Origin of the sequence: Staphylococcus sp. NAM3COL9 (assembly GCF_001431205.1) — a bacterium.
In the GTDB taxonomy this organism is placed as follows: domain Bacteria; phylum Bacillota; class Bacilli; order Staphylococcales; family Staphylococcaceae; genus Staphylococcus.
Genome location: NZ_LGPC01000016.1, coordinates 315,484 through 430,826, shown reverse-complemented (window position 1 = coordinate 430,826; position 115,343 = coordinate 315,484). Strand labels below are relative to the sequence as shown.

At 33.0% G+C, this 115,343-nt stretch carries 105 protein-coding genes, 1 pseudogene and 1 riboswitch (2 of these 107 only partly in view); of the genes and pseudogenes, 73 read left to right on the top strand and 33 right to left on the bottom strand.

The window, feature by feature from the left end:
- Positions 1 to 617, top strand: the 3' portion of a protein-coding gene (locus ACA31_RS11695) for a PLP-dependent cysteine synthase family protein (protein WP_057513494.1). Its footprint begins 283 nt before the window's first position; the window shows 617 of its 900 coding nt (coding positions 284–900); its start codon lies beyond the left edge, outside the window; it ends in the stop codon at positions 615 to 617.
- On the top strand, positions 617 to 1,762 hold the full coding sequence (locus ACA31_RS11690; protein ID WP_057513493.1) for a bifunctional cystathionine gamma-lyase/homocysteine desulfhydrase: 1,146 nt from the start codon (positions 617 to 619) through the stop codon (positions 1,760 to 1,762). The genes ACA31_RS11695 and ACA31_RS11690 overlap by 1 nt, the downstream gene beginning before the upstream one ends.
- Positions 1,763 to 1,916: 154 nt before the next feature.
- Here the strand turns inward: ACA31_RS11690 and ACA31_RS11685 are convergent, their stop codons facing one another.
- On the bottom strand, positions 1,917 to 2,387 hold the full coding sequence (locus ACA31_RS11685; protein WP_057513492.1) for a thioesterase family protein: 471 nt from the start codon (positions 2,385 to 2,387) through the stop codon (positions 1,917 to 1,919).
- Between the two features lie 337 nt (positions 2,388 to 2,724).
- Between ACA31_RS11685 and ACA31_RS11680 the strand changes: the two genes are divergently transcribed.
- Together ACA31_RS11680 and ACA31_RS11675 are read left to right on the top strand one after the other, a co-directional pair.
- Complete coding sequence (locus tag ACA31_RS11680) at positions 2,725 to 3,807, top strand: YkvI family membrane protein (RefSeq protein WP_057513491.1); 1,083 nt, start codon at positions 2,725 to 2,727, stop codon at positions 3,805 to 3,807.
- 124 nt (positions 3,808 to 3,931) lie between these two features.
- A complete protein-coding gene (locus ACA31_RS11675; RefSeq protein ID WP_002511563.1) occupies positions 3,932 to 4,138 on the top strand; it encodes a hypothetical protein in 207 nt (68 codons plus the stop codon).
- A gap of 263 nt (positions 4,139 to 4,401) precedes the next feature.
- Here the strand turns inward: ACA31_RS11675 and ACA31_RS11670 are convergent, their stop codons facing one another.
- The 7 genes from ACA31_RS11670 to ACA31_RS11640 are packed head-to-tail and all read right to left on the bottom strand — an operon-like array spanning position 4,402 to position 9,445.
- A complete protein-coding gene (locus tag ACA31_RS11670; protein WP_057513490.1) occupies positions 4,402 to 5,244 on the bottom strand; it encodes an urease accessory protein UreD in 843 nt (280 codons plus the stop codon).
- Positions 5,244 to 5,858 (bottom strand): urease accessory protein UreG, encoded by a 615-nt coding sequence (gene ureG / locus ACA31_RS11665; protein WP_057513489.1) that lies wholly within the window; start codon positions 5,856 to 5,858, stop codon positions 5,244 to 5,246. Before ureG ends, ACA31_RS11670 begins: the two co-directional genes overlap by 1 nt.
- A gap of 13 nt (positions 5,859 to 5,871) precedes the next feature.
- Positions 5,872 to 6,561, bottom strand: coding sequence for an urease accessory protein UreF (locus ACA31_RS11660; protein ID WP_057513488.1), 690 nt, complete (start codon positions 6,559 to 6,561; stop codon positions 5,872 to 5,874).
- Positions 6,554 to 7,006, bottom strand: a complete 453-nt coding sequence (gene ureE, locus ACA31_RS11655) for an urease accessory protein UreE (protein WP_057513487.1) — start codon at positions 7,004 to 7,006, stop codon at positions 6,554 to 6,556. The genes ACA31_RS11660 and ureE overlap by 8 nt, the downstream gene beginning before the upstream one ends.
- 10 nt (positions 7,007 to 7,016) lie before the next feature.
- A complete protein-coding gene (ureC, locus tag ACA31_RS11650; RefSeq protein ID WP_057513486.1) occupies positions 7,017 to 8,732 on the bottom strand; it encodes an urease subunit alpha in 1,716 nt (571 codons plus the stop codon).
- A complete protein-coding gene (locus tag ACA31_RS11645; protein WP_057513485.1) occupies positions 8,729 to 9,127 on the bottom strand; it encodes an urease subunit beta in 399 nt (132 codons plus the stop codon). The genes ureC and ACA31_RS11645 overlap by 4 nt, the downstream gene beginning before the upstream one ends.
- A 15-nt stretch (positions 9,128 to 9,142) precedes the next feature.
- Positions 9,143 to 9,445, bottom strand: a complete 303-nt coding sequence (locus tag ACA31_RS11640; protein WP_057513484.1) for an urease subunit gamma — start codon at positions 9,443 to 9,445, stop codon at positions 9,143 to 9,145.
- A 212-nt stretch (positions 9,446 to 9,657) separates the two neighbouring features.
- Between ACA31_RS11640 and yut the strand changes: the two genes are divergently transcribed.
- From yut to ACA31_RS11590, 10 genes are all read left to right on the top strand, one after another.
- Positions 9,658 to 10,563, top strand: coding sequence for an urea transporter (gene yut, locus ACA31_RS11635; protein ID WP_057513483.1), 906 nt, complete (start codon positions 9,658 to 9,660; stop codon positions 10,561 to 10,563).
- A gap of 119 nt (positions 10,564 to 10,682) precedes the next feature.
- Positions 10,683 to 12,161: a nickel ABC transporter substrate-binding protein gene (gene nikA / locus ACA31_RS11630; RefSeq protein ID WP_057513482.1), complete on the top strand. Its 1,479-nt coding sequence runs from the start codon at positions 10,683 to 10,685 to the stop codon at positions 12,159 to 12,161.
- A complete protein-coding gene (gene nikB, locus ACA31_RS11625; protein ID WP_057513481.1) occupies positions 12,158 to 13,135 on the top strand; it encodes a nickel ABC transporter permease in 978 nt (325 codons plus the stop codon). Before nikA ends, nikB begins: the two co-directional genes overlap by 4 nt.
- Positions 13,135 to 13,956 carry a nickel transporter permease gene (nikC, locus tag ACA31_RS11620; RefSeq protein WP_057513480.1) on the top strand — a complete coding sequence of 274 codons (822 nt, stop codon included), beginning with the start codon at positions 13,135 to 13,137 and terminating at the stop codon, positions 13,954 to 13,956. Before nikB ends, nikC begins: the two co-directional genes overlap by 1 nt.
- On the top strand, positions 13,949 to 14,728 hold the full coding sequence (locus tag ACA31_RS11615; RefSeq protein ID WP_057513479.1) for an ATP-binding cassette domain-containing protein: 780 nt from the start codon (positions 13,949 to 13,951) through the stop codon (positions 14,726 to 14,728). Before nikC ends, ACA31_RS11615 begins: the two co-directional genes overlap by 8 nt.
- Positions 14,721 to 15,410 (top strand): ABC transporter ATP-binding protein, encoded by a 690-nt coding sequence (locus tag ACA31_RS11610; RefSeq protein ID WP_057513478.1) that lies wholly within the window; start codon positions 14,721 to 14,723, stop codon positions 15,408 to 15,410. Before ACA31_RS11615 ends, ACA31_RS11610 begins: the two co-directional genes overlap by 8 nt.
- A 130-nt stretch (positions 15,411 to 15,540) precedes the next feature.
- Complete coding sequence (locus ACA31_RS11605; protein ID WP_057513477.1) at positions 15,541 to 16,458, top strand: ABC transporter substrate-binding protein; 918 nt, start codon at positions 15,541 to 15,543, stop codon at positions 16,456 to 16,458.
- Between the two features lie 247 nt (positions 16,459 to 16,705).
- Positions 16,706 to 17,116, top strand: coding sequence for a MarR family winged helix-turn-helix transcriptional regulator (locus ACA31_RS11600; protein WP_057513476.1), 411 nt, complete (start codon positions 16,706 to 16,708; stop codon positions 17,114 to 17,116).
- 159 nt (positions 17,117 to 17,275) lie between these two features.
- Positions 17,276 to 17,656, top strand: coding sequence for a VOC family protein (locus tag ACA31_RS11595; protein ID WP_057513475.1), 381 nt, complete (start codon positions 17,276 to 17,278; stop codon positions 17,654 to 17,656).
- Positions 17,657 to 17,714: 58 nt separating this feature from the next.
- Entirely contained in the window at positions 17,715 to 18,524 is an 810-nt protein-coding gene (locus ACA31_RS11590; RefSeq protein ID WP_057513474.1) for a Cof-type HAD-IIB family hydrolase, read from the top strand.
- Between the two features lie 97 nt (positions 18,525 to 18,621).
- On the opposite strand, the gene ACA31_RS11585 is transcribed toward ACA31_RS11590, so the two are convergent.
- Both ACA31_RS11585 and ACA31_RS11580 read right to left on the bottom strand, forming a co-directional pair.
- Entirely contained in the window at positions 18,622 to 19,044 is a 423-nt protein-coding gene (locus tag ACA31_RS11585; protein ID WP_057513473.1) for a universal stress protein, read from the bottom strand.
- A gap of 77 nt (positions 19,045 to 19,121) precedes the next feature.
- Complete coding sequence (locus tag ACA31_RS11580) at positions 19,122 to 20,186, bottom strand: quinone-dependent dihydroorotate dehydrogenase (RefSeq protein WP_057513472.1); 1,065 nt, start codon at positions 20,184 to 20,186, stop codon at positions 19,122 to 19,124.
- Between the two features lie 265 nt (positions 20,187 to 20,451).
- Between ACA31_RS11580 and ACA31_RS11575 the strand changes: the two genes are divergently transcribed.
- Positions 20,452 to 21,309, top strand: a complete 858-nt coding sequence (locus tag ACA31_RS11575; RefSeq protein WP_057513471.1) for a fructosamine kinase family protein — start codon at positions 20,452 to 20,454, stop codon at positions 21,307 to 21,309.
- A 108-nt stretch (positions 21,310 to 21,417) separates the two neighbouring features.
- Here the strand turns inward: ACA31_RS11575 and ACA31_RS11570 are convergent, their stop codons facing one another.
- Both ACA31_RS11570 and ACA31_RS11565 read right to left on the bottom strand, forming a co-directional pair.
- Positions 21,418 to 21,651 carry a DUF896 domain-containing protein gene (locus ACA31_RS11570; protein WP_057513470.1) on the bottom strand — a complete coding sequence of 78 codons (234 nt, stop codon included), beginning with the start codon at positions 21,649 to 21,651 and terminating at the stop codon, positions 21,418 to 21,420.
- Positions 21,635 to 22,606 carry an LLM class oxidoreductase gene (locus ACA31_RS11565; RefSeq protein ID WP_057513469.1) on the bottom strand — a complete coding sequence of 324 codons (972 nt, stop codon included), beginning with the start codon at positions 22,604 to 22,606 and terminating at the stop codon, positions 21,635 to 21,637. Before ACA31_RS11565 ends, ACA31_RS11570 begins: the two co-directional genes overlap by 17 nt.
- A 312-nt stretch (positions 22,607 to 22,918) precedes the next feature.
- Here ACA31_RS11565 and ACA31_RS11560 point away from each other — a divergent pair, with 312 nt between their 5' ends.
- Positions 22,919 to 23,713, top strand: a complete 795-nt coding sequence (locus ACA31_RS11560) for a trypsin-like serine peptidase (protein WP_057513468.1) — start codon at positions 22,919 to 22,921, stop codon at positions 23,711 to 23,713.
- A gap of 64 nt (positions 23,714 to 23,777) precedes the next feature.
- On the opposite strand, the gene ACA31_RS11555 is transcribed toward ACA31_RS11560, so the two are convergent.
- Both ACA31_RS11555 and ACA31_RS11550 read right to left on the bottom strand, forming a co-directional pair.
- Complete coding sequence (locus ACA31_RS11555) at positions 23,778 to 24,341, bottom strand: TetR/AcrR family transcriptional regulator (protein ID WP_057513467.1); 564 nt, start codon at positions 24,339 to 24,341, stop codon at positions 23,778 to 23,780.
- 205 nt (positions 24,342 to 24,546) lie between these two features.
- A complete protein-coding gene (locus tag ACA31_RS11550) occupies positions 24,547 to 25,506 on the bottom strand; it encodes a DMT family transporter (protein ID WP_057513466.1) in 960 nt (319 codons plus the stop codon).
- A gap of 313 nt (positions 25,507 to 25,819) precedes the next feature.
- On the opposite strand from ACA31_RS11550, the gene ACA31_RS11545 reads away from it, so the two are divergent.
- The 3 genes from ACA31_RS11545 (at position 25,820) to ACA31_RS11535 (ending at position 28,957) form a co-directional block, all read left to right on the top strand.
- Entirely contained in the window at positions 25,820 to 27,175 is a 1,356-nt protein-coding gene (locus ACA31_RS11545; RefSeq protein ID WP_057513465.1) for an amino acid permease, read from the top strand.
- A 60-nt stretch (positions 27,176 to 27,235) separates the two neighbouring features.
- Positions 27,236 to 28,174 carry a nucleoside hydrolase gene (locus tag ACA31_RS11540; RefSeq protein WP_057513464.1) on the top strand — a complete coding sequence of 313 codons (939 nt, stop codon included), beginning with the start codon at positions 27,236 to 27,238 and terminating at the stop codon, positions 28,172 to 28,174.
- Positions 28,175 to 28,375: 201 nt separating this feature from the next.
- Entirely contained in the window at positions 28,376 to 28,957 is a 582-nt protein-coding gene (locus ACA31_RS11535; RefSeq protein ID WP_057513463.1) for a M23 family metallopeptidase, read from the top strand.
- Between the two features lie 238 nt (positions 28,958 to 29,195).
- Here ACA31_RS11535 and ACA31_RS11530 read toward each other — a convergent pair whose 3' ends face one another.
- Positions 29,196 to 29,849 (bottom strand): DNA-3-methyladenine glycosylase family protein, encoded by a 654-nt coding sequence (locus tag ACA31_RS11530; RefSeq protein WP_057513462.1) that lies wholly within the window; start codon positions 29,847 to 29,849, stop codon positions 29,196 to 29,198.
- Positions 29,850 to 29,862: 13 nt separating this feature from the next.
- Complete coding sequence (locus tag ACA31_RS11525; RefSeq protein WP_057513461.1) at positions 29,863 to 30,216, bottom strand: DUF488 domain-containing protein; 354 nt, start codon at positions 30,214 to 30,216, stop codon at positions 29,863 to 29,865.
- Between the two features lie 140 nt (positions 30,217 to 30,356).
- On the opposite strand from ACA31_RS11525, the gene ACA31_RS11520 reads away from it, so the two are divergent.
- The 5 genes from ACA31_RS11520 (at position 30,357) to ACA31_RS11500 (ending at position 35,782) form a co-directional block, all read left to right on the top strand.
- The gene (locus tag ACA31_RS11520; protein WP_057513460.1) at positions 30,357 to 30,797 is read left to right on the top strand and encodes a 6-pyruvoyl trahydropterin synthase family protein; all 441 of its coding nucleotides are present in this window, start codon (positions 30,357 to 30,359) and stop codon (positions 30,795 to 30,797) included.
- A 160-nt stretch (positions 30,798 to 30,957) separates the two neighbouring features.
- Positions 30,958 to 32,001 carry a PTS transporter subunit IIC gene (locus tag ACA31_RS11515; protein WP_057513459.1) on the top strand — a complete coding sequence of 348 codons (1,044 nt, stop codon included), beginning with the start codon at positions 30,958 to 30,960 and terminating at the stop codon, positions 31,999 to 32,001.
- A gap of 527 nt (positions 32,002 to 32,528) precedes the next feature.
- The gene (locus tag ACA31_RS11510) at positions 32,529 to 33,290 is read left to right on the top strand and encodes a hypothetical protein (RefSeq protein WP_057513458.1); all 762 of its coding nucleotides are present in this window, start codon (positions 32,529 to 32,531) and stop codon (positions 33,288 to 33,290) included.
- A gap of 140 nt (positions 33,291 to 33,430) precedes the next feature.
- A riboswitch (SAM riboswitch) is annotated at positions 33,431 to 33,539 on the top strand.
- Between the two features lie 61 nt (positions 33,540 to 33,600).
- Positions 33,601 to 34,758 carry an aminotransferase class I/II-fold pyridoxal phosphate-dependent enzyme gene (locus ACA31_RS11505; RefSeq protein WP_057513457.1) on the top strand — a complete coding sequence of 386 codons (1,158 nt, stop codon included), beginning with the start codon at positions 33,601 to 33,603 and terminating at the stop codon, positions 34,756 to 34,758.
- A 19-nt stretch (positions 34,759 to 34,777) separates the two neighbouring features.
- Positions 34,778 to 35,782, top strand: coding sequence for a D-lactate dehydrogenase (locus ACA31_RS11500; protein ID WP_057513456.1), 1,005 nt, complete (start codon positions 34,778 to 34,780; stop codon positions 35,780 to 35,782).
- Positions 35,783 to 35,873: 91 nt separating this feature from the next.
- Here ACA31_RS11500 and copZ read toward each other — a convergent pair whose 3' ends face one another.
- From copZ to ACA31_RS11485, 3 genes are all read right to left on the bottom strand, one after another.
- Positions 35,874 to 36,080, bottom strand: coding sequence for a copper chaperone CopZ (gene copZ, locus ACA31_RS11495; protein ID WP_057513455.1), 207 nt, complete (start codon positions 36,078 to 36,080; stop codon positions 35,874 to 35,876).
- A 56-nt stretch (positions 36,081 to 36,136) separates the two neighbouring features.
- Positions 36,137 to 38,521 (bottom strand): heavy metal translocating P-type ATPase, encoded by a 2,385-nt coding sequence (locus tag ACA31_RS11490; protein WP_057513454.1) that lies wholly within the window; start codon positions 38,519 to 38,521, stop codon positions 36,137 to 36,139.
- Positions 38,522 to 38,687: 166 nt separating this feature from the next.
- Entirely contained in the window at positions 38,688 to 40,139 is a 1,452-nt protein-coding gene (locus ACA31_RS11485) for a SulP family inorganic anion transporter (protein WP_057513453.1), read from the bottom strand.
- Positions 40,140 to 40,347: 208 nt separating this feature from the next.
- On the opposite strand from ACA31_RS11485, the gene ACA31_RS11480 reads away from it, so the two are divergent.
- The 3 genes from ACA31_RS11480 to ACA31_RS11470 all read left to right on the top strand — a co-directional run bounded on the left by ACA31_RS11480 (position 40,348) and on the right by ACA31_RS11470 (position 44,037).
- Positions 40,348 to 41,109 carry an ABC transporter ATP-binding protein gene (locus ACA31_RS11480; protein ID WP_057513452.1) on the top strand — a complete coding sequence of 254 codons (762 nt, stop codon included), beginning with the start codon at positions 40,348 to 40,350 and terminating at the stop codon, positions 41,107 to 41,109.
- On the top strand, positions 41,099 to 42,988 hold the full coding sequence (locus tag ACA31_RS11475; RefSeq protein WP_057513451.1) for an FtsX-like permease family protein: 1,890 nt from the start codon (positions 41,099 to 41,101) through the stop codon (positions 42,986 to 42,988). Before ACA31_RS11480 ends, ACA31_RS11475 begins: the two co-directional genes overlap by 11 nt.
- A 179-nt stretch (positions 42,989 to 43,167) precedes the next feature.
- Entirely contained in the window at positions 43,168 to 44,037 is an 870-nt protein-coding gene (locus tag ACA31_RS11470) for an SDR family oxidoreductase (RefSeq protein ID WP_057513450.1), read from the top strand.
- Between the two features lie 217 nt (positions 44,038 to 44,254).
- Here the strand turns inward: ACA31_RS11470 and ACA31_RS11465 are convergent, their stop codons facing one another.
- Both ACA31_RS11465 and ACA31_RS11460 read right to left on the bottom strand, forming a co-directional pair.
- Positions 44,255 to 44,461, bottom strand: a complete 207-nt coding sequence (locus ACA31_RS11465) for a hypothetical protein (protein WP_057513449.1) — start codon at positions 44,459 to 44,461, stop codon at positions 44,255 to 44,257.
- Positions 44,462 to 44,595: 134 nt separating this feature from the next.
- Complete coding sequence (locus ACA31_RS11460) at positions 44,596 to 46,017, bottom strand: SLC13 family permease (RefSeq protein WP_057513448.1); 1,422 nt, start codon at positions 46,015 to 46,017, stop codon at positions 44,596 to 44,598.
- Positions 46,018 to 46,178: 161 nt separating this feature from the next.
- On the opposite strand from ACA31_RS11460, the gene ACA31_RS11455 reads away from it, so the two are divergent.
- The 3 genes from ACA31_RS11455 (at position 46,179) to ACA31_RS11445 (ending at position 49,414) form a co-directional block, all read left to right on the top strand.
- Positions 46,179 to 47,375, top strand: coding sequence for a DUF819 family protein (locus ACA31_RS11455; protein WP_057513447.1), 1,197 nt, complete (start codon positions 46,179 to 46,181; stop codon positions 47,373 to 47,375).
- 64 nt (positions 47,376 to 47,439) lie between these two features.
- Positions 47,440 to 48,000, top strand: coding sequence for a sugar O-acetyltransferase (locus tag ACA31_RS11450; RefSeq protein ID WP_057513446.1), 561 nt, complete (start codon positions 47,440 to 47,442; stop codon positions 47,998 to 48,000).
- A gap of 397 nt (positions 48,001 to 48,397) precedes the next feature.
- On the top strand, positions 48,398 to 49,414 hold the full coding sequence (locus tag ACA31_RS11445; protein WP_057513445.1) for a PTS sugar transporter subunit IIC: 1,017 nt from the start codon (positions 48,398 to 48,400) through the stop codon (positions 49,412 to 49,414).
- Between the two features lie 123 nt (positions 49,415 to 49,537).
- On the opposite strand, the gene ACA31_RS11440 is transcribed toward ACA31_RS11445, so the two are convergent.
- On the bottom strand, positions 49,538 to 50,323 hold the full coding sequence (locus ACA31_RS11440) for a putative hydro-lyase (protein ID WP_057513444.1): 786 nt from the start codon (positions 50,321 to 50,323) through the stop codon (positions 49,538 to 49,540).
- 220 nt (positions 50,324 to 50,543) lie between these two features.
- Between ACA31_RS11440 and ACA31_RS11435 the strand changes: the two genes are divergently transcribed.
- Positions 50,544 to 51,164: a DUF4064 domain-containing protein gene (locus ACA31_RS11435; RefSeq protein WP_057513443.1), complete on the top strand. Its 621-nt coding sequence runs from the start codon at positions 50,544 to 50,546 to the stop codon at positions 51,162 to 51,164.
- Positions 51,165 to 51,332: 168 nt separating this feature from the next.
- Here the strand turns inward: ACA31_RS11435 and ACA31_RS11430 are convergent, their stop codons facing one another.
- Positions 51,333 to 52,403 carry an acyltransferase family protein gene (locus ACA31_RS11430; protein WP_057513442.1) on the bottom strand — a complete coding sequence of 357 codons (1,071 nt, stop codon included), beginning with the start codon at positions 52,401 to 52,403 and terminating at the stop codon, positions 51,333 to 51,335.
- A gap of 337 nt (positions 52,404 to 52,740) precedes the next feature.
- On the opposite strand from ACA31_RS11430, the gene pruA reads away from it, so the two are divergent.
- A complete protein-coding gene (gene pruA, locus ACA31_RS11425) occupies positions 52,741 to 54,285 on the top strand; it encodes an L-glutamate gamma-semialdehyde dehydrogenase (RefSeq protein ID WP_057513441.1) in 1,545 nt (514 codons plus the stop codon).
- Positions 54,286 to 54,359: 74 nt separating this feature from the next.
- On the opposite strand, the gene ACA31_RS11420 is transcribed toward pruA, so the two are convergent.
- Positions 54,360 to 54,914 (bottom strand): TetR/AcrR family transcriptional regulator, encoded by a 555-nt coding sequence (locus ACA31_RS11420; RefSeq protein WP_057513440.1) that lies wholly within the window; start codon positions 54,912 to 54,914, stop codon positions 54,360 to 54,362.
- Between the two features lie 162 nt (positions 54,915 to 55,076).
- On the opposite strand from ACA31_RS11420, the gene ACA31_RS11415 reads away from it, so the two are divergent.
- The 7 genes from ACA31_RS11415 to ACA31_RS11385 all read left to right on the top strand — a co-directional run bounded on the left by ACA31_RS11415 (position 55,077) and on the right by ACA31_RS11385 (position 65,676).
- On the top strand, positions 55,077 to 57,263 hold the full coding sequence (locus ACA31_RS11415; RefSeq protein WP_057513439.1) for an MMPL family transporter: 2,187 nt from the start codon (positions 55,077 to 55,079) through the stop codon (positions 57,261 to 57,263).
- A 137-nt stretch (positions 57,264 to 57,400) separates the two neighbouring features.
- Positions 57,401 to 59,692 (top strand): transcriptional regulator AryK, encoded by a 2,292-nt coding sequence (aryK, locus tag ACA31_RS11410; protein ID WP_057513438.1) that lies wholly within the window; start codon positions 57,401 to 57,403, stop codon positions 59,690 to 59,692.
- A gap of 346 nt (positions 59,693 to 60,038) precedes the next feature.
- Complete coding sequence (locus ACA31_RS11405) at positions 60,039 to 61,427, top strand: MFS transporter (RefSeq protein ID WP_057513437.1); 1,389 nt, start codon at positions 60,039 to 60,041, stop codon at positions 61,425 to 61,427.
- 97 nt (positions 61,428 to 61,524) lie between these two features.
- A complete protein-coding gene (locus ACA31_RS11400; RefSeq protein WP_057513436.1) occupies positions 61,525 to 62,700 on the top strand; it encodes a M20 family metallopeptidase in 1,176 nt (391 codons plus the stop codon).
- Between the two features lie 153 nt (positions 62,701 to 62,853).
- On the top strand, positions 62,854 to 63,318 hold the full coding sequence (locus ACA31_RS11395; RefSeq protein WP_057513435.1) for a hypothetical protein: 465 nt from the start codon (positions 62,854 to 62,856) through the stop codon (positions 63,316 to 63,318).
- A 45-nt stretch (positions 63,319 to 63,363) separates the two neighbouring features.
- Positions 63,364 to 64,056 carry an alpha/beta hydrolase gene (locus tag ACA31_RS11390; RefSeq protein WP_057513434.1) on the top strand — a complete coding sequence of 231 codons (693 nt, stop codon included), beginning with the start codon at positions 63,364 to 63,366 and terminating at the stop codon, positions 64,054 to 64,056.
- A 234-nt stretch (positions 64,057 to 64,290) separates the two neighbouring features.
- Positions 64,291 to 65,676, top strand: a complete 1,386-nt coding sequence (locus tag ACA31_RS11385; RefSeq protein WP_057513433.1) for an MFS transporter — start codon at positions 64,291 to 64,293, stop codon at positions 65,674 to 65,676.
- A gap of 70 nt (positions 65,677 to 65,746) precedes the next feature.
- Here ACA31_RS11385 and ACA31_RS11380 read toward each other — a convergent pair whose 3' ends face one another.
- Positions 65,747 to 66,046 (bottom strand): YrhK family protein, encoded by a 300-nt coding sequence (locus ACA31_RS11380; protein ID WP_057513432.1) that lies wholly within the window; start codon positions 66,044 to 66,046, stop codon positions 65,747 to 65,749.
- A gap of 117 nt (positions 66,047 to 66,163) precedes the next feature.
- Here ACA31_RS11380 and ACA31_RS11375 point away from each other — a divergent pair, with 117 nt between their 5' ends.
- Positions 66,164 to 66,697, top strand: coding sequence for a methylated-DNA--[protein]-cysteine S-methyltransferase (locus ACA31_RS11375; RefSeq protein ID WP_057513431.1), 534 nt, complete (start codon positions 66,164 to 66,166; stop codon positions 66,695 to 66,697).
- Between the two features lie 147 nt (positions 66,698 to 66,844).
- Positions 66,845 to 68,422 (top strand): annotated as a pseudogene (locus ACA31_RS11370) (BCCT family transporter).
- Between the two features lie 436 nt (positions 68,423 to 68,858).
- Here ACA31_RS11370 and ACA31_RS11365 read toward each other — a convergent pair.
- Positions 68,859 to 70,028, bottom strand: a complete 1,170-nt coding sequence (locus ACA31_RS11365; protein ID WP_057513430.1) for a hydroxymethylglutaryl-CoA synthase — start codon at positions 70,026 to 70,028, stop codon at positions 68,859 to 68,861.
- 107 nt (positions 70,029 to 70,135) lie between these two features.
- Between ACA31_RS11365 and ACA31_RS11360 the strand changes: the two genes are divergently transcribed.
- The 15 genes from ACA31_RS11360 to ACA31_RS11290 all read left to right on the top strand — a co-directional run bounded on the left by ACA31_RS11360 (position 70,136) and on the right by ACA31_RS11290 (position 87,990).
- Positions 70,136 to 71,290, top strand: coding sequence for a thiolase family protein (locus ACA31_RS11360; RefSeq protein ID WP_057513429.1), 1,155 nt, complete (start codon positions 70,136 to 70,138; stop codon positions 71,288 to 71,290).
- Entirely contained in the window at positions 71,290 to 72,570 is a 1,281-nt protein-coding gene (locus ACA31_RS11355; protein ID WP_057513428.1) for a hydroxymethylglutaryl-CoA reductase, degradative, read from the top strand. Before ACA31_RS11360 ends, ACA31_RS11355 begins: the two co-directional genes overlap by 1 nt.
- A 365-nt stretch (positions 72,571 to 72,935) precedes the next feature.
- Positions 72,936 to 73,910: an SMP-30/gluconolactonase/LRE family protein gene (locus tag ACA31_RS11350; RefSeq protein ID WP_057513427.1), complete on the top strand. Its 975-nt coding sequence runs from the start codon at positions 72,936 to 72,938 to the stop codon at positions 73,908 to 73,910.
- 272 nt (positions 73,911 to 74,182) lie between these two features.
- Positions 74,183 to 75,649 carry a Na+/H+ antiporter NhaC gene (nhaC, locus tag ACA31_RS11345; protein WP_057513426.1) on the top strand — a complete coding sequence of 489 codons (1,467 nt, stop codon included), beginning with the start codon at positions 74,183 to 74,185 and terminating at the stop codon, positions 75,647 to 75,649.
- Between the two features lie 335 nt (positions 75,650 to 75,984).
- Positions 75,985 to 76,860: a cidABC operon transcriptional activator CidR gene (gene cidR, locus ACA31_RS11340; protein WP_057513425.1), complete on the top strand. Its 876-nt coding sequence runs from the start codon at positions 75,985 to 75,987 to the stop codon at positions 76,858 to 76,860.
- A gap of 460 nt (positions 76,861 to 77,320) precedes the next feature.
- Positions 77,321 to 77,707: a CidA/LrgA family protein gene (locus ACA31_RS11335; protein ID WP_057513735.1), complete on the top strand. Its 387-nt coding sequence runs from the start codon at positions 77,321 to 77,323 to the stop codon at positions 77,705 to 77,707.
- Positions 77,708 to 78,394, top strand: a complete 687-nt coding sequence (locus ACA31_RS11330; protein WP_057513424.1) for an LrgB family protein — start codon at positions 77,708 to 77,710, stop codon at positions 78,392 to 78,394.
- A gap of 92 nt (positions 78,395 to 78,486) precedes the next feature.
- Entirely contained in the window at positions 78,487 to 80,229 is a 1,743-nt protein-coding gene (locus tag ACA31_RS11325; RefSeq protein WP_057513423.1) for a pyruvate oxidase, read from the top strand.
- Between the two features lie 260 nt (positions 80,230 to 80,489).
- Positions 80,490 to 81,884, top strand: coding sequence for a YfcC family protein (locus ACA31_RS11320; protein WP_057513422.1), 1,395 nt, complete (start codon positions 80,490 to 80,492; stop codon positions 81,882 to 81,884).
- Positions 81,885 to 82,111: 227 nt separating this feature from the next.
- Complete coding sequence (gene ptsG / locus ACA31_RS11315; RefSeq protein ID WP_057513421.1) at positions 82,112 to 84,139, top strand: glucose-specific PTS transporter subunit IIBC; 2,028 nt, start codon at positions 82,112 to 82,114, stop codon at positions 84,137 to 84,139.
- Positions 84,140 to 84,324: 185 nt separating this feature from the next.
- Complete coding sequence (locus ACA31_RS11310) at positions 84,325 to 84,873, top strand: GNAT family N-acetyltransferase (protein ID WP_057513420.1); 549 nt, start codon at positions 84,325 to 84,327, stop codon at positions 84,871 to 84,873.
- A 58-nt stretch (positions 84,874 to 84,931) separates the two neighbouring features.
- The gene (locus ACA31_RS11305; protein ID WP_057513419.1) at positions 84,932 to 85,453 is read left to right on the top strand and encodes a VOC family protein; all 522 of its coding nucleotides are present in this window, start codon (positions 84,932 to 84,934) and stop codon (positions 85,451 to 85,453) included.
- 31 nt (positions 85,454 to 85,484) lie between these two features.
- A complete protein-coding gene (locus ACA31_RS11300; protein ID WP_057513418.1) occupies positions 85,485 to 86,459 on the top strand; it encodes a D-cysteine desulfhydrase family protein in 975 nt (324 codons plus the stop codon).
- 173 nt (positions 86,460 to 86,632) lie between these two features.
- Positions 86,633 to 86,959: a thioredoxin family protein gene (locus ACA31_RS11295; RefSeq protein WP_057513417.1), complete on the top strand. Its 327-nt coding sequence runs from the start codon at positions 86,633 to 86,635 to the stop codon at positions 86,957 to 86,959.
- Between the two features lie 512 nt (positions 86,960 to 87,471).
- Positions 87,472 to 87,990 carry a GNAT family N-acetyltransferase gene (locus tag ACA31_RS11290; protein ID WP_057513416.1) on the top strand — a complete coding sequence of 173 codons (519 nt, stop codon included), beginning with the start codon at positions 87,472 to 87,474 and terminating at the stop codon, positions 87,988 to 87,990.
- Between the two features lie 306 nt (positions 87,991 to 88,296).
- On the opposite strand, the gene ACA31_RS11285 is transcribed toward ACA31_RS11290, so the two are convergent.
- Positions 88,297 to 89,454, bottom strand: coding sequence for an ArgE/DapE family deacylase (locus ACA31_RS11285; protein ID WP_057513415.1), 1,158 nt, complete (start codon positions 89,452 to 89,454; stop codon positions 88,297 to 88,299).
- A gap of 164 nt (positions 89,455 to 89,618) precedes the next feature.
- Complete coding sequence (locus tag ACA31_RS11280) at positions 89,619 to 89,942, bottom strand: hypothetical protein (protein ID WP_057513414.1); 324 nt, start codon at positions 89,940 to 89,942, stop codon at positions 89,619 to 89,621.
- A gap of 440 nt (positions 89,943 to 90,382) precedes the next feature.
- Between ACA31_RS11280 and pgsB the strand changes: the two genes are divergently transcribed.
- The 9 genes from pgsB to ACA31_RS11240 all read left to right on the top strand — a co-directional run bounded on the left by pgsB (position 90,383) and on the right by ACA31_RS11240 (position 100,708).
- Positions 90,383 to 91,540, top strand: coding sequence for a poly-gamma-glutamate synthase PgsB (gene pgsB, locus ACA31_RS11275; protein WP_057513413.1), 1,158 nt, complete (start codon positions 90,383 to 90,385; stop codon positions 91,538 to 91,540).
- Between the two features lies 1 nt (position 91,541).
- Positions 91,542 to 91,994: a poly-gamma-glutamate biosynthesis protein PgsC gene (gene pgsC, locus ACA31_RS11270; RefSeq protein WP_057513412.1), complete on the top strand. Its 453-nt coding sequence runs from the start codon at positions 91,542 to 91,544 to the stop codon at positions 91,992 to 91,994.
- A 14-nt stretch (positions 91,995 to 92,008) separates the two neighbouring features.
- A complete protein-coding gene (locus ACA31_RS11265; protein WP_057513411.1) occupies positions 92,009 to 93,079 on the top strand; it encodes a CapA family protein in 1,071 nt (356 codons plus the stop codon).
- Positions 93,069 to 93,227 (top strand): hypothetical protein, encoded by a 159-nt coding sequence (locus tag ACA31_RS13385; protein ID WP_172793174.1) that lies wholly within the window; start codon positions 93,069 to 93,071, stop codon positions 93,225 to 93,227. Before ACA31_RS11265 ends, ACA31_RS13385 begins: the two co-directional genes overlap by 11 nt.
- 2 nt (positions 93,228 to 93,229) lie before the next feature.
- On the top strand, positions 93,230 to 94,879 hold the full coding sequence (locus ACA31_RS11260; protein ID WP_057513410.1) for a gamma-glutamyltransferase: 1,650 nt from the start codon (positions 93,230 to 93,232) through the stop codon (positions 94,877 to 94,879).
- Between the two features lie 393 nt (positions 94,880 to 95,272).
- Positions 95,273 to 95,989: a D-ribitol-5-phosphate cytidylyltransferase gene (locus ACA31_RS11255; RefSeq protein ID WP_057513409.1), complete on the top strand. Its 717-nt coding sequence runs from the start codon at positions 95,273 to 95,275 to the stop codon at positions 95,987 to 95,989.
- Entirely contained in the window at positions 95,982 to 97,010 is a 1,029-nt protein-coding gene (locus ACA31_RS11250; protein WP_057513408.1) for an alcohol dehydrogenase catalytic domain-containing protein, read from the top strand. The genes ACA31_RS11255 and ACA31_RS11250 overlap by 8 nt, the downstream gene beginning before the upstream one ends.
- A gap of 135 nt (positions 97,011 to 97,145) precedes the next feature.
- Positions 97,146 to 98,834, top strand: coding sequence for a teichoic acid ribitol-phosphate polymerase TarL (tarL, locus tag ACA31_RS11245; RefSeq protein WP_057513407.1), 1,689 nt, complete (start codon positions 97,146 to 97,148; stop codon positions 98,832 to 98,834).
- A 149-nt stretch (positions 98,835 to 98,983) separates the two neighbouring features.
- Positions 98,984 to 100,708 (top strand): glycosyltransferase family 2 protein, encoded by a 1,725-nt coding sequence (locus ACA31_RS11240; RefSeq protein ID WP_057513406.1) that lies wholly within the window; start codon positions 98,984 to 98,986, stop codon positions 100,706 to 100,708.
- Between the two features lie 109 nt (positions 100,709 to 100,817).
- Here ACA31_RS11240 and ACA31_RS11235 read toward each other — a convergent pair whose 3' ends face one another.
- Entirely contained in the window at positions 100,818 to 102,788 is a 1,971-nt protein-coding gene (locus ACA31_RS11235) for a helix-turn-helix domain-containing protein (protein ID WP_253721394.1), read from the bottom strand.
- Between the two features lie 1,441 nt (positions 102,789 to 104,229).
- On the opposite strand from ACA31_RS11235, the gene ACA31_RS11230 reads away from it, so the two are divergent.
- Positions 104,230 to 104,904, top strand: coding sequence for a haloacid dehalogenase type II (locus ACA31_RS11230; protein ID WP_057513404.1), 675 nt, complete (start codon positions 104,230 to 104,232; stop codon positions 104,902 to 104,904).
- 306 nt (positions 104,905 to 105,210) lie between these two features.
- On the opposite strand, the gene ACA31_RS11225 is transcribed toward ACA31_RS11230, so the two are convergent.
- A complete protein-coding gene (locus ACA31_RS11225; protein ID WP_057513403.1) occupies positions 105,211 to 105,714 on the bottom strand; it encodes a GNAT family N-acetyltransferase in 504 nt (167 codons plus the stop codon).
- Positions 105,715 to 105,977: 263 nt separating this feature from the next.
- On the opposite strand from ACA31_RS11225, the gene ACA31_RS11220 reads away from it, so the two are divergent.
- Entirely contained in the window at positions 105,978 to 106,526 is a 549-nt protein-coding gene (locus ACA31_RS11220) for a sortase (RefSeq protein WP_301335885.1), read from the top strand.
- 124 nt (positions 106,527 to 106,650) lie between these two features.
- On the opposite strand, the gene ACA31_RS11215 is transcribed toward ACA31_RS11220, so the two are convergent.
- The gene (locus ACA31_RS11215) at positions 106,651 to 107,319 is read right to left on the bottom strand and encodes an N-acetylmannosamine-6-phosphate 2-epimerase (protein WP_057513401.1); all 669 of its coding nucleotides are present in this window, start codon (positions 107,317 to 107,319) and stop codon (positions 106,651 to 106,653) included.
- A gap of 165 nt (positions 107,320 to 107,484) precedes the next feature.
- Here ACA31_RS11215 and ACA31_RS11210 point away from each other — a divergent pair, with 165 nt between their 5' ends.
- Complete coding sequence (locus tag ACA31_RS11210; protein WP_057513400.1) at positions 107,485 to 108,282, top strand: MurR/RpiR family transcriptional regulator; 798 nt, start codon at positions 107,485 to 107,487, stop codon at positions 108,280 to 108,282.
- 99 nt (positions 108,283 to 108,381) lie between these two features.
- On the opposite strand, the gene ACA31_RS11205 is transcribed toward ACA31_RS11210, so the two are convergent.
- Positions 108,382 to 109,254, bottom strand: coding sequence for an ROK family protein (locus tag ACA31_RS11205; RefSeq protein WP_057513399.1), 873 nt, complete (start codon positions 109,252 to 109,254; stop codon positions 108,382 to 108,384).
- A gap of 264 nt (positions 109,255 to 109,518) precedes the next feature.
- On the opposite strand from ACA31_RS11205, the gene ACA31_RS11200 reads away from it, so the two are divergent.
- The 4 genes from ACA31_RS11200 to ACA31_RS11185 all read left to right on the top strand — a co-directional run bounded on the left by ACA31_RS11200 (position 109,519) and on the right by ACA31_RS11185 (position 113,860).
- Positions 109,519 to 110,400 (top strand): N-acetylneuraminate lyase, encoded by an 882-nt coding sequence (locus tag ACA31_RS11200; RefSeq protein ID WP_057513398.1) that lies wholly within the window; start codon positions 109,519 to 109,521, stop codon positions 110,398 to 110,400.
- A gap of 25 nt (positions 110,401 to 110,425) precedes the next feature.
- Entirely contained in the window at positions 110,426 to 111,964 is a 1,539-nt protein-coding gene (locus ACA31_RS11195; RefSeq protein WP_057513397.1) for a sodium:solute symporter, read from the top strand.
- A 323-nt stretch (positions 111,965 to 112,287) separates the two neighbouring features.
- Positions 112,288 to 113,094, top strand: coding sequence for a Cof-type HAD-IIB family hydrolase (locus ACA31_RS11190; protein ID WP_057513396.1), 807 nt, complete (start codon positions 112,288 to 112,290; stop codon positions 113,092 to 113,094).
- 109 nt (positions 113,095 to 113,203) lie between these two features.
- Positions 113,204 to 113,860, top strand: coding sequence for an NAD(P)H-dependent oxidoreductase (locus tag ACA31_RS11185; protein WP_057513395.1), 657 nt, complete (start codon positions 113,204 to 113,206; stop codon positions 113,858 to 113,860).
- Between the two features lie 287 nt (positions 113,861 to 114,147).
- Here the strand turns inward: ACA31_RS11185 and ACA31_RS11180 are convergent, their stop codons facing one another.
- Complete coding sequence (locus ACA31_RS11180; protein WP_057513394.1) at positions 114,148 to 114,960, bottom strand: VOC family protein; 813 nt, start codon at positions 114,958 to 114,960, stop codon at positions 114,148 to 114,150.
- 244 nt (positions 114,961 to 115,204) lie between these two features.
- Between ACA31_RS11180 and ACA31_RS11175 the strand changes: the two genes are divergently transcribed.
- Positions 115,205 to 115,343 carry the 5' portion of a hypothetical protein gene (locus ACA31_RS11175; protein ID WP_367576198.1) on the top strand. It continues 350 nt past the right edge of the window, so the window shows 139 of its 489 coding nt (coding positions 1–139); it begins with the start codon at positions 115,205 to 115,207; the stop codon falls past the right edge of the window.

Below are 115,343 nucleotides of genomic sequence, written 5' to 3'. Positions count from 1 at the left end.
AAGAAAAAATATCCATTATTAAAGCCTTAGGTGCTGAGGTTAGAAGAACTGAGAAAGCACTAGGCATGCAAGGTGCTCAAGAAGCAGCAAAGCAATTTGAATTGCAAACGGGTGCACATTATTTAAATCAATTTGAATCTGCTAACAACCCCAAAGCATATTTAGAAACATTGGGTAAAGAAATTACAGAAGTATTGCCAGAAATAGATTATTTTGTAGCAGGTATAGGTTCGGGAGGCACATTTACAGGTGTTGCAGAGCACTTAACTTCCTTTAATGTAGAGAATGTCATTGTTGAACCAGAAGGTTCTATATTAAGTGGAGGAGCTCAACATGCTCATGATATTGAAGGTATCGGTTCTGAAAAGTGGCCTCAGTTTTTACCTGAATCCTTAGTTTCTGATATTGTTAAAGTATCTGATAAAGAAGCTTTTGAAAATGTAGCATTATTGGCAAAACGAGAAGGCTTACTTGTAGGGAGTTCCTCTGGCGCAGTCTTACAAGGTGCATTAGAAGTGAAAAAACATATCAATAGTGGCGTTATTGTAACGATTTTTCCTGATGGTAGTGATCGATACATGTCACAACAAATCTTTAATTATAAGGAGAATCATTAATGAATAAAAAAACACAATTAATTCACGGCGGATCTACTACAGATCCATATACAGGTGCTGTAACTACACCTATTTATCAAACAAGTACATTTATGCAAGATGACATCGGTGATATGAGACAAGGATATGAATATTCTCGTTCAGCTAATCCAACACGTAGTTCATTAGAAGGCTTAATTGCTGATTTAGAACATGGTCAATATGGTTATGCATTTGGTTCTGGTATGGCAGCAATATCTGCAGTGATTATGTTATTAGATGAAGGAGATCATTTATTAATCAATTCCGACGTTTATGGTGGCACATATAGAGCACTAACAAAAGTATTTTCACGTTTTGGAATAAAAGCAGATTTCATCGATACAACACATATAGATGAAGTGGAACAATATATTAAACCAGAAACAAAGATGTTATATATTGAAACACCTTCAAATCCATTGTTAAGAGTGACAGATATTAAAAAATCATCAGAAATTGCACAGAAACATAATTTGATATCAGTTGTTGATAATACGTTTATGACACCATATTTCCAAAATCCATTAACATTGGGTATTGATATCGTATTGCATTCAGCCACAAAATACATTGGCGGTCATAGTGATGTCGTTTCAGGTCTAGTTGCTACAAACGATGAGAACCTAGGTGAGCGTATTGGATTCATTCAAAATTCAACAGGCGGCGTGTTGGGACCACAAGATAGTTATTTATTAATTCGTGGCATTAAAACATTAGGGCTAAGAATGGAACAAGTACAGCGTAATGCACTTTCAATTATTGAAATGTTGCAACAACACCCAAATGTTAAACAAGTATTCCATCCAAGCATTGCTGAACATTTAAACCATGATATCCACGAAGCACAATCAGAAGGGCATACTGGCGTTGTTGCTTTTGAAGTTGAGGATATAGAAAGTGCCAAAGCAGTTATCCGTGAATCACAATATTTCACATTAGCTGAAAGTTTAGGCGCAGTAGAAAGTTTGATTTCTGTACCAGCATTAATGACACATGCATCGATTCCTAAAGACATCCGTGCCAAAGAAGGGATTGCAGATGGACTAATTCGTCTTTCTGTTGGAATTGAAGATACTGAAGATTTAGTAGCAGATTTAAAACAAGCCTTAAATCACTTAAACTAATTAATAAGAGAGCCTCCAATCATTTGGAGACTCTCTTTGTTATATAAGATAATAGTCTATGTGGTATTGTTTGGAGCCTTTGCCTGTTATATTGGATAGATGGTTTATTGAACTTAAGTTTAAGTACAATATAAACCTCCTATGTATCGCATAGTTATTTTTTAGGAATACCAATCACATGACCGAGTTGTTTAGGTGCTTCGAAGGATTGTTGACGATCAAAATAAGCTTTAATTTTATCATAAACAGGTTGAGGAAACTGCATGCTGCGACGTGTTTGATTACTTACACCCATCATGATTACTTCATATGTAGCATTACGTTCGTCTTGTTGATTATATATTGTTAAGAAGAGGTGAACTCTTTTGGCATCATAATCATAAATGTGAATTTTAATATAAAAGGAATCATCTAGTAATAATTCCTTTAAAAATGAAATATGCGCTTCCATACTAAATATCGTTACTTCTTGACTAGGACGATATGAAATTGATAAATCTACAGATTCAAAAAAACCAACAACTGCATCACTGAAAATCGAATAATATTGTGCATCGTGCATATGATTATTACGATCAATCCATGATGGTTGGACGGTATTTCTATATATGTATTCTTCTGCCATGAGATCACTCCTATAATTTTTTTAATCTTGGACTATATAATTGTATCAGTTTTATAGTGGAAAGTTTAAATATTTGTTTTCTCTATAATGATATTATTATTAGTTAAAAATAGAGTGTTATATAGTGTAAAACTGTCAATGATAAGGATTTTTAGTGGTTTGAAAAGTAAAGCCAAGTGAGTTAATATGAATATGTAAACGTTTTCATTATTGCGGAAGACTATATGGATTTTCATTTTATAGATATGTACAAAGGGGTTATAGAATGTAATGCGTTCTATTTCACAATGATGATTTTACAATTTTTTTAATATTACTATTAACAAAGGGGATTACTATGAAGAAGGTATTTTTAATAGGTAGTGCCTTAATTGGTATAATTGTAGGTGCTGGATTTGCTTCAGGACAAGAAATACTACAATATTTTACTAGTTTCGGTAAGATGGGTATATTTGCAGCAATTGTTTCAACCATGTTATTTTCATATATTGGTATGGTACTTGTATGGCTAGGTAGTAAGTTTAAAGCACAGAGTCATAATGATGTAATACATAAATTAACAGGTGGTAAATTGTTTGGTAAAGTGCTTGCATGGGTGATAGATATTGTACTCATCATCGCTTTGTTTGGATTTGGTGTCGTAATGCTTGCAGGTGGCGGCTCGAATTTTGAACAACAGTTTGGTATACCGGCAGTAATTGGAACACTATTAATGGTTCTTTTAGTATTTTTATGCGGTATGTTACGTGTAGATAATGTTGTTAAAGTTATAGGTAATATTACACCGTTATTGATTATAGCTATTCTCGTTGTTGCGGTTTATTGCTTGTTTACAATGTCAGGTACATATAATGAACTTACTGACATAGCTAAAGGACACACATCAGCTGTGCCGAATTGGTTTATTTCAGGTGTTAACTACGTTTCGCTAAACATCAGTTTAGGAGCAACTATGGCAATCGTTATGGGAGGTAGTGAGAAAAATCCTAAGATAGCTGCATGGGGTGGCTTCGTCGGAGGATTCGTTTTAGGTATAATGATTATGATAAGTCATTTTGCGATACTTTCTAAAATTGAAACGGTAGGAGATTTACCAATGCCGATGTTAGGTCTCGTAAATGACATATCACCAATTTTAGGTATATTTATGTCTATTATTATTTATTTAATGATATTTAATACATGTTTAGGTATGTTCTATTCACTTGCTACTCGTTTTACTACTCCTGAAACAATACAGTTTAAAATATTTTATTTAGTATCTATTTTAATTGGATTTGCAGTAAGCTTTGCAGGATTTACAGACTTAATGTCATTCTTTTATCCATTCATTGGTTATTTAGGATTAGTATTAATTGTGGTGTTAATTTACGCACCATTTAAAGTTAAACGATTAGAGAAAAAAGGGGAATTACCATAACATAATAGAATTAAAATCATGATGACTATTTATATGGGCTTTATTTTACAAATTTGAATATTAAGATAGAATGAAAAGTCACAGAACTAAGAAAAACAGATTGTATTGTGAGAGTAGTACTATTATGGTATTTGTTGCATTAATATTATTTATTTTATCTTTAGTCTTACTTATTTATTCTATCGCATTATTAATGGGCAAGGATGGTTCGTTATTTAGTTTGTTTACGGACGGAGAAAAAACTTTAACTAAAGGGCAAAAGTTATTGATTTATATCGTTACGATTGTTTTATTAGTGATAAGTTTAGTTTGGTTACTTAATTTAATTTAAACCTGTGTTCTGTAGTTCAAAAAAATTATATATATTAAAAAAGCCTCTAAGTACATTTTGAGTACTTAGAGGCTTTTTTAATATCGATAGCACATACGATGAATTCGCACACTTTCCGTAGTTGCAATCTCAGACTGTAATTCTTTAGATTGTGCTAAGTAAATATAATTGGTGTATCTGTCCCATATGAAATCAAATTTAAAATGTTGATTTAATTTAAAAATCCCCCTAAGTACATAAAATGTAATTAGGGGGATTAAAGACTAATATTTTCTTAAAAAGTCAACGTCACGATCGAAGATTTCTTTAACAACATAAGTTTGTAATGTTGTTAAAATCTTTTCGATTACTTGCGTTTTGTTAGATAAAATACGAATGCTAAAACCATGTGTTGGTAAGTGTGTAATACCAAAGCGACAATCATATTCTTGTTGCAAGTGTTTAATTTGATCGTATACGTTATCTATGAATTTTTGGTTAACATCTGGGTGGATAAAATAACAAGAACCCAAGTGGCTATAATGCTCCATATAACCAATATCATCAACTTTATTTTTAGTTGGATCAAGTAACATATTATCAAATACAACGAGATTATCGTCTACATAAATTTCATTTAATAAATGCATATAAGTGTAGCTAAAGGCTTTGCCTTCTTTAGAATACCCTGGTGTTAAAATATCTGTATAAAATAAAGATGCTGTTGAACTCAAGTTAAACGTGTTATGTTGGTAGAATTTGGCATTTTCAAAAGCGATAATTGGATCGCCTACATATTCTGCATAAGCGTTATCTTTAATATTGAAATTTTGATATTGTTCCACATGATCATTTAACGTTTTATAAATCTTCGTTGCACCTTGCGAAGTTAATATCACTTTCGCATTAGTGTCTATATTAAAGTTCATGTTATAGCGGTCACCATCTAAATAACCGCCACCTACGTTTACAATATAAAATGTGGGGATATCAGAGCCGTTTAAGTAGACTGGACGCATTACTTTTAACGCTCTTTCAAAAAAGATGTCACGCGCAACAGATTTTTTCCCATTATTAAAAACAGTTAAATCTAATTGGCCAGTCCATTTTGGATTTGACGCAGACATTAAGCTAATCCTTTAAGAAATACATCTTGTTCAATCCACTCAAGTACATCGTCTAAGCCATCATCAGTTTTAAGATTTGTAAAAGTGAATGGGCGGTTACCACGGAATGCTTTTGTATCTTCTGCCATGCGTTCTAATGATGCATCAACATAAGGCGCTAAGTCAGTCTTATTGATTACAAAGTAGTCAGATTTAATCATACCTTGTCCACCTTTGCGTGGAATTTTTTCGCCTTGCGCCACATCAATAATATAAATTGAAAAGTCAACGAGTTCTGGACTGAAAGTTGCAGCTAAGTTATCGCCACCAGACTCAATGAAAATAAGTTCTATATCTTCATTGCGTTCTTTTAATTCATCAATTGCTGCAAAGTTCATTGACGCATCTTCACGAATTGCTGTGTGTGGGCATCCACCCGTTTCAACACCGATAATTCTATCTTCAGGTAATACACCTGAGTTAACTAATATTTTTTCATCTTCTTTTGTATATATGTCATTAGTGATAACACCAATGCTCAAGTCTTTTGCTAAACGTTTAACAATTTTCTCGATAAGTTGGGTTTTACCTGCACCGACAGGGCCCCCGATACCTATTTTAACTGTCTCTGTCATAAAAATTGTCCTCCTAAGATATAAAAATTCTTACATTGACGTTCTCGTGTTCCATCTGATTGATTTCTAATCCTGGCGCAGTAATACCTAATTGGGATTCATCCAATGTCAAGATACTGTTTCTTGTCTCTTTCATAAGTGGAATCATATGATGGACAATGCGTTGACCAGCAGTTTGCCCTAAAGGAATTGCACGTACAGCATTTTGAGTTAAACTAGACACGTTTTGATATAAATAATAATCAATAATTGTCTCGATATCGACACCTAAATGATGACCAAGCATTGTAAAACAAATAGCAGGATGCAAATTAGCTTTTTTCTCTTTTAGTTGCGCATTGTACCAGTCAATCCAGTCACTATCATAAAGCTCGGAAGCGAGTTTGACCATGCGATTACCCATTTGTTTTGAACCTTGTCGTGTTTCTTTTGGTAAATTTTGTACGAAAAGAATTTTATCTAATCGCAATATAGCTTCTGAATCATTTTGATCAAGCGCATCATAGACTAGGCGCATTGCTAAGCCATCTGCGTATGTCAATTGTTCGTTTAAGAATAACGCGAGCCATTTTTGAAAGCTTTCTTCGTCATGGACTGTGTCACGTTGAATATAAGTTTCGAGACCAAAAGAATGACTAAATGCACCAGTCGGGAATTGAGAATCACAAAATTGAAACAGACGTAGGTGTGCATGATCAGTCATGTGAATGACCTATATGTCTAAATGCTTTATTTACTTTACGATCTTCATGCTCGTATGGAATCCCTAAATCTTTTAATAATGATTCGACCAAGTAGTCGTATTGTACAAGCATTTCAGTTTCTGTAAATTGTGCTGGCAAATGTCTGTTTCCAAGTTGATGCGCGATATCTCCCATTTCTTGAAGCGAACGTGGTTTAATAACGAGTAAATCTTCAGAATTTACATCTACGATAATCATATTGGTATCGTCTTTATATAAAATATCGCCATATTGTAAATCAATAGGTTGTTTTAAACGTATCCCAATTTCATTACCATGGTCTGTCGTTACACGTTGAATACGTTTAACTAAATCAGAGTTTTCCAAGTATACTTTTTCTGTATGTTTACCTTTTTCACTATCAGCAATGTTAGCGATATTTCCTACAATTTCTTCGATGATCATTTTTTACCTCCTAGAATAAGAAATAGCGTTGAGTTAACGGTAGTTCTGTAGCTGGTTCACTTGTGATTTTTTCACCGTCTACGAATACTTCATATGTTTGTGGATCAACATCTATTTTTGGTGTTGCATTGTTGTTTTTCATATCTGCTTTACTTAACTTACGGATATTGCGAACAGGTCTCACTTTACGTTTTAAGCCGAGAACTTTATCAATATCATTTTCATATGCTGTTGAAGATACGAAAGTCATTGAAGTACTTTGCATATTGCCGCCTAATTGTCCGTACATTTTACGGTACTTCAATGGTTCGGAAGTTGGGATAGAACCATTAGCATCACCATTAATGGCTGTACTAATGAGTCCGCCTTTAAGGATGACGTCTGGTTTTACGCCAAAGAAAGCAGGTTCCCACATGATAATATCGGCGAGTTTGCCTTCTTCAATAGAGCCAACATAATCTGAAATACCATGTGTAATTGCAGGGTTAATCGTATATTTAGCGATATAACGTTTGATACGATTATTGTCATTATGTTTACTGTCTCCCTCTAATGCACCACGTTGTTCTTTCATACGGTGCGCAACTTGCCAAGTACGTGTGATCACTTCACCGACACGACCCATAGCCTGAGAATCAGAACTTACCATACTAAATACGCCAATATCATGTAACACATCTTCTGCTGCAATCGTTTCTTTACGAATACGTGAATCAGCAAATGCGATGTCTTCAGGGATTGCAGCGTTTAAGTGATGGGTAATCATAACCATATCTAAATGTTCATCTACAGTATTTACTGTGTATGGGAGCGTAGGGTTTGTAGAAGAAGGTAAGATGTTTGGATAGGCAGCAGATTTAATTAAATCTGGCGCGTGGCCACCACCAGCACCTTCTGTATGATACATGTGTAATACGCGGTTTTTAACTGCGGCCATCGTTTCTTCCATAAAGCCAGCTTCATTTAATGTATCGGCGTGTAGTGCGATTTGAACATCATAGTCATCTGCGACTTGCAAAGCATGGTCTAATGCTGAAGGCGTTGCTCCCCAGTCTTCATGTACTTTTAAGCCAATCGCACCAGCATGTACTTGCTCTACTAAAGCGGTGTGATTTACTGCTTGCCCTTTACCAGTGAAACCAATATTTAATGGCAATGATTCCGCCGCTTCTAACATGCGGTGTAGATGCCATGGTCCTGGTGTAACTGTAGTTGCTTTAGACCCTTCAGATGCACCAGTACCGCCACCAATATGCGTAGTTATACCACTTTCAAGCGCAACTTGTGACTGTTCAGGGTTAATAAAGTGAACGTGTGTATCGATACCACCTGCAGTAATGATTTTACCTTCTGCAGAAATGACATCAGTCGTAGCACCAATAATAATATCTACATTATCCATAATGTCAGGGTTACCTGATTTACCGATTTTCAAGATGTAACCATTTTTGACACCAATATCAGCTTTAACAATTTTGTCATAATCAATTATCAAGGCGTTTGTAATGACTAAATCTGGAACTTGTTTATCATCACGCGTTACGTTAGGGTTTTGAGCCATCCCATCTCTGATGGATTTACCGCCACCAAATGCAGCTTCATCACCATACGTTGCGTAATCTTTTTCTACTCTTGCGAATAAATTTGTATCTCCAAGTCTTACAGAGTCACCAACAGTTGGACCATAAAGACTTGTATATTGTGATTGCGTCATTTTAAAACTCATGCTTTATACCCACTTTCTTTATTAGCATTTTCGTCATCTTCATTTACTTCATCTGTTGATAAATCTTCATCTCTATAGACACGAGATTCATCAATTGGCCCATTCACAGCACCGTGAAAACCATAAATTTTTCGTTTGCCAGAATATTCAACGAGTTGAATTTCTTTCTCATCACCCGGTTCAAAACGAACGGCTGCACCTGCCGGAATATCCAATCGTTTACCATAGGCTTTTTCATGGTCAAAGTCTAGCGCTGGATTCGCTTCGAAAAAGTGATAATGTGAGCCGACTTGTATTGGTCGATCTCCAGTATTTTTTACATTAAGTATTGTGGATTCATGACCTTTGTTTACTTCTATTTCTGTACGTTTAACTATAATTTCACCAGGTTTCATAATATAAATCCTCCTTTATACAATTGGGTGATGGACGGTAATTAATTTAGTTCCGTCAGGGAAGGTCGCTTCAATTTCCATTTCTGTTAGCATGTCGGCAACGCCTTCCATCACATCATCTTCACTTAATATTTGTTTCCCATAACTCATAAGTTCTGCTACAGTTTTCCCATCTCTAGCACCTTCAAGTAGTTCGAAACTAATTATGGCTACTGCTTCTGGATAATTTAACTTTAACCCTCGTTGTTGGCGTCTGCGTGCTAAATCTGCAGCTACGACTAACATCAACTTATCTTGTTCACGTTGAGTAAAATGCACGAGCTTCACTACCTTTCAATTATTAATATGTGTACGTTATTTATCTCCACATTTTCAATAATAGGCTGATTATAATTTAACTACAAGAATAACCCCTTGCAAGCGTGAAAAATAAAAAAGACTTTTATAATGAATGATATGTATCTCTTTAAATTTCGTAGATATTAATATATTATTATTTAAGTCAAAGTATATAGAAATCAGGTGACGATGTGGACGCAATTCGGATAATATTGAAGAATATTGCGCAGGTATTATTACTGAACAATTCGTGGACAGGGTTGTTTATTTTAGCAGGTATTTTTGTAGGCAATTGGAAAGTAGGACTAATGGCTTTAATTGCAAGTGTCATTTCGTTATTGCTCGCAAAACGCACGAATTATTCACAGGAAGAAATCAATACGGGATTGGCCGGGTTCAATCCCGTATTGACTGCGATTGCATTAACATTATTTTTGGTGCCAGAATGGTATAGTGTGGTTATTGTATTACTCGCAGTTATTATAACGATGCCCATTGGTTCGGCATTCAGAGAGTTTTTCAAACCATTTGGTGTGCCAATGTTAACAATGCCATATGTATTTGTAAGTTGGATTGTATTACTCATGTCATTCCAATTTAAATTTGTGAACGCAGATGTTAATATATTGCCGAATGTTGTTCAGGAAATTAAGTTTTCTGGTCATAGTATCGATTTTATAAGTGCATTTTTAACGGGTTTCAGTGAAATCTTTTTACTCAAAAATATGATCGCAGGTATATTAATTCTTGTTGGTATTTTTATTGCCTCTAGAAAAGCAGGTATATTTGCAATAATTGCAAATATTATAGGTTTTGCAGCAGTCACGGTTCTTGGTGGTAATCACGACCAAATTAATGATGGTCTATTTGGTTATAATGTCATACTTACAGTGTTAGCTTTAGGTGTAGCATTTAGTACTAGGATTCCGCGTTATATAAGTATTGTGTTAGGCATTCTGCTAACTGTCGTATTACATGCAGGCATGACTACGTTATTAACGCCATTTGGCTTGCCGGTATTTACATTGCCATTTATTATTGCTACGTGGATTATGTTATTTGCGGGTAATCAAATGAAAGAACAAGAAATAGAGTGATATAACATTAAAAATTAAAACAATATGATTAAAAGTGTAGTTAACCATATTGTTTTGAGTTTTTTAATATAAATTTCTAATTGATTTTAAGAGTAATTTTTTAGAAAGAAGGAATGTAAATGAAAAGAATAGTTGTATTGTTTGCAACCGCAGCAATTACTTTAGCAGGTTGCAGTGGATCTGGAAATCAATCTAAAGCAAACACATTAGACATTGAGTTACCTCTAAAAACAACTTCAATTGCCCCTTATGAAACAGATGTGCCAGTGAAAATTGGTGCAGCAGAATCTTTGTTTAAAGCCTCCGCCGAAGGAAAAGTTCAAAAATTATTAGTTGAATCGTATAATCAAAAGTCACCAACTCAACTAGATTTGAAAATAAAAGATGATATTAAATTTCAAAATGGTAAAAAAGTGACTGGTAAAGCAGTGAAGTCTAGTTTGGAAGAAAGTATTGAGAAAAGTGACTTGGTAAAAGGTTCACTTCCTATCAAGGACATTAAAGTAGACAGACAAAATGTTACGATTACGACAAAAGAAGCATATCCTGAATTAGTTTCAGAGCTTGCTAGTCCATTTTCAGCGATTTATGATACGGAAGCAGCGGGCGATGTTAATACAACCCCTGTTGGTACTGGGCCATATCAAATTAAAGACTATAAGCAATCTCAAAAAATTAAGTTAGATCAGAATAAGGATTATTGGCAAGGTAAACCGAAACTAGAGCATATCAATGTTACATATCAAGAGGATGGTAACGCACGTACAAGTGATTTAGAATCAGGTAAAGCAGATGTCATGACAGATGTACCTGTTGAAAAAGTGAAAACGCTAAAAGAGAATGATAAAACAAATGTATCAAGTGTCTCAGGATTTAGAACAGGCTTACTCTTATATAACCATACAAGTGATAAGATGACTCAACCTGTACGCGAAGCACTCGATAAAGTAATAGATCGTGAAAGTATTGCTAAAAATGTGTCTAAAGGTCATGCTGAACCAGCGACTGGACCTTTCAATACAAAATTAGATTTCATAGAGGATCAACAAATACAGAAACAAGATATAGATAAAGCTAAGAAAATAATGGAAAAAGAAGGCTATACAAAAGAACATCCATTACAATTAACAGTCTCAACATATAATGGGCGTCCAGAGCTTCCGAAAATTGCACAAGTCATCCAATCAGATGCTAAAAAAGCAAATATTGATATTAAATTACGTAATGTGGATGACATCCAAGGTTACCTGAAAGATAAAAGTCAGTGGGACGCATCACTTTATAGCTTTGGTACGATTCCAAGAGGAGACACAGGTTATTTCTTCAACCAAGCGTATAAACCACAAGGTGCGATTAACGCAGGTGATTATGATAATGAAAAAGTGACTGGGCTAATAAATCAATTTAATAAAACAGTAGATACAAATGAACGTAATCGTTTAACAAATGAAATTATTGATATAACTAGCAATGACTTAGCAAATAGCTATATTTCATATAATGATAATATTGTCGGTATGAGTAAAAATGTAGAAAACTTAAAAGCAACACCTGAAGGCGTCTACCTTATCGATTATAAAGTGGATAAAAAACAATGATATTAAAAAATATATTTTATAGAATTGGACAAATGATCATTGTATTGTTTGTCCTTTCTACTATCACTTTTATATTAATGAAGCTTACGCCAGGAGACCCAGTCGACAAAATTTTACATTTAGATGTAGCTAACGTTTCAAGTGAACAAATTGAAGCCACCAAACAAAAATTAGGTTTAGATCAACCCGTAGTCATCCAATACATTCAATGGTTAGGGCAAATTGTACAATTGAACTTTGGTACGAGTTATCAAACAGGTGAACCTGTAATCAATGAATTGATTTATTATACGCCACCTACAGCATTCATTGCTGTTTTGACTATTATTATTGTTTTTATTGTAGCAGTACCATTAGGTATTATTGCAGCGAAATACTATCACAGTTGGATTGATACATTGATACGGACAGTTACATCTTTTACTGTTAGTATACCTTCCTTTTTTTTGGGAACCTTATTGATATATGTATTCGCTCAAAAACTCAACTTACTTCCATCATCTGGATTAGATTCGTTAGCAGGGTACGTATTACCTGTGATAGCACTTAGTGTAGGTATGAGCGCCTATTATGTCAGGTTAATGCGTTCTAATTTAGTAGAACTTTACCAATCAAAAGAAGTCGAAGCGGCTCGACTCAGAGGGATGTCTGAACGTTATATTTTATGGAAAGACTTGTTTAAACCTGCTATTATACCGGTTGTTACAGTCTTGGGTATGTCTATAGGGAGTCTTATCGGAGGCACAGTTGTTATTGAGAACTTATTTAGCATACCAGGTATTGGCCATTTCCTAGTTGATAGTATTAGAGCAAGGGATTATCCTGTTGTGCAAGGGGCAGTCCTTATGATCGGCTTCTTTGTAGTTCTAGCTAACACTATCAGTGACATACTGCTATTATGGTTAGATCCAAAACGTCGATACGATAAAAAACGTAAAAAGACTAAAGTAGAGCGTCAGGATGGTGAGAGGTAATGAAACATATTAATAAACACAATCTCATTTTCTATGCTTTCGCCTTCTATCTCATCGTAATTATAATAGCGCAATTTTTTGTTTCAATTAATAGTGCGTTAGAAGTACATTTAGATAATGCTTTGGAAATGCCAAGTTTGAGCCACTGGTTAGGAACAGATGATTATGGTAGAGATTTATTATCGAGAGTTATCGTTGGGGCAAGGTACACTTTACTCATTAGTTTGATTACATTACTTGTTACGGTAATTATTGGTGTCCCACTCGGACTTCTAGCAGGATATAAAAAGGGCATCGTTGATACAGTGATTATGCGTTTAATTGACATTGGACTAAGTATTCCGGAATTTGTATTGATGATTGCATTTGCTAGCTTTTTTAAACCAAGTATTTGGAATTTAGTCATCGCTATTACAATAATTAAATGGATGACATATACAAGACTTACACGTTCTGTAGTAAGCAGTGAAATGATGAAACCTTATATACAAATGGCTAAGCTATTTAATGTGCCAACGCGTACAATTATTTGGAAACATTTTTTACCACAAGTTACGCCATCTGTTATTGTGCTGATGACTGTGGATTTTGGTAAAATCATTCTTTATATTTCATCACTATCCTTTTTAGGACTAGGTGCGCAACCACCTTCACCTGAATGGGGTGCAATGCTTAATGCTGGACGTGACTATATCAGCGCTTATCCATTACTATTAATTGTTCCAGCAACTTTAATTACACTAACAATTTTATTATTCAATTTAGCTGGTGATGCATTACGAGATAAATTATTAAAAGGGAAGCGTGATTTGGATGACTAATATTCTCGAGATATCCAATCTATCAATTAAAGATAATTCAGGAACTGAACTCATCCATAATATCAATCTAGGGCTAAAACAAAGTAAAGTAAATGTCCTAGTTGGCGAAAGTGGTTCAGGCAAAAGTTTAACTGCCAAAGCACTCGTTCAACGTGTACCACACGCATTAGATATGGATTTCGATGCACTATATTACAAAAAGCAAAATGTCAGAGATATGCATACTTTATTAGGCAAAGATATAGGTTTTATTTCTCAAGACTATACACACAGTTTTAATGATCATACAAAACTTGGTAAGCAACTTATAGCTATTTATAGAATGCACTATAAAGTAAAAAAAACAGTAGCAAAGCAATTTGTCACAAAGGCATTACAATGGGTAGATTTAGCACCTGATCAAGTTATGGAACGATACTGTTTTAGCTTATCTGGAGGCCAACTTGCTAGGGTGCAAATTGCGAGTGTTTTAATGTTGAATCCAGAAGTCATTATCGCTGATGAACCAACATCATCATTAGATGCGATAACGGGTTATAATGTAATGAACTTAATTAAACATTTGGCGGAAGTGCATCAAGTGACTTTATTAATAATTACACATAATTTATCACATGTTTTAGATTTTAGTGACTGGATTAATGTGATACACCACGGAGAAGTGATAGATTCTAATCATGTTAAAGCCTTTAAAAATCACAATGTAAACCCTTATAGCTTGAAGTTATTTAATTCCCGTAGCCAGCTAAGAAGGGAGAATGATTATGATTGAATTAACAGGAATAAACTTTAAATACGATCAAGAGCCTATTTTAACTAATATTAACCTGACCATAAAAGCGGAGGAAATTATTGGTATTGTAGGTGAAAGTGGTTCAGGAAAGACAACTTTAGCGCATCTCATGCTAGGTTTACTTCAACCTAATCAAGGTCTAATCAGCACGCACGGATTAACATTATTACCTATATTTCAGCATGCATATGACAGTTTTAATCCGAAATTTAATATGAAGAAATCCTTAGCAGAGCCTATACAGTATTATAAAGACACTGTTACGAGTGATGTAAATCGAAGAATGAAAGCATTGATGACATTTATGGAATTAGATGCTAAGTTGTTGGATAGGTTACCTGATGAATTAAGCGGTGGTCAATTGCAGCGATTTAATACAATACGCACACTTATGTTGGAACCAGATATGCTTCTATGTGATGAAATTACAGCCAGCTTAGATGTTATTGCGGAGCAAAAAATGATTGAAGTTCTGAAAGATTATCATCACAGAACACAAAAAGGCATGTTAATGATTTCGCATGATATTGCTTTTTTAAATCATTTGGTTCAAAGAGTTATTGTAATGAAAAAAGGCATCATTGTAGACGATTTTAATATAGAGGACTTATTTAGTGATCAACGACATGAATATACAAAACAGTTACTTTCTATATATTAAGAAAATAACTGTTTGTTTATATAACATTTACAATCATTTAGAATTTTAAATAGTAATTCTTTATATATGATTGTGTTTAATATAACTTCCTGTATAATTTAAAATACTATAAAAAAAGGGGACAAAAACAATGAAGAAACTATTATTACCTTTGTTAGTGTTGGTGCTTATACTTGCAGCATGTAGCAATGCCTCAGAAGACAAGTCGTCTAAAAAAGATAGCGAAAAAACAACTTACAAACAAGATTCAGGAGATAAAGTGAAAATACCTAAAAATCCTAAGCGTATTGTCGTTTTAGGTGCAACATATGCAGGTGGTTTAAAACAACTTGATGCAAATATTGTAGGTGTTGCGAATATCGTTGATGGCAGTAAAGTATTAAAAGAAAAATTTAAAGATGTTGAGAAGGTAGATGCTGAAAATGTAGAAAGTGTCGCGAAACTCAAACCAGATTTAATCATTACTTATAATACAGATAAAAACTTAAAAAAAATGAAAAAAATAGCGCCAACTGTTGCTTTTGATTATGCAAAACACGACTATAAAGAACAACACTTAGCGCTAGGGAAAATTGTAGGCAAGGAAGATAAAGCGAAAAAATGGGTTGAAGACTGGGAGCAAAAAACAAAAGATGATGGTAAAGCAATCAAAGATGCCATTGGAGCAGATACAACAGTGTCTATCATCAAAGATTTTGATAAAAAAGTCTATGTACTAGGTAAGACATATGGTCATGGTAGTGAGATTTTATACGACTCATTTGGTTTGAAAATGCCAGAGACAGTAGAAAAAGCAACAAAGAAAAATGATTTAGCTGATATCTCAGAAGAAGCGCTTCCTGAGATGGCTGGTGATTATGTTGTGACTCCTGTAGCAAAAGGATCTGACTTATCATTTGAAAATAAAGAAATTTGGAAAAATACTGAAGCGGTACAAAACAATCATACATTTAAAGTAGATGAAGGTGTTTATTGGTTGAATGATCCATATTCATTAGAATACGAACGTAAAGATCTAAAAGAGAAATTATTAAATAGCAATTCATAGTGAGTTGGACATACTGAAAGGACTTTTTATTTATAAAGCCTTTCAGTATGTTTTTTACTGAAAAGTATATTGCGAGTGGTATGGAAGCGTACTTTTTTATTTAATAATGAATGTGTTAATCTTAAATGAACAACTTACTTTTTAATGATAAATTAGGGCGGTTGAATCAATATAAGATGTCATGTAAAAAGATAAATGCAATGCAAAATAAATATAGATGTTAGACAAGTGTTAGGGCGGGTGTTATATGGAACAACAGCAAAAAATAAATAATTGGATTGAAATGACAAAGTATGTGCACTATACAGAATCATTAATAGAAAAAAACTTAAAACAACAATATCATTTAAGCTTAAAAGAATTTTATGTACTATACGAAATTTATACAGCAACTGGAAAAAAATATAAAATGAATGATTTAATCAAAATTGTAGATTTGAGTCAAAGTGCAATGTCGCGTTTAATTGTAAGGATAGAAAAAACAGATCGTCCTCTCGTCTATCGACAAGAATGTGTTGAAGATCAGCGCGCTATGTACATCTATCTAACTAAAGAAGGATTAACAATGACTAAACAAGCATTGGACACATATGAACAATTGATCGAAAAGATAGACCTAACGCATATTCGTAAACTCACTCAAATTAATGATGGTTAATTCATTAGAGCTTATTTTCATGGTATAACCTAGGAAATAGTCACTTGAACTATAAGTATAATCATAAGAGCATAAGTATTAAATAATCTGAATCAGAGGATTAATGACCCATATAGAGTGGGATGTGGTATGGTGAGTAAAAATAGGGGGCATGTTAAAATGAATATAAAATCAGCATGGCTAAATTTACCAGTAAAAGATCTTAAAGCAAGTGAAGCATTTTTTAGTGCAATTGGCTTTGAAATTCAGCAAAATGATGCAGTTTTGGATAAAATGAGAGGAATTCAAACGATTGATAATAAAATAATCATGCTTATCGAATATAGCCAATTTAAAAAAGCAGCCCACCTTTCTAATATAGGCTCAAATGAGGCATTAGTTTCTATTTCCGTATCCCAGTCTCAAGATGTTGATGCATTATTAAATAAAGTTGAAGAAGCAGGCGGTAAAGTATTGCAGAGTGGTACGATGCTAGAAGGATTTTATGGTGGTTTGTTTAGTGACATAGATGGCCATTTATTTAATATTATTGTGATGTAAAGTAAGTAGATATATAAATATTGTTAGGGTGGATAACGAATTTGGAAGGATGTTACCGATGATAAAAGCAATTGCAGTAGACAAAGATGGGACGTTATTTAAATCCAATCATACTTTTGATGAAATATATTTTGAAAAAATATTTAAAGAAGTAACGAAACGTAATATGAAATTTATTGTAGCAAGTGGAAACCAATATGCTCAATTACGATCATATTTCCCAGGAAAGGAAGCACAAATTACGTACGTAGCAGAAAATGGTGCCGTTACATATGTTAATGATACGTTAGTGTCTTCCTCACATTTTGATCAACAACTTACTTTTAATATTCTGAAGACAATCATGGTGGATTATAATATATCTGATGTTATAGTAAGTGGAGTTAAATCAGCATATGTTAAAAGTGATTGTAGCGATGAATTCATGAATTTTATTACCAACTATTACTATGATATTGAAAAAGTTGAAAATTTTAGTGATATCAAAGATGATCAGTTTGTTAAAGTGGCGATGAGAATCAAAGATGACAACATCGTAAAGCAAGTGAAATCTGGTTTGGAAAGTGAATATGCGCATGAAATACGTGCTGTGACAAGTGGTGCTGAGAGTGTGGATCTTATTTTACCTGGAGTGAATAAAGGTGTAGCAATTCAAGCACTTTTAAACCAATGGGGAATAGAGCAAGACGAATTATTAGCTTTTGGAGATGCTAATAATGACTTAGAAATGCTTGCATTGACGACACATAGCTATGCTATGGCAAAATGTAGCCCAGAACTTGAAAAGATAGCTCAACACCGTGCACCATCTAATGATGAATCTGGTGTATTACAAGTGATTGAAAGTTACTTAAATCAAGAAGGATAAAGCATACATAGAAGTCGAAAATAATCGACGGAAATTCTAAATAAAATAAAGGAAGCTTCCAAGTTTGAAATGGAAGGTTCCTTTATTTATATGGCTATTATTTTATAATTAATACAGGGAGATTCGCGCTGTTAGCAATCTTATGAGTGACATTACCAAGGACATTTTTAATGTCTGGTTTTGCACGTTTATTACTCATGACGATAATGTCATATTGATTTTCTTCAACTTCTTGTAGAATAGATTGCTTGATGTATCCTGTACTAAATCTCACGCGAACATTTAAACCGAGATCTTCTAATTTTTGCACAAATGAATCTAGTTTTTTGCCTTTTTCGTTCGCTAATTCTTCAAAATGTTTACCATCATAGCGTAATGAGGTTTGCAACTCTCCTTCAGAAATAACATTGAAAATTGTAATTTCAGCGTCATCTACGCCAGCAGTTAAGTTTTGTAGTTCTTTCGGAACGTTATCGAATGTGTTGCCAAAGTCATAAGCTAATAGTACTTTCTTGTACATAATAGCGCCTCCTTTATTATTTACATACCCTAATAAAAATAATGTAATATGAGTTTAAATTAAATAATTGCTGAATTTTATACGTCTAATCCTATAATATCACTTATATGTTCATAACCTTCTGTTTTAAGGTATTTTGCCAAGTTTTTATTTAATTTTTTAGTTAGTCCTGGTCCTTCAAATACTAAAGCACTATAAAGTTGTACGAGTGAAGCGCCATGACGCATCATTGTAATAACGTCATTTGTATTAAATATACCACCAGTACCAATAATTAAAAATTGACCATTTGTTTGTTTATATGCATAAGAAATGAGTTCTAGATTACGTTCAAATAGTGGTCTGCCACTCAAACCACCAGTTTCATGTCGATTGTCAGAATGTAACTGTTCACGTTTTTGAGTGGTATTAGCCAAAATAATACCATCAAAAGTTTCAACGATGGGGTGTAACATACGACCTAAACTATCTAAATCAAGATCTGAAGTCAACTTGATAAAAATAGGAACGTTGATATCGTGACTGTCTTTATAAGATTGAATTGCAGAACAAAGCTGTGAGAATTCATCTTTGTCATGGAAGCTTTGTAAATTTTTAGTGTTAGGTGAGCTAATATTCACAGTGAAGAAAGTTATATCATTTCTAAATGTATCGATTACTTTTATATAATCTTGATAACGTGATTCATAATCAGTAAATTTATTCACGCCGACATTTAAACCTACTGGTACTTGATAGCGGTATTTACGTAAATTACTAAGTGCCTTATTCATACCTAAATTATTGAAGCCCATACGATTAATCAAAGCGTTATCCTCAACTAATCGGTACATACGTGGTTTTGAATTACCAGGTTGTGGTTTAGGTGTAACGCCACCGAGCTCTATAGCACCAAAACCAGCTTTTTCTAAAGCTTTAGGGACTTCACAAGATTTATCAAATCCTGCTGCAAGACCAATTGGATTGTCAAAAGGAATACCATGAATTTCTTGATGTAGTATCTCATGCTCATAATTAAATAATTGTTCGATGACTGGTAATAATTTAGAATGTTTTTGTACGAATTTCAGTGCGTCGATAGTCATACCATGTGCTTTTTCAGGATCATATTGAAATAAAATAGGTTTGATTAGTTTATACATGAGATTATCACTCCATTAATCGAATTTTATTAGTATTGAAAATATGTACTTAAGCCAAAAGTTAATTTATGTTATTAGCTATATTGAAAATGATGTCTTTAATAGACTAGCATTTTACTGAATATATGCCTAGAGTAAATCAAGAGAATTTTAAGAAGTGTCACATAAAAAGTATGGCAATAAGCATTATTGATTAATATGTGTTGAAAACGGTAATAATAATTAAGTATTGATATTATAATTTAATAGTTAGGGAGGGATACAAATGAAACCAGAATGGCAAGCACAACTTCCATTAAGTCATATAGAATCTATTTCATCTGTTGGCGGTGGAGATGTGAATGAAGCATTTCGAGTAAAAACACCAGATGAAACTTATTTTTTGCTCATACAACGTGTCCGTAATGAAGCTTTCTTTGCAGCAGAAATTGCAGGTTTAAACCTTTTTGAACAAGCTCAAATTACTGCGCCTAAAGTGATTGGAAGCGGAGAAATTAATGGCGATGCTTATTTACTATTATCCTTTTTAGCTGAAGGCACGACTGGTAGTCAAAGAGAATTAGGACAGCTTGTTGCGAAAATGCATAGTCAACAACAATCATCTGGAAGATTTGGCTTTGATTTACCTTATGAAGGTGGAGATATTTCATTTGATAATAGCTGGACAGATTCATGGACGACATTATTCGTGGAACGCCGACTGGACCATTTAAAAGATGAATTGTTGAGATTAAAACGCTGGACAGATGACGATGCTCAAACATATAAACATGTACGTAAGGTCATTGTAGATGCGTTGAATAAGCATACAAGTAAACCATCCTTATTGCATGGAGACTTATGGGGAGGCAACTATATGTTCTTAGAAGATGGTTCGCCTGCACTATTTGATCCATCACCATTATATGGTGATAGAGAATTTGATTTAGGTATTACTACTGTGTTTGGTGGTTTTAATCAAGCATTTTATGATGAATATAATAAGCATTATCCATTGGGTGAGGGTGCAGAGGTACGTCTAGAATTTTATAGACTTTATTTATTAATGGTACACTTAGTGAAATTTGGAAATATGTATGCGAGTAATGTTGATCGTTCAATGCAACAAATTTTAAACGATTGATATAAGTAATTGCATTTTGTGAAACTCAAAAATAGTAAACGGTTGTTCGCTTGGACTTGAAAGCGAACAACCGTTTTTTTTATGAATATTTATTATATAGTCATAGATTTAATTTAAATCTAAAGTGCCCATATCTTCACGTAATTTATATACTTTATCTGGTGTAATGTCTTCACCTAAAGGGTCAACGACTTTCAAAGTTGAGAATGTGTTAACGACTTGGCCACGAATCATTTGTAAATATTCTTGTCTTAATACATGTTGTTCTTGTTTTTCTTCAATGCTCAATGTTTCAACTTTTGCTTTATTTGCGAGTATATTAATTCTATCTAATAGTGTCATAATTTTTTTCCTCCTGTAATTCATGAGGTGGGAAGTGTGGAATAACATAATTTCCAACCTCTGTTAATATATTTTTATAAGTTCTTTCATTTTCAATTAAATGGAGCATAATATGATTCGTACCTATACGTTTATATGATTTTAATATTTTTATTAAAGTATTTCTACCTAAGCGATAACCACCTTTAATAGGTTTAACCAACTCATCTGGATTCATCGACAAATCGATAACAAGTGGATGCATAAAAGGTTTAAATACATCGTTTTGATGCCACTCTTGTAATAATTTCTTTTGTCGCTGGAAATCTTGTGGATAAAACATCCAGCCATCCATGTGCTCTTTTAACCAAGATATATCTTGGTTTGAATATCCAGTAGCAAACATTGGAATATGCTTATGTTTGGGTAATATTTGTAAACCGGCATCCTCATATAATTCAAATATAGAATTTGATATTTGTGGCGAATGTGTTTTCCATAAATCACTTATAGAGGTTATCGCTGTTTGAAATTGCTCAGTTAAATGGTCTGTATTTACCTTGAAAGCTGGAAATTCGAATGATCGATCTCCTGTAGCAACACCTAATAATAATCGCTCATTTGAAATCAAGTCAAGAGAAGTAGCAGCTTTTGCTATATGAATTGGATGACGTAATGTAGCAACAATACTAGATGTTCCGAGAGCGATTTTCGATGTCTTGGCACTGAGATAAGATAAAAATACAAACGGATCGTAGTTTGTCGTTACATTTCCTAAATGTGGGCTATAAAGTGGACTGTCCCGTACAAAAAGGCTCGTAAATCCAAGTGTTTCAGCATATTGTGCTAAATCAACTTGATGTTCCAACGACAATGCGATGTGTTCAGAATTATCAAAAGGTAACGTTAAGCCTAACGTCAAATGATCCTGTTGAAAAGTCCGTTTGAAACCATTGTGTTTTTGAATTGTTGTCACGTCTATCCCTCCTAACTTTATTTAACCAACACGTATTATCTAACTAACATGTGTTGTTTAAGTGTATTGTATTACGTCAATAAATATAATGCAAACAACATGTTTATTAATTTATCGTCTAAACGACATAAAGAGAAATGTGTTCTTTTGAAAGTGATACTATTTTCGAAGATAGGGTATAACCTAAGAATGTACTATTAAAAAACTTATAAATTAAGGTGATATATTTTCGGAATCTAATATAATTATTTGATTATTTTTGAAAAATTCTTTAAATTTTAATAGTATAATATATTTGATGGAGGGTTATTCATGTTTATAAGAAAAATGATAGGTAGTATAGTTTTTTCTTTAGTAATATTATCCGTAATTGCACCATTTAGTAGTTCTGCAGCTACGGATACTCAAAACAACGATACAACAAATCAGCCAAACGAGACGCAACAAAATGATAATACAACTAATAATCAGTCATCAGAAGTTATGCCCAGGGTTATACTACCTGATGAAGATAGAACACAAATTGAAAATACAACTACAGGTCATTACCAATCGGTAGGGTATATTAATATGGGAGAAAATATAGCGACAGGCGTAGTCATAGATAAAAATACTGTACTAACAAATAAGCATGTTGCTAATCTTTCAAACGGCGATATGACATTTGCACCTTCAGCTAAAAATGAAGAATCATTTCCAAATGGTGAGTTTACTGAAAAAGATATCCAAGCTTATCCTGGTCAAGAAGATTTAGTTCTTGTACATTTCAATACAAATAATGAAGGACAATCTGTAGGTGATGTGGTGCAACCCGCAACGATTCAAGATGCATCAAGTGTTAGTAAAGGCGATCCTGTGACAGTAACTGGCTACCCTGGTGATAAATCATTAGCTACAATGTGGGAAAGTAAGGGAGAAGTATTAACAAATAGTGGCACGAAACTTACATATGGTGCGAGTACATTTGGTGGCAACTCTGGTTCTCCAATCTTTAATGCGAATAATGAAGTAGTAGGATTACATTACGGTGGCATAGAAGGAGAAAGTAATAATGGTGTCGCGTTAACTGGTGATGTATTAAACTTTATTAACGAAAACAAAAAATAGTTTTTTGAAAAATATTAAGCCTCTAGAGCAAGTAGGCGTTGCTTTAGAGGCTTTTTTGTATAATTTATTTTAATACTTGACTCATAAACAAGGGTAGTGCTTTTTCGATATAGTTATGTGCAGAAGTATTACTTGTATGAAACCAATGTTTAGCTGTGCCATAGAGCCCCCAAGATAAAAAGCGAGCACTCATAGCTAATGCTTCTCTATCTTCAGTTGGGTGTTTTTGTACGATTAACGTTAAGAAAATATCTTCCAGTTCTTCTTTCACTCTCTTTTCAACCACTTCACCGTAAGCAGCACTATTTAGTTTACATTCATTATGTGTTTCTTCAATATAACTCGTAATTGTGATGAACGTTTCGCATAATGTTTCTTCATTAAGTTCAGAAGCAAGCGTTAAGTTATCGTTTAAATTTTTAAGAATGGTTTCTGACAACGTGTAGTCCATAATGTCATATTTATCATAAAAGTGAGCATAGAATGTGGCACGGTTAACAGTTGCGCGTTCAGTTATATCCTTCACTGTAATGGTTTGTAACTTTTTTTCTTTAGCAATATCACGAAAGGCATCCATCAATAATTTTTTGGTTCTGGTAATTCTTGGATCAACATGTGTTACCGTCATTAACCTCAAACCTCCTCTGATTTATATAATTAGCGATTTTAATTTATATAAATTATCTTGCTTTCAAATGTGAATGTCAATGTGACTGTTTTTTTTAGTCTACTGTAAAATTTCAATATATATTTCATAGTTTAAACCTATTGTATAACATTATATTTACGCATAGTATCAATTGTTGTGTGACAACTTAGAATTCATTAAACTTTTATATTTCACTATTATTTTCTCTGATTTTACCATTCATAAAACTATATATAAAAATACCTAGCGTAATAATGATAATACCTGCAATACTAACAGGATCTGGCAAAGGTAAACCTAAGAAGAGCATTTCACCAATAAGTGTGAAAATGATTTCAGTAGCTTGAGTGGCTTCAACGGCTGCGAGTTTCGCTTGATTATGTTTCACCATGTTTGTTGCATAGAAAAAAAGCGTAGTCGCTATGATACCTGAAAATATCGCTACTAAAAATGATTGTAATACTTGGTTTGGAGATGGCAATCCGCTACTAAACACGCCAATAGCAAAGATTACTAACCAAATTGGTAACGTAATAAGGGTCATCCCATATATGCGTTCTATTGTAGTTAACTTGTTGTCTACGAGTTCCATCATTTTTCGATTGCCTAATGGGTAACTAAATGCTCCAATAACTAAAGGAAGGACGGAAAGAATAAAAGTTTTCATTTCTATAGTGGAAACTTGTGGAATCTGAACAAGTACCACACCGAAAACCATCACACTTGAAGTGCCAACAGAACGCCAGGAAACCCGTTCTCTAACCTTAACTAATTGATTGTCAAATTGAATATACTCATAAAAGAACGGTGCAAGTAATAAGCCACAGATAATTGTTAATTGCCATGTTGCCGATATAAGCCAACCTGGACTATAGTTAGAAACAAAGGTAATAGGTATATAGAAAAAGACAAACCCGAGTGTACTCCAAAGTAGCCATTGTAAAAAGTGCGTTTTAATATGTTTGAGTACATGAGAATGGCGCTTTTTAATATATATGAAAATAAAAAGAAATGGAAACATAAATATAAAACGTAACGAAGCACTGAATAGCCAATTTCCGCCACTACTTGCCATTGAATGATTAAGTATAAAAGTGACTGAAAAAAATAATGCTCCTAGAATACCAATGAAAATCGCACGCATTGAAGACCCCCTTACAGAAAAATAAGTTAATATTTTTAATTTAACAGTTTTTTAAATATAATCAAGGGTAGACTATCTATATGCATAATTAAAAATATGATGCACTGAGTTACATTATTCACATTCAATATTGGAGGAATATGGATAAATAAGTGCATTTTTCTTTTTATTTGTAAGCGCATACATACATGAGATGCTAATGTATCTTTACAAGAGTGGGATTAAGAAAGTGAATTTTTGATTTATAACTCATATCTATGAAAAATAGTATGATATAAATGTACGGAAATTTCGAATTAAGGGGTTAGGAATTATGGCAGAGAGATTAAAAAGAGAACTTAGCAATAGGCACATACAATTAATTGCAATAGGTGGCGCGATTGGGACAGGCCTATTTTTAGGTGCAGGACAATCAATTCATTTAGCAGGCCCTTCAATTTTACTTACATACATCATTGTTGGTTTTGTATTGTTTATGTTCATGAGAGCAATGGGCGAAATGTTACTATCGAATACTGAATTTAATTCATTTGCTGATATTACACACGAATATGTTGGTCCGTTAGCAGGTTTTATAACTGGATGGACATATTGGTTGACCTGGATTATTTCAGGTATGGCAGAAGTAACGGCGGTTGCAAAGTATGTATCATTTTGGAATCCAGAAATTCCGAACTGGTTATCTGCACTTGCCTGTATATTGTTATTAATGTCATTTAACTTATTAAGCACGAAGTTATTTGGTGAATTAGAATTTTGGTTTGCAATTATTAAAGTTGTTACAATAATTGCATTGATTATTGTAGGTATCGCAATGATTATAATGGCTTATAAAACGCCATTCGGTCATGCGAGTATTTCTAATATTTATAGTAATGGTGGCATTTTCCCAAATGGTATGTCGGGATTCTTGATGTCATTCCAAATGGCTATTTTTTCTTTCCTTGGTATTGAAATGATTGGTATTACAGCAGGGGAAACCAAAAACCCGCATAAAACGATACCACAAGCGATTAACAATGTACCATTCAGAATATTAATATTTTATATTGGTGCGATTGCGGTAATTATTTCGATTATACCTTGGAATGAATTAGATGCTAGTAGTAGTCCATTTGTTAAAGTGTTTGCATTAGTAGGTATTCCGTTCGCAGCAGGCATTATTAACTTTGTTGTATTAACTGCAGCGGCATCGGCTTGTAATAGTGGGATATTTGCTAATAGTAGAACGTTGTTTGGTTTAGCAGACAGAAAGCAAGCACCACCCAAATTTCAAGTAACTAATCGTAATGGTGTACCCGTAACAGCCATATTAGTAACTTGTGCATTGCTATTGTTCGCGGTGCTATTGAATTATTTTATACCAAATGCGACAACTGTGTTTGTTTATATTAGTACTGTTTCTACAGTGTTAAATATATTGATTTGGACACTTATAATGATTGCTTATTTTAGATATACGAAATCGCGACCTGATTTACATAAACAGAGTAAATATAGAATGCCAGGTGGCAAAATCATGTCGATTTGCATTATTGTATTCTTTGTATTTATTTTCGGGATATTATTTGTGAATTCTGAGACACGAATAGGTGTTATCTTTACACCGTTATGGTTAGTTGTACTTGCATTAATGTATAAACAATACAAAAAACATGCTGCCTCATAATTTTAACTTTTAATTTTGAAAAGCACATGACATGTGAATTTTATGATTGGAGTGAAGCAAATGGGTAAAAAAATTATTATGGATTGTGATCCAGGACATGATGACGCAATTGCTTTAATTTTAGCTGGTGCAAAAAACAGTTCACTTGAAGTATTAGCAGTAACTACAGTGGCAGGTAATCAATCTGTTGAAAAAAACACGAAGAACGCATTGAATGTGCTTGAAGTTATGGGTAGAGGAGATATCAATGTGTCAGTTGGTGCAACACGACCTCTAATTAATCCTGCTTCATTTGCCTCGCAAATTCATGGTGATACTGGTTTGGATGGTCCGAAATTACCTGAAGTGCCATCACTTAAACCAACACAACGCCATGCTTCTGATGTCATTATCGAAACATTAAAGCAAAGCAAAGAACCAGTTACTATTATTGCTACAGGACCATTAACGAACATAGCAACTGCATTAATTAAAGATCCAAGTATCACGCAAAATGTCGATTCTATAACAATCATGGGAGGTGGCACGTTCGGGAATTGGACGCCAAACGCGGAATTCAATATTTGGGTAGATGCTGAAGCGGCTAAACGTGTCTTTGATAGTGGAGTGACGATTAATGTATTTGGACTAGATGTTACACATCAAGTATTGGCAACAGATGAAGTGATTAACCGATTTAAGCGTATCGACAATCAAATTGCTAGATTCGTCGTTGAACTTTTGGAGTTTTTCAAATCAACTTATAAAACACATTTTAATATGGATGGCGGCCCAATACATGATGCGTGTACTATCTTGTATTTATTACAACCAGACTTATTTACGATGCAGCATACAAACATAGATATTGAATACCAAAGTTCGCTTACATATGGGACGATGTCAGTCGATTTAAATGATATTACGCATAAAGAAAAAAACGCTTATTTTGCTACTGCAGTTGATGTAGAACGTGTGTGGAAACTTATGGAAAACATGCTTCGAAGTTATAGTTCTTAAAAATATATATTATTTTAATGTCGAAGAAATATAACTTAAAATAAGATTAATGAAAAAGTCATTGTATAAACGATATATGATGACTTTTTTTGATATCAAACTAAAGTATGAGTCGTTTTCAAGCTGTATGATTAGCGTATCAAAACTATAAAAAGTATACTAATATATCATAACTTAAATATATTAAAGGTGATTTGAATAGTGAAAAACACGATAAAAACAACTGTCTTACTTATTATAATAATAGTTCCGTTAACACTACTCATTATTAACATAGACGTCATTCAAGACAGCCTGAATAAAACTTTTACTGAAGAAAGTAGCAACGAGACTGATGAAGATGGTGGTAACTCGTTTAATATGTTGTTTGATGGAAGTAGAGAAACAGAAACATTTGGTGAATACAAGAGAAGTAATTTTGATGGCAAACATTATGGTATAGATTATCATTTGCCAGAAGACACGCCTATAAAAGCTGCCTCAGATGGTACGGTAACACGTATATTTAATAACGAATTAGGTGGGAAAGTCTTACAAATTTCGGAGTCAAATGGTCAGTACCATCAGTGGTATATGCATTTAAATGAGTTTAAGGTTGAAGTAGGTGACGAAGTGCAAGCTGGCGATGTCGTTGCACTTTCAGGAAATACTGGTGAACAAACTACAGGTGCTCATCTTCACTTCCAAAGAATGCATAGTGGCGTAGGTAATACGTATGCTGAAGATCCTAAATCATTTGTAGAAAATTTGCCTGATGGCGAAAAAAGTTTATATAAGAAATAATATAAAAAAGTTTGAATACAAATATCTCTTTTTTAAAATGGAAATGATCAAGTTATTAGTTTAAATGGATTGCACAGTAACGCTCTCAGAACGTAAACACACCAAATGCTATAAAAGCATTTGGTGTGTTTTATTATAGATGTGTTTTATTTTATATGCATTTACGTTGATATGAGTTCAATTAATGGATGATCATGATATGAAAATCAGACTTCTGTTCCACTCCTGTGTCTATATATTAATCATTGATGTCATGTATGGAATCATAAGCTAAATAATTTTGGTGTATCGCTTCCCACAAATAGAATGAACCAATAGAGGCACAATGCTCCCAACGTTCAGAACATAAGGAAAGCTGTGCTTTTCGTTGCTCTTTAGTTGTATCGTACAACCATTGCGCTGACCTTTGTAGACCAACATCATTTACAGGGACAACATCTAGACGCTGTAATGTAAATAATAAAAAAACTTCAGCAGTCCATTGCCCAATACCTTTCACTTCAGTTAATGTACGAATAACTTCATCGTTGCTTAACTTGTGTAAATTGTCTAGGTCTAGTTTTCCATGTTGTATATGTGTTACCAAATTATGAATATAATTAATTTTAGATTTAGATAAACCAAAGGATTTCATTTGAGTATCTTCAATTTCAGACAGTTTATCAACTGTCCATTCATCATTGACGGTATCAGTTAGCTGTTTGAAAATAGATACGGCCACTTTTACTGTAATTTGTTGTCCTATTATAGAGCGAATTAAAGATTTTAATGGGTTAGGACGAATATTGATTTGGAGATTGCCAATATTTTTAATAAGTAATGCTAATGTTGCATCTTTTTTAATTAATTGTTGAACACAGTCATCTTGTACATGAATATGCCATGTGGTCATTTCTAACACCACCTTATTTTAACAAGTCTTGAAGTACGACAGCTTGGTTATGTGCTTCATCTTTAGCTGCAAATAGTAAAATAATATTTTTTTTAGTATGAGATATGATTTCTTTGAGTTCATTAAATGCTTCTTGCTGAGTATCATTTTCACGTAACTCTTTTTCATATTTTTCTTTAAAAGCAGCGTACAATTTAGGATCATGATCGAACCATTTTCTTAACTCAGATGTAGGCGCAATTTCTTTCAACCAATGATCTAAATTTACATCCTCTTTAGACACACCTCTTGGCCAAACTCGGTCTACAAGTATACGTTTACCATCTTTTTGTTCTTTATCATAAATTCTTTGAATATGAATAGTCATATGATTCATCCTTTCTATAAATAAAAACCCTCTTACAATACTAAATTACCTATAATGAATATAGAAAAACATAAACACTATAATTATAGAAGAATGAGAAAGGGTATAAAGATACAAAGAGAAAAAAGGGAGTGACTTTAATGACAAATTTCGATAATGTGCAACTACCTCAACAATTCAAATATAGAGATAACGATGTATGTATAAAAAACTATTATGAATTTACATGTGACAATCGCATTTATTTCACTGAAAAATTCCACAAAGATTTAGAGCATCATTTATACAAATTTAACATTGAAATTTTATCCGCAATTGATGATTACGGTCTAGCAATAGATTTTAACGAAGTTGATAAGTTATATAAAAAGGAAATTGCACCTTATTTAGACGGGAAATTAGTGAATGAAACGTTGCCGGATATGAATACAACTGCTGAAAATATCGCTTTTTGGATTTGGGAACAATTTGATCGCTTATTACCAGAAAATAATAAACTGCAAAAGCTGGAATTTTTTGAAACTGAAACACAAGGTCTCGTAATAACTTCTGAATTAATGGAAGAAACTAAAAACCATTAGACTCAAAATAAGTAGCTGATAGATTACTTAATCGTTATCTGTTGGCTTTTTTATTTGCTGTTTTACTAGATTATTATAAAAAGTTAAATACGGAATAAATATTCTGAAAATTATGATAATATGATATATTAGTAATTATTACAGCTTAGGAGGAACTTCTATGATGAAAATCAGTCCGAAACAATTTATAAACAATGTATTATCAGGTGTAGCAATAGCGATTGTTGCAGGTCTGATTCCAAATGCAATTTTAGGTGAACTTTTTAAATTTCTTTCACCAAAGCATCCAATATTCGAAACCATGTTACAAGTAGTAGAAAGTATACAATTTACAGTACCACTTCTTGTAGGAGCATTGATCGCAATGCGCTTCAATCTAACGCCGTTAGCTACAGCAGTAGTTGCAAGTTCGGCATTTGTTGGTAGTGGGGTTGCACAATTCAAAGATGGGATATGGATGCTTGTAGGCGTTGGGGATTTAATCAATACAATGATTACTGCAGCAATTGCAGTGTTTTTTATATTAATAGTAGGAGAACGTTTTGGTAGTTTAACGTTAATTATTTTACCAACAATTGTTGGAGGCTTGGCTGCTTTTATAGGCATTCTCATATTGCCATACATACAAATGATTACTACAGGTATAGGTAATCTAGTGAATTCATTTACAGAATTACAACCTATATTAATGTCTATGCTTATTGCACTTGCATTCAGTTTCATAATTATTTCACCAATATCCACCGTGGCCACAGCGCTAGCCATAGGTATAAGTGGTCTAGCAGCAGGTTCTGCTTCGCTTGGTATCGTAGCGTGTGAAGGTGTACTTGTTGCAGGAACAATGAAGATGAATAGAGCAGGCGTGCCGATTACGATTTTCCTAGGTGGTGTTAAAATGATGATACCGAATATGATAAGACATCCTATTATTTTATTACCAATTTTTACAAACGCACTTATCACAGGATTTGTAGGTGGACTCATTGGTATAGAAGGTACAAAAGAATCTGCTGGATTTGGTATTATCGGACTTGTAGGCCCAATTAGTGCTTTTAAATTTATGGAAGACTCAATATTAATGAATTTATTATTTGTATTTATTGCATTCTTTGTAGTTCCATTTATTATGGGTTACTTAATTAATACTTTCTATATGAAAGTATTAAAACTATATGATAGTAATATCTATAAATTCTTAGCATAAGATGTTATATGTTTTGAATATGAAATGAGAGATGATTTGTAATAAATTAGTATTCAAATTGGTTTTTTGAAAATACATTCAGATAATCTAAAAGGCCACATAATAGTGGCCTTTTTATATTTTGATAAAATTCATTGCAAGTTTCGTCCAAAATTATAATTTTTATGTCGAATTTTAATTTTACAGTTTGGTAACAATAGACAGTTTGTAATATTTCAGACTATATAAAAAATTTTTATAAAAATCGATATGAAGCGCAATATAATAACATTTAGAGGTATATGAAAAGTATATTTTATTTGTTTAGAGCGTGACAAAACAAAACGATTATATTTCAATATTACAAAGAGAAGCTTTATCTGTAACGTTTTGTTATCTTAGTGTAATATAATGAGTCGAAATTTATGGTATATTATTTGTGGCGAAAAAATAACACATAAAAATTAATTGCTTGAAGCACATAGGATAATTTAATTAACGAAAATATAATTTTACTTAAAAAGATTTAAATGGAGGATTTTTTAATCATGAAGAAGACAATTTTAGCATCATCATTAGCAGTAGCATTAGGTGTAACAGGATACGCAGCAACAGCAGACAACAATCAAGCTCACGCTTCAGAAGAAAACATCGACAAAGGGCATTTAGCTGAATTAGCACAAAGTAGTGCTGCAGAATTAAATGAAAAACCATTACACGCTGGTGCGTACAACTATGATTTCGTAGTAGGCGGTTATGAATATACTTTCACTTCAGACGGTCAAACTTGGTCATGGGAATATGATGTAGCAGGTGCTCAAACTGCATCTTCTAACGTAACTACAACAAACACAACTCAAGACGTTAGCGAACAAGCAACGGCTAACACTAATGAAAAATCAGCAAGCGAAGTAAGTACGCAACAACAATCAAGTAATGTTGATGTAAAACCAGTTGCAGCTCCTAAAGCTTCAACTACTACAAAAGTTGAAACTACACAAACAAGTGCAGCAACTAAAACTTACGAAGCTGCAAAAACTTCAGCTGCTTCAACAGGTGGATCAGTTAAAGCTCAATTCTTAGCTGCTGGTGGTACAGAAGCTATGTGGAATACTATTGTATTACCTGAATCAAGTGGTAACCCAAATGCTGTTAACTCATTAGGTTACAGTGGTTTAGGTCAAACTAAAGAGTCATGGGGTACTGGTTCAGTAGCTACACAAACAAAAGGTATGATTAACTATGCTGAACAACGTTATGGTTCAGTTGATGAAGCATTATCATTCCGTTCTCAAAATAACTGGTGGTAGGATTCAAATTACTAAATCATAAAATTTAGTGATATAAATTAAGAGAGTGACTCATAAGAGTCGCTCTTTTTTTATATACTTCAAAGTTTATTGACAAGGGTGAATATTCTGATAAAATTAAAACTAATTAAATAAATAAAAACTTATCCAGAGAAGTTGAGGGATTTGGCCCTATGAGACTTCAGCAGCAGACTTATGTCGTAAGTACTGTGCTACTTCCAACAAGTTACATGACTTGATAGATAGGTGACATGTGAAAACTATATGCCACTTCATTGGGTATATAGTTTTTTATATAGGAGGACTTTTAATGTCAAATTCAGATAGATTAGCACAAATTCCTGATAGTTATTTTGGTAAAACGATGGGACAAAAGGTTGAACACGGGCCTTTATCATTAATCAATATGGCAGTCGGTATCCCTGATGGCGAAACGCCAAAAGGTATTATTGATTGTTTCGCTGATGCGATACGTTTTCCTGAGAATCAGAAGTATGTAGCATTTCATGGTAAAGATAGTTTGAAACAAGCAATTGTAGATTTTTATGAAAGACAGTACCAAGTAGAGTTAGATAAAGAAGATGAAGTTTGTATTTTATATGGAACGAAGAATGGTTTAGTAGCTCTCCCAACATGTATTGTTAATCCGGGAGAACATGTATTGCTACCAGATCCTGGCTATACGGATTATTTGGCAGGGGTAATGTTAGCAGATGCGCAACCTGAGCGATTGGTACTTAAACCGCCATATTATTTACCTGAATGGAATAAAGTGGATAAAGATGTGTTAGCTAATACACGTCTAGTTTATTTAACATATCCTAATAATCCAACTGGTTCAGTGGCTACAAAGGCTGTATTTGATGAAGCTGTCGCAAAATTTGAAAATACTAAAACTAAAATTGTTCATGATTTTGCATATAGTGCATTTGGTTTTGATGGTAAAAATCCAAGTTTGCTTCAATCTGAAGGTGCGAAAGATTTAGGAGTAGAAATTTTTTCATTATCTAAAGGGTATAACATGTCAGGATTCAGAGTGGGCTTTGCTGTAGGGAATAAAGACATGATACAAGCCTTAAAGAAATACCAATCACATACGCACGCTGGTATGTTCGGTGCGTTACAAGATGCAGCTACATACGCACTGAATCATTATGATGATTTTTTAGAAGAACAAAATGAAACATTTAAAAGACGTAGAAACCAATTTGAAGCAAAACTAAAAGACGTAGATATACCTTTTGAACCAATGAAGGGCGGCATTTTCTTATGGTTGAAAACACCATTTGAATACGATGGCGAAGCGTTTGTTGAATATTTATTACAACACAAATCTATACTTGTTGCACCTGGCATACCTTTTGGTGAACACGGGCGTAACTATGTACGTATTTCATTGGCGCTTGATGATCAAGCATTGATGGAAGCAGCAGAGCGTATTCAATCGCTTAAATCTCTTTATCAATAAAAAAGTAGGAGGAATTCAGATGACAAGTATCAAGATTTTTGGCGTGCGTGAAGAAGATATTCCATACATAGAAGCATGGGCAACAAAAAACAAAGTAGAGGTCGATTTAGATAAAGATTTACTTACTTTAGATACAGTGGGTCGTGTAGAAGGATTTGATGGTTTATCTTTATCACAGCAAATTCCATTAGATGAAGCAGTATACAAAAAATTACATGATTTTGGCATTAAACAAATTGCGCAACGAAGTGCAGGTTTTGATATTTATGATATAGATTTAGCTCGAAAATATAATTTGATTATTTCAAACGTACCTTCATATTCACCACATTCAATTGCAGAATATACAGTGTCTCAAGCACTTAACTTAATTCGTAATTATAATGATATCCAACAAAAAACAGCAATTTACGATTTTAGATGGCAGCCACCAATATTATCACGTTCTATTAGAAATTTGAAAGTTGGCGTAATCGGCACGGGACGGATTGGTTCTATTGTAGGGAAAATTTTTGCTCAAGGGTTTGACGCTGAAGTTGTGGCATATGATATTGAACCGAATGAAGCATGTAAAACATATTTAACTTATAAAGATAGTGTGATTGAAGCTGTAAAAGATGCAGACATTGTCACTGTGCACATTCCAGCTAGCAAAGAAAATGATTATTTATTTGATGAAGCGTTATTTAAAGCATTTAAGAAGGGCGCTGTGTTTATCAACTGTGCACGTGGTACGATTGTAAAGACAAGCGCACTTATAGAATCGTTGGATAATGGAATGTTAAAAGGTGCAGCGCTTGATACTTATGAGGGTGAGAAAGGATTGTTCCCGAGTGATCAAAGAGGCAATGAACTGAAAGATGATATTTTAACTCAATTGATTGAACGTCAAGATGTTATTGTGTCTCCTCATATAGCATTTTATACAGATGCAGCAGTTGAAAATTTAATTGTGGATGCACTAGATGCAACAGTAGAAGTATTGAGTACAGGTGATACAGGGCTTCGTGTTAATAATTTGTAAAGTGGTTTTAACTCAATATTAAAATTAAGATAAAAATAATATAGTGGGCGCATCAGAGATGAAGCGTCCACTATATTTGTGTTCTATTTACTTATTTTATATCATAACCTTGGTCTTCGATTGCTTCTTTCATATGAGACATCTCGACTTTACTGTCATCATAATCTACTTTAACGTTATTTTCTTCAAGGCTAACATCTGCTGTGGTAACACCATCAAGGTTAGTAAGTGCTGACTCTACTGCTTGTTTACAGTGCTCACAACTCATGCCTTCTACTTTAATTGTTTCTGTAGTCATACAAATCACCTCCTTAAAATAATAAATGCCTTTATCATGATTATTTCAAAAATGAATTATAATTTCATGCGTTTAAGTCTCAATGCATTAGTGACGACACTTACAGAGCTTAATGCCATTGCAGCTCCAGCAACCCATGGTGCGAGTAATCCCAATGCTGCAATCGGTATACCAGCTACATTGTAACCAAATGCCCAGAATAAGTTTTGACGTATATTGCGTATCGTTGCTTTACTGGCCTTCATGGCTTTCGGAATTAATAATAAGTCGCCACCAAGGATTGTAACGTCAGCAGCTTCTATGGCAACTTCTGTACCTGTACCAATTGCAATCCCAATGTCTGCTTGTACAAGTGCTGGTGCATCATTGACACCATCACCAACCATGGCTACTGTCTTGCCTTGAGCTTGTAGCTCTACAATTTTTGAGGCTTTTTCTTCAGGTAGTACTTCGGCGATTATTGTATCGATACCTACCTGTTTTGCAATAGCTTGTGCGGTACGTTCGTTATCTCCAGTGAGCATCACGACTTCAATATCTAAATCATGAAGTTGCTGAATTGCTTCACTTGTTGAAGATTTAACAGTATCTGCAACAGCGATCGTCCCTTTTAATTTGCTATCTATGGCAATCATCATTGCTGTTTTTCCATCTTGTTCAAAATGTGATAATTGTGTTTCTGCACTGTTTATTGCAATATCTTGTTCTGTCATAAATTTGCGATTACCAACGTGTAATGATTTACCGTCAATTGTCGCTTTTATACCATGGCCTGGTATTGCTTCGAAATGTGTTACTTCTAAAAATGGTATATGATTCTGTTTAGCGTAATTCACAATAGATTCAGCTAAAGGATGTTCAGAACCTTTTTCTGCACTGGCGAGTAGTTGTAACACTTCATCATCACCATCGAAATCAGTGACTATAGGTTTACCATTTGTAATTGTACCTGTCTTATCTAATACAACAGTATTGACTTGGTGTGTACGTTCAATATGTTCGCCACCTTTAAAAAGAATACCATTCTCCGCAGCTTTTCCAGTACCTACCATAATAGAAGTAGGCGTAGCTAATCCAAGTGCACAAGGGCAGGCGATTACGAGTACTGCGATTGCAGCAACTAATGCAGGTTCGAATTGTCCTGTTTGTACAAGTGTAATCCATACAATAAATGTGAGTAAAGCAATGGCAACTACAATCGGCACAAAATAGCCAGAAATAATGTCAGCAAGACGTTGAATAGGTGCTTTAGATCCTTGTGCTTCTTCTACAACTTTAATAATTGAAGCGAGCGCTGTATCTTTGCCAACTTTAGTTGCTTCTACTGTAATAGAACCATTTTTATTCATTGTAGAACCGATGACGTTATCATTTTGAACTTTCTCAATGGGAATAGATTCACCAGTTAACATAGATTCATCTATAGAAGTGGTTCCTTTAATGACTTTACCGTCTACAGGTATTTTCTCACCAGGTTTAATGACAAGATAATCGCCTTGTACAACCTCACTTAATGGAATCATTAGCTCTTCTTGATTACGTAACACACGTGCTTCTTTTGCTTGAAGGTTGAGCAATTCACTTAAAGCATTCGTAGTTTGTGTTTTTGCGCGTGTTTCTAAATATTTTCCGAAGAGAATCAGTGTAATTAGCACTGCACTCGTTTCAAAATATAGATGCGGCGTATAATTTGTAAGGCTTAGCCATTTTATCATTTCATATAAACTATAGAAGTATGCAGCACTTGTACCTAAGGCGACAAGCACATCCATGTTGGCAGAGCCATTGCGTAAATTTTTATAGGCACCTACGTAAAATTGCCAACCGATAATAAATTGAACGGGTGTTGCTAATGCAAATTGAAACCATGGGTTCATAAAGATATAAGGGATTTGCATACCGAAAAGGTGCACAAACATTGTAAGTAATAAGGGTGCTGCTAAAATTGCTGAAATAATAAGTTTAGTACGTTTGTGTTTTAACTCTTGTTCCTTTTGCGAACTTTTTTCACTGGCTGCTTGTTTCGGTTTTGCATCATAACCTATTTTTTGAATTTTTTTAATCAAATCATCAATAGAAGTCATTTCTGGATTATAAGCAATCGTTGCATTTTCAGTAGTTAAATTGACATTAGCATGTTCAACGCCAGCGTCACGGTTTAATACTTTTTCAATTCTATTCGAACATGCGGCACAGGTCATGCCTATAACATCGAGTTCTATTTTTTCGGTTAAGACGCCATAACCTGTTTTTTCAATGGTCTGTGTAAGGATATCTATAGTTGTTGATTCTGGATTGTAAGCAATCGTGGCTTTTTCTGTTGTGACGTTTACAGTTGCGTCTACATTGTCTATTTTATTTAAGTTTTTCTCTATACGATTTGCACATGCAGCACAACTCATACCAGTGATACCTAAAGTCGTTTTTTTCTTTTCAGTCATGAAGACAACCTCCTTTCATTGTGTTGCAGAGTAGTTTTTTAAATTTCTGTATTCTCAATATACCCCCACTGGGTATAAATGTCAATTTTTATGTTTAAAAAAAGAGATTGAAATAAGGGCATAGTTTTAAAAACTTACCGATATTTCAATCTCATAGATTAATATTTTATAAAAGATGTTGCTTGTTTACTTTGCTTAATTCTGAAACAATTTTACGACTGTCTTTATTGAGGTGTTGTACATAAATTGTGTTTTTTTTCTTATGATAGTTTTCTATTAAAGTATCAATCGCATTCACTGCGGAATCATCCCACAAGTGAGCTTGACTAAAATCTAAGTAAATGGTCTTATAACGTAATTCTAAATCAAGTTGATTCATCATAGAATCTATAGAGACAAAGAAAATTTGACCTTTGATTTTGTAGTGAATTGTCTCATCGACTTCTTCGTAATCTACAGTAACATTTGAAATTTTTGTAGCAAAACAAAGGGCACTTACAATGACGCCAACGATAACACCTAGGGCAAGGTTACTCGTGAATAGCACAATAGCTACAGTGAGTACCATGACTAATGCATCAGTACGTGGTGCTTTTTTCATAAATTGGAATGAATGCCAATCAAATGTTCCTACAGATACCATAATCATGATACCAACTAATATAGGCATAGGAATTTGAACCACCCAATCTCCAAACACGATAATTAACACAATCAAAAACACACCAGCTGTAAAAGTAGAAAGACGCGTTGTTGCACCAGAGCGAACATTAATTACGGATTGACCAATCATAGCACAGCCACCCATTGCACCAAAGAAACCAGTAATTAAGTTGGCAATACCTTGTCCACGTGATTCTCTATTTTTACTACTATACGTATCAGTTGCTTGGTCTACGATACGTGCAGTTAATAAACTTTCCACAAGTCCAACAATTGCCATAGATAAAGAATAAGGCAAAATAATTTGTAATGTTTCTAAGTTAAATGGCACATCAGGAATGAAAAATTGAGGCAAGGAACGTGTGATTTGTCCTAAATCACCAACAGTTTCGACTTTTGCGCCAGTCGCTAAGTATACAATAGTAAGTAAAATAATTGCGATAAGTGGCGCGGGAATTTTATTAAATATTCGTGGTAATAAGTAAATAATTAGTAGTGTAGTAATAACAAATAAATATGTAGGTATCGATATACCAAATATATGTTTGATTTGTGTCATAAAAATGAGGATCGCTAAAGCATTAACAAAGCCAATCATGACAGAGTTTGGGATAAACTTCATTAAACGACCTACCTTTAACACACCAAAAATAATTTGAATAACACCCATTAAGATTGTTGCTGCCAGTAAATATTGAACGCCATGATCCTTTACTAATGGCACGATGACTAAGGCAACAGAGCCTGTAGCTGCTGAAATCATTGCTGGTCTACCGCCAACGAAAGAGATGACAACTGCTATAATAAATGAAGAATATAGACCGACCATAGGATCTACGCCGGCAATAATAGAGAATGAGAGGGCTTCAGGAATGAGCGCAAGTGCCACAAGGATACCAGCTAGAATATTGGCTCCCGGGGCAGTGAGCCATTCTCGTTTAAGTTTATTTAACATCTTCTTGTACTCCTTATTTAAAATTCAATTAGGTTATTATATCATATGACAGAAGCATGGATTTAAAAAATTAGAATCAAATAAATTTTATTTAAGTGACAAAGTTGTCATTTTAAAATAGCTTTTTGTTAGTTAAAACAAACGAAAAGAAAAAAATAATTAGCTATGATAGTTATATAGAGAAAAAGATGATGAGGAGTGAACAAACATGTCGATATTAAAAGTAGAAGGACTAACAAAAAAGTACGGTAACAGACATCAGCAACAAGAAGTATTAAAAGGGATAGATTTTTCAATTGAAAAGGGTGAATTTGTTACCATAATGGGGCCTTCAGGTTCTGGTAAAACGACACTTTTAAACGTCCTTAGTTCTATTGATTATATAACGAGTGGCACAGTTGAAATTAACGGTCATAAAATAAATAAAATGAGTAACAAAGCGTTAGCAGATTTTCGCAAAAAAGAAATAGGTTTTATTTTTCAAAACTATAGTGTCTTACACACATTAACGGTAAGAGAAAATATTATGCTTCCTTTATCAATTCAAAAAATGTCTAAAGCAGAAAAAGAAAATAATTATAATGAAGTAACAAAAGCGCTAGATATTCATGAACTGGGTCATAAATATCCGAATGAAATTTCTGGAGGGCAACAACAGCGTACTGCTGCAGCACGTGCCTCGGTACATAAGCCTGCTATTATTTTTGCTGATGAGCCTACAGGGGCATTAGATTCAAAAAGCGCACAGGATCTTTTAAATAGGCTTGAAGATTTGAATGAAAGCTTAGAGGCAACAATTGTAATGGTGACACATGATCCAGTAGCAGCAAGTTATTCTAATCGTGTCATTATGTTGAAAGATGGTAGTGTCCATTCTGAAATATACCAAGGTGATGACTCGAATCAAGCGTTTTACAAAAATATCATTCATATGCAAACGGCTTTGGGTGGTGTAGCAAATGAGTTTTAATCAAATCGTAATTAAGAACTTCAGACAAAACATACGGCATTACGCGATGTATATATTTTCATTGATTGTCAGTATTGTTTTATATTTTAGTTTCGTTACATTAAAGTATACAGAGAGTATAAACAATGTAAATTCAATGTCTATTATTAGGAAGGGCTCTGAAGTAGGGTCATATTTCTTATTTGCGATCATACTCATATTTCTAATGTACGCGAATCAATTATTTATAAAACGACGGACACGTGAATTTGCTTTATATCAATTGATCGGTTTAACTCGAAGAAATATTATGCGCATATTATTAATTGAACAAGCCGCAATGTTTTTGATAACAGGGTTGATTGGCATAATTATTGGAGTCTTTGGTTCGAAAATTCTCTTAATGATTGTACTCAAGGTATTAACTATAGACAAGAGTGTATCATTGACTTTCCAATTTCCTGCTGTAATACAAACCATATTATTAATTATCGTGTCTTTCTTATTGATTATGGCCCAAAGTTTCATCTTTTTACGTAAGCGTAGTATATTATCAATGATGAATGATAGTACAAAATCTGAAGTAACTCAATCTAAGATGACAGTTATTGAAGTTATCTCAGGCATCTTAGGCATAGCCATGATTGCTTTTGGTTACTACATGTCTACTGAACTGTTTGACAAATTCGCAGAACAATTAATGTTCGCACCATTCGCCATTTTATTTTTAACGATTGTAGGTGCATATCTGTTCTTTAGAAGTTCAGTGTCGCTGATTTTTAAAACATTAAAACGTTCGAAAAATGGGAATATTTCTATAACAGATGTAGTATTTACGTCTTCAATTATGCACAGAATGAAGAAAAATGCACTATCCCTTACAATAATAGCGACGATATCTGCTGTTACTGTAACTGTACTGTGTTTTGGTGCAATCAGTAAGTCAACGATTGACGATACAGTGAAGCAATCCTCACCACAAGATTTCAATTTTCAAAAAAATAAACAAGCACAACAATTTGAAAATGAATTAAAACAAAAGGATATAGATTATAACAAAGTATATAAAGAAGTTACTGAATTAAAGGTGACTAAAGAAAATTTTTATGATTACAGTAGTAATTTTAGTAAAACTGATAAAATATTTGTAACAAGTAATAAATATTTTAATGATAAAGATATTACGGATCATAAAGCGAAAATGGTGAATATGGCTTCATCCGCAAGTATCATGAAATTCAATTTAAATACAAAAATTAAATTAGATACTAAACCAGCGCAAACATTTAAAGTGATTGATGCTAAAAAAGAAGTGAATTTTAAAAATGATGTCAGTTTTGCTTCACCTGTATTACTAATAAGTGAAAAGCAATATAATCAATTAAAACCACAAGGAGAGGAAACACGTGCTCAACATGGTTACGATTTGAAAAATCAAAATAATTGGAAACAAGCTAATAAAATCGCTCATTCGGTTCATCCTGATATCTATCCTCAAAAATTAGTACATCAAGAATTGAATGACTCTACAGGTATTTTATTATTTGTTACATCATTCTTAGGATTAGCATTTTTAGTTGCATCGGGTTGTATCATCTATATTAAACAGATGGATGAAACAGAAGATGAGATACCAAGTTTCCGTATATTGCGTAAAATTGGATACACACATAGTGATATGCTCAAAGGGTTAGGACTTAAAGTAATGTTTAATTTTGGACTGCCACTTGTTGTGTCATTATTACATGCATATTTTGCAGCTAAGGCATTTATGTTGATTCTCAGTACTACGAACATGTTACCTGTCTATATTGTTATGGGTGCATATTCAATTGTTTATTGCATATTTGCAGTTATGTCATTTATCCATTCAAGTAGAATCATTAAACATTCTATCTAAATTCAAATAGTGAAATTAATAATGTTGAAGTTCAGTCAACGCACTATAGTGGTACAGTTATAGTGTGTTGTTAATGTATTTATTTTATATTGCCTAAAATTAATTAAAAAACCAAAATGTTTGTATATGCTCTGAAGTGGTATCTAGCAAGTAACAAGAGTAAAAATGGAGGTATACAAATGAACTTAACTGAATTTCATAAACAAATTAGAGGCTATACGCAAGATAGACAGCCAGGAATTGAAAAAGATATGAGCCCACAGCCACTTTCAGAAATGAAAAATTACAAGAGTGGTGGTAAATTGAAAGGAAAAGTCACTTTGATTACCGGAGGAGATTCAGGTATTGGACGTTCAGTGGCAACACTATATGCTAAAGAGGGCGCAGACGTTGCGATTGGATATTATGATGAACATGAAGATGCTGAAGCGGTAGTAAATCGTTTGGAAGCTTTAGGTGTAAAAGCAAAAGCTTATGCACATGATTTGAAAGATGTTGCATCATCACAAGACTTAATTGAAAAAGTCGTAAATGATTTTGGTGGATTAAATATATTAGTTAATAATGGTGGCGTTCAATTTCCAAAAGACAATTTTGAAGATATCACACCAGAACAAGTAAAAGAAACATTCGAAACGAATATTTTTGGAATGATGTTTTTATCTCAAGCTGCAGTACCACATTTAAGTGATGGTGACGCGATTGTTAATACCACAAGTGTGACAGCTTATAGAGGTTCCGGGCATCTCATAGATTACTCAGCAACAAAAGGCGCTATTGTTGCATTCACACGCTCATTGGCTACTACGTTGATTGAAAAAGGCATTCGTGTCAATGCAGTGGCTCCTGGACCGATTTATACACCATTAATTCCAGCAACATTCACAGAAGATAAAGTTGAAAATCAAGGTTCTGATACACCAATGGGACGTAGGGGACAACCAGCTGAACTGGCACCATCTTATGTATTTTTATCAACGTACGCAGATAGTTCGTATATTACTGGCCAAGTTATCCACGTCAATGGCGGAGATTATATGACGACATAAATTTATAGATGAGTATTAAGAAAGTAAAACAGCGAGACTCCTATTGAAAAGGAGTCTCGCTGTTTTTGTCTGAACGTTATTTTAAAAAATCGATTTGTTGAAATTTATGTCAATACGGTAAAACAATTACAATAGCGATACGGAAATGGGTGAGATTGTCACACAACATATATGGTAACGTTTATTCTGTAATTACCAAGAAAAAAGTTGATAAACTTTAAAAGAAATCAGAAGGGATAAGGTCATCGAAGTGTAGGTGCTTTAATGAATCGAAATTCACACTTTCTATACTTTGAAGCAATTCACCATTTTTAGCTTGGTTATAATAATTCACTGTTTCTGCTTGTACGTCATGGTCCTGGAATGTTTTAACTACGCCTAATATCAGTAATACTGCGATGGCCCCTTTAATGATTGTCTTCATAACAAATGGCTCCTTCTATAAGTTTATACTCTTATTCTATACCGTTTTGTACTTTGTGACATGCGTCCCTAGTATCGAAATTATATCATACCTTAGATGTATCACGACGTTACAAAGTATTAAGTGATTTCTTTTTATAAACCAAATACAATAGGTAACCAGAAATATACGAATAGCGAGATGATCACAATTGCAAACATGTTTAAAATAAATCCAGCTTTAACCATATCTTGCATTTCTAATTCATCAGAACTAAATACAGCAGCATTTGGTGGTGTTGAAATTGGCAACATAAATGCACAAGTTGAGGATACTGCGACAATTCCCATAATAATAAATGGGTCTTGGCTAATTGCCGCTGCTAAACCAATACTAATTGGCATTAACATATTGGAAACAGCTGTATTAGACATCACTTCTGTTAAGAATAAAATAGCCGTCGATAATACGATAACGACAAGAATCAATGGTAGAGGTTCGACGAAACCTAACATACCACCAAACCATTTTGTTAGTCCTGAATCTTCGAATGCAGCAGCTAAGGATAAGCCACCACCGAACAATAACAATATCCCCCATGGTAGTCTGCTCATATCATTCCATACGAGTAATGCTCCCTTAGAAGATTTTGAAGGAATAAGAAATAGTAACACAGCACCTAACATTGCTATAACTGTGTCTGATAAATTTAAGGAAGAAGGTAAGAGACTGCCTCCAATCCACAGTATACTAACGAAAAGGAAGACAAGACCTGTTAACTTTTCCTCTAGACTCATTGGACCTAAATCATGTAAAGCTTTCTTTGCAAAATCTGAAGATATTTTGTCTGAGTCTTCAATTTTAAATAACCATTTTGTCATTAACAAGTATAAAATAATTAACAAAATAACTGTTAACGGTAAGGCAAATAACATCCATTGTGCAAAGGACACTTCTCTATCTAAACTAGAGGAAGCGATGGCTGCGAAGACTGCATTTGGTACTGAACCGATAAGCGTTGCTAAGCCCCCGATAGATGCAGAATAAGCGACAGTTAATAATAATGCTTTCCCGAATTTGTGGGCTGATTCTGGTTTGAGGAATTGTGCATCTTTAATTTCTTTTATTAATGCTAAAGCAATTGGCAACATCATGAGTGCAGTCGCTGCATTTGAAATCCACATTGAAATAAATGCAGTTGCAATCATCGTACCTAAAATAATACGATTACTATTTGAACCCATCAAAGAAATGATAGTCATAGCAATTCGTTTATGTAAATTCCATTTTTCAATTGCCAGTGCGATAATAAATCCGCCCATATACATAAATACGATTGGATCAGCATAAGCACTCGCAGCTACTTGTTCATTTGTACCACCACTCAAAGGTAGTAATATCAGTGGAATGAGTGACGTAGCAGGTATAGGAATTGCTTCTGTAATCCACCATGTAGCCACAAAAAGTGTGACTGCAAGAACAGCGCGTGGTTCATTATCTAAACCTGTAATACTAGGTATAAAATAAAAAATGATGAAGAGTGATGGCCCTAAGATTAAACCGATTTTTTCTTTCATATGCAAAAATCCCCCCTTGTGATTGTCTATAAGTGCAAGAATATCAATTTAAAAAGAGCAAAACAATGTATTTTTTCAGAAAATTATAAAAATTAATGAAAAATACTGGTAAAATGTATTTAATATCTTAGAATGAAAATTTATTTCAAGGGGGAATATTCATGGTGTTAGGTGCACTTATAGCTAAAGATGACACGTGGATGTTATGGGCTATTATTATAGTTTGGGCAACAGTAAGTTTATTCTTAGAACAGCGATACAAGTGGGCAAGTACAATATCAGGAGCTATTATAGCACTAGTGGGGGCAATGCTTTTATCAAACTTTAAAGTTATACCAACGAGTTCACCAGTGTATGATACGGTATGGGATTTTATCGTGCCACTTTCTATTCCATTATTATTGTTCAGTTCAAACATATTAAAGATATGGAAAGAAAGTAGACGTTTATTATTCATTTTTTTGATTGCTTCGATAGGGACGATGATGGGTACAGTGGTCGCATTTCTTACTTTAAATCAATGGATACCTTATCTTTCTAAAATAGGCGCCATGATGACCGGAAGTTACATTGGCGGTGGGGTGAATTTTGCAGCTTTGAGTTCTAAATTCCAAACACCTGGAGACATGGTTTCTTCGACAGTAGTTGCTGATAACAGTGTCATGGCACTGTATTTTATATTACTTATAGCCATTCCATCAATGCCTTGGATAAAAAAACTTTTTACTACAAATTATAAAAATGAAACGACACCTGAAACGCAACAGTCATATTGGCAACCGAAAAAAATTCAATTATTAGATATCGCATTTTCAATGGCGAGTGCCATTGCACTTGTAGCAGTTAGTTTCAAAATAGCAGAAATCATACAACTATGGGTACCGAAAAGTAATCTCATATTAACAATTATTGTATCTTTCTTTGGTGATTCATATTTATTATTAACAACATTGACATTAATAGTTGTTGCTATATGGGGAGATTTCTTTGAGAATTTAGCAGGTGCTTCAGAAATCGGTACTTTCCTTATTTATATATTCTTTGTAGTCATTGGCACACCAGCTTCATTTGCTACAATTATTACAACTGCACCATTATTATTTGTTTTTGTCATTATTATTTTGATTTTCAATTTAGGTTTAAGTCTTATTTTTGGCAGGGTATTTAACTTTAAAATTGAAGAAATATTGTTAGCAAGTAATGCAACTGCGGGAGGTCCTACAACTGCAGCAGCGTTAGCTATTGGAAAAGGATGGTCTGGTTTAGTAGGTCCTATTCTTATTATTGGTACATTAGGTTATGTAATAGGAAATTATGCTGGAACAATGATGTATCAATTACTTTTTCACTTAGGATAAATTGTAGAAGGTGCTAGAATACATAGGTATATTTGATGAAATTTAATGATGGAGGCGAATATGTATGAGTGAAAAAGAAAAGATGTTAGCAGGTGAATGGTATGATGCTAACTTTGATGAATCGTTGAATATTGAAAGAAGTAAAGCGAAAGATCTTTGCTTTGAATTAAACCACACAAAGCCGAGTGATTCAGAAAAACGCAATGCAATTATAGCTGACTTACTCAATGATAAGTCGGATAATTTAGAAATATTAAGCCCATTCCAAGTAGATTATGGCTACAATGTTTTTTTAGGAAATAACGTATTTGTAAATCATGATTGTTACTTTATGGATGGCGGAAAGATTTTCATTGGAAATCATGTTTTTATAGGTCCGAAATGTGGCCTTTACACGGCTGTTCATCCTCTTCAATATCAACAAAGGAATGCAGGGTTAGAGCAAGCATTGCCAATTACTATCGGAAATAATGTGTGGTTAGGTGCGAACGTTGTAGTCTTACCTGGTGTTACGATTGGTGATGGAGCAGTCATTGGGGCAGGTAGCCTTGTGGCGAAGGATATTTCGGAAAATGTAGTAGCAGTCGGGATGCCAGCTCAACCTATCAGTAAAATAAATAATTAATAGATAAAAGCGACGATAATATTCATTAACTAATGAATGTTATCGTTGTTTTTTTTAATTCTATATATTGTAAATAATTATGAAATATAAAAATAATCTACAATAGTTATTATCATTAAATCGTGTAATATTAAAAATAAAATTAAAATAATGTAGAAAAATATTCCGCGGAGCTTAAATTTAAAATAATAAAATTGTTCGGAATATAATAGTGGAATGTGTTAAAATATAAAAATGTGAGTGAAAAGGTAAGTAATATAATTGTAGATTAATATATAGGATAGATGAATCTGATTTTTAGAAAGGGATCGATACCTCTACTTATAGTTTGAGTTGAAACAATTATTTCCACACAAAAACATAACTACTTCAAGAAAAGGAAAGAGGCATTTCAAAAATGGATATATTAATTGGAACTTTGTTTTTAGTTGTAGTGCTAGCATTATTTACACTGTTTACATATCGAGCACCTATGGGTATGCGTGCAATGGGTGCTTTAGCAAATGCTGCAATTGCAACATTCTTAGTTGAGGCATTTCATAAATACGTAGGTGGCGATCTATTAGGTATTAAATTTTTAGGTGAACTTGGCGATGCTGCTGGAGGGCTTGGTGGTGTAGCTGCAGCTGGACTTGTAGCGTTAGCTATCGGCGTTTCACCTGTATATGCTTTAGTTATAGCTGCCTCATGTGGAGGACTAGATTTAATACCTGGTTTTGTAGCTGGGTATGTTGTTGGGTATTTAATGAAATATGCGGAAAGAAAAGTACCAGATGGCATAGATTTGATTGTAGGTATTTTAGTTATTGCACCTTTAGCAAGATTAGTTGCGACTGGTGTCACCCCATTAGTAAACAATTCATTGTTAAAAATAGGTGACATCATTCAAAGTTCTACAGAAATCAACCCAATTATTATGGGTATTATTCTTGGTGGCGTTATTACAGTAGTAGGAACAGCCCCCTTAAGCTCAATGGCTTTAACGGCATTACTTGGTCTAACTGGTATGCCAATGGCAATTGCTGCTATGGTTTCTTTCTCATCTTCATTTATTAATGGCACAATGTTTAATAAATTGAAATTGGGCAATCGTAAATCAAGAATTGCTGTTTGTATTGAACCACTATCTCAAGCAGATATTGTATCGGCGAATCCTATTCCAATATATACAGCGAATTTTATAGGTGGTGCATTGGCAGGTGCGGTTATCGCTTCTTCTGGAATGATAAACGATGCAACTGGTACTGCAACCCCACTCGCTGGTTTCTTAGTAATGTTTGGATTTAATGATCCATTGAAAATTTTCATTTATGGCGCAATTATAGCTGTTATTGGTCTAATTGTGGGCTATGTATGTTCTAAAATTTTCAAAAATTATCCAATTGTAACGCAAGAGGATATAGAATCCCGTTAAAAATACTCTGTAACGCGTTGAAGTGTAAAATCTAGGTTAAAAAAGGACGTTTAGGTTTCTAAAATGAAATCTAAACGTCCTTTTGTTTTTGAGATATTTGAAACACTGATAGATAACTAGTAATTAATCACTAATTTGACTGTTAAGTATATCTGTAATAAACATATGCCCTGGTGCGTGGGTAATCATTAATTCTGGTTTTGCATATAGAGCGATAGATTGCGGCGTCACGCCACATCCCCAAAAGACAGGAACTTCATTTTCTTTTATTGTGGAAGGTTCTCCAAAATCAGGTCTTGTAATATTATCAATACCTATTTTAGAGGGGTCGCCAATATGTAGTGGTGTCCCGTGCATATTTTTAAAACGTGTAGTAATTTCAGTTGCTTTAATGGCTTGCTGCATTGTCATTGGACGCATACTGACTGTGATATTACCTGCAAATTCGCCACTTGGTTCTGCAGGTATATCAGTTATGAACATAGGCACATTGTGCTCTTCTTCAATATGTCGAATTGGAATGTTAGCTTCTAATAAGGCATGTTCAAAGGTAAAACTACAACCGATTAAAAAACTGACCAAATCATCATCAAATAAATGTGAGACATTTGTTGGTGATTCAACAAGCTCGCCATAACGATAGACGCGATATTCTGCCACTTCTGAGCTAATATCTGCATGTTTTCCATAGAAAGGAAATGTGGTAAAACCTTTTTCGGATACATCTAAAAGTGGACATGTTTTGGGATTTCTAAAACAAAAGCTTAAAAAATCATATGCATATCTTGAAGGTAAAATAACGACATTGGCTTGTATGTAACCTTTAGCCATACCACTTGTAGGATCAGTAAGTTCTCCATTACTTATCATTTCTCTTAATTTATGTGGCTGTATATTATCTAAATTCATAAAACCATCCTTTTAATTTAAGACTTAGTGTTGTTAAATTTGATTATGTATATAATAGCTATGTACCCTTATAATTATTTTTATATTCATTGGACTAAATTTGTTTATTTTAAGGTTTAAATACAATAGAATAGGTTGAGCAGTCATATTATTGCATTATGTTATTTATTTGTGATATAGAATCAATGAAGTAAGAAGTGAATTCCTAAGGAGGAAAATTATGAAAAGAACTGTGGAAAAAATATTAACCTGGGTAGGCATTATCCTACAGTTTATCTTAATATTTTTAATGGCTATTGTTACGCCATTTTTAAATGATGCGAGTGTAAAAGATTCACTCATACAATCATTGAATAATAGTCAAGAATTTAATCAGGTATCAAATCAAATGACACCGTCACAATTATTAGAGATGGCGAGTAGTTTGTTTATTATAGCTTTAGGAGTGGTTATCATATGTACAATTATCGCGATTATATTTGCATTATTAATCAATAAAATTCCTAAGGTATCAGGTGTAGTACTGATAGTAATTGCAATTGTTACAGTATTTACATTTAACTGGATTACCGCATTATTGTGGTTTATTGCTGGTATTTTATTATTAGTAAGAAAAGCGTATAAACCAAGCTATGAAGGTGTTAATAATTCAAATAATAGAAGTAATACAAACAATCATTATCAAGAGCAGAATACTGAAGTAAAAGATGAATCGCGAGAATATCGTTCTGGTGATAGTGACTTTACAGAGCAAGAGAAGCTAAGCGATGACAAAGACGAAGAAGTATCGACTTCTGATGAACATACGTATCAACGTCGCAAAGATCGTATAGATAAATAAAAATGGAACAATATCATTTTGAGAAATTAAATAGTAATCTTTCATGGTGAACGGTCATACTATGAAATAATAAAATATTAAAAGAGGACTAGCTACATTTTGCAATCAGCTAGTCCTCTTTTAATTATTGTATTTGATATATAATTGTTCATTATATTTTGTGGTTTACTAATCCATTTTGCCGTGTTTATAACTTTCATATACTTTGTCATAATTGATGTGTCCAATACCACCTACCATAAATTTTCCGAGTTTGAATAAGTTGAATACATATGCTAGACAAACTGATATTGTAATAGTGAGAATGAAATTGAAAGCAATATTTCTTAATGAACTATCCTCTCTTAATAAACCTAAATCATGCACAAAGAAGTAATGAACTAAGTATATACAGAATGAATAGTTACTTATAAATAATACGAATTTTGGTACATATTTAACATAAGATGAGAATAAGAAAAATAGCAAAATCATCATTGTGACATAAAACGGTATATCAAAGCGTTTAGATTCTACCCAAGTACTAACACCGAATAAATAGTTACTAACTAATATAACTGCTGACAAGATTGTGCCAAAAATAATAAGCCAAGTATATTTTTTTATATTCTCCATGAAAGTTTCGTAATAGATACCTGTATAAAAACCAAGTAAGAAATAACTAATCCAGCCTAAAAAGAGCATCCAACCTTCTCTTTCCCAAAACAACCCTAAAATTGGATTTTCCGATGGGGGCACAAATTCTCTAAATGCCCAATACAATGTGGCGAATATAGTTGCACCAATAATTACAGGAATAGGTTTCCATTTAATTATGTATTTAGCAAAGAGAATATGTAATATATAAAATTGGAAAATAATTACAATGAAGTATGTCACAGCACCACCATGGAACATCGTATTTGTAACATGTCTAAAGTAATCTTCTAATGTCTCAGGTTCAAAATAAAAATATGAGATAGCTAGATTAACCACGATATATGGGATGCCTAAATAAATCAATTTGTTTTTAAAGAAACCTGGTTTTGTTTTAACATGATAGTTTTTCGCTAATAAAAATTCTGAAATGAATACAAATAATGGTGTACTAAACATTAGCAATAATTGAAAGATTCTAATGGCGGTACCATGTCCTACAAAATCCATTTTGGAAAATGTGGTTGTAATCGAATGAATGAGAACAATACTTAAACAAGCTATAGTACGCATCCAAAAAATAACAGACGTATATGTTTTCATAAATAGCTTAACCTCTCGATTGTTCTTTTATTTTTGAAATAAATATTGATATGATTATATTCAAGTCCAAATAATAACACACGTAATGAGAATTCAGTGTAAATATTAGTATAGAATTTATTAAATTAACATTTACTATTTATATAATACTAACAATAAATATCAATGAATATAATATCAAATTTTAGGGAATAATGCGAAATAGGTTAGATACGATTTAATTAAAAAAAGTGATTGTAAGCGATTGCATTTGTGGTGTGATACATATACAATAAAATCAAGAATGGAATAATTCCATTTGTGTTTTCTATTTACAAACTTACATGGGGGTAGAAAAATGGTAGTTAATTATCAAAATGAACCAGGCATCGATTTTACAGACAGTGAAAATGTAGAATCATTTAAAGAGGCTTTAAAGAAAGTCAAAAGTGAATTAAATAAAAAAATTCCTTTGGTAATTAATGGGGAAGAAATATTCACAAAAGATACGTATCAATCTATCAACCCTGCCAATACTACTGAAGTTATTGCAGAAGTTTCAAAAGCAACTCAAGCGGATGTAGATAAAGCATTTGAGTCTGCAAATGAAGCTTATAAATCATGGAAGAAATGGTCACACAAAGATCGTGCTGAATTTTTACTTAGAGTATCGGCAATTATTAGACGTCGTAAAGAAGAAATCTCAGCAGTGATGGTTTACGAAGCAGGTAAACCATGGGATGAAGCTGTAGGTGACGCTGCAGAAGGCATTGATTTCATAGAATACTATGCAAGATCAATGATGGAATTAGCGGATGGCAAACCAACATTGGATAGAGAAGGAGAACATAATAAATACTTCTATAAACCAATTGGTACTGGTGTTACAATTCCACCATGGAACTTCCCGTTTGCGATTATGGCTGGTACGACATTAGCGCCAGTAGTTGCAGGGAATACAGTACTTTTAAAACCAGCAGAAGATACACCATTAACTGCATATAAATTAATTGAAATTTTAGAAGAAGCTGGATTACCTAAAGGTGTCGTTAACTTTGTACCAGGGGATCCAAAAGAAATCGGTGACTATCTTGTAGATAGTGTACACACGCATTTTGTAACTTTTACAGGATCACTTGCTACAGGCACTCGAATTTTTGAAAGAGCTGCAAAAGTAAAAAAAGGACAACAGTTCTTAAAACGTGTTATCGCTGAAATGGGCGGTAAAGATGCAATCGTAGTTGATAAAGATATCGACGCTGATTTAGCAGCAGAATCTATTGTAACTTCAGCATTTGGTTTTTCAGGACAAAAATGTTCAGCATGTTCTCGTGCAATCGTACACAAAGATGTATATGATGAAGTATTGAAAAAATCAGTTGAATTAACTAAGAATTTAACATTAGGCAATACGGAGAATAATACAAACATGGGACCAGTTATTAACAAAAAACAATTCGACAAAATCAAAAATTATATTGAAATTGGTAGTAAAGAAGGTAAATTAGAGTTCGGTGGTGGTACGGATGGAACTACTGGATACTTTATTGAACCTACAATCATCTCAGACTTAAAATCAAGAGATCAAATCATGCAAGAAGAAATCTTTGGTCCAGTTGTTGGCTTTGTTAAAGGTAGTGACTTTGAAGAACTATTAGAAATTGCTAACGATACAGATTATGGTTTAACAGGTGCTGTAATTACTAATAATCGTGAAAACTGGATTCATGCAGTTGAAGAATATGATGTAGGTAACTTATACCTTAACCGTGGATGCACTGCAGCAGTTGTTGGATATCACCCATTCGGTGGTTTTAAAATGTCAGGTACTGATGCTAAAACAGGTAGCCCAGACTATCTGTTAAACTTCTTAGAACAAAAAGTTGTTTCAGAAATGTTCTAAATGAAATTATAAAGTAATTTAAAAAAGCCACTCATTGCATTGCAGTGAGTGGCTTTTTTGATGTGTTTTTGCTGTTATACATCTTTTACTTTGATATTAATCATTTTATGAAAAATTTCGTCTATTTCATGTGCTGGATGTTTGATATTATGGTTGCGCATCCACTCCATAAAACCATATAGACTTGAGCCATATACATAAAAGATCAGTTCGATTGGAACACTCGAATCTACAGAAATACGTGACACATTAATTTTAATGTCATTTTGTAAAACACGTATAAAATAATTTGTGATCGTTCGTTCAAAATCTTTATCGTCTTTTTGCTTTTCTGTAATCTGTTCCATTCCACTCACATTATCAAAAGTGGTTTGTATAGTAGAAAATGGAGCGTTAATACGTTCTTTTAAATCTACAGAAAAATAATCTTTGGTTAAATCAGTGATTAAATAGATAAGTAAATCATATTTATCATGAAAATGTTTATAAAAAGTAGTTCTATGGACCAATGCAAGATCACAAATTTGTTTAATTGTTATTGTAGAGAATGCTTGTTTTTCTATTAGACCATAAAGGCTTTGGGAAAGTGATCGTTTTGTCTTTATAACACGCAAGTCTTTTTCATTCATACTACATATCTCCTTATTTATAGTTTAAATGAATAATTTTAATTAATTACCACTTTTTTAAGGCAGGCGTAAGAATTAGTATGTTACTATAAATGTGTAACAAAAATTTAAACTACATTGTATGTTTAAACTATAACGTTGATTAAATAAGGAGGCAATAGTTTGGCAAAGTTTTTGTATAAATTAGGTTCATTTATTGCTAAGCATAAATGGTGGAGTATTGTTGCATGGTTGATTTTACTTGTAGCAATTATAACACCGCTTACTTTGAATTCACCTAAATTTGATAATGATATCACTATGAATGGTTTGCAATCGCTTGATACAAATGAAAAACTCGAGGATGAATTTAACCAAGATAGTGAAAAAGCACAAATTAGAATTGTGCTTAAAAGTGATGCGGAAAACGGCATCGTAAAGCAAGATATAACACAAGATGTCCAAAAGGCTTTGAAAGACATTAAAGATGATGACAAAGATGTTAAAAATGTCACAGATCCTTATGAGAATAAACAAATTAGTAAAGATAAAACAACCGCATTTGCGGATGTGAATTATGATGTCAAAGTTACATCATTACAAGAAAGTTCTAAAGATAACATCAAGAATAAAATCGATAAAATAGAAAAGGACCATAATGTACAGGCTGAATTAATGGGTACAGGCATGGAATCCACAGAAATCGGTGGTTCTTCTGAGTTAATTGGTATAATTGTAGCATTTGTAGTGCTGTTAATTACATTTGGTTCAATTATAGCGGCAGGTATGCCTATCATTAGTGCATTAATTGGTTTAGGCACGGGCGTAGGTGTAATTTCTTTACTTACATATGTATTTGATATTCCAAATATAACATTGACTTTAGCTGTTATGATTGGAATAGCAGTGGGTATAGATTATGCGTTGTTTATATTATTTAGATATCGACAAATTATGCGAACAGAACCTAACCACATCAAAGCAATTGGTTTAGCAGTAGGTACAGCTGGTAGTGCAGTCATATTTGCTGGTTTAACTGTAATCATTGCAGTTTGTGGACTATCACTTGTTGGTATTGATTTCCTAGCAATCATGGGATTCGCATCTGCTATTAGTGTGTTTGTTGCGGTAGTAAGTGCACTCACTTTATTACCAGCATTGATTAGTATTTTCCATAAAAAAATAAAACCGAAACGAATGAAATCAGAGTTTAAAGGCGATGTTGATACAGGTTGGTCAAAATTCGTTCTCGGCAAACCATTATTAGCAATATTAATTGGTTTGATTATTTTAATACTAGTAGCAATACCAGTTAAGGACATGCGCTTAGGAATCCCAGACGATGGTATGAAAGCTTCAGATTCTACTCAAAAGAAAGCATATGAAATCGTTTCGGATAAATTTGGCGAAGGATTTAATGGACAAATTGCCATGCTAGTGAACGTTAAAGATAAGAAAGATAATCCTCAAGCCTTACAAAAGGCCTTGAAAGATATGAATAAAGATATCAACGACATAGATAATGTAGAATTGGTTACGGAACCACAATTAAGTAGTAGTAAGGATTACGCTATGATGGCGGTTATTCCTAAAAAAGGACCGAACGCAGAATCTACAAACAGCTTAGTACATGACTTGAGAGATTATAACGATAAAGCAAAAGATGATTACGGCTTCAAGACTGAGGTAGCTGGTCAGAGTGTCATTAATATAGATATGTCTCAAAAATTAAATGAGGCGATTCCATTATTTGCTGGTGTAATCGTAGCCTTAGCATTTATCTTATTAATGGTTGTTTTCCGTTCGATTATTATTCCATTAAAAGCAGTGCTCGGATTCGTACTATCACTTGCAGCAACACTCGGTTTTACTACATTAATCATGCAAGAAGGATTTATGGCTGGCTTGTTTGGTGTAGATACTACAGGACCATTACTCGCATTTTTACCAGTAATTGTAATAGGTTTGTTATTTGGCCTAGCTATGGACTATGAAGTGTTCTTAATGTCACGTATACATGAAGAATATAGCATTACACGTGACAATGAACATTCTATAAAAGTAGGTATTAAAGAAAGTGGACCGGTCATTGTTGCAGCAGCATTGATTATGTTCAGTGTGTTCATCGCATTCGTGTTCCAAGATGATGTCATGATTAAATCGATGGGCTTAGCACTTGGATTTGGTATATTATTTGATGCAATTATCGTACGATTAATGTTAGTGCCCGCACTAACTAAATTATTTGGTAAAGCATCATGGTATATGCCAGCGTGGTTAAATAGAATCTTGCCAAGTATTGATATTGAAGGTCATGAGTTAAAAAAAGACCTTGATTCAACACATGAGACGAAAAATAAAGAGCAGTAAAAAATATGGCTTATAGTAAAAATTTGCAGTCTGACAATTATGTCAGGCTGCTTTTTGTCTAAAAATTAACAAATTTCAAATTATAATTGAATAATTGGGGATTTTCATTAAAATATTTAATTATAAAGAGGTGAATCATGAATACTTTTTATCAAGTTGAATTTAATAAACCTAATAATTTAATAGTCATCATAAATGATGGGATGCGTCTTGTGTTAATGCTAAGAAGTAGTATGACAGTATGGAAATATGATGAAATGAATACATATCAAAAAGGTGATGTCTTTATTATTAATCATCGCGAGCAATTTCGTGTTATAAAAAATAAAGATACGCTATATATTTCAATTCATCTAACTGAAAGTTACCTGAAGAAATATATGAATGATTATAATGATAAATTTTTAATTTTAGATAAAGGAAGTATGCAAGAAGTCATTTATAAACAAATAGTAAATGCTATAGCAAAGATAGGCATAGTTGATATTAGGAAGGGAGCATTTTATCGCTTATATATTGAACAGCAATTAATTGATTTAATGTTTATAATTGCGCGCTTTTTACCTACAAAAATGAATGAATCATTTAAAAAAAGAATAAATGACGATCGATTAGAATTTATATGTAACTATATTCAAAGTAATTACTCTAATCATATATCCTTAAGTGAAGTAGCCAAAATGGTGCCACTTAGTACTGCGTATTTATCAAAGATTTTCACACAGCAAATAGGGATGGGTTTTAATCAATATGTAATTCACATAAGACTTGAGCATTGTAAAGAAGATTTGTTATATACAAATGAAACAGTTACTCAAATTGCTTTGAAAAATGGTTTTAGCAATTCTAATATGTTATTGAAACATTTTAAGAATGATAACCAAATGACACCTACACAATATAGAGAAAAATATAAAAATTCACGTTTGATTGAAAAACTAAATGATGAAAAAGGAAAAGTTCCATATCAAACATACTTGCATTATTTATCAGGCTATATAAACCAATCTATTGGAAATGTTTTACAGTCACCTGAAGCAGAAAAAATCATTGATATCACTTTGAAGCGATCTGAACAGACAATCTACCATTATCAACATGTAATACAAATAGGAAATTTAGATGTATTACTTATTCAAAGATATAGAAAACAAATACTAGAAGCGAAAAATTGCATAGGTTTAAATCATGTGTTGATTAAAGACCCTATTAGAGAAGGTTTTATTAAAGATCAGATTATCGAAAGTGATGAAGTTATACCCAATGTACATCGATATATGAAAATAGATGAATGCTTGAATTTTTTACTTATGTATCATATTGGTCTAGGCATAGAAATAGATCCACCCAAAGTAATGTCGAATTTCAAAGAATATTATAGAGAATTGGCATATGCTTTGGAACACATTTATAATACACTACCAGATGGTCATTTATTTAATCTAGTACTTTACATAAATTGTATAGATGAACATATATCCCAAGCAATAATCGTATTATTTAAACAATATTTTAAAAATATCAAAATTGTACTGAACTTTAATATTGAGCATCCGACAGAGGCACGTATAGCTAAACATATTTTAGAAACGCATAATCAACATATTGATAGTATTGCATTCTGTGCAAATCAAAATGACATAATCAATTTTCAATCTATTGAGAGTAACCAATATAATTTAGCTAAGAAACACATCACGCTCAAATTAAAGGAAATTATGGAATGGTTAGAGGTAAAGGATCAAAAGATTTCCTTCACATTATTAAAGTGGAATACATTGACAGGCAATACAAGTCTGACAAATGGAGAATATTTTAGAGCGGGAATCATTTTTGAACAACTCATCGAAATGAATAGACATATTAATACAATCGGATACTGGTTGAATTTTGAGATACATCAGCAATATAGTCAGAAAGATATAAAAACACAATTGAATGGTATTGATTTATATCATCAATTTGATGGTAAAAGACCTGCTTTTTTTACAAGTATGTTTTTTAAAAAATTATTTAAAAACATCTTGTATAGAAATGGAAATTGTATTGCTTTAGGTAATACCGAACATTTTCAAATTGTGCTCTGGGATGCAGAACATTATAACCCTTATTTTACATTGAATGATTATTCTAATGGTTTAAACCATAAAGAGTATCAAATAAATATTTTTGATTTATTACCTGGGACATACAAAATCAAACATCTGACATTAGATAAAAACCATGGGGCGTTATATAAAGTTTGGCAACAATATAATACGCAACATGGTATGGATGAAGAAACAATTGATTATGTTAATCGAGTGTCTTTTCCTAAATTAGACGTTAGTGAAGTAGAAACAAGGGATACAATAACATATCATTTGAAATTACTTACAAACGCAATTCAAATTATTGAATTCAGAAGATACTTTGATAAAGAAATATAAATATAAAGCAACTAACTAAAAGGATTAGTAATAATTACTATTTTTTTAGTTAGTTGCTTTATTTTGAGTATGTATAAGTGATTATACTTTTAACATGTGGTTAATTGATAATGACAAAAATTAGTATGTTCATTTTTGTCATAGAAGTAATCTAAATCGAATGCATTATAAATAAGATATTAAAACAACAAATAATCTATATTGAAATAGAAAATTACGCGCTACAATCGTTTTTATAGAGGATAGTGAGCATCATTGATTGAGGATGTTAGGAGAAAAAAACATTTTACCATTAGGCTTATCTTTCCTATTTGTCGTTTGAAAAATTAATTGAGGAGGATGAAAAATGACTCAAAAGGGAAATGTACAGACATACAAAGGAGATAATAAATTAATATTAGGAATTGTATTAGGTGTCGTCACCTTCTGGTTGTTTGCGCAATCACTATTAAATGTAGTACCGACTTTGCAGCAATCATTTAACAGCAATATAGGAACAGTGAGTATTGCGGTGAGCATTACTGCGCTTTTCTCAGGAATGTTTGTGGTAGGTGCAGGTAGTCTTGCTGATAAAGTTGGACGTGTAAAAATAACTTATATAGGTTTGTGGCTTAGTATTATTGGTTCATTATTGATTATCGTGAGTAACTTACCTATTTTACTTATTATTGGTAGAGTGATTCAAGGATTGTCTGCGGCAGCAATCATGCCATCAACTTTAGCCATAATGAAAGCTTATTTTGATGGAAAAGATAGACAACGTGCTTTGAGTTATTGGTCTATCGGTTCATGGGGAGGGTCAGGTTTAGCATCTTTATTTGGCGGAATGGTATCGACATTTGTAGGGTGGAGATGGATATTTATCTTGTCTGTCATCATTGCCTTAGTTTCGATGCTATTAATAAAAGGCACGCCTGAAACGAAATCAATTAGCAATACTAAAGTAGGGTTTGATTATGCAGGCTTACTATTATTTGTTGTTATGATGTTAAGTATAAATGTGATAATCACACAAAGTGCATCCCTTGGTATTTTTTCACCGATGATTATAGGTTTGATAATAATATTTATTGTTTCGACAATCAGCTTTATTAAAATGGAAAATAAAAAACGAAATCCATTAATCGATTTCAAGCTTTTTAATAATAAAGCATATACAGGTGCTACATTTTCTAATTTTTTATTAAATGGTGTTGCAGGTGCGCTATTAGTAGCTAACACATTTGTGCAGCAAGGTTTAGGCTTTAATGCATTCCAAACCGGTTTATTATCTATTACATATTTGGTAACAGTATTATTAATTATTAGAGTAGGAGAAAAGATTCTACAAAAAGTAGGTGCGAAAAAGCCAATGCTCCTCGGCACATTTTTTAATATGATTGGTATCATTTTAATCGCACTTACATTTTTACCAAGCGCAATTTATGTAGTGGTTTGTATTATGGGATATTTACTTTATGGTTTGGGGCTAGGTTTCTATGCTACACCTTCAACTGATATGGCTATTTCCAATTCACCTGAAGATAAAGTAGGCGTGGCTTCTGGTATTTATAAAATGGCTTCATCACTCGGTGGCGCATTTGGTATCGCGTTATCAGGCGCACTTTATGGTATCGTGGCAAGTATTACTAATGTCCAAACAGGTGCTTTAATAGGATTATTGCTCAATGTGTTGATGGCATTATTATCGTTAATCATCATCTTGATTACGGTCCCATCATTTAAAAAAGCATAACATTTACGTTATTCAACAAAGGGTCTAACACATAAATATCACCCAAAAAGTATATAATGTAATTAAATTAAATGTATTTAGTATAGGAGGAACTGTTATGGTGAAACAATTAATAGATATATTGAAAGAGAAAGAAAATCGAATGATTGAGATACGTCGTTATCTTCATCAATATCCTGAGTTATCTTTCCACGAAGAAGAAACACCTAAGTATATTGAAGATTTTTATAAAGATAAAGATTGTGAAGTTGAAAAAAATATAGGTCCGAATGGTTTGAAAGTGACAATCGATAGTGGTAAGCCTGGTAAGACGATTGCAATACGTGCTGATTTTGACGCCCTACCAATTCAAGAGGACACTGGATTAGAATTTGCTTCAAAAAATGAAGGCGTGATGCATGCTTGTGGTCATGATGCACATACAGCATACATGTTAATTCTTGCTGAAACACTTATCGAACTGAAGGATCAATTTAAAGGGAAAGTTGTTGTTATTCATCAACCTGCTGAAGAAGTGCCTCCAGGCGGTGCACAAGCAATGATTAAGGATGGTATCTTAGATGGAGTCGACCACGTATTAGGTGTCCATGTAATGAGTCATATGCCATCTGGTAATGTATATTACCGTGAAGGCAACGTACAAACAGGTAGAGATTTCTTCAAACTTAAAGTGAATGGTCAAGGAGGACATGGTTCTTCACCACATACGGCAAATGACAGCATAGTAGCTGGTGCATATTTTGTTAATGCTTTACAAACAATTGTTTCAAGACGCTTAAATCCTTTTGAAACTGGTGTCGTAACAATTGGTTCATTTGATGGTAAAGGACAATTTAATGTGATTAAAGATAGTATTGAAGTAGAAGGCGATGTACGTGCCTTGACTGATGATACTAAACATACAATAAAAAAAGAGGTTAAACGTTTAACTGAAGGCTTAGAAGCAATGTTTGGTGTGACTTGCGAATTAGAATATAATGATGATTATCCTGCATTATACAATGATCCAGAGTTTACAAAATTTGTTGTAGAATCTATTGAAAACGCTGATACAGATGCGATCAAAGGTATAGAAAGATGTGAAGCGCAGCCACCATCTGAAGATTTTGCATATTATGCTAAAGCTATACCTAGCACATTTATTTATGCAGGTGCTACACCTGACAACGGTGACATTCATCCACATCACCATCCTAAATTTGATATCAGTGAAAAATCATTACGCGTAGCTGCTGAAGCAGTTGGCATTACAGTATTCAATTATTTAAAATAAATTATTAAAACATAAAAAAGGTTGTAGCTTATTATACTGGGCTACAACCTTTTTTAGTGCGCGAATGTTTTTATACTTATTTTACATGTAGTTTATGTAGTCACATTAAAGTGTATATATAGAATAATAAAAAAATGAAAAAGGATGATTAAAATGAATGCGGATAAAAAACTAAGTGAATTGCTTGAAGATTATAATAAGCCATTAAAAAAGTTATTCAAATATGATAAGTCAAAGGCACTTACATTTGATAAAGAAAGTAGAAGTGAAGTCCAAGAACAAAAAGGTGTTTTTGTTATCTTTAAAAATAAAAAACCATTATATGTAGGCCAAGCAGGTGGGTTTATGACTGGATATAAACTTACTCAAAAAGATTTAAATGATAAGCTTGCACAATTTAATGTGAAATCAGATGCTGGAACAGCAAAATTTAGAAAAGTCTATGCAGCGCAACAAAATTTAGATGAATCAGAATTAAAAAATATTAAAGCAGAAGAACATAACTTGAAATTCCAATATATTAAAGTTAAAGGTAACCCAGCACTAATTAATATCTTGGAAATACTTGCTTTAGAATATGCGAAAGAAAAGGATGTCGAATTATATAATTTTCTATAAAATCACCTGAGATAATAGAGGTGAATAGGAAGAAGGTTGATTGCTATGAATATAAGAAATTTCAATATTCGTTTTCAACACCATGATATTAAAGTGAAGTTACCTAAAGGATATTTTAAGCGTAAATCTGGTCCATATCCTTTAGTCATCGTTCAAGATGGTGATGTCTTATTTAAGGATATTGAACGAGAAGTTATATTTGTTGGGCTGCTGCCGAATGAAGATGACAAAATTTATGCACCTTGGCAAAATATAGTGGAGGATGAAGCATTTTATAGAGCGGCGGATGATTTTATCTCATGGATTTCTAATCAGTTGTTGCCTTATTTAAAAAAATGTTTCAATGTATCTGAACAACGCACGGATATAAGCATTGCTGGGGCATCGCTAGGTGGATTAGTTGCGCTCTATGCCTTATTTAAAAAGCCTGAAACTTTTGGCACGTATATATTGATATCACCCTCAGTATGGTATCCAGGCTTTTTGATATTTATGAAACAGCAACATATTATTAAAGAGGAAGAACACGTTTATTGGTATGTTGGCAGCCTAGAAGATGAACAACATCCAGATATAAATACAAATACTTTATCTCAAACTGAACAAGGCGTAGACATTTTAAATGAACTCTTAATTTCTGAGCAAATGTCATTTCACTTCGTTACAAATAATAAAGGGCTGCATCAGAAAATGTATTTCAAAAAACACTTTAATAAAGCGGTAAAAAAATTATTTTAGTGAATATACTCATGTAAAAAGGGGAAATTATAGTCATTAATTATCAGAAGATTCGAAATAATAGCGTGTAAATTCTGACCTTTATGCTAAATTAATGATAATATTTAAAGTGTAAGAAATTTCAAAAGAAATAATTGTGCACTAAATTGTGTAATATTCTCATCATTAAGATATGAATACAAGCGCTTTTGAAATTCTAACTTTATATTATTAACAAACATAGGGGATGTTTTTATGGTAGAAAAAATGAAACAAATTTCAGGGGGTAAATTGTTGACGGGTATTGTATTATCAATATTAACTTATTGGTTATTTGCCCAATCATTTTTAAATATTGGGCCTCAAATCCAGTCAACTTTTGGAGCTAGTCCAGGTGTAGTCAATATCTCTATAAGTTTAACATCATTTGTTACTGGTGTGTTTATGGTAGTAGCTGGTAACATTTCAGATAAATTTGGTAAGGTGAAAATGACACGTATCGCACTCGTACTTAGTATCATTGGTTCACTTATGCTTATCGTCTCAGGTAACGTCGTATTACTGATTTTAGGTAGGGTTGTGCAAGGTTTATCGGCAGCAATTATCATGCCAGCGACGATTTCCATCGTCAATGACTTTTTTGAAGGGGACGAAAGACAAAAAGCATTGAGTTTCTGGTCAATTGGTGCGTTTGGTGGCACAGGTTTATCATCCTTCTTTGCAGGAGCGATGGCAACGTTTATATCATGGCAATCTATTTTTATTTTGTCTATTATATTATCGCTTGTAGCGATGATATTGTTAAAACATTTACCGGAAAGTAAATTAATTAAAGACAAAACAAATCGTTTTGATTATATTGGGCTTACAATATTTGTGATTATGATCGCGAGTATTAGTTTTGTCATTACGCAAGGATATAAAATGGGATGGCTGAGTACACCAACATTAATATTATTAACTGTTTTTATCATATGTGTATTCATGTTCTTCAAAGTAGAACGTGGCAAAAAAGTGCCGTTTATCGATTTGAAATTATTTAAAAATAAACCTTATATAGGTGCAGTACTTGCCAACTTCTTACTTAACACAGGCGTTGGTGTCATTGCTTTATTTAATATGTATGCGCAAGGTGGGTTGAAATTTAGTGCGTTCCAAGCAGGTTTACTTACTTTGCCTTACTTAATTACACTACTTATTGTTGTACGTTTAGGTGAAAAGAGTATTAAAAGATTTGGTGCGAAACGTGCGTTGGTTATCGGACCGATATTTACAGCAATAGGTATATTATTATTTAGTTTAACGTTCTTTGGTACCTCAGGGTATATCGTTGTAGCTTTAATCGCATCAGTCTTTTTTGGTGGGGGCACAGGTCTCTTTGCAACACCTGCATTGAGTACGGCAGTTTCAACTACCCCACCAGAAAAAGTGGGCGTAGCTTCCGGTATATTTAAAATGGGCTCAACACTTGGTGGTGCCTTTGGTATTGCGATTATGACTTCTATTTACACAGCGATTGTGCAAAGTGGACAAAGCTTACATACAGCCGCAACAACAGGTTTTATCGTTGGTGCTTGTATCGTTGGTTGTGGCGTTCTCGCAAGTGCATTAATCATACCAACACGTAAAATAAATACTTAAATATTAAAATTAAAGACCATTGTAACATTATTGTTGCAGTGGTCTTTGTTACGTTGGATTATAAAATATACTATTTATCATGTATATCTAATTTTTTATATTTATGTGCCAAATGTAGATCATGTGACAATGCAATAAGCGGTCTGACCGTCATTTGTACACTGCCGATTACAAACAATACTGTACCTATAGTGACAGTAGTATCACTGAAAAATAAAAAACTTCCTATTAAGAATATTATGCCGAGAACAACATCATTTAATTGATAAAGTGCTTTATAAATCATTGTGAGACGTTCAGATCTTTGAGGTGTATCAAAATTCAAATCAGCACTTTTGTTAATAGGATTTTGTTGATTTGATTTAGACATAGAAAAGGCCTCCCATACATATCTTGAGTTGTCTTACTCATTCCCTTAATGGTTTACATAAAACAAAGAAAGATTTATGATAAAACAAATTAAGAAGGACAGAAAGAGGGGAGCATCATGCATTATAAAAGATATTATCAAGCACCTATCGGACGCATTGCAATAACATCTGACGGAGAACACATCACTGGCTTGTGGCTACCCAATCAAACCGATTTCGAATTAAAATATGATGACAAGTTAGTTGAAACAGAACAACCTATCTTCGATAAAGTAGAACGTTGGTTAGACGCATATTTCTCGGGAAATATTCCGGAAATTGATTTTCCTTTAAAAGCCTCAGGTACGGAATTTCGTGAACAAGTCTGGGCAGCACTTTTAGAAATACCTTACGGCAAGACAGTAACTTATGGGGAAATCGCACAACTAATTGGAAAAAAAAGGGGTAAAGCTCAAATGTCGTCACAAGCAGTGGGTGGCGCAGTAGGAAGTAATCCAATCTCAATTATCATTCCGTGTCATAGAGTTGTTGGTAAAGATGGTAGCTTAACAGGTTATGGTGGGGGCATTAATACCAAAATAGAGTTACTTAAATTAGAAAAAATGGATATGGATGCATTTTATAGACCTAAGCATAGCACAAAACCTTGAGCCTATAGTATTGAACAATAATTTTTTTCAAAAACGTCACTTGAATACGCTTGTAAGTTGTGAAAAAACTCTAACTAAGTTGATAAATTAACTCAGTATGATATTCTATTAAACGTCTTTGCTAAAAAATATAGGACGGTGAGAATATTGCCAAAGGAGAAAAAGCAATTTTCAGGTGTATTTATATATTCAGCTGCCATTATAGGATTACTTGTTTTGGTTGGCGCAATTTTCCCACAGCAATTTGGGAGTATTACAGGTAGCGTGTCTACTTGGGTTTCAGATACATTCGGCTGGTATTATATGTTGTTGTATACTGTGATATTAGGTTTTTGTGTGTTTCTAGCATTTAGTCCAATCGGTAAATTAAAGTTAGGTAAGCCATCTGACAAACCTGAGTTTCATACGGTGTCATGGTTAGCAATGTTATTTAGTGCGGGTATGGGAATAGGTTTAGTATTCTATGGAGCGTCAGAACCTATTTCACATTATTTAGCACCACCAACAGCAGATCCAGAAACGAAAGCTGCAATGGGTGAAGCATTTCAAGGCACGTTAGTGGATTACGGTTTTCATCCTTGGGCTGTATACGGTATTGTTGCCTTAGCACTAGCGTATTCGCAATTTCGTAAAGGAGAAAATGGTTTGATTTCAAAAACGTTGCGTCCTATCTTAGGAGATAAAGTAGATGGACCTATTGGAACTTTTGTTGATGTATTAGCAGTGTTTGCAACAGTAATCGGTGTTGCAGTATCGTTGGGTATAGGTGCCATTCAAATTAATGGCGGTCTAAATTATTTGTTTGGTATACCTGCTAATTCATTAGTTCAAGGTATTATTATTGCAGTGGTTACTGTCTTATTTTTATATAGTGCGTGGAGTGGTTTAAGTAAAGGTATTCAATATTTAAGTAATTTAAATATGGTATTAGCAGGCTTACTACTCGTAATCGTTTTTATGGTAGGTCCAACACTACTCATTTTAAATATCATGACAAGCAGTACAGGGGACTATTTAAATACAATTGTATTTAACAGTTTGGATGTTGCTCCATTAAACCAACAAAAGGCGTCTTGGTTACAATCTTGGACGATATATTATTGGGGTTGGTGGTTGAGTTAGAGCCCATTCGTTGGTATATTTATCGCTAGAATTTCAAAAGGACGTAGTATTAGAGAATTTATTATTGCAGTTTTAGGTGTACCTACAGTAATCAGTATTATATGGTTCAGTGCATTTGGTGTAACAGGTATCAAAGTAGGTCAATCACACTCTAAAATATTTGAAATGCCGCCTGAGACACAACTATTTGGAATCTTCAATGAGTTACCATTTGGATTCATGCTTTCAATCATTGCATTAGCACTTATTGCATCATTCTTTATTACCTCTGCAGATTCAGCGACCTATGTATTAGGTATGCAGACTGCGCATGGTGCGTTGAACCCTTCAGGCTTTGTTAAAATTGTTTGGGGATTAGCATTAGCAGCTATTGCATATGTTTTATTATTAGCCGGTGGTGATACTGGTTTAGACGCCTTACAATCAGCTGCCATCATATCGGCACTACCGTTTAGTTTTGTAGTGATATTAATGATGATTGCTTTATATAAAGATGCAAACAAAGAACGGAAATATCTAGGTTTGACATTACAAGCTAATAAAGAGCGATACGAAGCATACACTCGTAAGATTGAACAAGAACAACAGCAAGCAGAAAAATAATGACGTTATAAAATGATACGTACATAAAACAGAGGAGATACAGTCATATATTGACAAATATCTCCTCTGTTTTAGTTTGTTGGTATTATTGTGTGTGCTTTCGGTAGACAACAGCCTAGCCTGTAGTTTTCGGCTAGTGCTTTATTAACTAGTCAGGAGTCGGCCCAAACGATTGTCATTTTCAATCAGTATTAAATTACGAAATTAATGAACAAATATTGTCTCAAGTAAAAACATCTAAAAAAACCAAATGCTTTTATAGCAATTGGTTTGTCTTTGTTATGAAGCACATTCATTTTTATGAGTGTACTTTTTTATATACATAAATTTTATTTAAATTCAGTTAAGATTCCTTGTGCATGATTTAAATACATAAGCTAAATATGATAATTTAAATTATGCATCTTAATCACGACACGATTAAGTGATTTCAGATTTAATTTAAGGTATTATAATTACGGATATGATCATTAATACTTTCAAGATAGAAAATATGCTTTTGCTCATCAGCTAATTCAGTTTCGTGATCGAATTCTAAATTATCAAAACGTTTGAAGAATGATTCATACGTTTCAACTGAAACTTCAGTACGATTGTTTAAAAGATCTTTATGCCCTTGAATATCAAGTGCGTCTTGATAACCTTTTACAATTTTACCGCTAAAGAACTCGCCTACAGAACCAGAGCCATAACTGAATAGTCCGATTGTATCATCTGCAGAAAGGTCATGCGTTTCTAATAATGAAATCAAACTTAAGTATAAAGATCCAGTATAGATGTTACCTACATAACGATTATAATATGTAGCATCTTCGTAACCAGAAGTTAAACGCGCTTTTGTTTGTTCATCAACAGAATCTGTTAAAATTGAATCAAGTGCTTTTTTACCCATTTTAGTAAATGGTACGTGGAAACATAATGATTTAAAATCAGCTAATGTTTTATTGTAGCGACGAGCATATTCATTCCAGCTTTCTTGGAATGAATGAATGTAAGCGTCTTTTGATAAAGCGCCATCAACGAGAGGATAAGGTTGTCCACTTGGACGCCAAAAATCATAGACATCTTCAGTGAATGCAACTGCGTCATCATTTAGTTCAAGAATACGTGGGTTTTGTGATATTATCATAGCAACTGCACCTGCACCTTGTGTAGGTTCGCCACCAGAGTTTAAACCGTAACGTGCAGTATCGCTAGCGATAACTAATACTTTTTCATCTGGACGTTGCGCTAAATAATCTTTAGCTAATTGAATTGCTGGTGTTGCAGCATAGCACGCTTCTTTCATTTCAATACAACGTGCAAATGGTTGAATGCCAAGCAAGTTATGTATTTGTACTGCAGAAGCTTTCGCAGAATCAATTGCAGATTCTGTTGCAACAATAACCATACTGATTTGTTTTTTATCTTCATCAGTAATGATGTCTTTCGCGGCATTTGCGCCCATTGTTACAATATCTTGGCTTACTGGACTAACTGCCATTTCATTTTGGCCAATACCAAGTAGAAATTTATTTGGGTCAACTTGGCGTGATTCTGCAAGTTTAGCCATGTCTACATAAAATCTTGGAACGTAAAAATTAATTTGATCAATACCAATTGTCATAAAGCGTATCGACACCTTTCTATATATAAATAAGCACCTGTATCATACCAAATCAAGCTTATAAAATACAATGATTTAAAATTAACTGTAAATAAAGGAGATTGAAAATGAATAAAATAGCAATCGTAAGCGCAAAACGTACACCAATTGGAAGATTTAAAGGGAAATTAAGTAATTATTCAGCAGTTGAACTTGGAAAGAAAACATTAAAAGCAGCGATGGAAGCAATTAAATTAGATCCAAATACAATAGATCAAGTGATTTATGGAAATGTGTTACAAAGTGGAAGTGGACAAAACCCATCGCGTCAAATTAGTATCAATGCAGGTGTGCCGAATACAACGCCAGCTATGACTATTAATGAAGTTTGTGGCTCAGGACTAAAATCAATTATTCTCGGTAAACAAGCAATCCAATTGGGAGAAGCGAAAGTAGTTGCAGTTGGTGGCGTAGAAAGTATGACTAACGCACCACAACTTATTTTAAAAGAAGGAGAATCGCCTGTTCAAAGCTTTATGCATGACGGTCTAACAGATGCTTTTTCAAATGTGCCAATGGGCATTACAGCAGAAAAAATAGCAGAAAAATACGATGTGACACGTGATAAACAAGACCAATTTGCAAATGATTCTCATCAAAAAGCACATCAAGCGACTGAAACGGGCAAATTTGATAATGAAATTGTACCTTTAAAAGATGTGAATGGTGAATGGATGACAAGTGATGAAGGTATACGTGGTAATACGAGTATAGAAAAGCTTGCAACTTTAAAAACAATTTTTAAAGAAAACGGCACAGTTACTGGTGGTAATGCTTCTAGTATTAATGATGGTGGTTCAACGATTATCTTAATGGATGCAGCTTATGCAAAAGAACAAGGATATAAAATTTTAGCGCTTTTAGGAGAACATGCTGAAATAGGTTGTGACCCTGATTATATGGGTTATGCCCCATATCACGCAGTCACAAAATTATTAGATAAGACAGGTAAGCATATTGATGACGTAGATGTTGTTGAAATGACTGAAGCATTTGCATCACAAAGTATTCCTGTTCGAAATAATTTAGGCATAGCTGAAGAGAAACTCAATTTATATGGCGGTGCGATTGCGTTAGGTCATCCAATCGGCGCAACTGGTACACGTTTAGTAACGACACTTGTGAATGTATTGAGTCAAGAGGGCAAACAAAGTGGTATTGCTACTGCTTGTATTGGCGGTGGCTTAGGCATTGCACTAGAAATTGAAAAGGGGAATAAATAATGGAAGCATTAGATAAGTCATTTCGCCATTTATCTCGGGAAGAGAAATTAGAGCAACTTGTTCAAAAAGGCTGGTTGAGTAATGAAAATAAAGCGGTGTTGTTAAATAACCCACTTATTCCTGAAGAAATTGCGAATAGCCTGATTGAAAATGTGATTGGTCAAGGTTCATTACCTGTAGGATTACTACCAGAAATTATTGTTGATCAAAAATCATACGTCGTGCCAATGATGGTAGAAGAACCTTCAGTTGTTGCGGCTGCAAGCTATGGCGCTAAACTTGTCAATCAAACTGGTGGTTTCAAAGTGATATCTAGTGAGCGCTTAATGATTGGTCAAATTGTATTTGATGGCGTAAATGATACACAGGCACTTGCACAAAAAATTAATCAGCTGGAACCACAAATCAAACAAATTGCTGACGAAGTATACCCTTCAATTATAGAAAGAGAGGGGGGCTACCGCCGCATAGAAATTGATACGTTTTCAGCGGAAGGCTTATTGTCATTAAAAGTATTTGTAGATACAAAAGATGCTATGGGTGCAAACATGCTGAATACCATTTTAGAAGGTGTTACAGCCTATTTGAAAAATGAATTAGACAATATTGATATTTTAATGAGTATTTTATCTAACCATGCGACAGCGTCTGTAGTTAAAGTACAAGGTGAAATAGAAGTTTCCGCTTTATCCAAAGGTGGCCGTAATGGACAAGAAGTAGCGAAACGTATGGAACGTGCTTCTGTATTAGCTCAAGTAGACATTCATCGTGCAGCGACACATAATAAAGGTGTAATGAATGGTATCCATGCTGTTGTCCTAGCAACTGGCAATGACACACGTGGTGTTGAAGCAACTGCACATGCATATGCAAGTAAAGATGGTCAGTATCGTGGTTTAGCAACATGGCATTATGATGAACAACGCAAGACACTGGTTGGGACGATTGAAGTTCCTATGACATTAGCGACGGTCGGTGGCGGTACAAAAGTGTTACCAATTGCTAAAACAGCGCTAGATTTAATGAAAGTAGATTCCGCTGAACAACTTGGACACGTAGTTGCTGCTGTTGGCTTGGCACAAAATTTTGCTGCTTGTCGTGCATTAGTATCAGAAGGTATCCAAAAAGGACATATGAGCTTACAGTATAAATCGTTAGCCATTGTCGTGGGTGCAGAAGGTAAAGAAATCGCACAAGTCGCAGATATGTTGAAAGATGAGCCAAGAGCTAATACAGCTACAGCACAACAATTGCTAGACCAATTAAGAGGGAACAAATAGAAGGCGCATATAAATCACTTTCAATTTGAAAGATATTATTGAATCATAGGTGCATATGTTAGGGGAGTGGGCACAATAATGTACACTCCCCTTTATCATGCTTAATTTTAGACTTTGTTGGCAGTTTTTTGGTGCATGCTTTTCACAAGTGTAACTTCGACCTTAATATATTTCATACTCGCTTGACTATGGCACTGTCTTAGCATGTAGGATTCAACCCGTGCTGAGTCTAAAGATAAATACATGTCTCTGATTAAATTGTTATAACGTTATTTCTATTACGTAATGCTATGGTTATGATTTTATTTTAAGAAAATACTATCATATACTTGTTATATAAGAAAAAGTAGAAAGGGGTATGAATAATGAGAAATAACGACATTCCGGCATTATCGTATAAAGGGAATGTAAGTACAGCTGTGCCTATACTTGCACATGAATCACAGATTCAAACCGTTACGGCAGAGCGATGGTTAAAAATTTCTGATGAAGGTTTACAACTTGAAGGGCTATGCTTTGATAAAGATGGGGATTTACTTTTATGTGAGGTATTTGGAGGTGAAGTTTTTCACGTTGCTTTGCCAGAGAAAAAAGTGACAACACTATTTCAATCGCAAAAACAAAATCCAGCAGCAGTTAAAATACATAAAGATAGAAGGCTTTTTGTTTGTTATTTAGGAGATTTTGAAAGCTCGGGAGGTATCTTCGCAGTGAATTCAGAAGGTGAACAAGAAGTTCCAATTGTTTCAGATATTGATACTGAATATTGCGTTGATGATTTAGTGTTTGATAGCAAGGGCGGATTTTATTTCACAGATTTCCGTGGTTATTCTACAAATCCTAAAGGTGGCGTATATTATGTGTCACCAGACTATAAAACGATTACTCCTGTCATTTTGAATCTTGCGGTAGCTAATGGTGTGGCCTTAAGCACTGATGAAAAAACATTGTGGGTTACAGAGACAAATGCAAATCGATTACATCGAATAGATTTATTGGATGATGGTGTTACGATTGCGCCATTTGGTGCCTCTATTCCTTATCATTTTACAGGACATGAAGGTCCAGACTCTTGTTGCATTGATAGCGATGACAACCTTTATGTTGCAATGTATGGACAAGGAAGAGTACTTGTTTTTAATAAAAAAGGTTATCCGATAGGTCAAATCTTGATACCTGGACGTGATCAAGGTCACATGTTGAGATCAACTCATCCTGCTTTTATTCCTGACACAGATCAATTAGTTATTAGTGCAAACGATATAGAAATGGGTGGGGGTTCTTGGTTATTTACTGCAAAAGGTTTTGCCAAAGGACATCATAGTTATCAATTTCATTAATTTTCAACTGAATAAGTAAATACATAAAAATGTAACTTCGACTCGAAGTTACATTTTTATGTATTGTTGTTCTTAATATGTAGCAATTTCCTTTAATAATAATTGAAAAATATCATATGGAGTATTATTTTATCAAAAAAACGGAGTTGTAAAAAATAGTGGTTTGGATGATGTAAAATAATCTTAAATGTGATAATAACTACCTTTAAATAATAAATACGCTGTTGAAAGCGCATAAAAAGTTAAGTATGATATAAATTAACAAAGAGGAGGTGCCTACTATTTTTAATAAGAAAACTAAAAATAACGGCGAAAAGATTAGGACAAAGAAAGAATTAGGCCTTACGTCTGCTTTAATTACTTTAATCATTATGATAACTTCAATGTTATTTACGGTAGCTGTGCTTGAGAAAGAGCCACATATACCATTAATGATTGGTACGGCAGTTGCGATTATTATAACCATGCTACATGGGTACGCGTTTAGCGAAGTTGAAGAAATGATGTATAAGGGGATTCGACATGCATTGCCTGCTATTGTAATCATTATTCTCGTAGGCTTAGTTATTGGATCGTGGATAGGTAGCGGTGTAGTAGCTACTATGATTTATTATGGACTGCAATTAATCGATCCAAGATATTTTTTAGTCGTAGTAATTGTGCTATGTGGTGTTGTGGCATTGGCTATAGGTAGTAGTTGGTCTACGATGGCGACAGTAGGGGTAGCATCAATGGGTATTGGCCTGAGTATGGGTATTTCACCAGGTATGGTTGCAGGTGCAGTCATTTGTGGTGCTTACTTTGGAGATAAAATGAGCCCATTATCTGATACGACAAATTTAGCTTCTGGTTTGTCTGGTGTTAATTTATTTGAACATATTCAACACATGTTTTTTACGACGATACCAGCTTTGGTAATATCACTAGTAGCATTTTTCTTTATAGGTTTGCGTTTTGGTGATAAAAATTTTGATACTAAAAATATAAATGAAATACTGAGTACGATGCAAGATAGTTTTGTGATTACACCGTGGTTATTAATAGTACCATTGGCAGTCATCGCACTTGTAGTAGTCAAAGTACCAGCAATACCAGCGATTTGCGTAGGTATTGTATTAGGATTCTTCGCGCAACTGTTTATACAAGGTGATTCAATTGTAGAAGGATTAACAGCATTACAAACAGGTTATACAATTGAATCTGGCAATGCACTGGTAGATGAATTATTTAACCGTGGTGGTTTAGAATCGATGTTCTATACGGTTTCACTTACACTTGTCGCAATGACATTTGGTGGTGTGCTTGAATATTCAGGCATGTTAACTGCATTGATTTCGGTTATTTTAAAATTTGCTAAATCTACAGGAGCATTAATCGCATCTGTTATAGTGTCATGTATTGGTACAAACTTTACATGTTCCGAACAATACATATCAATTATCGTCCCATCTAGAATGTACGCAGGGGCATTTAAAAAGAAAAATTTACATGCTAAAAACTTATCCAGAGCTTTAGAAGATGGCGGCACGTTAACGTCTGTGTTTGTACCATGGAACACATGTGGTGTATTTATTGCTTCAACATTAGGTGTGTCTGTTATAGAATATGCGCCTTATGCAATTTTAAATTACACAGTACCAATCATATCTATTATATTTGGGTATATCGGTTTTAAAATAATAGGATTAAGTGAAGAAGAAATAGAACAAAATAAAGAAGAAGAAGCGAGCTTAACATAATACAGCAATGTGCTTTAAAATTTGTCAACGCGTTGATTTGTAACAGTTGTATTTAATTCAAGTGTAGCCAAGCTAAATAATATAATATGAACTAAGTGTATAGACATATATTTCTGATTAATTAAAATTATCCGAATATATTGAAAATTAATGTGCTTCAAAGTTGAATATAATTTCAATTTTTAGGAGTGCATTTTTCATGTTTATTGGTTTGTTTTGATAGGTATTTAAAAAGTCTCTGTATGAACGTTTTTGTAATGAGTTAACATTGAAATATTAAAATTTAAACGTATACTTGAAAGTATTAATTATGTTTTAAGTAGAGGAGAACGTGCATGGATATTAAGCAGATGAAGTACTTTGTTGAAGTTGTAAACCAAAATAGTATGACAAGTGCTTCCAAATCTTTATATATTGCTCAGCCAACGATTAGTAAGGCAATAAAAGATTTAGAAAAAGAACTAAACATGACACTTTTCGATCGCAGTAAACGACAACTTGCATTGACTGATGCAGGGAGAGTGTTTTATCAAAAAAGCAAAGAAATTTTAACACTCTATAATGACTTGCCAAGAGAAATCAATAGTCTACTTGGTTTAGAGACAGGTCATATCAGTATAGGCTTATCAGCAGTAATGAACATGAATAAATTCATTCATATTCTCGGTGAGTTTCATCAAAAATACCCGAATGTAACATACAATTTAGTGGAAAATGGTGGGAAGATGATTGAGACTCAGTTAATTAGAGATGAAATTGATATTGGTATCACCACAATTCCAGTGGATCAGTCTATTTTTCATTCTGTGTTGTTATACGAAGAAGAATTAAGGCTCGTATTGAATAAAGAGCATAGATTGGCGAATTATGAACAAGTAAACATGAGTATGTTAAAAGATGAGGATTTTATACTATTTAATGAAGATTTTTATTTAAATGACAAAATTATTGAAGCGGCTAAAAACGCAGGATTTGTGCCAAATACAATTTCTAAAATTTCTCAATGGAACTTTATTGAAAATTTATTAAGCGCACATCTTGGTGTGAGTATCTTACCAGAAAATATTGTAAATTTACTTGATGGTAATTTTAAAAGTATAAAACTTGATGACCCAGCAATGCGTTGGGAATTAGGCGTTATATGGAAAAAGGATAAATATTTAAGCCATGCGACTAAAAAGTGGATTGATTTTATGAAGCAACGATTATAAAAGTATCGATATAGATTCTCAAGAGTTTGTGGTATGAATATATGTCCCAGACTCAATTTATACAGTCGCAGTAGCCGTCTAAAATCAAAGTCATTAGTTTTAAGCATTCAACTTTTATATTACTTTCGCTAGGCAGCCTTAGGGGGGCGGGAATATGAAATCAAATTTTGATTTCATATTCCCGCCCCCACTTTTTGTTTATAGCGTTACGGATCATCAAATGTAAAGTGAAGTCATGTAAATATCGTGATAGCAGAGACTTTTGAATAAAAAGGATAAATATTTAAAGTTTAATTTTACACCTTAGTATAATGAAACATAATATGATTAATCGCTTACATGAAAAAAAGTAATGGGTGTCATTGAGAATCAATATTTTTATTATATTAGGTGTGGGCTTATACTAGTATATGTAATCAATAAAACACCAAATAAAAATGACGATAAAGGGATGATAAAAATGCAGATGTCACTAAAGGTAGTTAGAGTTTTATTTCAAATATTAATGATTATGGCTATTACGTATGCTGGAAATGTCTTACAAAGTGTTCTGCACATTCCAATTGCAGGAAGCATCGTAGGCCTAATCTTATTTTTTCTCTTATTACAATTTAAAATTGTCCCATCACAATGGGTTAGTAAAGGTTCGAATTTTTTCTTAACAACTATGGTATTTTTCTTTGTACCTTCCGTTGTAGGCGTTATGGATGTCGTATCTGAAATTAATTTGAATTTCATTTTATTCTTCGCAATGATTATTTTAGGAACTTGCTGTGTTGCTTTAATTTCAGGATTTATAGCGGAGAAAATGGTTAGAACTACGGAATATGGGAATGGACAAGATTAGATGACACTTTTAAATGCTTTGATAATGATTGTCTTAACAATTGTTATGTATGCTGGAGCTAAAAAATTACAGCAAAAATTTAAAAACCCGTTTTTAAATCCAGCACTCATATCTTCTATTGGTATTATTACTATCTTGCTTCTATTTAACGTAGATTATCAAGGTTATATGGTTGGCGGTCAATGGATTAATTATCTATTAAACTGTACAGTGGTGTGTTTAGCTTTTCCATTATATCAGAACCGTCATAAAATATTAAAACATGCCAATATCATATTCAGTAGTGTCTTCTCAGCAGTCATATTAAATTTTGTGTTTATATTCTGCTTGTTGAAAATATTAGGTTATTCAAGAGAAGTTATTATGACGATGTTACCACGATCCATGACTGCCGCAGTTGGTATAGAAGTTTCAAATCAACTGGGTGGGGTAGATACAATCACTGTTATGTTTATCGTTGCGACAGGGTTGATTGGTAGTATATTAGGGTCTTATTTATTGAAAGTGGGAAGATTTAAGACCGCTATTGCCAAAGGTTTAACGTACGGTAATGCTTCACATGCATTTGGTACGGCAAAAGCATTTGAAATAGATGGTGAGTCGGGCGCTTTTAGTTCTATCGGAATGATTTTAACAGCCGTATTAAGTTCTATTGTATTGCCGATACTCGTCCTCTTATTATATTAATTTTTAAAAACGAACTAGATATTTTACTGCAAACAACATCAGAAGAATCAGCGATTTAAAATGATTGAAATTTGAAAGGAGCTATTTTAAAAATGGCAAAAATTAAAGCAAATGAAGCATTAGTAAAAGCGTTGCAAGCATGGGATATTGATCATTTATATGGTATACCAGGAGATTCTATAGATGCAGTCGTAGATAGTTTAAGAACAGTTAGAAATAATATTAAATTTGTTAACGTTAGACACGAAGAAGTAGCAAGTCTAACTGCTTCAAGTTATACGAAATTGACTGGTAAAATTGGTGTAGCATTGAGTATTGGTGGCCCTGGCGTGATTCACTTACTCAATGGTATGTATGATGCGAAAATGGACAATGTGCCTCAACTTATTTTAGCAGGTCAAACAGATAGCACAGCTTTAGGCACAAAAGCATTCCAAGAAACAGATATTAGCAAATTAGTTGATGACGTGTCAGTTTATAACCGTCAAATATCTGAAAACGATAAAGATATATTTGGTATTGTCAATGAAGCGATTCGTACTGCATATGAGAAAAAAGGTGTAGCAGTATTAATCTTGCCAAATAACTTATTAACAAATAAAGTTAAAGATACAACAAAAACAAAAGTGGACACTGCACCACCAGCACGTGTAACACCAAAACCACGTAGTATTAAAAAAGCGACTAAGCTTATAAATAAAAGTAAACGACCGGTAGTACTTGTCGGTATGGGTGCTAAACACGCAAAAGATGAACTACGTCAATTTATTGAAGCGGTAAAAATCCCTTCAATCATCACGTTACCAGCGAAAGGTTTATTATCAGATTCACATCCTTATAATATTGGTAATCTAGGTAAAATCGGTACGAAAACATCTTACCAAACAATCCAAGATGCTGACTTATTAATCATGATAGGTACGAACTACCCCTACGTGGACTATTTACCTAAGAAAAATATTAAAGCAATTCAAATCGATAATAATGCTGAAAATATTGGCCATCGTTTTGATGTGAATGTGGGTATTGTTGGAGACAGTAAATTGTCATTGCTACAATTAACAGATTCAGTAAAACATGTATCAGAGCGTGACTTCTTAACTAAAACGTTAGAAAGAAAAGCAACTTGGGATGCATGGATGGCAAAAGATATAGAAGATAACAGTAAGCCAATTAGACCAGAACGTCTAATGAATGCAATTAATCAAGTAAGAACAGACGATGCAATCTTTTCTATTGATGTAGGTACATCAACAGTATGGTCAACACGTTATTTAAACCTAACAGTTAATAATAAATTTATTGTATCTAGTTGGTTAGGTACAATGGGTTGTGCATTGCCAGGTGCAATTGCTGCTAAAACTGCATATCCTAACCGTCAAGTTGTTGGTATTGCCGGTGATGGTGCATTTCAAATGGTAATGCAAGACTTTGCAACAGCAGTGCAATATGATTTGCCAATGACGTTCTTTGTGTTAAATAATCAACAACTTTCCTTTATAAAATATGAACAACAAGCAGCTGGTGAATTAGAATATGCAATTGATTTCACAGATATTGATTACGCAAAATTTGCTGAAAGCTGTGGCGGCATTGGTTACACATTAACTGATCCAAATAGAATTGATGAAGTAGTTGAAGAGGCGATGTCACAAGACCGTCCAACAATTGTGAACGTGTACGTTGATGAAACTGCAGCGCCGTTACCAGGTAAGATTGTGATGGATGAAGCAATGAATTATGGTAAATGGGCATTTAGATCAATTACTGAAGATGGAAAATTAGACTTAGAGGAGTTACCTCCGATGTCAACGGCGGTAAAACGCTTCTTCTAATATTTATATGTTAACTCAAAGCTATCAAACGATTATATGTTTGATAGCTTTTTTATATACAATTATAGCTTGAAATATGAACAGAAGTGATTAAATGGTCCCCTGTATCTCGTCTATATATGGTAGAAGATTTGTATGAAAGTGAATTGTAATTGTTATTTATATACATATATAGCTTATTTCACAAAAAATAGGCTATATATGTATATAAATAACAAACAGTGACTGACGTTAGTTTGGGTGAAGAAAGGAAGATCGTGATGTTTAAATCATTTTTTAAATCAAGTCGTTTTAAAACGCCACATACATATGCATTATTATTAATAATAATTGCTTTTTCGAGCTTACTTACATACTTAATACCAGCAGGGGAGTTCGCACGTGAGAAAAAAGATGGGCAAACCTTGGTTGTTTCAGGATCTTATACAGAAGTAGAACAACAGGGTGTATCTTTTTTTGATATATTCAGAGCGATACCTGAAGGATTAATTAGCGGTGGAGAAATTGTATTCTACATCTTTTTAGTAGGTGGTGCATTCGGTATCGTACATAAAACGGGTGCATTTGAAAATGGTGTCAATAAAGCCATGCAAGCATTAGGAAAGTATAAAGGACTTATGATTCCCTTAACAATGACTATCTTTTCTATACTAGGCTTTTCTATTGGATTGGCAGAAGAAACGATTATTTTCGTGCCAATCGGTATCATTATAGCTCGAACATTAGGTTATGATGCACTTACAGGTGCTGCAATGGTAATACTTGGGGCAGCCAGTGGATTTATAGGTGGTATGCTCAATCCATTTACAGTCGGCGTAGCACAATCTGTAGCTGAATTACCAATGTTTTCAGGTTGGGGGTTACGGACAATCATCTATTTATTTATTTTAAGTGCCGCGATAATGACAGTAATGTTTTATGCACGAAAAGTTAAGAAGGATAAAACTAAAAGTCTCGTTTATGAATTGGAACAAGCAGAAGATGATATAGAAAATCAAATGTCCGCGCCACGCTTTACGAAAAGACAGGCAATTGGTCTAGGTTTAATCGTTGCCGCAATTGTATTAAACGTATATGGTATTTTTACGTATGGTTGGTCGTTTAATGAGATGAGTGCCAACTTTTTACTAGCAGGTTTATTAGCAGGCTTCATTGGTGGCCTAGGGATGAATGGCACTTTCGATGCAATGATCGAAGGTATGAAAGATATACTATTTGGTGCAATGATTGTCGGCTTTGCTAAAGGAATTATTGTAATTTTAGAAAATGGTCAAGTCATTGATACAATTGTATATGGCATGACAACTTTATTAGCAGATATACCTTCTTCAATGGTTATCATAGCAATGTTTATACTACAATTTTGCTTGAACTTCTTTATACCATCTGGTTCAGGCCAAGCATTAACAACAATGCCCTTAATGGTACCTATATCTGACTTATTAAGCATTAATAGACAAGTTACTGTGCTTGCCTTCCAATATGGTGATGCGATTAGTAATATTTTATTCCCAACGTCTGCAATACTTATGGGCGCATTAGCTGTTGGGAAAATCACTTACACACAATGGCTTAAATTTGCATGGAAGTTAATTGTGATATGGGTAGTGATTTGCAGTGTCGGGATGTCTATTGCATTAATAATCGGATACTAATTGCGCATCATAGTGAAAAGAAGTTATAGCATTTTGAAAAATAGAATACGAATTGATATTGTATAAATTTTTAAAATAGTATATACTGAATTAAAATAAATCGTCATATTGCGTGTTACTGGTTAAGCAGGCATGAGCAAACAAAGCGACTATCGGGAATAGTCTGTTTGCTCATGCCTTTTTGTGTGCGTTTTGACGATAAAGATATAGAAGGGATGTTTTTGTATATGTTTAAGAAGTTTTTTGGACAATTGCAACGAATTGGTAAGGCGTTAATGTTACCAGTCGCAATTTTACCAGCCGCTGGTTTATTACTAGCAATTGGTACAGCAATTCAAGGGGATGCCCTACAACAATATCTTCCATTTATACAAAATGGAGGAATTCAAAGTGTCGGTGAAATGATGGCTGGCGCAGGTGGTATTATATTTGATAATTTGCCAATCATATTTGCGATGGGTGTCGCAATCGGTTTAGCTGGTGGTGACGGCGTTGCAGCTATTGCTGCGTTTGTTGGTTATGTCATTATGAATAAAACAATGGGTGCATTTTTACATGTGTTACCAGATAACGTAAATGATGCCGCTAGTGGTTATGCGAGTGTCTTAGGCATACCAACATTACAAACAGGGGTGTTTGGCGGTATTATCATTGGGGCGCTTGCTGCTTGGTGTTATAATAAATTCTTTAATATTTCATTACCATCATATTTAGGATTTTTTGCTGGTAAACGTTTTGTGCCAATTATGATGGCACTAACTTCGTTTGTATTAGCATTCCCGATGGCTTTAATCTGGCCACATATTCAAACGGGTTTAAATGCATTTAGTGAAGGATTACTTGATTCCAATACAGGATTATCTGTATTCTTATTTGGGTTTATCAAACGTTTATTAATACCATTTGGTTTACACCACATTTTCCATGCACCGTTTTGGTTCGAATTTGGTTCATGGAAAAATGCAGCAGGAGATATTATTCGTGGTGACCAACGTATCTTTATAGAACAAATTCGAGAAGGAAGTCATTTAACCGCTGGTAAATTTATGCAGGGTGAATTCCCAGTAATGATGTTCGGTCTACCTGCAGCAGCTTTGGCTATTTATCATACAGCGAAACCTGGAAGTAAGAAAATTGTGGCTGGTTTGATGGGTTCTGCAGCTTTAACCTCGTTCTTAACAGGGATTACGGAACCATTAGAATTCTCATTTTTATTCGTAGCACCATTACTATTCTTTATTCATGCAATACTGGATGGTTTAGCGTTCTTAACAATGTATCTATTAGATGTGCATTTAGGGTATACATTCTCAGGTGGTTTTATAGACTTCGTATTATTAGGCGTTTTACCAAACCAAACAAATTGGTGGCTAGTGATTCCAGTAGGACTGGTATACGCAGTGATTTACTACTTTGTATTTCGATTCTTTATTACAAAATTCAATTACAAAACGCCTGGTCGTGAAGACAAACAAGTTGAAGCTTCTACTGCATCAGCGAGTGAATTGCCATTTGAAGTGTTAGACGCGATGGGTGGACAAGAAAATATTAAGCATCTTGACGCTTGTATCACACGACTACGTGTTGAAGTGAAAGAGAAGCGTCAGGTCGATGTTGCTGGATTGAAAGCATTGGGTGCTTCTGGCGTGCTAGAAGTGGGTAATAATATGCAGGCAATATTCGGTCCTAAATCGGATCAAATCAAGCATGATATGGCTATGATTATGAAAGGTGAAATTACAAAACCTAGTGAAACTACAGTGCCAGCAGAGGACGATAATAAAGTTACACATATGGATAATTTGAATGAAGTGGAAATTTACTCACCAGGTAAAGGTCAAATTATACCGTTATCAGAAGTGCCTGATCAAGTTTTCGCTCAAAAAATGATGGGCGATGGTGTAGGATTTGTTCCTGAAGATGGAGAAATTGTGGCACCATTTGACGGTACAGTTAAAACAATATTCCCTACCAAACATGCCATTGGTATAGAGTCAGATGAAGGTGTAGAATTACTCATTCACATTGGAATTGATACTGTTAAGTTAGATGGTGCTGGTTTTGAAAGTATGGTTAGTACAGGAGACACAATTAAAAAAGGACAAATACTAATGCAAGTTGATTTAGACTATATTAAAGCAAATGCACCTAGTATTGTGACGCCATTGATATTAACAAACTTAGAAAACCGAACACTTGAAATAACTGACGTAGAAGATGTGAAATCACAGCAATTGATTATGACAGTTAAATAAGACTAAATAATCATAAAAATAAGCGTTTTAAATGAAACTAGAATGGACTAGTCATATAATATCTCAAACAGTTCGAATTGATAAAAATTCGAACTGTTTTTTATTTTTTTAGATAAAATGTTGAAATATTCTGAAATTATAAATATTATAGGAGTTATGATTATATTAAAAATGAGGGTGAAATTATGAGCTATAGACCATCAATGCAAGTGATGCCCAAAGTAACACTTGTGCCACCAGAGTCAAACATGGACAAAGCGTTATATCAAACAATTAGAGAAAATTTTTCACACTTAGAACCCTTTCTGGAATTTATTACTGAAGATGTCACAACACAAGACGAAAGTGCATATTTGAAAATGATGATTCAGCAACATGCAGACAATACAGGTCGCTTATTTATTATTTACTATGAAGATGATCTTATAGGTACCATAGATTTACATAGAATAGATATGAAGAATCGCAAAGCAGAAATTGGTTATTGGATTGCTGAAGATTATACAGGAAAGCAAATTACAACGACGTGTGTGAAGCATATGTGCCATTATGCATTTATAACATTAGGCTTAAATAAATTGACTATTTTAGCTGATATTCGAAATATACCAAGCAATAAAGTTGCTGAAAAAGTTGGTTTTTCTTTTGTTGCTACTGATTATCAAGATGTGTTCGATGGAGAAGTATTTAGAGATATGAACCGTTATATATTATTAAAAGAACATTTTAACTAAAATAAATTAAATACTTTCATCATGTTTTAAAAATGATTATTTTGAAAGGGGGATGAATATGGATATCACAAGAGGCATAAATCATATTGGATTAACGGTACCGGATATTGAAGCTGCAACTACATTTTTTAAAAAAGCTTTCGACGGAAAGATTGCCTATGATAGTCAAACGAAAGCCGAGGATTCACGGTCAGGTGCATTTGTAGAACATGTCTTAGATATAGAACAAGGGGCGAAAATTATAAAAAAACGCATGATGGTGTTTCATAATGGACCTAATATAGAAATGTTTGAATTTAAAGATGTTATTCAGCAAAGTCCAGCATCGTTACAGGATGTTGGTTTTACACATATCTCATTTTACGTAGATGATTTTGAAACTACTTTTAATCGCGTGAAACAAGCGGGGGGCAAACCGGTTTCAGAACCACACAGTAATACAAAATATGAAGATACAGCAAATAATAAAACCGTATATATACGCACGCCATGGGGGAGTTTAATTGAATTACAAACCATCCCTAACGGTTATTATTATCCAGATGACAGTGAGGCTGAAGTGTTTATACCTAAAAAATAAATATAAAAATTTAACTAAGGGGGAATCGATGATGTTACAAAGAAAATTAAATATCGCGAATTTAAAGACACCTATTCATAAATTAGAGGCGCTAAGTCAGTCATTAGGTAAAGAAATCTATATTAAAAGAGATGACTATACAGGAACCGAAATTTCAGGGAATAAGGTGAGGAAATTAGAATATACGATACAGTATGTACTAGATAACGGTTACGATACAGTCATTACAACTGGTGCAATCACATCTAATCATGCGCGTGCAACTGCTGCTGTCTGTGCGCAATACAATATAGAATGTCATTTAATATTGAGAGGAACAAAGAAACACTATGAAGGGAATTTGTTTTTGGCAACGATGTTAGGCGCTCATATACATCTTATAGAACCCAACGCCTCAAGAGAAGAAGCAATGGATACATTGTATATAGAATTAGAAGAATGTGGCAAAACACCATTTAAAATACCGGCTGGTGCATCTGATTGGATAGGCGCTCATGGTTATATCAATACTTATGAAGAAATATTAAAACAAGAAATCACGATGGGCGTTCAGTTTGATTCTATTAATTTAGCAGTAGGTTCTGGTGGTACATATGCGGGGCTTTGGTTTGGCAAAACGAGGAATAATTTAGAAACTCAAATCATTGGATATGCTGTAAATAAAAATGCTGAAACCTTTGAAAATAAAGTTATTGAGATTATTAAAGATTTAGACAAAGACATTACCTTATTTGAATCCATATTAATCAACGATGAATATATTGGTTTAGGATATGGCCAAGCAACAGATGAAGAACTTCAATTTTATATCGACATCGCGCAACAAGAAGGAATAATATTAGATCCCACATATACTGGAAAAGCTTTTCGAGGACTTGTTGAGGAAATAAAGCAAGGTCATTACGATGATCAGCAATGTATTTTATTTATTCATACAGGTGGTTTACAAGGCTATACGCAGGAAATAAGAACGCGTATCGAACAATTACTATTAAAAAATACTTAGTCACTATAGTACTCGAAAGTTATGTTTTAAAAATATAATATGTGCAATAGATAAAAGAAGATGAGCTGTTTTCAAATGTTGGATTATTGTGTTTTTGAAGCAAATACGTTGATTATGCTTCAGGAAATGTTACATAATGAGATACAATTTGTGTGACAAGGATGGTGTTTAAAATGACGCGAACATTGACTACGATAGAATCATTTTACGCGTTTGTTAACAATCATAAATTGGTAGTTATACATGTAATGAGAGACAATTGTAGCGTTTGTCATGCAGTATTACCACAGATAGAAGGACTTGTAGGTGAATACCCTAATGTGTCACTAGGCGTTATAAACCAAAGTAATTTAGAAGCTATAGCTGGTGAACTATCGATTTTTACTGTACCAGTAGATTTAATATATTTAGATGGAAAGGAAATGCACAGACAAGGTCGCTTTATTGATATGCAACGATTTGAACATCAGTTGAAGTTGATGTATCAAATGATAGATTAATGCATTTTAGTATATAATTTCATTTTTATACCAGAATGATTAAAAAGATATTACGACTTTTAATAAAGCGCAGCATCCATCACCTGGCAGAGTGGAAAAATAAACATAGAAGAGGCTGAGACAAAACATATCTTAGTCTCAATTATTAAATTGGCAGTGGCTGTCTGAATTGAAAATGCGCTTATATTAAGCACTTGTATTCCATTTTCTAGTCAACTTTGTCGGGCGAGGCTCATTACAACGAAATCTCATGTTGTATTTATGTCCGGTTCCCTTGGTCACAAGTACAACATGAGATGTTGTAAATGAGATATCTATCAAGCCTTATAGGGATGGGAACATGAAATCAAAATTTGATTTCATGTTCCCATTTTTTTTGTTGTTAATACTTAAAATAACACAAAATAATTAAATTGCTTCAAATGAAAATGTGAGTAATTAGATTAAAAGTTTCATGTTTCTTAAAAATAATGTATGATAAAGAATATTAATAGCGCAATAGGGGGATGTATATGCGAATAGAAAGAATCTGTCCTGATGAAGCAGAGCCATTATATACTTGTATGAAGAAAATCGACCAAGAAACGCAATATATGTTGTATTTGCCAGATGAACGTAGTTTTGATAAAGAAGCATTTATTGATGATATTAAGCGTAATTTTTATATTGGTGTTAAAACAGATGACAATGAAATCTTAGGATATCTTTCTGCACATATTAGTACATTATCTAAGGTGAAACATATTGGTTATATTATGACAGGGCTTATTAACAACAAGCAGCAGCAGGGTTTATCAACAAAAATGTTTGATGAAACAATTAGGTGGGCAAAGCGCAAGGGGTTAAGACGCTTAGAATTAAATGTGATTACATCGAATACACCAGCTATAAACTTTTACGAGAAATTAGGATTTAAAATCGAAGGGATTAAACGTGAATCGATTTATATAGATGAACATTACTATGATGAACTCTATATGGCAATGATATTGGATCAAGACTTTATTCCTAATACTATGCACGTGTTGTAGGTGTCCTGGGAAAGGTAAGGTTGAGAAATCAACTATATATACATAAAATTAAAGTATTGAGTTTGCGTGATTACTTTTACTAAAATTTAAACAACTTTATTATAAAAAAATATATCAGATGAATTTTAGGAAGTTATATGTTTTGTTGGAAAAGGCATCGTTTTGGGCTGAGTCTTGCGGGAAAGTGTGTCAACAAAGCCTTAGAATTTATCGACACACTGAAGGACCTTCCAATTTTGGAAAGGTCCTTTATTATATCAGACGTTATTTTTTAGTCATTTGAGGAAAGTACACGGGTAATTGGTATTACTTATTTGTTTTTAAATAAGTAGGGAAAAATTCTGTGAATAAGTCAATAAATGCTAAGTACACATCTTTTTCTACATATTCATCTACTTGATGCGCTTGGCTGACTAAACCAGGACCATACATAATAAATGAAAAATCTTCGTCCTTATCTACAAGTAGGTCGGAAGCATCAGTTACACCTGGTGAAGCTTCTAAAGGTAAATCAGCTTTTAAATATTTTGTGCCCATATCGTGTGCTAATTCTGCTAGTTTATTTTGTCCAGTTGTATAAACAGGTGGTCTAGACATATAAGTGTCGATTTCAATATCTGTATGATCAGTTTCAACTTTTTTTAAAATTTCATTAAAATAAGAAATGAATTGTTCGTTATCATGTTCTGGAATTGTACGGATATTAAATTCTGACTCAGCATGTTCTGGAATGGAGTTCACTTGGTTACCGCCATTAAAGATAGTAGCATTCATAATGGCATTACCTAAAAGAGTATTGCTTTTATCGAATTTTTCGAATCCTTCATCCGCTTTATAAACAAATTTCACAAGTGGCGAAATCGCATTGAAACCAAGGTGTGGCATGGAACTGTGTGAAGCTTTACCTTTTGAAGTCACACGTATATCCATTGAACCTTTATGTGCATAAATAATTCTATCTTGAGATGGTTCGGCAATAACGAGTGCTTCTACATCTTTCATGTAGCCTTGTTCTTGGAAAGCTTTTGCACCTTCACCTACGATTTCTTCGCCTGCAGTTGCGAGTAAACGAATTCTACCATGGTTTAATAATCCTTGTTCTTTAATATCAATGAAGCTGATAACCAATGCAGCAAGTCCTGATTTCATATCTGCAGAACCACGTCCATAAAATTTATTATTCACTTCAGTTAATTTGAAGGGATCATATGTCCATTTGTTTATATCGCCTTCTGAAACGACATCCATGTGCCCTGAAATACCTAGAATTGGCCCATCTTCACCAATTTCTGCTATCAAATTTGCACGTGTGTCGTTGATTTTAATTATTTTGGAGTCGATAGCATGTTTAGATAATAAATCTTTAAGATATTCACATACTTCAATTTCATAGTCATTTACAGACTTGATACTTACTAAATCTTCTAGTACTTGAACTTTTTCTGCTTCTGAAAATTTACTCATCTTAATAAAACCCCTTTTCTTTAAATAATAATCATCTATCAACTTCATTATATCTGAAGAGTCTGAACAATTAAATTTTATCGTATTAAAATAGGGGATAATGAAATTTTATTTTTGAGTTTTTATTTATATTTTTAGCACATAACGTATGTTCAAGAAAAAAATCATACATGGTTCTTAGATGAAGTGCGATCTAAGGGCCATGTATGAGCATTAACATGTTGCGATAAGGATTCTGTTTTTAATGTATTTGTAAGATTAGAATGTAACTCATTAGGTATGCTGTTACTTTCAGTTGTTGTTTTACCGGATGATTCATTATTGTATTCTACATTTTCAATGTTTGTAGGCTCGATAGTATCTAAAACTGCACCTTTCCTATCATTACCTTGAATACTTCCAACTAAAATCATAATGAGATAGCTACAAGTGATAAGAAATACAACACCAAGATATATAGAAACTACTAATTTAACAGATTTACTCATAAACTGCCCCCTATATAGAATTATTGATCCCTATAAACATAAGATAACATTTAAGTTTTAATAATATGTTAAGAAGTAGTAAATATTATATATTTATTTGTGTTAAAATAAATATCGATACTAAAATAAATTTAAAATTTCTATAAAAATATTTATTTTTTCAAAAATATAAATACCATTATATAAGGGTCTATAAAGATAAAAGATGAATATTACATGTAATGTAAATTTAAATTTACGAAATATTAATAAATAATTCAAAAAATTTATATTAAATCAATAACTGCATGTTAGCATAACGGTATTGATAGGTAGGAATAGTTAACACGTTATGAATACTTTTTGTTAGTTGATACATCTTCACTATGTATTAATAACATGGTTACCCTGCTTTGATATTTACATAAAATTAAATACGCTGCTGAAAAGAGGGATAAAATTTGCTACTCATCATCATATGTGTAGGTCTAATTCTTTGGCTAGGTATTGTTGAGAAAAAACAACATTCCTACAGATTAGAAAAAGTACCGATACGCATAAATATAAATGGTATAAGAGGTAAATCTACTATAACAAGATTGATTTACAGTACACTGCGTGAGGACAACTACCGAGTTATAGGTAAAACAACAGGAACAGATGCACGTATGCTGTACTGGTTTACACCAAGAGAGTATCCAGTTTATAGGAAACCTCAAGGAGCAAATATCGGCGAACAACGTGACATTATTCGCAAAGTTGTAAAACAAAAAGCCAATGCCTTAGTAAATGAATGTATGGCAGTTAATCCAGATTATCAAATTACATTCCAAAAAGACTTAGTTAAAGCCAATATTGGTGTGATTGTAAATGTGATGGAAGATCATATGGATGTGCTAGGTCCGACGTTAGATGAGGTAGCTGAAGCATTTACAGCGACCATTCCTTACAAAGGACATCTTGTAGTTATGAAAGATGACTACACTAAATTTTTTGCCAAAGTTGCTAAAAAACGTAAAACAAAATTAATCGTTGTTGATAAAGAAGAGGTTCCTGAATCTTATCTAAGAAAGTTCGGTTACATTGTATTCCCAGATAATGTTGCAATTGCTATGGGTGTTGCCGAAGCGCTTGGCATAGATCGAGATACAGCTTTGCGTGGCATGTTAAATGCACCACCTGATGTTGGAGCAGTTGAAGTTAAATACTTTAACGCTAACCATTCAACTAACGTTTATGTTAATGCATTTGCCGCAAATGAACCGAAATCTTCAAAAGCAATATTAGACAAAGTTGAAACTTATAATTATCCATATAAAAAAATTATACTCATATTAAATTGTCGTTCCGACAGAATCGACAGAACGAGACAGTTTTGTGAAGATTTTTTAAAGGATGTCGAATTCGATACATTAATATGTACAGGTAAAAGTACTCAAATGGTCAATGATGTAATGAAAGGCCAGCCTAATAAGAAGTATTTAAACTTCGAAGGTAAAGATATAAAAGAAGTCGAGCGCGCATTATATAAAGAGTCTCAAAATGCCTTGATTTTCTGTGTGGGTAACATTCACGGACCAGGTAAACAAATAGCGCAATATATAGAAGGGATCAAATAATATGATAGGTTCAGAGTTATATTTTTCATTATTTGTGGGCATTGTACTAAGTCTAATCTTTGCGGAGAAGTTTGGTATTAGTCCAGCTGGATTAGTAGTACCAGGATATTTAGCGCTGATTTTTGATCAGCCGATTATGTTACTATCCGTACTCATTATTAGCTGCATTACATATTTTATTGTTAATCATGGGGTAAGTAAAATCGTAATTTTATATGGCCGTAGAAAATTTGCGGCAATGATACTTACTGGTATGGTATTAAAATTTTTATTTGACATCATTTATCCTTTAACCCCGTTTGAAATGGTAGAAATGTCAGGGATCGGCGTTGTTATTCCAGGTATCATAGCAAATACAATTCAAAAGCAAGGTGTCATTATTACATTATCTACATGTATGTTATTAACATGTATTACTTACGTTATCTTATTCTTTTATAGCTTTATCAATTAGTAAGGAGCATAAATATGAAACAATCTAAACGATTTACTATAGAGGAACGGGTATTAAAATGGACGAAACGTCACAAAAAACGTAACTCTATATACACCGGTATTATTTTAATAGGGGCAATTGCACTTTTAGTATTCACTATGTCATCACAAAAGGTTGAACCAGTTCAAACTATGGGAAAAGCCAAAGATGATATAAGGATGACTTATTTAGGCAATATAGAAATGAATAAGCATATAAGAAAAAATAATATTAACGACACCTTTAGTCCGATGGAAAGTGTTTTAAATGCGAGTGATTACTCAACAGCAAGCTTAAACCTCACAAACTTTTCTGACGATAGAAAGACAAATATTAATAGGAATTTAGAGAACGTCATGTTTTTGAAGGGTCTAAATATTAAAAGTTTAAATGTTATCAACCAAGTTACCGATAATATAACAGCGAGAGAGTTTAGTAGAGCGGTAGAAGGACAGGCTGGTTATAATTATTTAACTGGAAATGGTTCAAATCCTATTAATAGTAAAACAGTACAACAAACTGTTAAAGGTAAAAAAATTGCTAACGTTTCGTTTACAGATGTTGAATCTGATTATACAGACACTTTGAAAAACACAACCTCGGTGAGTTTAGAACCGAATATCTATATTCCATTAATTAAAAAGTTGAAAGAGGAAAACGATTATGTTGTGGCCAATGTCGATTGGGGAATAACGGATGAACGTGCTGTTACAACAAGGCAAAAGAAATATGCACATTCACTTGTTGACGCTGGTGCAGATGTAATTATCGGTCATAACTCAGTTGTTCAGAAGATAGAAAAATACAAAGATACTAGTATTTTTTATAGTCTTGGTAACGTAACTTCTGAAGATTTTTTATCTAAGAATAAACAAGGCTTAGCTGTTCAACAAAATTGGAATGGTAAAGATTCAGAATTTATGGTAACACCAATAAAATCACAAGGTGGAAAAATTACAGAATCCAATCCTAACAAAGTGGAAGAAATTAAATTATTGAACAATGTTGAAAGTAAAAGTGTAGATCTTAAAAAAGAGAATGGAGGTTACGTATATGAACATTAAAACACAATGGGTGGGTATTACAGTAGTTTCAATAGTATTAGTGATCTTTTTATTAATTGTCTTTGCTCGTGCGAATGAAGGTTTAGATCAATATGAACAGAATGAACTTAAAACATCGCATCACCAATATTTGTCTAAAGGAGCTTAAGTATGAGTATTTATAATAAAAAAACACTCATCGTAATCTTACTCCTTACTATAATCATTTCTTTTATCTTTTTTATCGCAACCAGAGAAGATAATTATAATAAAGATGAATTATATGAAAATAAGATTGCTGATCATGATCAAAACCCATCAGATAAAAATTACGGTGTTGCTTCTAATAACCCAATAGCAACCCGTGTTGGGGAGAAAATTATTAAAGATGGAGGAAATGCTGTAGATGCTTCCATGGGTGTTTCATATGCACTAGCAATAACCGAGCCCCACTCCTCTGGTTTAGGAGGCGGAGGCGCGATGTTAACCTATGATGGAAAGCCAAATGTGGCGCCAAAGCAATGGCAATATAAAGATATTTCATCATTTAAATATGATGAGAAAGACAAAATAGGTACACCAGGTTTTGTACGAGGGATACATGATGCACATAAAGAAGCGGGAAAAATGGATGAAAAGAAAATTTTAAACTATGTGATTCCTTTAGCAGAAGATGGTTTTGAAGTAGATTCGGAATTAGAACGCAGTTTAAAATTATATGGTTCTGGTATTGATAGAGACTCACCGTTCTTTGAAGATGATAAAACAAAAAGAGAAGGCGAAGTAGTTAAACAGCCAGAATTAGCTAAAACAATTAAAGGAATTAGAAATCATGGGCCAGACTATTTCTATGATAAAGTGGGCGATAGTGTCTCTAAACAGGTAGATGAAGAAATAACAGAAAAAGATTTTAATAGTTATAAAACCACGAAAAAAGAACCGGTAAGCACAGATTATTTAAATACTAAAGTATATTCTGCATCTAATCCATTGGGTGGCACACTGATGCTTCAAGGTTTAGAAATAGATGAAGCAACAAACAATCAAGTTCCACAAAATAGTCAGTCTGCTCCAGCAAATGAGCAAATAGATCCAAATAATCAAACTACACCTAATAACCGTTTAGATTATATTACTGGCATTTTAAAATCAAGAGCACTTATGTATCGAAATAGAGATATAGTTAATGGTCAAGATGAAGATTATGATGAATACTTATCTCAAGATTATTTACTAGGCAAACTAAACGAAGTGAACTTTGGGAGTAATTTCAATACAAATAATGTAGATAATACAAGTACGACACACTTTGTTGTAGTTGATAAAAAGGGCAAAGTAACAAGTACTACCAATACATTATCAAGTTTCTTTGGATCAGGTAAATTTATGAAGGAAGGATTCTATATGAATAACTCTTTATCAAACTTTTCTGCTGATCCTCTAAGCCCTAACCATGGAGCTAAACATAAATCACCTAGATCCTATACAGCTCCAAGTATAGTCGTAGGTCCTGATTATTATATGGGAGTTGGGACGCCGGGAGGTAATAAAATTCCGACCACAACCAATGAAGTGCTGATAGATTACTTAAAAGGTGATGGTACGCTTCAAGAATCCATAGATAAGCCACGCTTTTACAATGATGGTGGAAAAGTATTTTATGAAAACGCTATGAGTAAGGCAGACGTCGCTATTTTCAAAAGTTTAGGTTTTGAGGTAGAAGAAAAACGAAATGATCCGAACTTTGGTAGTGTTCAAGCAGCACTTTACAATAAAAATGATAAGACTGTAGAAATAGGACATGATGTTGGTAATAGATAATATAGTCGTAAGCTAAATTGATTAGTTTAGCAGAAAAGACAGGTTTTATAACAAAAAGTGAAAAAGGTAGATTTCCAATTTGAGGAAATCTGCTTTTTTGTCATACCTATTCAAATAATTTTATTAGGATGGTCCAAAATATATTTTATAAAGTTCTGTAATATTTATTATAAAACTAAAGATGTGGTTTGAAATTAGAAAAAAACTGTATTAACTTGTACAGGGATGGATATAAGTAGAAAAAGACTATAATAGTTGGTAATATAATGCTTATACAATATATTTTATGAGTGCAATATAAAAATGAACTTATAAAATCGATTTATATAGCAAGCTATTTAATAATGGTTTTTTAAAAAATGAAAAATCAACAACTATATAGGAGGGGAATATATGATATATGCTGGTATTTTGGCTGGAGGTATTGGATCAAGAATGGGAAATGTTCCGTTACCAAAACAATTTTTAGATTTAGATGGGAAACCTATCCTTATTCATACAGTAGAGAAATTCTTATTAACAAGTGAATTCGATAAAATATTTATTGCTACACCTCAAAAATGGATTTCTCATACGAAAGACACTTTACGTAAACATAATATTAATGATGACAGAATTAAAGTTGTACAGGGTGGTGAGGACCGTAATGAAACCATTATGAGTATTATAGAGTCAGCAGAATCAGAAAACGTTATTACTGATGAAGATGTTATCGTCACCCATGATGCAGTTAGACCATTTTTAACACATCGTATTATTAAAGAAAACATAGAAAGCGTTTTGAAATATGGTGCTGTAGACACTGTAATAACTGCGACTGACACAATCATCACATCAGAAGATGGTGAGTCCATAAAGTCTATACCAGTTAGAAGTGAAATGTATCAAGGGCAAACGCCTCAATCATTTAATATTAATTTGTTAAGAAATAGTTATAATGAGCTCTCAAACGGTGATAAGAAAATTATGACAGATGCCTGTAAGATACTAGTTGTAGCAAACAAATCTGTAAGACTAGTTATGGGAGAATTATACAATATAAAAATAACGACACCTTATGATCTTAAAGTTGCTAACTCAATCATAAAAGGTGGGATGTCGAGTGATTAATCAAGTATATCAACTCGTTGCTCCGAGACAATTTGAAGTAACATATAATAATGAAGACATTAAAAGCGATAAAGTTATTATAAGACCATTGTATTTGTCAATTTGCGCAGCAGATCAAAGATATTACACAGGTAGTAGAAATGAAAAAGTGCTGAAAAATAAGTTGCCAATGTCATTGATTCATGAAGGCGTTGGTGAAGTTGTTTATGACAATAAAGGTGTGTTTGAGATTGGTACGAGAGTCATCATGGTACCTAACACACCTGTAGAAAAAGATGACGTCATAGCTGAAAATTATTTGCCAAGCAGTAAATTTAGATCTAGTGGTTTTGATGGGTTTATGCAGGATTATGTATTTATGGATCACGATAGAGTCGTTGAAATAGATGACAGTATCGAAGATTTAAGTACAATTGCTTATTCTGAATTAGTCAGCGTAGCTTGGCATGCAATTCAACGTTTTGAACGTAAATCAATTTCATATAAAAATAGTTTTGGCGTATGGGGAGATGGAAATTTAGGTTATATAACAGCTATTTTGCTCCATAAACTATATCCAAACGCTAAAATTTATGTTTTTGGTAAAACAGATTACAAATTAAGTCATTTTTCATTTGTAGAACATATATATCATATTCATGAAGTTCCAGAAGATGTCTCATTTGACCATGGTTTCGAATGTGTAGGTGGTAAAGGAAGCCAGTCAGCGGTGAATCAGATTATTGATTTGATTTCTCCAGAAGGTACAATTAGCTTGTTAGGCGTAAGTGAATATCCAATAGAAGTAAATACACGTCTTGTACTAGAAAAAGGAATAACGATGTTTGGTAGTAGTAGAAGTGGTGCGCAAGATTTCAGAGACGTTGCTCAATTTTATAAAGACAACCCTGATGTCATTGAAAAATTAGCACTTCTAAAAGGTAATGAATTTGATATTAAAACAATTAATGATGCTGTAAAAGCATTTGAAACAGATTTATCAACGTCATGGGGCAAGACTGTTCTTAAATGGACAATGTAAAGAACGTGAATATATAAATACAAGAAAGATAACTGAAAATTCAATTTATATCTATTTTCAACTATTCTAAATTAGTTATTATATAGGTCCTACGGTTTTATAACTAATTAATTGAACAAGAGAGGGTTTTTAAAATTGAGCAAATCTAAAATAATAATTGATGACATCTATTGGGAGCGAATTCAATTATTTATTGAAGGTCGCGTTAATGATATTGAGCTTAACAAGAAAAATTTTGTTTTACGAAATTTGACTGAAACTAAAGAATTAGCAGCAAATGATGTAAAAATTGAAGGGAATAAATTTAAAGCACGTTTTAATGTGGCAATTTTAGATAATGGAAATTATCTTCCATCTGATGAATATCTCATTGTCTACAAGGATGATTTTGATTATATTGCACATATCAATGAAGCATTGCTGAATCCTAATAAGTATGAATTAGATGATATCCAACTAGAAGAATATGAAGCAGAAGAAACACAAAATGGAAAAAATAATTATCTTTTGACGCATTATGCGTTGGTATTTAAAAAAGGTGGCAATTCTAAGAAAACAGAATATGCTGTTCAGCCTATGATTTCGAGCGAAGTAAATGAATTTGTGTTAAATGTTAATTTTAAAGCACCGGAAGCGAAAGTGAATTCAGTTAAGAAAAAAATAATGGACTTGCAGTTAAAATACAATAGATACTCTTTTAATGTGCGTAATTTTTTATTTCAATCTATATTTAAAGTCACTAAATTTTTCCATTTGAAAAAAGGGAATACAGTATTATTCACTTCTGATTCAAGAGAATATATGTCAGGTAACTTTGAGTATGTATATAACGAAATGCTACGTCAAAATTTAGATAAAAAGTATAAAATCCATGCTTTGTTTAAATCCAATATTTCTGTGAGAAGAAATTTCATTGATAAATTTAAGTTTCCTTTTTTATTAGGTAAAGCAGATTATATTTTCGTGGATGATTTTCATCCCCTGCTCTATACAGTGAAGTTTAGAAAAAGCCAAGAAATTATCCAGGTTTGGCATGCAGTAGGTGCATTTAAAACAGTTGGATATAGTCGTACTGGTAAAAAAGGCGGGCCGTTCTTTAATTCTGTCAATCACAGAAATTATACAAAAGCCTTTGTATCTTCTGAAACAGATATTCCTTTTTATGGGGAAGCATTTGGCATTAAAGAACAAAATATTATACCAACAGGAGTGCCTAGAACAGACATTCTTTTCGATGAAAATTATGAAAGAGAAATTGTAGCTGAAATGGAACAAGATTTACCTATCATTAAGGGGAAAAAAGTTATTCTATTTGCACCAACATTTAGAGGCAATGGACACCACACAGCACATTATCCATTCTTTAAAATAGACTTTGCAAGATTTGCTCGTTATTGTCGTGAAAATAATGCAGTTGTACTGTTCAAAATGCATCCATTTGTGAGAAATAAACTGAATATACCTAGAGAATATGACCAATGTTTTGTAGATGTATCAGATTTTAGAGAAGTGAATGACATTTTATTTGTTACAGATATATTGATTAGTGATTATTCCTCTCTAGTATATGAATTCGCAGTATTTAAACGTCCAATGCTTTTTTATGCATTTGACCTTGAAGACTACATTACTTCACGTGATTTTTATGAACCATATGAAAGTTTTGTTCCAGGTAAAATTGTCGAATCATTTGAAGATTTAATTACAGCATTAGATGATAGTGATTACGAAGTAGAAAAAGTATCACCTTTCTTAGATAAACATTTTAAATATCAAGATGGGCGATCAAGTGAACGTTTAGTAAGAAATGTATTTGGAAGTTAACTTATAGAACAACTAAAATAATAAGATAAATATAATGAGTTAAGTACAATGATAAATAGACTGATGGAAGATATAGCGTATATTTTATTTGCTATTAAACTAAGTATATTGCATTGTATCTTAGCTCACTTTTTATGAGGTGAAGTAAAGTGAAATTTTCAATTATAGTACCAAGCTATAACTCAGAAAAATATATTGAAACGTTATTAAACAGTTTAAAGAATCAAAAGTATGATAAAAAGGATTTTGAAGTGATACTTGTTGATGATTGTTCAACAGATGACACTCTAAAAATTGTAGAACCATATAAAGATAAAATGAATTTAATTGTGAAAAAACTTGATGCAAATTCAGGTGGTCCAGGTAAACCAAGAAATACAGCACTACAAATTGCTCGAGGAGAATATGTATTTTTTGTAGACTCTGATGATTATATTAATAACGATACGTTAAATGATGTGTCTCAATTTGTAGATAATAATAATGCAGATGTGGTATTAGTAAGAATGGAAGGCGTAAACGGCCGTGGGGTTCCAAAGTCTATGTTTAAAGAAACGAGCGACTCTGTGACACTGGAAAATTCAAGAATTATATATACACTAGGTCCTACTAAGTTTTATAGAAAATCATTATTATGCAATAATAATATTGATTTTCCAGAAGATTTGCGTAGTGCCGAAGATCAACTATTTACAATGAAAGCTTATCTCAATGCAGATAAAATAGCTGTATTAGCTGATAAACCTTATTATTATGCTACAAAACGTGAAGGAGAACATATGAGTTCAGCCTATGTTTCACCAGAAGATTTTTATAAGGTCATGTCATTGATAACAGAAGCAATATTAGACAGTCCTTTAGATAATAAACATAAGGTGCTAGGTTATTTTATAAATCGTCATTTCTCCTTCTCAAGAACTAATAATTTTTCTCTGAAAATAGCTGATGATAAAAAAGAAGTATGGATGAATGCATTAGGTGACTTTATTCAAAAAGTGCCTTTAGAAGTAGATGAATTAGTAAACGATGCTTTGAAACCATTGTTGTATTACGCACGCATAAAAGATATGAAGCATTATCAAACAGTTGAAGAAAGTTATAAAAATGGTCGATTTTATAACTATAACGCACACCAAGGAGAGCTAGAAATACAATTTGGTGAAAATGAACCATTTTTCAAATTCAAACAATTGATTAAACCCGATTTAAAAATGTCACATTTTGAATTTAATGATAAAGGGTTGGAAATAGAACTAGAATTCTTAAAATCAATCATTAATCCTAATCATGTTGCGACAATGATTCAATTAAAACTTGTATCTCGAAATAAAAAAGAGTTGATTTATGTGCCATTAGCAATTAATGGTCAATCTCACTTTAAATTTAGTGCATCGATGAATGATATAATCCCGTACTTGGTAAAAGAAAAAGTTTGGGATGCTTTTTTAGAGATGAGAGTAGATAATATGATTGTTGAAAAACGTATTGGTAGTAAACGTGCAAAATATCCTTATGAAGTAGAGACAAGTACAATTGTAGAAAATAATAATAAATATTATCGCTTTACGCCATACTTTACAAAAGATTTTGATAACCTGTCATTCTATGTAACTAACAATAAACTTTATGACATGTTAGAGGTTACTTCTAAAGATAGTAAAACAATACAGCTACGTAGTTTAAAATTCAATTACCTATTATCGGAAGGTATGACAGCACTTATGTTGTCTAAACGCTTCACATATGGTTATTTAAACAGTTTAATAACAAATGATAAGATGACGTATCATTTAACTGTTCAAGAGAAAGTGAAAGCAAACGAGCTTAAAAAGAACTTTAGAATTGAAACGCCACACTTAATTTTAAAATATTAATTATATATTAGTATATCTTTAAAGACATTTAACCAAAAATTCAATATTAAATAGATGACTGTTAGAATTCTAAGGAAATCTAACAGTCATTTTTTATTTAGCAATATAATTATTTTATGGGCATCATGAAATATAAAATTGAAGAATTAGAAACTGTTAATACTATAGGTTCTTTATGAGAATGTATATTTAATTTTGCTAATGGATAGTTGGTATTATTTATTTGTTTCAATATTGCAGGATTAATATATTTTTCGTTGAGCTTGTGAGGTACCAATTGTGAAACCATACCATGATCACGGTTGAGTAAACGTGTAAATACAGGGAAATCATTGGAAAAGTTATGGCTAATATTGACGGCTACGGATTTGTGGGTCTTATTACTTTGATTATTAAACAGTAAAAAATGATAATGTTTTGTTGTTTTAGCTATGATTCCATAAGAAAGCAATGCAACTTGATTGTTTAGAAAAGGTTTCAATAAACTATAAACATGAACGATAGGCATTGCGCTTTGGTGGTGATTGATAAGCATAAAGTGCTCTTTGTCATCTGTATAATATGCATAGCCAACGCCACCGATGTGTTGATTAAGTTCAATCAATAGTTCAGTCAATAATATATGTGTAGCATCAGTCTCATTATTGAAGTAAACTTTCAATGCGTTATGCGTTATTTTACTGAAAATTAATTTTTTTGAATGTTTTATCCCCATTTGATGAAGAAATAACGCTATATTTTGTTTTAAAGTATTTTCTGATTTAGAATAAATGAATTTTTTTGAAATTAAGTTTCCAAATGTAATCAAGTCAGAATTAACGTAAAAATAATCTACGTGTAATGCATTAATTTTCTTAATAATATGAGTTAGGTCATGACCATATTCAATAAAAGGGTCTATAACAATTCCTGTTTTTAACAAAGGAAACTGATGATTTAATCTTTTGATGAGGAATGGCATATCTTTAATAGAACTGGTTTCAAGTTCAAACAATAGCGTTATTTGTTCTAAGCAATTTTTAGTATTAAGGGTTTCTTTCAATACTTTAAGCATATGATAATCAAATGTTTGTACTAAATTTAAAGTAGTAATTTGAAATGTTAAATCATACCCTTGAGTAACTAAATATTTAATTGTATCGAATAACTGTTGATTATCTAAATCACTTAAGTACACAAAGTCTGTATTTTTAATTAAAAAATTCACTTTAGAGAAATTGGAATACATATTATTTTGTATAGCATTGTGATTAAATTTTAGTAAATCTTGTAAATTATCTAACCGAATAACCATAAAGGTATCTTCGAAGTGTTGGTTAAAAGTTAGATCAGATAGATTTAAAGTATATGGGACATCTGTTTGATTGCGAGAATAGTTATAAATATCTGAAAAATATTTGGATAAATTAGACTCATTGATGGCTATTTGGTAAGGGTTGTTAAAATCACCTTTTCTAAATTGATAAATATACCTTTTAGGAGGTACACCAATATAATGTTTGAAATGTTTTGAATAAGTACTCACATTCATGAACTTATATTTTGTTGCTACATCTTGAATCACTTTATTATCCTGTATTAAATCGAATAGGGATAAAGCAATTTTCAATGAACTTATATATTGCTTGAAATTCATAGTTAATATTTTTGAAAATAGAATAGATATATAGGATTGTGAAATAAAAAATGTATTGGATACTTGCTTAATAGTTAAAGTGTCATAGATATTTTTATGGATATATTGGGTTAGGCGATAAACCAGTGGATGCTTTGTGTATAGGGGTGGTAAATAATTATATTGTAATGTCACTTTTGCTTCTTTTAGTAAAAACTCAATTATATTAGAAATATAGTAGTTCATTACATTTCTGTCTTGAAAGTTATTTTGGAGCTTTTGTAAAATTAAGTTTTTGAATTGCTCTACATAACGTATTTGATTAAAGTCAAAAAATGAATGGGATAAACAAGCATCCTTTTCAATAAATAGAGGTAATGGGATATTTAGTTCAAGAAGATCTTGAACATCAATCATTTGATATAAATCAGCATTGTTAATTATTACGCCATTTTCTATCGTCATGATTGATCCATTTAATTTAATTTTACATGGCTTTCCTAACGGAAGAAGTATAATAACTTTATTTATACAGCGTGTTAATTCAGTTGTGTAATGACTTCTAATAGATAAAGAACTTATCACAAATATCACCTTTGCCTAAATATAAACCGATTGCTTTATCGTAATAACGCTATTGTACAACTGTGACATGAAAAAATGTGCGAATATCAAACAAGATTAATAAAAGAATGTCTTAAAGTAATAATCAGTCGTTTAGATAAATGATTTCTTAAAGAAGAATGGGGATTCATTAAATTTATTGATCTCTAAATTAATAAATAAGATACTTCATTTAGAGAGAAAAATCTGAGATGAGTTGAAAATAATTGGTTTGTATATAAATTTTAAACATAAGATAAATATATGCAATAAACATAAAAATGATAATATAAGTGCGCCTGTTTTAAATTAAAGTGAGAAAAAGTATTAAATAATGAAAAGTAATGAGCTTGTTGTAATTAGAAATAAATATGAAGTACTAGCTTTATGATTTATTTAGAAGGATAATAAGGGGGAAGCGTGAACAATACAAGAAGATCTAAAACCACAGCCTGAAAGTGATTTTAGATCTCTTATCAAATGAGCATATTATTTCAATATGTTCATTTGCTGAGAATCATGTTTATACGCTTTATTAAAATGGGTGCATAAAGTTTAATTCTGGGAATGGAATATAACTATGATGATAAACGGCACGATTAAGCGCCTTTAAATAAACGTAAACACATTCTCTATGAGTATTATATAACTAACAATGTAGTCTTACAATATAAAATGCACAAATAATAAAAAGTGACACAATTCAAATTAGGTTAATTAAAATGGTTTGGATTTTGTGGAATTAAAATAAATTAACACTAAATAAAGAGAGAAAAATAAATTTTTAGTAGAATCATTTTTGCTTAGCATATAAGTCTATAGATTTAAAAAGTGGAATTGAACAGGTAATCAATAAAAATAAAGTGAATAAGCCATTAAATAAAGTGTTTTTGAAAATTTGAAAGATAGTTATAGAGCTAAGTTTTTCTAAAAATATGGAGCCACTTGTCTTGATTTCAAACAGATCAAGGGAGAACAGTATTAACGTGATAAAGACCATGTATATTAAGGCCATGACAAAAAGGTTTAATATATCAAACAAAAATATTTTTTTCATAGTCACCAAGCTCATCTCTTATTTCTCTATAGCCGATTAAACAATAAATAATAATAACATGTATGAATTTACGAAAACTTTATAAAAGGGATAATCATTCGAGTTATAGCGAACAACATAAATGTTGCATAAGAAAAAGTGAGAATTTAATAAATTAAGTTTGAATTTTAGGTCAAAACTGTTTAACATGCCAATATTGTGCTAAAGAGTAAGTAGTTTAATTTTATCAAGAAGGGGAGGTTCAATATGTATAAAGCTATTATCTTTGATGTGTATGGAACAATCTTTGATATGTCATCTTTAAAGAATGATATGACTCAATTTGATGATGAATTAGCAACATCAATTTCAAAACTATGGCGAAAGACACAATTAAACCATATGTTTTTAAGACAAATTATGCAGCGCTATATTCCATTTGATGATTTAACTAAAGATGCTTTACGATATGTACTGGATGAACATAAAATTCAGTATAATAGAGACGACGTGAATCAATTATTTGATGCCTTTTTAGATTTAAATTATTTTAATGAAATGCCACGTGTACTTTCTAGTTTGAATGGCAAAGGTTTTGATATAGGCATACTATCCAATGGTAATGATAGTATGTTAATGCCATTAGTCGACAATTCAAAAATTAGTGACTATATAAACACAGTAATTAGTGTAGATGAGATTAAACAATATAAGCCAAGCCCTGCAAGCTATGCGCTAATATTAGAATATTATAAAATGGCTAGAGAAGATATTTTGTTTGTGTCTTCAAATTCTTGGGATGTAACGGGAGCAGCTAATTTTGGTTTTGATACCGTATGGGTAAACCGTAAAGGTGAACAATATGATGATAACGGACAGTCGCCAACTATTACAGTGAATAATTTAAATGAAATGGCAAAATGGTTAGAAATGAACAAATAAATTTAATAATAAAACAGCCCTAAATTTTAGGGCTGTTCAGAGTGTCGACAAAGTTTACGACTTTGTTGGCATTTTTTGTGCGCGCTTTCCGCGGGCAAAGCCTCAACCCGTAGTCTTCGGCTCATACTTTATTAACTAGTCAGGAGGCAGCCCAAATCACTGCGACTTTTCAAATGAAAGTAATATATAAATTAAACAGTGATGGTGTTTATAATGTTAAATAAATCAATTGATAAAAAAGATAACATATTAGATTTAATTTTTGTTTATGAAGTTGACGAAGCCAAATATTTGAAATATATAGTATTATTTCAAGGGAATGGCACTTAAATCTAATTGGTAAAAGGCTAAATCAAGCCACTTATCAAATTTATAACCTACATTATGTATGGTGCCTGAATGCGTAAAGTTAAATTTCTTATGTAGATAAATACTATAATCATTTGTAGCATCAATACCAGCGACTAATGTTTTATAGCCATTGTTGTGTGCTTGTTGAATGACTCCTGATAATAATTGAGAAGCAATTCCTTTACCTCTATGGTGTTTATTAACGTAAATAGAATGTTCAATTGAGTATTGATAGGCGGGCCAATCTCGAAATGAACCATAAGTAGCAAAGCCAATCGCTTCCCCTTGTTCTTCATATACGATTACAGGTTCATGATTGTCGTTTTTTTTTTCGAACCAAGCCTCTCGTGATTCTAGAGTTTGGGGATTATATGTATAAACCGCTGTAGTATTGAGTATTGCGTCATTATAGATGTCTAATATATTAGGTAAGTCAGATTGAACTGCTTGGCGTATCATAAAATATCATCCTTTCAATGAGGTTTTGTAAAAATCATTCATTTATATTTAACACCTAATATGATGATTACGCAATTTATTGTTAGGAAAGTTAACGTCTTGGCTCATATAATAGATATTATCTTAGGAACTGAATATATAGCTGATTATGCATGTGCTATACTTATGTAGAATTTTATAATAATTAAAGCTAATAAAGGAGTTATAAAGCATGAAAAAAATGGGGGGGCCGACTCATTTCACTTGTTGGAGTATTGCTTATATTGGCAGCTATTTATATCTTTGCCAAGCCACATCTTGATAATTATTTTACTGAAAAAGAGAATAATGAAAAGGTTGAAACTTTCGATAAACAACACAATAAGAACCAACGAAAGAATATTGAAATACCAATGGATAAATCAAAAATGGCAGGCTATATATCTGTACCAGATGCAGATATAAAAACACCCGTTTATCCTGGACCAGCGACACCAACACAACTTGAAAGAGGTGTGAGTTTTGCTGAAGCAGATGAATCATTAGAAGATCAAAACATTGCAATTGCTGGACATACGTTCACAGGTTCATCGACCTATCAATTTTCCAACTTGCCAAAAGCAAAAAAAGGAAGTAGTGTCTATTTTAAAACTCGTAATGAGGAAAAGACATATAAAATTACTAAAATATTTGATGTGAAGCCTAAAGATGTTGAAGTTCTAGAAGAACAACAATCAGATAAACAGCAATTAACTTTAATTACTTGTGATAACTTTAATGAACAAACAAGTGAGTGGGAAGACCGTAAAATATTTGTTGCTGAAGCAACTTAAATGATATTAGAATTTGAAAAAAGACCGTATCGAGACGATTGTATTAAACTACTGTGATTTAATAGCCGTGTAGTTTAACGGCAAGCATGAGCTTGCAATAATCGCTTGATAGCGGTCTTTTGTATTATTTATCGATAACGTCTATAAAACGTTTTGTTATTTCTTTTGGACGTGTAATTGCTCCGCCAACGACAGTGCAATGCACACCAATGTCAGTAACTGCTTTGAACATTTCAGGGGTAATGACATTACCTTCAGCAATGACTTTAGCATTAATATTTTCTAAAACATCTTTAAGAAATTGGAAATTATTTTCATATAAAATATGTCCTTTAGTATAAGATGTATAGCCACGTAAAGTAGTGCCCACATAATCGAAACCTAATTCATTTGCATATTGTGCTTCTTCAAGCGTTGAAATATCAGCCATGATTTCTACATTTGGTGCTGCTTGGCGTATATATGAAACAAGTTCTTGTAGTGATTCTTTAGGACGTTTTTGTTTTGTAGCATCTAAGGCGATGACTTCACATTTGCTTTCAATTAATTCGTCAATTTCTTGACTTGTTGCGGTAATAAAAACGTCTGAATTCTCGTAATCACGTTTGACGATACCAATGATTGGTAGGTTTACTTCTTTTTTTATAGCAATGATGTCTTCTTTAGAATTTGCTCTAATGCCAACTGCGCCACCTTCATATGCAGCTAGAGCCATTTTTGACATGATAAATGATGAGTGTAAAGGCTCATCAGGTAAAGCTTGGCATGAAACAATTAATCCTTGTGGTAACATAATTTTACACTCCGTAACTTTAGTAGATTTATTATAAAAATTAATTTGAATCGACTTAGTAAGTTCAATATAACATCAAGAAAATATTAATCAATAGTTTTCGTTGTTATGAAAAATATTTTCATATATACTTTAATTATTATTTGTTTTGAAAGGATGAATTTTATGAAATTTGAAAATCGTGTTCAACGTTATCACCATTTATTTACAAAAACTGATAAACAAATTGTAGATTACATTCAGAATAATGATTTTGATGATACATTTTCCACAATTAATTCGCTAGCCTATGCGATTAAAACATCGCCAGCGACTATCACACGTTTTAGTAATAAATTGAATTATGACAACTTTCAAGATTTAAAATTTAATTTACAACAGGAAATGACAGATGGGGTTATTGAGAATAGCCCCCTTATTCAACGTATTCATAAGTATCATCAAGATATTATTCAACAGACTGGAGAGTTTATTTCTGATGAGAAAATTCAACGTTTTGTAAATCAAATTAATCGCAGTCGTCAGATTATTTATGCCGGTCTCGGTAGTTCAGGCTTATCTGCAACAGAATTTTATTATCGTATGATGCGAATGGGATTGAAAGGGAGTGTCTCCACAGATGCGCATCAAATGAAAATTTTCGCGTCATTATTAACAGCTTCGGATACTTTTGTAGCTATTTCAAATAGTGGTGAGACTACAGAGTTAATTGCTGCGGCAGAAATAGCTCATGAACGAGGTGCTTATGTGGTAGTCATTACCAATTATGAAGGCAGCATTTTAACGCAATGCGCTGATTTAGTATTAATCACAACGGATCAATCTAGAATTAATGACACACAATTTATTAATACACAAATTGCGACACTTTTTTTAATAGATATCGTCAGTTATTTATTATTGGATGACGGATATATGAATAATGTCTATCAACAAACCAAAAAAGTAATTTTAAATGAATGAGAATAAAAAAACCTGCGAAATTGAGTGCGCGACATTTCTCTCACTTGAACAACATGTAGTCGTTTAAGTGAGAGAAAAACGCACGATTTCACAGGTTTTTTAAAATTTAGAAATTGCACCAAATAATGAAGCGTGATTTTGTGTACGTGTAGTTTGTATAGCTGCGTGACCATATTGTGGGGGTAAAAAACTTTCTATTTTTGGAGTGATATATTTTAATAATTGTTGACCTTGAGAGGATATACCACCACCGATAAGAATTAAACCAGGATCATAAATGATTTGGATTTGTGCAATCCCTTCAGCAACAGCTTGGCTCCACTGGTTAAGAATAGATAGTGCAAGCGTCTCTTCTTGTTCAGCTAATTCAAATAGTTTAGGTACATTATCTTCATAGGGAAACGCACGAGATAGCATTAAAGCTTTAAGTGCTGAAGTTGATGCACGTTGCTCGAATGTCTTATTGTCTTCTGCATTATATAATAAATAACCAATTTCATTCGCTCTGTTACGTTCCCCATTGTATAACTGTAGCGCATCGTTATAAAAAGCACCGCCGATGCCAGTACCTAGTGTAAGACAGAATATATTATCTACTTCATATTGATGAAGGCAAAGTTCACCGAGTAAGGCGGCATTCACGTCATTAAAGACTTGTACTTGTGCATTCAGTGGTGCAAGTAAAGTGTGGAAATTTGTTCCATTATAATTAGGTATCGTTGGCCCAGTGTAGACAACGATGCCTTTTTCTTCATCAATGACACCAGCGCTAGATATACCTACCTGTAAGGGATTGAGATTGTGTGCTTTTTGAAAGCGTTCTACTAATTCATATACAGTGTCAACAATAAGATAATTAATATTGTCTGGTGTAGAAACTTTGTAATAATCTATAAAATTTAAATCTTCGTCTAAAATAGCAGCTTTAATTGCTGTTCCTCCGATATCAATTGCGACTCTATAATTTTCCATATGCCCATGCCTCCTGTAACGTCTTCTTACTATATGTATCATCTTTGTATTTAAATGTGTAGTTATAATCGCATTTGAAAATTATTTTCAATGATTATCATAACAAATGATGTAATTTTTCAAAAAGCTATTGCCACTATTTATGGTAGCGTTTACAATTTGAAGTGTAAATAGAAATCTATGGAAGATGATATATAAAATATTTAGGTGTTATATACATTTTTTATAATAATAACTTAAGAAAAATAGATGGAGGGTTATCACATGGAAGAGAATTTAAAAGGATTATATGCAGCATTGTTAGTACCATTTGATGAACAAGGTCAAGTGAAAGAACAAGGATTACAGCAGATTGTTAAAAATGCAATTGAAACAGAAGGTTTAGATGGTTTATATGTTAATGGTAGTTCAGGTGAAAACTTTTTAATAAATAAAGAACAGAAAAAACAAATATTTAAACTTGCTAAAGAAGCAGTGAACGATGACGTTAAGATGATTGCACAAGTTGGTTCTTTAGATTTAAATGAAGCGATTGAATTGGGAAAATATGCTACAGAATTGGGTTATGATGCTATTTCGGCAGTTACTCCATTTTACTATCCTTTCTCATTCGAAGAAATTAAAGATTATTATTTTGAATTAATTGAAGCAACTCAAAACAATCTCATTATATATGCTATTCCTGATTTAACAGGGGTGAATATATCAATTGAGCAATTTGGAGAACTCTTCGATCACGAAAAAGTCATCGGTGTGAAATACACTGCACCAAACTTCTTTCTGCTTGAGCGTATACGTAAAGCATATCCAAACAAATTAATACTTTCTGGCTTTGATGAAATGTTAGTCCAAGCTGCAATATCTGGGGTAGATGGTGCAATTGGCTCAACTTATAATGTGAACGGTAAACGCGCAAGACAAATATTTGAAAAAGCGCAAAATGGTGAAATTGAGGAAGCTTATCAAATTCAACATGATACAAATGACATTATTGAAAATATATTATCGATGGGTATTTATTCGACATTAAAAGAAATTTTAGCAGCACGTGGTATTGATGGTGGTCAACCTAAGCGTCCATTCAAACCATTTGATGAAAGTAATAGAAGTAAATTGGAAACACTAATCAAAAACTATAATTTATAAAACATCACGTAAGGGGATGAAGTAAATGCAGCAGGTAGGTTTTGGTGCATGGAACTGGGTAGCAGTTATCGCTTACTTATTGATTATGTTATTAATTGGGGCTTATTTTACCAGACGAGCGAGTCAAAATACAGATAGCTTCTTCACGGCAAGCGGACGTTTGCCATCTTGGGCAGTAGGTTTTTCTATTTATGCGACCACTTTAAGTGCAATCACATTTATGTCTACGCCAGAAAAAGCATTTCTAACTGACTGGTCTTATATTGCTGGTAATATTGCAATTGTAGCTATTATTCCACTGTTAATTTATTTTTATGTACCGTTTTTCAAAAAGTTAAATGTTACTTCAGCATATGAGTATTTAGAAGCACGATTTGGTCCGAGTGTCCGAGTCATAGGTTCATTACTGTTTGTGTTATTTCATATAGGTAGAGTTGCGATTGTAATTTATCTACCTACATTGGCAATCACATCAGTATCTGATATGAATCCTTTCGTAGTGGCAAGTCTCGTCGGAGTACTTTGTATCTTATATACCTTCTTAGGGGGCTTTGAAGGTGTAGTATGGAGTGACTTTATTCAAGGGGTTATCTTATTAGGCGGTGCCGCAGCAATTATCATCCTAGGTGTATCACATTTACAAGATGGTATGGGTACACTAGTATCGGATGCAATGGAAAACAAGAAGATTATTAGTGCAGATAACTGGAAATTAAATTCAGCAGCTGCAGCAATTCCTATTATTTTCTTAGGTAATATATTTAATAATCTACATCAATACACTGCGAGTCAAGATGTAGTACAACGTTACCAAGCGTCAGATTCAATGAAAGAAACTAAAAAAGCGTTGTGGATGAATGGCGCTTTAGCATTAATTTCTGCACCATTATTCTACGGTATGGGTACAATGCTTTATTCATTCTATAGCCATGAAAGTGCTTTACCAGAAGGCTTTAATACATCATCAATCGTACCGTATTTTATACTTACTGAAATGCCACCATTTATTGCCGGACTGTTAATTGCTGCTATTTTTGCAGCAGCACAGTCAACGATTTCATCAAGTTTAAATTCAATTTCTGCTTGTTTATCTATTGACATTAAACATAGATTTTTTGGCAAAGGTGAAGAAAAAAGCGAAGTTGCTTTTGCAAGATGGATGATTATTTTAGCTGGCTTATTGGGTTTTGGAATGTCGCTTTATCTTATTGCAGCAGATTCCAATGACTTATGGGATTTATTCCTATTAGTTACGGGTCTTGTAGGTGTACCATTAGCAGGTGTATTTGCGGTTGGTATCTTTACAAAACGTACGAATACATTTGGCGTAATTGTTGGACTTATTTTGGGAATTATTATTGCTTATATCTTTAATGGTATAGGTGGAGGAAATTCACCATTCTTTGTTTCAATAATTTCATTTGTTGTTGCGTTTATCTTCTCTTACATCGTGAGTATGATTGTTCCTGATAAGAAGAAAGATATTAAAGGTTTAACAATTTATGATATTAAAGAAAAATCTAATTATGTATCTAAAGTACATGTTAAAAAGTCTAAAAGTTAAGAAGGTTTATACATCTGCTTAGTTTAATTAAACTAAGCACTTCCAATATAAAAATTTAAAATAAAAACAACGATTATAATGTTGGAAGTGCAAAAACGGTCGGAAAAGACTCGAACTTTTCCAACCGTTTTTGTATTTGTTTTCCATTATTTAAGCTATGCAAAAATTTAAAATTGAATTACTTAAAATCTATTTTGTAATAAGACGGTGATAGTTAAGTATTAATAATTAAATTAAGAAATATGATGAATTTACTTTGAATCAAACTGCATAGTCTATATAATATAAAGATATACATAAATAGGAAGATTTGAGGGGACGTTATGATAAAAGCAATTGCAGTTGATATGGATGGAACATTTTTAGATTCTAAAAAAGGTTATGATGAAAAAAGATTTGAACAAATTTTTCAACAGCTCAAAGCACATGACATTAAGTTTATTGCAGCAAGTGGTAACCAATATGCTAAATTGAAATCTATTTTCGGGCAACGTGATATGTTGTTTGTAGCTGAAAACGGTGCCGTTATATACGAAGGGGACACTTTATATGACTATGAAGCATTTGATAGAAGCCTTTATCAAAAAGTAATTGACTATTTAAATATTGAGCGTGGCATTGATAACCTGATTGTTTGTGGGTTACGCAGTGCATATATACTAAAAGAGAATACAGAAGCATTTAAAAAAACTGCGCATTTTTATTATCGTCAATTGGAAGAAATTGAGTCATTTCAAGATTTGCCAGATGATGAATATGTGAAAATAGCATTGAATATTAATAGAAACTCACACCCGACACTGGATGATGATTTAACTAAAAAATTTACGGAAGATTTAAAACTTGTATCGAGTGGTAGAGACAGTATAGATCTTATTATACCTGGGATGACTAAAGGACAGGCATTGCATCGTTTACTTGAAAAATGGGAATTTAGTCCCGATAACCTCATGGCATTTGGTGATGCCAATAATGATTTAGATATGTTGGAACTTGCAAAACATAGTTATGTTATGAAAAACAGTGAAGATGAATCATTATTTGAAGTAGCAAATCACATTGCACCTACGAATGATGAGCAAGGCGTGTTAACTGTGATTGAGGAAAAAGTGTTAAAATTACTAAATTAAATATATCTTTTTAAATCAAGAATATAGCTATAAACATATTATTTCAATAAATATTAAAAAGTGGCTATACTGATATTTATAATTGATTTGAAAGGTAGGCCACTCAGGTATGACACAAATGCAACAAACGATATTAGATGCGTTTAATTTTAGACATGCAACAAAACGTTTTGAAGCAAGTAAAGAAATAGAAGATAGTGATTTTAATACTATTTTAGAAGCGGGCAGACTTTCACCAAGCTCGCTTGGATTAGAGCCATGGAAGTTTATTGTGATTCAAAATAGTGAGATTAGAAACAAATTGAAAGAAATTAGTTGGGGTGCACAAGCCCAACTAGATACAGCGAGTCATTTTGTATTAATCTTAGCACGCAAAAATGTAACAGCAAAATCACCATTTGTTCAACATATGATACGTGATATTAAAAAATATAGTGAAGAAAGTATTCCGGCAACAGAAGAAAAATTCGAAAGTTTCCAAACGGGTTTCCATATTAATGATACTGAACAAACATTGTTAGAATGGGCTAAAAAACAAACATATATTGCACTGGGTAATATGATGACGAGTGCGGCATTGTTGAACATTGATTCTTGTCCTATCGAAGGTTTTGATTTGGATGCGGTCACTCAATTCTTAGATGAAGAAGGTATTGCAGATACAGAACTCTTTGCACCTTCTGTAATGGTTGCTTTTGGTTACAGAGAAACAGAATCGAAAGACAAAGTACGTCAGCCACAATCAGATGTTGTAGAATGGTTATAATAAAAGATTTAGTATTTTAACTAAGTTTAATAATGAAGGGAGCATATCTAAGATATGCTCCTTTTTGTCTGTCCAATTTATCAGGAACATATTGGAGTGATATGTGCATGCTTACCGTGACTGCAGCTTTAGTTTATGGTCTTCAGATAGTGTTTTTACCGCACGAGTCAGCACAAATTACTACTGGTATTTAAAGATATGGCGTTGTAATTAGCGCAAATAGTTATAGTGTTAAAATTAATAATTAAAAACGGACTTGAATTCAATTCAAGTCCGAAAATCACTGACTATTCATTTTTATCTGCTACAAGTGAAGTATCACTGTGTATTGCAATTTCAAAACCTTCTGGTCCAATAAATTGTTCGGAAGTTGCATTTGGTTTGTAAATATCTACATGTGATAAACCGTAACTTGTGTCATTATCTTGACGTATTGTGTTAGATTGCCATACGTTTGCTGCAATATGGTGATGATAGTGATTTGTAGACATGAATAACGCTTGTGGGAAATCAGAAATATGTGTTAATCCTAATTGGTCAATATAATAATGATACGCTTGTTTTATATCTGCTGTTTTTAAATGTAAATGGCCTATTTTGGCATCGCTAGGCATACCTTGCCACCCTGTTTCAGTACGTTGTGCAATAAGGCCATTAACGTCGACTTGCAGCGTATCCATTTTTACTTTATTGCCATCCCATGACCATTCATCTTTTGAGCGATCATCGTAGATTTCAATCCCGTTGCTTTCAGGATCTGAGAGGTATAATGCTTCGCTTACAAGGTGATCACCTCCACCAATTTGTATGCCTAAACTTGATGCGTGATATAAGAAATTAGCTAAATCTATTCTAGATGGCAATAATAAGGCGATATGGAATAGTCCTGCTTCCTTCATAGAAGGGCGACGTCCATCATTGATTTCGTTCAAAGTTAAAGTGTGACCATGGTCGCCTATATTAAATATAATGTTATTTTGTGTTTCAGTATTGACAGTTAATCCTAAAATTTGTTTATAGAATTTAATCATTGTCGATAGATTTTCAACATTTAAAGTGATATTCGTTACTTGGATTGATGTATTATCGTGAAAAGTCATAAGAGCGCTCCTTATTATTGCTTGTATTTATTATTGTTACAAGTTTGACTTTAGAGTATCTTCCTTTATAAGTCAACACAATTTGCTTGGATGTACAAATAGAATTTCCAAGTGATTTATTGTTTGAATTTCAGCGTTCGGGTATATTAGGATTAATTGAAAAAAGTTAACAGATAGAAGTTTTGAAAATGGCACATTATTATTTTAAAGAAAATTTTTCAGTTCTTCCAAATCAGAAATTGATGTGTTTAATGATAAGGATGAAGCAGTATTTGAATTACAGTTATTTTATACTTCTTCAACCCAAGAAGCTTTTGCAATGTTTGGCAATAGCAAACAAAATTTTGAAATTACAGATGGCAAAGCTACGTATCGTATTCTTC

Coding starts and splice junctions, on each gene's coding strand:
- ACA31_RS11405 (WP_057513437.1), top strand. CDS start 60,039: ATGACTCAAAAGGGAAATGTACAGACATACAAAGGAGATAATAAATTA.
- ACA31_RS11235 (WP_253721394.1), bottom strand. CDS start 102,788: ATGACGATAGAAAATGGCGTAATAATTAACAATGCTGATTTATATCAA.
- ACA31_RS11305 (WP_057513419.1), top strand. CDS start 84,932: ATGGATATCACAAGAGGCATAAATCATATTGGATTAACGGTACCGGAT.
- ptsG (WP_057513421.1), top strand. CDS start 82,112: ATGTTTAAGAAGTTTTTTGGACAATTGCAACGAATTGGTAAGGCGTTA.
- ACA31_RS11445 (WP_057513445.1), top strand. CDS start 48,398: ATGGATATATTAATTGGAACTTTGTTTTTAGTTGTAGTGCTAGCATTA.
- ACA31_RS11540 (WP_057513464.1), top strand. CDS start 27,236: ATGGGTAAAAAAATTATTATGGATTGTGATCCAGGACATGATGACGCA.
- ACA31_RS11255 (WP_057513409.1), top strand. CDS start 95,273: ATGATATATGCTGGTATTTTGGCTGGAGGTATTGGATCAAGAATGGGA.
- ACA31_RS11200 (WP_057513398.1), top strand. CDS start 109,519: ATGGAAGAGAATTTAAAAGGATTATATGCAGCATTGTTAGTACCATTT.
- ACA31_RS11385 (WP_057513433.1), top strand. CDS start 64,291: ATGGTAGAAAAAATGAAACAAATTTCAGGGGGTAAATTGTTGACGGGT.
- pruA (WP_057513441.1), top strand. CDS start 52,741: ATGGTAGTTAATTATCAAAATGAACCAGGCATCGATTTTACAGACAGT.
- ACA31_RS11515 (WP_057513459.1), top strand. CDS start 30,958: ATGATGAAAATCAGTCCGAAACAATTTATAAACAATGTATTATCAGGT.
- ACA31_RS11480 (WP_057513452.1), top strand. CDS start 40,348: ATGTCGATATTAAAAGTAGAAGGACTAACAAAAAAGTACGGTAACAGA.
- copZ (WP_057513455.1), bottom strand. CDS start 36,080: ATGACTACAGAAACAATTAAAGTAGAAGGCATGAGTTGTGAGCACTGT.
- ACA31_RS11675 (WP_002511563.1), top strand. CDS start 3,932: ATGGTATTTGTTGCATTAATATTATTTATTTTATCTTTAGTCTTACTT.
- ACA31_RS11280 (WP_057513414.1), bottom strand. CDS start 89,942: ATGAGTAAATCTGTTAAATTAGTAGTTTCTATATATCTTGGTGTTGTA.
- ACA31_RS11570 (WP_057513470.1), bottom strand. CDS start 21,651: ATGACACTATTAGATAGAATTAATATACTCGCAAATAAAGCAAAAGTT.
- ACA31_RS11230 (WP_057513404.1), top strand. CDS start 104,230: ATGTATAAAGCTATTATCTTTGATGTGTATGGAACAATCTTTGATATG.
- ACA31_RS11610 (WP_057513478.1), top strand. CDS start 14,721: ATGATTGAATTAACAGGAATAAACTTTAAATACGATCAAGAGCCTATT.
- ACA31_RS11575 (WP_057513471.1), top strand. CDS start 20,452: ATGAAACCAGAATGGCAAGCACAACTTCCATTAAGTCATATAGAATCT.
- ACA31_RS11365 (WP_057513430.1), bottom strand. CDS start 70,028: ATGACAATTGGTATTGATCAAATTAATTTTTACGTTCCAAGATTTTAT.
- ACA31_RS11215 (WP_057513401.1), bottom strand. CDS start 107,319: ATGTTACCACAAGGATTAATTGTTTCATGCCAAGCTTTACCTGATGAG.
- ACA31_RS11545 (WP_057513465.1), top strand. CDS start 25,820: ATGGCAGAGAGATTAAAAAGAGAACTTAGCAATAGGCACATACAATTA.
- ACA31_RS11355 (WP_057513428.1), top strand. CDS start 71,290: ATGGAAGCATTAGATAAGTCATTTCGCCATTTATCTCGGGAAGAGAAA.
- ACA31_RS11645 (WP_057513485.1), bottom strand. CDS start 9,127: ATGAAACCTGGTGAAATTATAGTTAAACGTACAGAAATAGAAGTAAAC.
- ACA31_RS11360 (WP_057513429.1), top strand. CDS start 70,136: ATGAATAAAATAGCAATCGTAAGCGCAAAACGTACACCAATTGGAAGA.
- ACA31_RS11205 (WP_057513399.1), bottom strand. CDS start 109,254: ATGGAAAATTATAGAGTCGCAATTGATATCGGAGGAACAGCAATTAAA.
- ACA31_RS11475 (WP_057513451.1), top strand. CDS start 41,099: ATGAGTTTTAATCAAATCGTAATTAAGAACTTCAGACAAAACATACGG.
- ACA31_RS11330 (WP_057513424.1), top strand. CDS start 77,708: ATGACACTTTTAAATGCTTTGATAATGATTGTCTTAACAATTGTTATG.
- ACA31_RS11380 (WP_057513432.1), bottom strand. CDS start 66,046: ATGTCTAAATCAAATCAACAAAATCCTATTAACAAAAGTGCTGATTTG.
- ACA31_RS11310 (WP_057513420.1), top strand. CDS start 84,325: ATGAGCTATAGACCATCAATGCAAGTGATGCCCAAAGTAACACTTGTG.
- ACA31_RS11525 (WP_057513461.1), bottom strand. CDS start 30,216: ATGACTATTCATATTCAAAGAATTTATGATAAAGAACAAAAAGATGGT.
- ACA31_RS11320 (WP_057513422.1), top strand. CDS start 80,490: ATGTTTAAATCATTTTTTAAATCAAGTCGTTTTAAAACGCCACATACA.
- ureG (WP_057513489.1), bottom strand. CDS start 5,858: ATGACAGAGACAGTTAAAATAGGTATCGGGGGCCCTGTCGGTGCAGGT.
- ACA31_RS11375 (WP_057513431.1), top strand. CDS start 66,164: ATGCATTATAAAAGATATTATCAAGCACCTATCGGACGCATTGCAATA.
- ACA31_RS11680 (WP_057513491.1), top strand. CDS start 2,725: ATGAAGAAGGTATTTTTAATAGGTAGTGCCTTAATTGGTATAATTGTA.
- ACA31_RS11400 (WP_057513436.1), top strand. CDS start 61,525: ATGGTGAAACAATTAATAGATATATTGAAAGAGAAAGAAAATCGAATG.
- ACA31_RS11440 (WP_057513444.1), bottom strand. CDS start 50,323: ATGAATTTAGATAATATACAGCCACATAAATTAAGAGAAATGATAAGT.
- ACA31_RS11580 (WP_057513472.1), bottom strand. CDS start 20,186: ATGTATAAACTAATCAAACCTATTTTATTTCAATATGATCCTGAAAAA.
- ACA31_RS11530 (WP_057513462.1), bottom strand. CDS start 29,849: ATGACCACATGGCATATTCATGTACAAGATGACTGTGTTCAACAATTA.
- ACA31_RS11295 (WP_057513417.1), top strand. CDS start 86,633: ATGACGCGAACATTGACTACGATAGAATCATTTTACGCGTTTGTTAAC.
- ACA31_RS11430 (WP_057513442.1), bottom strand. CDS start 52,403: ATGAAAACATATACGTCTGTTATTTTTTGGATGCGTACTATAGCTTGT.
- ACA31_RS11460 (WP_057513448.1), bottom strand. CDS start 46,017: ATGAAAGAAAAAATCGGTTTAATCTTAGGGCCATCACTCTTCATCATT.
- nikC (WP_057513480.1), top strand. CDS start 13,135: ATGAAACATATTAATAAACACAATCTCATTTTCTATGCTTTCGCCTTC.
- ACA31_RS11390 (WP_057513434.1), top strand. CDS start 63,364: ATGAATATAAGAAATTTCAATATTCGTTTTCAACACCATGATATTAAA.
- nikA (WP_057513482.1), top strand. CDS start 10,683: ATGAAAAGAATAGTTGTATTGTTTGCAACCGCAGCAATTACTTTAGCA.
- ACA31_RS11615 (WP_057513479.1), top strand. CDS start 13,949: ATGACTAATATTCTCGAGATATCCAATCTATCAATTAAAGATAATTCA.
- ACA31_RS11180 (WP_057513394.1), bottom strand. CDS start 114,960: ATGACTTTTCACGATAATACATCAATCCAAGTAACGAATATCACTTTA.
- ACA31_RS11210 (WP_057513400.1), top strand. CDS start 107,485: ATGAAATTTGAAAATCGTGTTCAACGTTATCACCATTTATTTACAAAA.
- ACA31_RS11185 (WP_057513395.1), top strand. CDS start 113,204: ATGACACAAATGCAACAAACGATATTAGATGCGTTTAATTTTAGACAT.
- ACA31_RS11685 (WP_057513492.1), bottom strand. CDS start 2,387: ATGGCAGAAGAATACATATATAGAAATACCGTCCAACCATCATGGATT.
- ACA31_RS11190 (WP_057513396.1), top strand. CDS start 112,288: ATGATAAAAGCAATTGCAGTTGATATGGATGGAACATTTTTAGATTCT.
- ACA31_RS11505 (WP_057513457.1), top strand. CDS start 33,601: ATGTCAAATTCAGATAGATTAGCACAAATTCCTGATAGTTATTTTGGT.
- ACA31_RS11605 (WP_057513477.1), top strand. CDS start 15,541: ATGAAGAAACTATTATTACCTTTGTTAGTGTTGGTGCTTATACTTGCA.
- ACA31_RS11395 (WP_057513435.1), top strand. CDS start 62,854: ATGAATGCGGATAAAAAACTAAGTGAATTGCTTGAAGATTATAATAAG.
- ACA31_RS11470 (WP_057513450.1), top strand. CDS start 43,168: ATGAACTTAACTGAATTTCATAAACAAATTAGAGGCTATACGCAAGAT.
- ACA31_RS11225 (WP_057513403.1), bottom strand. CDS start 105,714: ATGATACGCCAAGCAGTTCAATCTGACTTACCTAATATATTAGACATC.
- ACA31_RS11300 (WP_057513418.1), top strand. CDS start 85,485: ATGTTACAAAGAAAATTAAATATCGCGAATTTAAAGACACCTATTCAT.
- ACA31_RS11455 (WP_057513447.1), top strand. CDS start 46,179: ATGGTGTTAGGTGCACTTATAGCTAAAGATGACACGTGGATGTTATGG.
- ACA31_RS11670 (WP_057513490.1), bottom strand. CDS start 5,244: ATGTCTGCGTCAAATCCAAAATGGACTGGCCAATTAGATTTAACTGTT.
- ACA31_RS13385 (WP_172793174.1), top strand. CDS start 93,069: ATGAACATTAAAACACAATGGGTGGGTATTACAGTAGTTTCAATAGTA.
- ureE (WP_057513487.1), bottom strand. CDS start 7,006: ATGATCATCGAAGAAATTGTAGGAAATATCGCTAACATTGCTGATAGT.
- ACA31_RS11465 (WP_057513449.1), bottom strand. CDS start 44,461: ATGAAGACAATCATTAAAGGGGCCATCGCAGTATTACTGATATTAGGC.
- nikB (WP_057513481.1), top strand. CDS start 12,158: ATGATATTAAAAAATATATTTTATAGAATTGGACAAATGATCATTGTA.
- ACA31_RS11435 (WP_057513443.1), top strand. CDS start 50,544: ATGAAAAGAACTGTGGAAAAAATATTAACCTGGGTAGGCATTATCCTA.
- ACA31_RS11510 (WP_057513458.1), top strand. CDS start 32,529: ATGAAGAAGACAATTTTAGCATCATCATTAGCAGTAGCATTAGGTGTA.
- ACA31_RS11350 (WP_057513427.1), top strand. CDS start 72,936: ATGAGAAATAACGACATTCCGGCATTATCGTATAAAGGGAATGTAAGT.
- ACA31_RS11195 (WP_057513397.1), top strand. CDS start 110,426: ATGCAGCAGGTAGGTTTTGGTGCATGGAACTGGGTAGCAGTTATCGCT.
- ACA31_RS11285 (WP_057513415.1), bottom strand. CDS start 89,454: ATGAGTAAATTTTCAGAAGCAGAAAAAGTTCAAGTACTAGAAGATTTA.
- ACA31_RS11260 (WP_057513410.1), top strand. CDS start 93,230: ATGAGTATTTATAATAAAAAAACACTCATCGTAATCTTACTCCTTACT.
- ACA31_RS11335 (WP_057513735.1), top strand. CDS start 77,321: ATGCAGATGTCACTAAAGGTAGTTAGAGTTTTATTTCAAATATTAATG.
- ACA31_RS11420 (WP_057513440.1), bottom strand. CDS start 54,914: ATGAATGAAAAAGACTTGCGTGTTATAAAGACAAAACGATCACTTTCC.
- ACA31_RS11555 (WP_057513467.1), bottom strand. CDS start 24,341: ATGACGGTAACACATGTTGATCCAAGAATTACCAGAACCAAAAAATTA.
- ACA31_RS11585 (WP_057513473.1), bottom strand. CDS start 19,044: ATGTACAAGAAAGTACTATTAGCTTATGACTTTGGCAACACATTCGAT.
- ACA31_RS11560 (WP_057513468.1), top strand. CDS start 22,919: ATGTTTATAAGAAAAATGATAGGTAGTATAGTTTTTTCTTTAGTAATA.
- ureC (WP_057513486.1), bottom strand. CDS start 8,732: ATGAGTTTTAAAATGACGCAATCACAATATACAAGTCTTTATGGTCCA.
- ACA31_RS11660 (WP_057513488.1), bottom strand. CDS start 6,561: ATGACTGATCATGCACACCTACGTCTGTTTCAATTTTGTGATTCTCAA.
- ACA31_RS11450 (WP_057513446.1), top strand. CDS start 47,440: ATGAGTGAAAAAGAAAAGATGTTAGCAGGTGAATGGTATGATGCTAAC.
- ACA31_RS11595 (WP_057513475.1), top strand. CDS start 17,276: ATGAATATAAAATCAGCATGGCTAAATTTACCAGTAAAAGATCTTAAA.
- ACA31_RS11550 (WP_057513466.1), bottom strand. CDS start 25,506: ATGCGTGCGATTTTCATTGGTATTCTAGGAGCATTATTTTTTTCAGTC.
- ACA31_RS11600 (WP_057513476.1), top strand. CDS start 16,706: ATGGAACAACAGCAAAAAATAAATAATTGGATTGAAATGACAAAGTAT.
- aryK (WP_057513438.1), top strand. CDS start 57,401: ATGAATACTTTTTATCAAGTTGAATTTAATAAACCTAATAATTTAATA.
- ACA31_RS11325 (WP_057513423.1), top strand. CDS start 78,487: ATGGCAAAAATTAAAGCAAATGAAGCATTAGTAAAAGCGTTGCAAGCA.
- ACA31_RS11500 (WP_057513456.1), top strand. CDS start 34,778: ATGACAAGTATCAAGATTTTTGGCGTGCGTGAAGAAGATATTCCATAC.
- ACA31_RS11290 (WP_057513416.1), top strand. CDS start 87,472: ATGCGAATAGAAAGAATCTGTCCTGATGAAGCAGAGCCATTATATACT.
- ACA31_RS11490 (WP_057513454.1), bottom strand. CDS start 38,521: ATGACTGAAAAGAAAAAAACGACTTTAGGTATCACTGGTATGAGTTGT.
- ACA31_RS11690 (WP_057513493.1), top strand. CDS start 617: ATGAATAAAAAAACACAATTAATTCACGGCGGATCTACTACAGATCCA.
- pgsC (WP_057513412.1), top strand. CDS start 91,542: ATGATAGGTTCAGAGTTATATTTTTCATTATTTGTGGGCATTGTACTA.
- ACA31_RS11485 (WP_057513453.1), bottom strand. CDS start 40,139: ATGTTAAATAAACTTAAACGAGAATGGCTCACTGCCCCGGGAGCCAAT.
- ACA31_RS11520 (WP_057513460.1), top strand. CDS start 30,357: ATGACAAATTTCGATAATGTGCAACTACCTCAACAATTCAAATATAGA.
- ACA31_RS11265 (WP_057513411.1), top strand. CDS start 92,009: ATGAAACAATCTAAACGATTTACTATAGAGGAACGGGTATTAAAATGG.
- ACA31_RS11590 (WP_057513474.1), top strand. CDS start 17,715: ATGATAAAAGCAATTGCAGTAGACAAAGATGGGACGTTATTTAAATCC.
- cidR (WP_057513425.1), top strand. CDS start 75,985: ATGGATATTAAGCAGATGAAGTACTTTGTTGAAGTTGTAAACCAAAAT.